Below are 103,587 nucleotides of genomic sequence, written 5' to 3'. Positions count from 1 at the left end.
CCACACCACGCAATCCAGCCCGCTGGCGCCGCCGTTTCGTGGAACCCCCCCCCCCCCGCGGCCGGGAACGATGGCGGTGCCCGGGTCGATGCTTGACAGGGGTTGCGCCGGCGGGTCGAATGTCTTTAGCGAACGTTCAGTAACCTTGGGGTCCGGTACACCTCACCGGCGGCGGGCGGCGGAACCGCGTGGGGCGGCGCCGGTCGGCCGCCGGGTGTGGCCCGGCCGGGCCCGCCGGTCCGTCGGTTCCGCCAGTCCTGAAGGAGACGAAACCCCATGACCACAGCCGTCATCGTCGACGCCGTACGCACCGCGTCCGGCAAGGGCAAGCCCGGCGGCGCGCTGTCCGGCACCCACCCGGTCGACCTGCTCGCACACACGCTGCGCGCGCTGGTCGAGCGCAACGGGCTCGACCCCGCGTCGGTCGAGGACGTGATCGCGGGCTGTGTGTCCCAGGCCGGCGACCAGTCGCTGAACATCGCCCGCAACGCGGTGCTCGCCGCCGGATTCCCGGAGAGCGTGCCCGCGACGACCGTGGACCGGCAGTGCGGATCCAGCCAACAGGCCGCGCACTTCGCCGCGCAGGGCGTGATCGCCGGCGCGTACGACATCGTGATCGCGGGCGGCGTCGAATCGATGAGCCGGGTGCCGATGGGCTTCGCCGCGCGCGGGGGCGACCCGTTCGGCGAACTGCTCGGCAAGCGCTACCCGCAGGGGTTGATCCCGCAGGGCTATTCGGCCGAACTCATCGCGGCCCGATGGAACCTGGACCGCGAGACGCTGGACCGGTTCTCCGCACGCTCGCACCGGCTCGCCGCACGGGCCGGCGCGGAGGGCGCGTTCGACCGGGAGATCGTGCCGATCACCCTCGACGGCGGTGAGCACCGGGTGGACGAGACGGTGCGTCCCGCGACCACCGAGGAGGGGCTGGCCGGACTCAAGCCCGCGTTCGTGGACGAGGGCATGGGCGCGCGCTTCCCGGAGATCGACTGGCGGATCACCCCGGGCAACTCGTCGCCGCTCACCGACGGCGCCTCCGCCGCGCTGATCATGAGCGAGGAACGGGCGACCGCGCTCGGCCTGACCCCGCGGGCCCGCTTCCACGCGTTCGCGGTGACCGGCGACGACCCGCTGTTGATGCTCACCGGGGTCATCCCGGCCACCCGCAAGGTGCTCGAACGGGCCGGGCTGGGCATCGACGACATCGACGCGTTCGAGGTCAACGAGGCGTTCGCGCCGGTGCCGTTGGCGTGGGCGGCGGACGTGGGCGCCGACTTGGAGAAGGTGAACGTGCGCGGCGGCGCGATCGCGATCGGCCACCCGCTCGGCGCGTCCGGCGGGCGGTTGCTGAGCACGCTGCTGGGCGTGCTGGAGTCCACGGGTGGCCGGTACGGCCTCCAGACGATGTGCGAGGGCGGCGGGATGGCCAACGCGATGATCATCGAACGCCTGTGAGCTCGCGGATCCACCGCACCCGGGCCGCGTGATCGCGGTTCGCACCCGATTTCCCGTCCGTCTTCCCGTTGTTGCTCGACCCCGCACTTGACTGTTACGGAGACACATACATGCGCATCGAAGGCACCACCGCCCTGGTCACCGGCGGCGCCTCGGGCCTGGGCCTGGCCACCGCCGAACTGCTCGTCGCGAAGGGCGCCTCGGTCGTACTCTTCGACCTGCCCTCCTCGCAGGGCAAGGGAGTTGCCGAACTGCTGGGCGAGCGAGCCGTGTTCGTGCCCGGCGACGTGACTCGAGAGGACGACGTACGGGCCGCGGTGGAGGTGGCCGACGCGGACGGCAGGTTGGCCATCACGGTCAACTGCGCGGGCGTGGCCGACGCGGCGCGGACGGTGGGCCGCAAGGGCGCCTTCCCGCTGGACGTGTTCGCGCGGGTGGTCAACGTCAACCTGATCGGCACCTTCAACGTGCTGCGGTTGGCCGCGGAGCGGATGGTCGGGCACGATCCGGTGGACGGCGAGCGCGGCGTGATCGTGAACACCGCGTCGGTCGCGGCGTTCGACGGGCAGATCGGGCAGGCCGCGTACAGCGCGTCCAAGGGCGGGATCGCGGCGATGACGCTGCCGATCGCGCGGGACCTGGCGGGGTTGGCGGTGCGGGTGATGACGATCGCGCCCGGCCTGTTCGAGACGCCGCTGCTCGGGTCGTTGCCGGAGGCCGCGCGGGCGTCCCTCGGGGCGCAGGTGCCGCATCCGAGCCGGTTGGGGCGGCCGGCGGAGTACGCGTCGCTGGTCGCGCACATCGTGGAGAACCAGATGCTCAACGGCGAGGTGATTCGGTTGGACGGGGCGATCAGGATGGCGCCGAAGTAGGCGCTGGGCGCTGGGCCTTTTGGCCTCAAACGCTGGCCGGGCTGGGTTACCCGGCCTCCGGCCGAGGTGGCCTCAAGCGCCGGCCGGGCTGGGTTTTGGTTCGGTCGGCGTTTGGTGTGGGGTGTGGGTCGGGGTGGCCTCAAGCGCCGGCCGGGCTGGATTTTCGGTTCGGGCGGTGCTGGGCGTTGGTGTGGGTTGGGGTGGCCTCAAGCGCCGGCCGGGCTGGGTTTTCGGTTCGGGCGGTGCTGGGCGTTGGTGTGGGTTGGGGTGGCCTCAAGCGCCGGACGGGCTGGGGTTTGGTTCGGGTGGCGCTTGGTGTCGGGTGTGGGTTGGGTGGCCTCAAGCGCCGGACGGGGTGAGTTTGGCTCGGGCGGTGCTGGGCGTTGGTGTTGGTTGGGGTGGCCTCAAGTGCCGGGTGGGCTGGGTTTTGGGGTGTGGCCGACTGTGGCCAAGGAGATTTGCACGTAGCGGTCGGCGATCTGGGATGGGGTCAAGGGGCCCGTGGAGCGGTACCAGTCGGCGACGGCCTGGCAGCAGGTGAGGACGGCGCGGCCGGCGTCGACGGGGTACGGCGTGCTGAACTCGCCCAGTGCGACGCCGTCGCGGACCGCGTCGTGCATCAGGGCCTCGAGTTCGTCGCGCATCGCGACGTAGCGGGCGCGGTTGTCGGGTTCGAGGCTGCGCATCTCGGTGTCCAGGAAGGCCAGCGGCGCGCGGTTGGCCATGTACAGCACGATGCACTCGACCAGTGCGGCGAACCGCGCGGTGGGCGCGTCGTCCGCCTCGGCGAGTGCGCCCCGGCAGCGGCCGAGCGCGGCGTTCATCGAGCCGATCAGCAGCTCGACCAGCAACGCCTGTTTGTTCTGGTAGTGGTAATACAGCGCCGGCACCGTCACACCGACGCGGCGCGCGATGTCGCGCACCGTCGTGCCGTGATACCCGTGCTCGTCGAACGCGGCCAGCGAAGCGGCCAGGATCGGCGGCAGCAGCAGCGGATCGTACGCGCGCCAGTCGGTGTGGCCGTCGGCGCGCAGATCGGCCGCGAGTGGCTCCGCCATGGGGTCCGGCTCCTGATTCCGCGCACGGGCTCCGGCCATTCCGGGGCGCATCGTCTTGGTTGTGGACATTCTAACGATCGCTCGCTAGGTATCCACGGGCCGGCCGCGCGAACGCGGGCCCGGCGGTCGCGTGGGTCGGGAGTGGTCAGCCGCCGATCTGCTGGAGCGTTTTGACCAGTTCGGCGAAGCCGATGCCGACCTCGTCGAGGACGCGCAGGAGGGCCGGCGGCGGGTCGCCGATCTGGCGGTTGAGCGGGCCGACCCGGCCCGGGACGCTCGCCAGGTCGCCGCCCCGGAAGCGCGACTCGGGGTCGGCCGGGGGACGTATCTGATAGCTGCGCCAGTTCCGCGCGGGCCAGTTGAGCAGCGTCAGGTCGGGCGCGTCCCAGGCCATGAAGGCCCAGCGGCGTTCGTTCCCGGCCTGGATCAGCACCGCCTCGCCGTACTGCGCCAGACGCGTCGCGGCCACCGCCGCGATCGGGACCGGATTGCCGAACGAGCCGGTGATCCGCCAGATCCCATCCTCGATGCCGGCGACCCAGCCGTGGGCGGCGAACTCCTCGATCGCGTCGGCGTACGGACTGTCCTCGACCGGGAGGGCCGGGATCGGTTCGAGGTCGGTGTGTGTGGGGACGTGCGGGGCGGACGTCACAGCGGACGCGGCGGGGGCGACGGGTGAGGGAGCCGGCCCGGGCGACGGAGCCGTAGCCGGAGTCGGGGTCGGTGTGGGCGGGCGCGGTGTGGGCGTGGCCTGTGGTGCGGCCGTGGCCTCGACCGGGCGCGGCGCGACCACGGCGGTCGACGCGGCGGGCCGCGGCGTCGACGGCGTAGGCTCCGGGCGCGGGGTGAGCCGTGTCTCGCTCGGTCGCGCGGCGGCGGCCGGGCTGTACGCGAACACCACCGCGGAGTGCAGCACGCTGCCGTCGGCGCGCGTGACACTGCCCCGTACCGCCGGACCCAGACCGGCCGCGGGCGGGAAGCCGGCGCTCGTCGCACCGGTCGCGATGGTGCCCAACTCCCGCCAGGAGCCCGGCGATCCGTCGGCGGAGGTGCTCACCGTGACCGGCTCGCGGGCGGCCTCGGACAGCACCACCCGCAGTCCCGCGCCGTCCGCTTGGGCCCCGAGCAGGACGAGTTCGGCACCGGCCGCGACGCCGCGCAGCGCGTCCAGGCCGGCGGGCGAGGTGGCGCGCCCACCGCCGAGCGGCAGCAGGTCGGTGCCGACCGTGCGTACCGCGAGGTCGAGACCGCCGCCGCCGGCCGCGGTGTCCGCGAACGCGGTCCGGGTCAGGTCGGCGTTGCCGGTCAGCGCGAACCAGTGCTCGCCGATCCGCCACTGCGCGAACCGGCCGTGCGCCGGCCGCTGTTCGGGCAGTACGAGCACATCGGCCGGGCGGCCGGCGAGCGCGGAGCGCAGCAGCGTGCCGGTGTAGCCGGACCAGTTCTCGTGCACGCCCACCCGCACCCGCGCCGGGGACAGCCGCGCGATCAGCTCGCGCAGCGTGTCGCCCGTCGTGTCGACGGCCGGCGCGTACACGTGCAGCTCCTCGACCGGACCGGCCGGCACCTGGGCCAGCAGTGAACGGTCCAGGTTGTCCAGCAGCCGGGCCTCGGGACCGGGCGTCTCGTCCGCCATGATGTGTCGCTCGGTCAGCAACCCGGCGATCTCGCGCAGGTACTCGCCGGCCCACGGGGCCATCGTGACGCCGTCCAGGTCGGGCAGCTTGTCCAGCCAGTCGGCCACGTCGGCGAGCAGCGCGTTGGACGCGTCCTGCTCGGTCTCGACCACCGTCCACAACCGGTCGTCGGCCCAGCCGGGCAGCGCGGGGGTGCCGCCGCCGATCGCGATCCGGCACGCGTGCTCGCCGAGCAGCACCACCAGCTTGGCGCGCAGGCCACCGGGACAGACGGTGGGCGCGTAGAGGTAGTCACGGCCGGCGCCGCGCACCTCGACCGGGTCGTGTGTCTCCTGCGCGGCGTCCCCCAGGATCGCGACGCGCGCGGAGAGGTCGCGGGCGAGCGGTACGGCCACGCGCTCCAGGTACGGCAGGTCGACGCCCAGGCCGATGAACAGGGCCTCGTGCAGGGCGGCGCCGTCGGCGCGCTCGTGCCATTCCCGCAGGAGCGTGACGGGGGATGCGGATCGGGTGTGCTGCGACGCGGTCATATGTCGATGTCCAAGGTCGTTCGTCCCGAGGGGATGGCGTGCGGGTGCGGCTCGCGGATGCGGTCGGTGGAGCCTTCGACACGATTCCGATGGTAGGCCCGGTCGCGCGTCGTCGGCGGAGGACCGGCAACCGAACGGGCGCGCCCCGGAACAGCGCCGGTCGGCGTGCGGGCCGCGCGGGTCATCCGAAACCACCTTCCTCGTCGCGAGGATCATCGCAGGAGTCGGCGGCGGCAATGGCAAAGGCCCCACGTCGTGGGCACCATCCGGGGCCGGAGCACCCCCGTGTCCTTATCGCCGACTCGGCTCCCTGAGATATTAGTCCCCTCGGGCAAGCGTGAAGTCGGCCGCGTCGAGGGTGGTGTGCGGGCCGGGCGCGTTCCTCGATCCGGTCGACCCGCCGGTTTGCCGATCCTCGCCGATCCCCGCCGCCGACCCGAAACGCGGCCGGGAGCCGAGGAGAATCCGGATATGACGCCGAGCCCGACAGCGCGCAGGAAAAGCCGGACCGCCCTCGCCCGGGAGGCGATCCGCGGTCGGATCCTGCGCTTGGAGATGGTGCCCGGCACGGTGTTCAGTGAGGGGGAACTGGCGGCGGTCCTGGGGATGGGCAAGACGCCGGTGCGCGAGGCGCTCAATCTGCTCACCCACGAGAGCCTGGTCGCGGTCGCGCCGCATTCGGGCTACCTGGTCATGCCGGTCACCCTGCGCGACATCCGCGAACTGCTCGAACTGCGCCTGACGATCGAGACGTTGCTGGCCCGGCTGGCCGCGAGACGGCAGGAGGCGGCGGGGCCGCGCGGGCTGGAGGACACGGCGGACGCGTGGCGGCGGGCGGCGGCGGCCGTGGTCGCGACGGGCGTACCGGGCACGTGTCACCGGTCCGGCTCTCGCGCCGGGGCGGGTGTCGGGCCGGAGCCGCTGGGGTGGCTCGGACTGGGCGCCGCGCTTGCCGAGCGGGCCGGGAACGGGCGGGCCGCCGAGGTCGAGCACTACGTGCTGCGCCACCACCTCCGGCATGTGTGTCTGGCCGCCGCGCTCGGCGATCCGCGCTGGCCGGCGCCCGATCACGGGGCATTGCGGGCCGCGCTCTCGGCGGGTGATCCGGAGGCCGCGGCGAGCGCCGTCGAGGCCGGCGTCCGGGCCCTGGGCGCGGCGGTGGTCGCCGCGCTGGTGCCGCCGGTCGCCGCGCGGCTGGGCCGTGCGGACGACGACGGATTCGGCACCGAGCCGCCGGCGGAACTGCTCGACCTGGACCTGGGCACGCTGTTGCGCGACGGGTGAGGCCGGGCGGTCGGGCCCGTACGCCGCATCGGCCACCAGCAGGGTCGGGACGCGGGCCGGGCGGCGGCGTTCGGCGCGCGAGCCCGGGCGATCGCGGTTGGGATGCGGGGCCAGGGGATCACGGTCGGGTCGAGGTTCCGGGTGATCACGGTCCGCGCGCGGGCCCGGATTGCGGTCGCAACGCGGGCCCGGGACACGGTCGGGACACGGGCTCGGTGATCACGGTCGGGACGCGGGCCCGGCGATGTTCACGTCCAGCAGCGCGTCGCTGGAGAGCAACGTGTCCAGCACCCGCTCCCGACATCCGGTCAGCCGGGTGTGCACCGCGCGCCGTGCCGCGCCCGGGTCGCCCGCCGCGAGTGCCTCCAGCAGCGGCGCGTCGTCGCCCGCGATGGTGCGGGGATGCGGACCGTCGGCGGCGACGCACAGCCGGAGCAGCCGGTGGTGCGCGTGCAGGGTGCCGCCCAGCGCGCGGCGCAGATGCCGATTCCCGACCGGCTCGGCGAGCAGCAGATGCAGCCGGGTGTAGCGGTCCAGCCACGCGTCCGGACCCTCGACCGGTCGCCGGGTCCGTACCCAGGCGTCCTCGCGGGCCACCAGCGCGGTGACCTCGGTCGGCCGGCACGCCACCGACGCCGCCGCGTCCTGTTCCAGCGCACGATGCAGGTCGAACAGCTCGCGCGCGGAGCGTACGGTGACCCGGGAGACCCGGTAGCCGCTGCGGGGGATGACCTCGACGAAGCCGTCCTCGGCGAGCAGCGCGAGCGCCTCGTGCACGGGTGTCTTGCTCATGCCCAACTCGCCGGCCACCGCCTTCTCGGTGAACCGCGCGCCGGGCGCGAGTTCCAGGTGCAGCACCCGGCGCCGGATCTCCCGGTAGGCCGAGCCGGTCAACGATCCGGGCCGCCCCTCGCCGCCGGTGCGATAGCCGGGCGGACTCGCATTCGCCATGACGCTCCTCCCTGCGTGGCCGCATCCTACGGGCGCGGCACGGGCCGATCCGGGGTGTGCCCGGGCGGTCGGGCCGGTCGCCGACCGCCGATCCGGGCCGGTGCGAGGGCGGGTCCGACCCGGGTGGGCGCGGACCGGTCCGGTCGGTCCGGGTCGGTCGCGTTCGGCTCGGACCGGCTCCGGTCGGCGCCCGTCGGCGCCCGTCGATCAGTAGAAGTGCCGCAGGTCGGGCCACAGACTCGACCAGGGCCGCGCCGTGCCCGCGCACAGTTCGACCACCGCGTGCTGCTCCTCGTTGTCGACGCCCTTGCCGTTGTCCACCCGGGTGACGAGGCGACAGTCGACGAAGTCCCGGAAGCGTTGCGTGGCCTCGCCCTCGCGCACGATCACCACCGGGCCGTCGGCGCGATCCGGCGGCGGTCCCCAGTCGGCGAAGGACATGTGGCCCGAATACGGCTTGGGCAGTCCGCGGGCGGGACCGTACCGGTCGAGCGCGCCCGCCTCGCCGTAGTTGCCCGCGAACAGCACCGCCCGGTCGCGTTGTTCGGGCGGAATCCGGGTCCAGGCCACCGCCGCGGCGTCGGCCAGTTCCGGCCAGCCGATCTGTTCGCCCTGCTCGGGGTTGATCCCGTTCACCGCGTTCACCTTGGCGGCCGGCAGCAGTGGCAGCGAGATCACCGCGCTGGTGACGGTGGCGATCAGCAGCATCGAGCCGACCGGTACCCGCCTGGCGGGCCGGGCTGCGACCCACCGCACGGTCGGCTCGCAGCCCGCCGCGACCAGGACCAGCAGCAGCGGCAGCGCGTAGTACGACTTGCCGCCCGAGCCGATCACCAGGACGCACAGGACCAGATAGCCGAGCAGTATCGAGCGGGCCCAGCGCAGTTGTTCCGAGCGCCACAGGCAGATCCCGCCGGCCACCCAGATCGGCACGAACAGCGGTGACAGGTAAGCGATTTGCAGCGGAACGAACATGATCCGGTTGGTCGTTCCGTCGTCCGAGCCGATGCCGGCCGCGACGGTGAACTGCGGCCAGTCGTGGCCGGCCTGCCAGATCAGACCGGGCGTAGCGAGCACTACCGCGATCGCGATGCCCCCGCCCAGCCAACGGCTGCGCAACACGTCCCGGGGCCCGACCGCGAACAGGCCGACGAGCAGCGCGACCACGAGATAGCCGACCAGGTACTTGTTGAGCATCGCACCGCCGACGGCGGCCCCGACCGCGAGCCACCAGCGTCCGTCGCCGGTGCGCAACAGGCGCAGCGTGAACCACGCCACCAGGAGCCACGCGAGGATGTCGAGCGTCGCGGTGGACCACAGGTGACCGACGCCGAGCACGATGCCGGACGTGGCCGTGCAAGCCGCCGCGAGTAGTTGGCCGGGCCGGCCGGATCCGAACTCGCGTGCTATCAGCGCGACGACCAGTACGGTGGCCGCGCACGCGAGCGCGGCGAATATCCGCAGATCCTGCGGGTCGTCCCCGAACAACTCACCCGACACGCGGGCGAGTAGCGGGGTGAGCGGAGGCTGATCGACGTAACCCCAGGCGAGGTGCCGGCCGGCCACGACGAAGTACAGCTCGTCGCGATGGAAGCCGTAGCGCGAGGACACCGCCGTCTGCACCGCGAAGACCGCGAACATGATCAGCGAGACGGGCAGGGTGGCCAGGGGCGGCAGGGCTCGCGGCGCCGGAGCGGGCAACAGCGGTTCGGTCGACGTGCGTTTCTCCACACGGCTCATTACGTCATGGTGCCGGATCGGGCATCCCCACGGCAGAGACTCGCACGCGGGTCCGGACAACGAGTCGGGAACGAATTCCGGCACCTCTTCCTCCGGATCGGCGCGAAATCGGCGCGATCCGGGATGTCCGTTTGCCGGCGCGGTGACCGAATCCGGCCCACACTGTCATTCGGGGGTGGGCCTGCCATGGACACGCGAGGTTCGGGTCGTCTTGTCGCCGCCCGATACCGGCTGCTCGAGCAGTTGGGTTTCGGGGGCATGGGTGTGGTGTGGCGCGCGACCGACGAGCTGTTGCACGTCGAGGTCGCGATCAAACAGGTGAGCATCGGCGATTGGCTCCCGGACGCGGAACGCGAGCAGCGCGTCGCCCGGGCGATGCGCGAGGCGCGGAACGCGGCGCGGCTGCGCGAGCATCCGCACATCGTCAGCGTGCACGACGTGGTGGTCGAGGACGGCGTGCCGTGGATCGTGATGGAGTACGTGCCGTCCCGCACGCTGGCCGAGGTGGTTGCCGAGGACGGCCCGCTGACGGTGGAGCAGGTCCGGGTGGTCGGGACCGCGCTGGTGGACGCGCTGGCCGCGGCGCACGCGCTGGGCATTGTGCACCGCGACGTCAAGCCCGCGAACGTGCTGTTCGCGCCGACCGGGCGGATTGCGCTGGTCGACTTCGGCATCGCGGTGCACGAGGACGACGCGGGGCTGACCGCGTCCGGGGTGATCGGGACGTTGGAGTACATCGCGCCCGAACGGCTGCGCGGGGACGCCGCGACGCCGGCCGCCGATCTGTTCTCGCTGGGCTGCACGCTCTTCCAGGCGGTGGAGGGCACTTCGCCGTTCCGGCGCGAGCAGGCGTACGCGAGCATGGCCGCGGTGCTGGGTGAGCCGCCGCCGAGGCCGCGCCGGGCGGGGCCGTTGACCGAGGTGATCCTTGGCCTGTTGGACAAGGATCCGGCGGGGCGGCCAGACGCGGACCGGGTCCGGCTGCTGCTCGCGGCGAACGTGACCGACAGCGGTGCGCGGAACATCGCGCGGCAACTGGCCGCGCCGACGGAGCTCGCGCGGCCCGCGGCGGCCGGGGAGCCGGGGTCGGCGGGGCCGGAAGGTTCCGCGGACGCGGAGGGGTCCGCGGGAGCGCTGGGGCCGGCGGGCGCGGAGGGAACGACCGTGCCGGTACCCGTACATCCGGCCGGTATACCCGCCGCCCCGACACCTGCGGCCTCACCCGCCGCCACTCCGCCTGTCGTGGAGCCGCCGCAGCAGCAGCCGACCCGACCCGCTTCGCCGCCGCTTCGGGCTCAGTCGCCCACCGTGCCGCTGCCCGAGGATCCGGCGGCTGCGCCGCCTCGGCGCCGGCGACTCGCGTACATCATCGGTGCGGTCGTCGCGATCGTCGCGGTGGTCGCGCTGATCGTGGTGGTGAGCCTGCTGGTGAACGGTTCCGGGGACGGGAACGACGACAACGACGGGGACAGCCCGGGGGTGCAGAGTTCGGAGTCGGCTTCCGAGACGCCGACGGATGCCTCCTCCGAGGCGGCGCCCGAGGCGGCGACCGACGCTTCCGGGTCGAGCGACGGGGCTTCGACGGACTCCTCGTCCGAAGCCGAGCAGGCCGTCCCGTCCGGCGGGTCCACCGACGAGAACCCGGCCGGCGCCGGGTCGGCCTCGGGCGCGGCGCCGGCCGGCTGAACGCCGCCCCGGTCGACGCCGGCGCAGCCGCCGCCCGGGCTCGGGAGTCCGTCGGCCACCGCCGCGTCGACGAGCCCACCGAGTGACCCGGGCGCGCCCCTACCCACCTCCGCCCCGGCATCCCAGGCCGCCGAGCGGCGACCCGCCGCGTCCCACCGGACCCCTCCCGACCCCCTGCCGACCTCTCGTCATGCGGCAACTCCTGTGCGCTGCAAGGTGGATCACCCGAACAAGGACACGTGCGCCGAGGTGATTCGCTGCTACCGTTGCTCCCGACCGTCCGGACGGTCCGGAGGGATGCGGAGCGGGACAGGAGTGCGCCGATGCGCGATCGACTGCTGGACGCGGTGGAACGAATACTGGTCCGGGACGGTGTGGAGGCGGTCCGGCTGGACGCGGTGGCCCGCGAGGCCGGCGTCAGCAAGGGCGGACTGCTGCACCACTTCCCGAGCAAGCAGGCGCTGGTAGAGGGCGTGGTCGAGCGGCTGGCCGACCGATTCGAGGCCGCGCTGCCCGAACCGGGTTGCCCGCCCGGGGCGTTCGCGCTGGCGTGGCTGGACGCGAGCATCCCCGCCGAGTCCCCGACCGGCGACCGCAGCGGCGTCGACCAGGTCCCACTCGCGCTGCTCGCCGCGGCCGGCGGCCCCGAGGTGCTGGCCTGCCTGCGCGAGCGCTACGCGCACTGGCAGCGCCGACTGGCCTCGGACGGCCTGGACCCGGCGGTCGCCGACCTGATCCGGATGGCGGTGGACGGCTGGTGGGCGGCCCGGTTGTTGGACCTGGGCGTTCCGCACGACGCCGCGCACACCGACCTGCGCGCGCTGCTGACCGATCTGGTCCGCACCCGAGGCGGCGCGGCGTGATCGCGGGACTGCTGGTCGGCGGGGCGATCCTGGCCGAGGTCACCGCGACCCTGTCGCTGCGCGCCTCGCACGGACTGACCAGGCTCGTCCCGAGCGCGGTCGTCGCGGTCGGCTACCTGCTCGCGTTCGTGCTGCTCGCGCAGGCGCTGAAGACGTTGAACGTGGGTCCGGTGTACGCGATCTGGTCCGGCCTGGGCACCGTCGGCGCACTGGCCGGCGGCGTACTGCTCTACGACGAGCCGCTCCGGCCGGGCACGGTGCTCGGCATGACGCTGGTGGTCGTCGGCGTGGCGGTGCTCTACCTGTACGGCGGGACGACCCATGAGTAGCGCGGCCGTGCGCTCGCGCGGCGCCGACCTGATGTGCTTCACCCGGGTCTCGATGACCGTCGCCGACGTGGGCTTCCTGGTGTACTGGACCGTCACGCTGTTCGCGCTGATCCCGGCCGAGTACGCGTACAAGGACTACGCCGATCCGGTGATGGGCGACTGGAACCACTCGTTCGTGCCGCTCGACCTCGCGGCCGCGGTGACCGGTCTGGCGGCGCTACGCCTGGGCCGGCGTACCGCGACGGGGAACGCCCACCCGCTGATGCTGATCTCGCTCGTGCTGACCAGCACCGCCGGCCTCCAGGCCATCGCGTTCTGGGTACTGCGCGGCGACTTCGCGCCCGAATGGTGGCTGCCCAACCTGTTCCTGCTGCTCTTCCCGCTTCCCGCGATCGTGCTACTGGTCCGGCGGATGGCGCTCGTGCGGCCGTGAGCGACGCCGGGTAGCGTCTCGGTGCCCAAGCGCGCCGGCCGCACGCCGCCGCCCATCCCGCCCGAGGAGAGACCACGACGTGTCCAAAACCCCCGAGATCGGCGCCCCGGCGCCGGACTTCACCCTCGACGCGGTGCACCTGACCGGCGGCGAGGCCGAGCGTGCTCCGCTGACCCTGTCCGCCCAGCGCGGCCGCCCGGTCGTGTTGGCCTTCTACCCCGGCGACGACACGGCGGTCTGTACGAAGCAACTGTGCTCATACTCCTCCGCCTTCGAACAATTCACCGATCTCGACGCCACCGTCTGGGGGATCAGCCCGCAGGGCCTGGACAGCCACGAGCGTTTCGCCCGCAAATACGACCTGCGGATGCCGCTGCTCGCCGACACCGAGCACAAGGTGGTCGAGGCCTACGGCATCGGCCTGGGCAGCAACGCCCTGCGCCGAGCCGTCTTCATCATCGACGCCGAGGGCATCCTGCGCTGGAAACACGTGGCCCTCGTCGGCCTCACCTACCGCGGCATCGACACGCTCACCGCCCAACTCGCACTCCTCCGCCGCTGAGCGTGTCGGTGCTCCCGGAGGGCGAGCCGGGAAGTTCGGGGGTGGGAGGCAGGTGGGGCGGCTTCGGGTGGGTCGCCGAGCGACTCCGCGCACGGGGGACGGGGCTCAGAAGTTCAGGGGTTGGATGAAGGTGGGGGCGCCCTCGGGTGGGCCGCCGCTGATCAGGGCGACTCCGGTGGGACCGGTGTGGACCGGGCCGCCGGAGTCGCCGGCGGCGCCGGATTGGGTGCTGCGGGCCAGGCCGGTGACCGGGCCCTCGGGGTAGTTGACCGTGACGTCGGTGGCGTCGATGGTGCCGCAGCGGGTGCCGCTGGTGGCGCCGGTGCCGCAGACCCGGTCGTCGAGTCGGGGCCGGGCGAAGCCGGTGATCGTGGTGGTGGAGTCGCCGTCGAGGATGTCGGAGGCCAGGGCCAGGCCCTCGGCCGCGGGGATGACGGCCCAGTCGGCCCCGGGGAAGCGGGACTCGTCGACGGTGCCGATCAGGGTGCCGGTGCCGTCGTACCAGGTGGGTGCGTCGCGGGCGCAATGGCCCGCCGTGCCGGTCGTGTTCGCGCGGTATCCGTTGAAGCCGGCGGTGCAGATGAAGACCGTGCCGGTGAGCCCGCTGTAGAGCGGGCTGCCGCCGTGGAAGCCGGTGGTGGCGGCCCGGGGGTCGGGGCCTGTGGCGGGCCGCCTGGCCACGCGGGTGGTGACCGGCGCGCCGAGTTCGGTGATCTCGACCAGCGCGGGCAACATCCGGGCGGTGTGCAGGAAGGCCGACGTGACCGGGTCGGCGGCGCCGCGCAGCGTCGCGATCGCGAGCGTGCAGCGCCGGTGATCGACGTACCAGTACTGGTTGTTGCCGGCCAGACCGTTCAGGGCGAGCTCGTCCAGGCGGTGCCGGAGTGTGCTCAGTCGCGTCAACCGGTCGGCGAGGCAACCGCCGCTGGGCGGGTCGGCCGTGGCCGGGGCGGCCAGACCGGCGAGCACGAGCACGGCCGCTGCGGCCATCGACACCATCGAACGCGTCACGGTGGTCCGCTTCATGCGGGAAACCGTACGGACCGGCGCCCGGCCACAGGCACCGATCACGCCACGGTCACCCGTACGGGCGGCCGAGATCCCCCGCAGGGGCATCGAACGTGTGCCGCTCGGGCGTGACATGGGCCACCCGGATCGATGGGAACCCGTACCACCTTGCGGAACGTATGGAAGGTAAGGCTAACCTAAGTGCGACCTCGCGGGTCGTGCCGTGCCCCGGCCTCCCGCCCTTCCTCGCGCCCGGAGTCCCAGATGTCCTCTTCTCATCGCTCGCTCGCGACCGCCCGGCGGCGCGTGGTTCGGCTGTTCGCCGTGGCGGGGGCGGCCGGCCTGCTGCTCACCGGGTGCGGTTCCGACTCCGACTCGAAGTCCGACGACAAGCCCGCCGCGAGCCAGGGCAGCGGCGCGCCGGCGGGCGGCGACTCGGCCGGCGACTCGGCCGGCGGCACGCGCACGGTCAAGGACGCGACCGGCACCGCCGTCCAGGTACCGGCCGCTCCCCAGCGGATCGTGGTGCTCACCCAGGAGGATCTGGACGCGGTACTCGCCCTCGGCGTCAAGCCGGTCGGCATCACCAACGGCCAGGGCCTGGACAAGCCGCCGGCCTACCTGGCCGACAAGGTCAAGGGCATAGAGGTGGTCGGGAACCTGCTGCAGCCGGTGATGGACAAGGTGATCGCGGCCAAGCCGGACCTGATCCTGGCCGGCGACATGCAGGACGAGCAGGTGCTCAAGCAGCTTCGCAAGATCACCCCGGCGACGCTGGTCACGATGGCGCCCACCGACGACTGGAAGTTGTCCTTCCGGGGCATCGGCAACGCGGTCAACAAGCTGGACCAGGCGAACAAGGTGATCACCGACTACGAGGCCAAGGCCAAGAAGACCGGCGAGGACCTGACCGCGAACAAGGGCGCCGCGGTGAGCATCGTGCGCTGGAACCCGAACGGCCCGAGCTGGATGGAGAAGCGCCAGTTCGCCAGTGGCGTCGCGCTCGACATGGGGCTGACCCGGCCCAAGGCGCAGGACAAGGACGGCAACGCGCACACCCCCGCGTTGAGCCTGGAGAAGATCTCCGAGATCGACGGCGACTGGCTGTTCCTGGGCACGCTCACCTCGGACGGCGCGAGTGCCCTCAAGGAGGTTCAGGACAAGCCGGCGTACAAGGAGTTGAACGCGGTCAAGAAGAACCACGTGGTCGCCGTGGACGGTTCGGTGTGGTCCACCCGAGGCGGCCCGTTGGCCGCCGGCGTGGTGCTCGACGACCTGAGCAAGGCGCTGTCCGCCACCTCCTGACGTGCCGTCATCGGCAGTGCTCGGCCCCGGGAGCGTCACGCGCCCGGGGCCGAGCCCGTATCGGGGCCGGGCCCGGGGCGGACCGAGCCCCGTGCCATGGCCCGGCCCGCGCCGGACGGCGGCCCGTGGGACCGGGCCACGGTGCCGCCCGCGGGGTCCCGACCGCCCGTTTCGTCTTCGCGCAGAAAGCGACCAGCATCATGGACACACCCATCCTGCACGCGCTGACCGAGGCGGTCGCCGCCGGACGAGTCGACGCCGGGCCCGAGTTCTGGGCCCGGGTCGAGCAGGTCGGCGCCCCGCTGATCGAGCCGGATCCGGGCGATCCCGGGCAGCGGCTGGTCACCTTCGTGTGGCGGGACGACCCGGCGGCGCCCGCGAACGACGTACTCGCGCTGCTGCACACGTTCACCGACCGGGACCGGCACGCGGGCGATCTGACGCCGCATCTGATGCGTCGGGTCGCCGGCACCGACGTGTGGGCGATCACCCATCGGCTGCCCGCCGACCTGCGCGCGTCGTACCAGTTCTTCGTCGGCACCGGTGCGCGCGGTCGGACGTTGCGCACCGATCGCGCCGCCTGGCTGGGCGTGTTGGACGCGGCGGTGCCCGACCCGTACAACCACGCGCCCACGCTGGCCGCGCGGGACGGGCGCAATCCGTCCTCGGTGCTGGCGCTGCCGGACGCGCCCGGGCAGCCGTGGGCACGGCGCCGGCCGGGCGTACCGCGCGGGACGCGGCTGGACACCACGGTGGACGGACGCCGGGTGAGCGTGCTGGTGCCCGCGGGCGTTCGGCACGAGCCCTACCGGGTGGCGGTGTTGCTGGACGGCGAGGTCTGGGGCTCGGTGCTGGAGATCGGTGACACGTTGGACAACCTGCACGCCGACGGCCGGATCCCGCCCACCGTGGCGCTGCTGGTGGACACGATGGGTCGGGAACGGCGGATGGCCGATCTCACCTGTAGCGAATCGTTCGTGGACTGGCTCGCGGACGTGCTGCTGCCGTGGGCCGGCCGGCGTCACGGGGTGAGCGGGGATCCCGCGCACACCGTGCTCGTGGGGCAGAGCGCGGGTGGGCTGACCGCGGCGTTCGGGGCGTTTCGTCGACCGGACCGATTCGGCAACGCGCTGTCCCAGTCGGGGTCTTTCTGGTGGCCCGACCCGGACGAGAGCAACGACGGACCGGAGTGGCTGACCCGACGGTTCGCCACGAGCGAGCGCCTGCCGATCCGGTTCCACCTGGAGGTGGGACTGCTGGAGTGGATGCTCCTCGCGGAGAACCGCCGGTTGCGCGATGTCCTGCTGGAACGCGGATATCCACTTACCTACACCGAGTTCGACGGCGGCCACGACTACGCCTGTTGGCGGGGCGGGCTCGCCGTCGGACTCGTCGACCTGCTGTCAGCCCCGGACGGGCGCTGAGGCTCCGGCCGAATCGGTGCGGGCTGACTCGGGCTCGGGAGCAGTCCCCGGATCCGCTCCCGCTTCGGCTTCGTGACCCGTCCCGGGTGCGGCGCCGGGTCCCGTCCCGGGACCCGGCTCGTCGTCGTCCTCGAACGGTGGCGGTGCCGGTGCCTGGTGTGGCAGGCGCAGCGCGAACAGCGCGCCGAGCGCGACCAGTCCGGCGGTGACCCAGATCGCCGCGCGATACGGCCCCGGCGCACCGGCGTCGTGGCCCGAACCGCCGCCCGCCTCGATCACCGCGGCGCCGGCCGCGATCCCGAGCGAGCCGCCGAGCGTGCGGACGATGGTGAACAGCGCCATCGCGTGACCCATGTCGGCGGGCTCGATCTCGCCGAACCCGGCGATCTGTACGGTCAACACCGCCGTACCCAGAACCAGTCCGACGCAGAACATCAACACCCGTACCGCCCACGCGTTGTCCGCGACGCCCGGCAGCGCGAGCGCGCCGAACACCAGCGCGGCCAGGACCAGGGCCGGTGTGGTGAGCCGGCGCGGGCCGAGTCGGGGCAACAGCCGGTCCACCACCTGTGACGCGAACATCAGGCCGACCGCCTCGGGAAACACCCCGAGCCCCGCGTCCAGCGCCGAAGCGCCCAACGCCGCCTGGTACAGCAGTGGGAAGACGAACAGCACGCCCATCAGCCCGGCCGAGGTGACCAGGGCCAGCGCGGTCGCCGAGCCGAAGGCCCGATCGGCGAGCAGCCGGAGCCGCAACAACGGCTCCTCGGCCCGCAGTTGGTGCGAGATCGCGACCACCGACAGGACCAGGCCGAGGATGCCGGCGATCGCGATGGCGGGCGTGGTCCACCCCTGCGAGGGCCCGAAGCCGAGCGCGTAGGTGAGCAGCCCCAGGGTCGGCGCGGTGAGCCAGAACCCGGTGCGGTCGAACGGCCCGACCACACCGGCGCGGTGCTCACGCAGCCCGAACAGGCCGAGCAGTACGGCGGCCGTGCCGATCGGCACGTTCACCAGGAACAGCCAGTGCCAGGAGAGGTGTTCGGTGAGGAATCCGCCGAGCGGCGGACCCAGCGCGGGCATCAGCGCGGTCGGCACGATCAGCCACTTGGCCAGCCGCATGCGCTCGTGCGGCGCGAACGCGGTGAACAGAATGGTCATCCCGACCGGAGTCAACAGGCCGCCGGCCAGGCCCTGTACGACGCGTGCCAGGACCAGGGAGACCAGGTTCTGGGACAGGCCGCACGCGGCCGAGGCCGCGGTGAACACGGCCAGCGATCCCAGGAAGACGCGTTTCGTGCCCAAGCGGTCGCCGAGCCGGCCGGCGACCGGGAGCGCGGCCACCAGGGCGACCAGAAAGGCGATCTCGACCGTGTTCGCGGCCACCGCGGGCCGGTCGAAGTCCTTCGCGATGGTCAGCAGGGCCGGATTGACGATGGTCGAATCCAGGCCGTTCATGCACATCGCGGCGGTGTAGACGGCCACCACGATCCACGCGGACGCACCCTTCGCGGTCGCCGGCGGAGCGGGTCGGGCGCGCTCGCCGGCCGCCGCGGGACCGGGTTCGTCGCGCTCTTCGGTCGCGGCGGAAGCCGGTCCACCGCGCTCACCGGTCACCGCGAAAGCCGGCTCGCTGTGCTCCCCGCTCGCCTCGGGGGCCGGTTCGATGTGCTCCCCGGTCACCGCGCGGCCGGGCCGAGGTCGGTCCAGTGCGTGCCGATCCAGTCCAGCGCGACCGAGCGCGCGCACGGCCCGTGCGCAAGTGTCCAGCCGTCCGGCACTGCGGCGAATTCGGGCCACAGGGAGTGTTGCCCGAGGTCGTTCACCAGGACCCGGAACTCGCCGTCCTCGTCGTCGAACGGGTTCGTCGGGGTGTCGTGGTCACGAGAGGTCATGGGAGTCGTTCTCCAACTCGGTGAGGCGGTCCAGGACCACACGCGCGATCTGCGCGATCGGGCCGGGCAGGGTCATGTCCTTGTGCGAGCAGGCCACGTTCGTGTTGTCGATCCGACCGCTCACGTACGGGGCCCAGGTGTCGGGGGTGAGCGTGTCGTCGATGGTGTCGACGGTGGCCCGGAAGAACAGCACGTCGCCGCGGAAGACCCGGTGGTCGAAGGCCCGCACGAGGTGGTTGGTGTTGAGGTAGATGTCGTTGAGCGCCTCGATCGTGGCCTCGTCCAGCCCGGCCAGCGGACTGCCCTCGCGGCGCAACACCGCGATCACCTCGCCGAGTTCGAGCGGCGCGCCACCCAGACTCTCCGGTCCGTAGCCGCCCATGGTGAGCAGCGCCTCCAGCGCCTCCGCACGATCGGGCACCGGCAACTCGCGAAAGCCCTCGGCCGGATACGCGTCCAGGATCGCGAGCAACTCGACCTCGTGGCCCAGGTCCTGCAGCCGGGTCGCCATCGCGTGCGCGATGATCCCGCCGGTCGACCAGCCGAGCAGCCGATACGGGCCGTCCGCCCGGACCTCGCGCAGCCGGTCGACGTAGTGCGCGGCCAACTCCTCCAGCGTCCGGGGCAGTGGTTCACCGGCGGTCGCCGGGCCGACACCCTGGGCCTGGAGGCCGTGGATGGGCAGATCCGCCGGCAGGTGCCGGATCAGGCCCGCGTAGCACCAGGACAGGCCACCGGCCGGATGCACGCAGAACAGCGGAGCCCGATCGGTCGAGCCGGCCGGGCGCAGCGGCAGCAGTACGTCCAGCGCGTCGGTGTGCTCGGCCGCCTCCAGCGCGGCGTCCAGGCCGGCGGCCGTGGGCGCCTGGAAGATGGTGCCGATGCCGACGTCCGCGCCCAGCGCGGACTTGATCCGGCCGGCCAGGCGGACCGCGAGCAGCGAGTGGCCGCCGAGGTCGAAGAAGTTGTCGTGCACGCCGACCGCGGGCACACCGAGCACGTCGGCGATCAGCGCGCACAGCCGCTCCTCGCGCGGTCCACGCGGAGCCCGTCCGGCGCCGGCCGATGCGGTGTGGTCCGGGCGCGGCAGCGCCTTGCGGTCCAGCTTGCCGTTCGCGGTCAGCGGCAGCCGGTCGACCACGACCACGGCGGAGGGGACCATGTGGACCGGCAGGGTCGCGGCGGCGTATTCGCGCAGCGCGGGCCCTTGGACGCCGGCCCTCCGGACATCGACCGCTTCGACATCGACCTTTTCGGCATCGGGCCCGGCGACACAGGGCCCGGCGACATCGGGACCGGCGACCACGTAGCCGACCAGCCGCTTGTCCCCGGGGGTGTCCTCGCGCAGCACCACGGCGGCGTCGGCGACCGCCGGATGCCCGGCCAACACCGACTCGATCTCGCCGAGTTCGACCCGGAAGCCGCGAATCTTGACCTGCTGGTCGGCCCGCCCGAGATAGTCCAGGCCGCCGTCCGCGCGGCGGCGCGCCAGGTCGCCGGAGCGATACATCCGGGCCCCCCGCTCGCCGAACCGGGCCGCGTGCGGGTCGGCCACGAAGCGGGTCGCGGTCAACGCGTGCCGACCCAGGTAGCCGCGCGCGAGGCCCTCGCCGGCGACGTACATCTCGCCGGTCACCCCGGGCGGGACCGGTTGGAGCCGGTGGTCCAGGACGTAGACGCGCAGGTCGGGGATGTTCACCCCGATCGTGCTCGCGCTCCCGGCGGCTGCCGACGCGCGAGAGAGCGGATGGTAGGAGACGTGCACCGTGGTCTCGGTGATCCCGTACATGTTCACCAGTCGCGGTGCGTCGTCGGGGTGCCGCTCGTACCAGTCGGCGAGTCGGGCGGGCTCCAGCGCCTCGCCGCCGAACACCACGTAGCGCAGCGCGAGGTCGCGTCCGGGCCGTTCCCGGTCGGCGGCCACCAACTGGTGGAACGCGGACGGCGTCTGGTTGAGCACGGTGACCCGTTCGTGGGCGAGCAGGTCGAGGAACTCGGCCGGGTCGCGGCTGACCAGGTGCGGCACCACGACCAGGCGACCGCCGAACAGCAGCGCGCCCCACAACTCCCAGACCGAGAAGTCGAACGCGTAGGAGTGGAACAGGGTCCACACGTCGTCCGGGCCGAAGCCGAACCAGTGGTCCGTCGCGGTGAACAGGCGGGCCACGTTGTGGTGGGTGACCGGCACGCCCTTGGGCCGGCCGGTGGAGCCGGAGGTGTAGATCACATAGGCCGGATCGCTCGCGCGCAGCGGGCGCTTGCGCTGCTCCTGACGCAGGTCGGAACTCGGGTAGGTGTCGGCGTCCTTGCCGTCCACCGGGATTCGGGGCAGGTCGTGCGCGGGCAGTCGACGTGCGGTCGCCGAGTCGGTGAGCAGCACGGCGGGCGCGGCGTCGTCCAGCATGTAGGCGAGCCGGTCGGCCGGGTAGTCCGGGTCGAGCGGCAGGTAGGCGGCGCCCGCCTTGGCGACCGCGAGCAGCGCGACCACCAACTCGGGGGAGCGCGGCAGCGCGAGCGCGACGATGTCGCCGGGTCCGATGTCGCGGGCGACCAGCAGCCGGGCCAGACGGTTGGCCCGGGCGGACAGTTCGGCGTAGCTCAGCGACAGGCCCGCGCAACTCACCGCGATCCGCGCGGGGTGCGCGCGGGCGGCCTGCTCGTAGCGGGCGACCAGGGTGGCCGAGGCGGTCGCGGTCGCGGTGGGCCCGGCGTTCCACTCGACGAGCGCGCGGTGCCGCTCGGGCTCGTCGAGCAGAGGCAGGGTGTCGATCGGCGCGTCCGGGTCGGCGACGGCGGCGGTGAGCAGTGCGGCGAGCCGGCGGGAGAGCCCGAGCACGGTGGCCCGGTCGAACAGGTCGGTGCGGTACTCGACGAACCCGCCGACGCCCCGTCCGGGTTGCTCGCCGACGTTCAGGGTGAGATCGAACTTGGCCGTTCCGGACGGCACGGCGGTCATCCGCGCGGTCAACGGGCCGAGCGCGAACTCGGTGTCGGGCAACGACTGCCACGCGATCAACACCTGGAACAGCGGGTGTCGGCCGAGCGAGCGCGGCGGGTTGAGCTCGTCCACGACCCGGTCGAACGGCAGGTCGGCGTGGTCGTACGCGGCCAGTGTGGCGCCGCGCACCCGATCGAGCAGGGTGCGGAAGCTCGGCGATCCGGACGTGTCGGCGCGCAGCACCAGGGTGTTCACGAAGAATCCGACCAGGTCGGCGGTGGCGTCGTCGTCGCGCCCGGCGACCGGCGTGCCCAGCGGGATGTCGGTGCCGCAGCCGTGCCGGGTGAGCAACGCGGCCAGCGCGGCCTGAACGGTCATGAACACGCTGGTGCCGGTCGCGCGGGCCAACTCCGCCAGGCCCGCGTGCGCGGTGGCGTCGAGGTGGAACGGGACCGTGTCGCCCGCGTACGAGGCGACCTGGGGGCGCGGTCGGTCGGTGGGCAGCGCGAGTTCGTCCGGCAGGCCGGCGAGGGTGCGCTTCCAGAAGTCCAGCTGCCGGGTGGCGGACGCGGTGGGTGCGGTGGCGGTGCCGAGCAGGCGGGCCTGCCAGGCGACATGGTCCGGGTAGCGCACCGCGAGCGGCGGGAACAGCGGTTCGCGATCGGTGACCCGGGCCGCGTAGGCGGTGGCCAGATCGCGGGCGAGCGGTGTGGTGGAGGCGCCGTCGCCGGCGATGTGGTGCAGGAGCAGGACCAGCGTGTGGGTGTGTCCGTCGGTGCGGAACAGCGTGCAGCGCAAAGGTGGTTCCGCGGCGAGGTCGAAGCGGTGGCGCACGGCGTCGGCGATCGTCTCCCCGGACGCCGCGAGGCGCAGCTCGGGGCGGGCCTGATCGGGCGTCAGGATCCGCTGGTAGGGCTCGTCCCCGTCCTCGCCGAGCACCGGGTAGACCGTGCGCAGCGTTTCGTGCCGGGCCACCAGGTCGGCCAGCGCGCGCTCGAGCGCGGAGTGGTCCGGCGAGCCGGTCAGGGTCAGCACGAGCGGGATGTTGTAGGTGGGGCTGGGCCCTTCGAGCCGGTACATGAACCACAGTCGCTGCTGCGCGGGCGACAGCGGCAGTCGGTCGCCGGTGCGCGGCACCGGTTCCAGTACCGGGCGCGACTCGGGATCCGTGCTCGCCCGGACCAGTTCGGCCAGGCCGGCGGGGGTCGGCCGGCGGAAGACGTCGGCCAGACCGATCGGTGCCTCGAAGCTCTCCCGGGCCCGTGCGGCGAACCGGGCGGCGAGCAGCGAGTGGCCGCCGAGGTCGAAGAAGTCGGCGTCCCGGGAGGGTTGTTCGGGCAATTCCAGGACGGCGGCGAACAGATCGCAGATGATCTCCTCGTGCAGACCGCGCGGACCCTCCCGCAGACCGGGCGCCACGGGCGCCGGGTCCGGCAGCGCGCGGTGGTCGATCTTGTCGTTGGCGGTGCGCGGCAGCGCGGGCAGGACGAGCACCGCGGCCGGGACCAGGTGTTCGGGCAGCAGGTCGGCGAGGTACGCGCGCAGCGCCTCGGGGTCCGGGGTTTGACCGGCGACCGGGACCACGTAGCCGAGCAGTCGTTTTCCGTGCGCCGCGTCCCGGGCGATCACCGCGGCCTGCGCGACGTCCGGGTGGGTGGCCAACACCGTCTGGATCTCGCCCGGTTCGATCCGGAAGCCGCGAATCTTGACCTGTTCGTCGGCCCGGCCCAGGAGTTCGAGGGTGCCGTCCGCGCGACGCCGGGCGAGGTCGCCGGTGCGGTACATCCGCCCGCCCGGATCGCCGTGCGCGGCGCCGAACGGGTCGGCGACGAAGCGCTCTGCGGTCAGGTCGGGCCGGTTCAGGTAGCCCCGGGCCAGGCACGCGCCGGCGATGTGCAGTTCGCCGGTGACGCCGACCGGGGTCGGCCGCAGCGAGTTGTCCAGGACGTAGGCGCGCGAGGCGCGGACCGGGGCGCCGGCGCCGTCCGGGCCCCAGAAGTAGGCATCGACGGTGGTCTCGGTGGGTCCGTACAGGTTGATCGGCCGGCTGCCCGGGATCGCGGAGAGTCGTTGCCACAGCGGCTCGGGCACGCTCTCGCCGCCGACCACCACGACGGCGGGGTGGTGCCGGCCGGGGGCGTCGAGGCCCTCGGCGAGCAGCGCCTCGGCGTAGGTGGGCGTCACGTCCAGATAGTCGACCCGGTGCTCGTGCAGGTAGTCGAGCAGCGTGGTGGGGTCGCGGTAGCCGGCGTCGTCGAGCAGGTGCAGTTCGTGGCCGTGCGCCATCCACAGGATCGGGTCCCACGAGGCGTCGAACGCGAACGAGGCGCTGTGTCCGATCCGCAGCCGGGTGCGCCCGGTGCGCTCGACGGCGGGCGCGATGTGGTCGGTTCCGTGGCTCGCGTACAGATTGGCCAGCGAGGCGTGCGAGACCGCGACACCCTTGGGCCTACCGGTGGAGCCGGAGGTGTGGATCACGTACGCGCTGTGCTCGGGGCGCGGCGGTCGCGGGGTGCGGTCCGGGTGCGCGGCCAGTCGGGCACGGGTGTTCGGGTCGTCCAGGAGCACGGTGTGGATGTCGTGCGCGGGCAGGCCCGCGACCGCCTCGGCGGTGCCGATCAGGCAGCCGGGTCGGGTGTCGGCCAACACGTCGGCGATCCGCCGGGCCGGGTGGCCGAGGTCGAGGAACTGGCAGACGCCGCCCGCCTTGAGCACGGCGAGCAGGGCGACCACGGTGTCCGCGCCGCGGTGCAGCGCGACGGCGACCGGGACCTCGGCGGTGACGCCGGCCGCGATCAGCTCGTGGGCGAGTCGATTGGCGGCCGAATCGACCTCGGCGAAGGTGCGCGCGTCCGTGCCGGCGCGGACCGCGATCGCGTCGGGCGTGCGGGCGACCTGGTGCGAGTACAGCTCGGGCAGGGTCGTGGTGACCGGTGGTTCGGCGCGACCGGCGGTGGCCCGCACGACCTCGTCGGGGGTGAGCAGGTCGATCCGGCCGATCGCCTGCCGGGGCTCGTTGTGCAGCAACTCGACGAGCGCGTCCAGGTAGCGCAGCAGGCCGAGTTCGTGATCGGCCAGAGCGGACGCGCGGTAGCGGGCGGGATGGGCGTCCAGTTCGATCCGCAGGCCGCCGCCGGCGGTCGGCACGACGCCGACGGCCAGGTCGTCCACCGGGCCGGCGGCCAGGTTGTGCACCCGGGCGACCGAGCCGTCCAGATCCAGGTCGCCCTCGAAGGCCTTGATGTTGATCATCGGCCCGTACAGCGGTTGTTCGCTTGCGACGGCGCCGAGTTCGCGGAGCAGGTCCTCCTGGCGGAAGCGCTGGTGTCGGCGGACGGCGCGCAGTTCGAGCACCACCCTGCGCAGCAACTCGGGCGCGGTGTCCCGGGGATGGACCGCGACCCGCAGCGGCAGAATGTTGACCGCCATCGCCGGGGTGCGCAGCGCCGTGGGGCTGCGCCGGTTGAGCAGCGGGAGGCCGAGGATGATCTCCCGGGCACCGGTGGTGCGGTGCAGGTAGCCCGCGGTGGCGGCGATCAGCAGTTCGGCCCAGGTGGCCCGGGCGATCGAGGCGGCCTCGGTGAGCCGGGCGGCACGTTCGGGCGGAAGTTCGACGGCGCGGCGCAGGATCGGGGCCGCGGGCAGGGGAGCCGCGGGCTCCGAGGACAGGGTGACCGGTCGCGGACGGTCGGCGAGGTGATCGAGCCAGAACGCGCGATCGGTGTCGTACGCTTCGCTCGCTCGGTAGTCGACCTCCTCCGCGACCAGGGCGCGCAGGCTGCCGAAGGGGTTGGGGGTGGGCTGGTCTCGGCGGGCGAAGGCGGTGTACAACTCGGCGACCCGGCGGCCGATCAGGGTGAGCGCGTACGCGTCCACGGCGACGTGGTGGACCCGCCGGTACCACCAGTGGTGGTCGTCGGCGAAGCGGAACAGCGCGTGGGTGACCAGGGGTCCGGCGCTCGGGTCGACGGCCCGGTCCAGATCGGCGCGCATCCAGGCCCGGGCCACGGCCTTCGGGTCCTCGGCGGTGCTCAGGTCGACGCGGCGCACCGGGTGCTCGTGGTCGATGACGCGTTGGGTCGAGGTGCCGTCGGCGTCCGCCACCACCAGCAGGCGCAGCGTCTCGGCCTCGACAGCGACCCGGTGCAGTGCGCGGGTGAACAGGTCGGCGTCCAGCGGGCCGCGGATCTCGACCCGGTCACCGGTGTTGTAGACCGGATCCCCCGGGGCCAGCGCCTGGGCGTAGACGATGCCGGCCTGGGCGGCGAGCAGCGGCAGCCGGGCGGCGTCGGGGCCGGCCGCCGGCGCGGGCACGTCGGCCTCGGCGAGGTCCGGGACGGAAGGATCCGAAACGGTGGTCTCGGCCTGGTGGTGAGGCATGGTGTGGAGACTCCCGGGGCGCGACGACGGCAGGCGGCGCGTACCGATCCCCGGCACGCGAAGTTAGGTAAGCCTAAGCTATCTTCCGAGGGTCCGTCAGGGTGCCCCCGGGACGAAGAAATCTCGATGAAGCGGAGCGGAACATGAGCGTGGCCGACGTGGCGGACCGACCGGCCTCGGATGCCGACCGGGCCGCGATCCGCGATCGGGTGCTGGCGGATCGGGACGAATTGCTCGCGCTCAGCCGACGCATCCACGCCCACCCGGAACCGGCCTTCGCCGAACACCGGGCCTCGGCCTGGTGCGCGGACGTGCTGCGCGCCCACGGCTACGCGGTCACCGCGCCCGTGTTCGGCCTGGACACCGCCTTCGTGGCGAGCATCGGGTCCGGCCCGATCACGGTCGCGATCGCGTGCGAGTACGACGCGCTGCCGGGTCTCGGCCACGCGTGCGGACACAACCTGATCGCGGCGGCGGGTGTCGGCGCCGCCCTCGCACTCGGCCCGGTCGCCGATCGGCTGGGCCTGACCGTGCGCGTGGTCGGCACCCCGGCCGAGGAGCGCGGCGCGGGCAAGGCGCTGCTCCTGGACGCGGGTGCCTTCGACGGCGTGGACGCGGCGATGATGGTGCACCCGTGCCCGTTCGAGGTGGCCGAGTTCCGCTCCTTCGCACTCGGCACGCTGTCCGTGGAATACCTCGGCACTGCCGCGCATCCGAGTCTGAACCCGCACGAAGGACGCAGCGCCGCCGACGCGCTGACGGTGGCTCAGGTCGCCCTGGGTCTGCTGGGACGGCAGTTGCCTATGGACTGGCGGGTGCACGGCATCACCACGGCGGCGGGCACCTCGCCCAACGCGGTCCCGGAGCGGGCCACCGCCGAGTACGAACTGCGCACAACGGACGCGGCCGACCTGGCCGAACTGCGCGACCGGGTCGAGGCATGCTTCCGGGCCGGCGCGCTGGCGATCGGCTGCGAGGTCCGGCTGACCCGCCCCGAACCGGACTACCTGGACTTCCGCACCGACCCGACCCTGATCGCGCTATGGCGGGCCAACGCCCGGGAACTGGGCCGCCCGGACCCGATCGAGCGACCCCCCTTCGCGTGCACCGACATGGGCAACGTCTCGCACGTGATCCCGACCATTCATCCGGTCCTGGACATCACGGGTGGCACCTGCGGCCCGCACGAGGCGGCCTTCGCGGACGCGGCGATCTCCCCGGCGGCCGACCGAGCCATCCTCGACGGCGCCACGGCGATGGCCTGGACCGCGATGGACTACGCCCTGCTGCGCCGCGGAGGGGGAGCACCCGGCACGGCGGGATAGCGGCGCGAACGCCTGGGGAGCGCCGCGAACGCCCGCCGGCGCTGCGAACGCCCGCACATGGTGTGGTGGTTGCGCCAACCTTCGGCCGCGGTCCGACGGTCGCGCCAACGCCCGCCCACGCAGGGACGACCGCCGCGTTCGCGCCCACCGGTTCGGTCTGCCCCACCCAGGCCGCACCGGGTTCCACCACCTCGCGTCCGGGTGGCCGCACGGTCGTGGGCGGGCACAAGGGCGCGCGATGGTGGAGCGGTATCGGTGAACCCCTGAGGAGTCGTCGTGTCCGCACCCATGGTCCGTGTCCCCGGCAGCCCCGCCCTCCTGAGCCGCCGTCGTTGCTGTGCGCTGGCGGTGGCCCTGACCGGGTCGACGATCGCGTTGGCCCCACCGGCCACCGCCGCCGAGCGCCGGCCGCCCATCCGGGACCGATTGCGCCACGAGGCGGAGCAACTGCTGCGGGACGGCGGCTACGTGAACGCCGCGATCGTGGTGCGCGACGGGCGCGAGCGCAGTCAGGCGTACGCGGGGCCGGCCGACCTGCGCACCGGGCGGCCCGTACCGCACGACGCGCGGCTGCGGATCGGCAGCGCGACCAAGGCGTTCGTGGCCACCGTCGTACTGCAACTGGTGGCCGAGGGAAGGCTCTCGCTCGCCGACTCGGTGGAGCGGTGGTTGCCCGGGGTGGTCACCGGCAACGGCAACGACGGACGCCGGGTGACCGTGCGCCACCTGCTCCAGCACACCGGCGGCCTGCACAACTACTCGATCGAACTCCCGGATACCGCCGCGGGTTTCGAACAGGTGCGGTTCCGTGACACGAACGCCCGGGAGTTGGTGGACGCGGCGATGCGCTTCGCCCCGAGCTTCCCGCCCGCCGCCCCCGAGGACCCGACGCCGAACTGGGAGTACTCGAACACCGGTTACGTCCTGGCCGGGATGATCATCGAACGGATCACCGGCCGTTCCTGGGCTGACCAGGTGCGCACCCGGGTGCTGCGCCCGCTTCGCCTCGACGACAGCTACGCACCCGGCGGCGATCCGACCCTGCCCGCGCCGTACGCCCACTCCTACCACCGCTTCCCGGACCGGGACGCCTGGGTGGACACCACCATCCGCAACATGTCCTGGGGCGACGCGGCCGGCGAGATGATCAGCACCCACGCCGATCTGGACCGCTTCTTCACCGCGCTGCTCGGCGGCCGACTGCTGCCGCCCGCGCAACTCGCGCTGATGCGCACGACCGTACCGATGCCGGCCGACTTCGAGCAGGTCATGCCGGGGGTGCGCTACGGCCTGGGGCTGATGCGCCAACCGCTGCCGGGCGGCGGATACCGCTGGGGGCACGGCGGCGACATCGAGGGCAGCAAGATCCGGATGGGCGTCACCGAGGACGGCCGACGCAGCGTCGTGATCGTGGTCAACGGCACCGACGACGGCGACGAAATCGGGCTGCGCGCCGAGGTGGCCGTACAACGACTGACCGACCGACTGCTCGCCCCCGAGGCATGAGCGCACGTCGGCCCCCGAAGCGGCGCCCACATCGGTCGCCGCTCCCGGACACCTCCACGGAGGAACACGCGATGAACTCGATTACCACACGGGTACGTTCGAGGCCGTACCGGGCCGCCTGCCTGCTCGCCGTCGGCCTCGTGCTCGCCACCACGAGCACCGCCACGGCGACGGCGAGCGAGCCGGCCGCCGCACACGACCCGGCCGCCTCCCGCCTCCAGCGCGACACCGACGCGATCCACGACGCCGGCGCGATCGGCGTCACCGTGCGCTACACCGCGCCCGGCACGGTACGCACCACTCGAAGCGGCGAGGCCGAAGCGCACACCGGCCGACCGGTGCCCCGGGACGGCCACTACCGGATCGGCAGCACGACCAAGACCTTCGTGGCCACCGTCACCCTGCAACTGGTGGCGGAGGGCCGGTTGCGGCTGGACGAGCCGATCGAGACCTGGCTCCCGGGTGTGGTGCGCGGCAACGGCAACGACGGCCGCCGGATCACCCTGCGGCACCTGCTCCAACACACCAGCGGGATCCCCGGCTACACCGCGCTGCCCTCCGCCGTCCCGGCGCTGTACTCGGCACGCGGCTACCGGGAGAACCGCTTTCGGCACTACCGGCCCCAAGACTTGGTCGCCGCCGCGCTCACCCTGCCCGGCCGGTTCGAACCGGGTACCGCGTGGGCCTACTCGAACACCAACTACCTGCTCGTGGGCATGATCATCGACCGGGTCACCGGCCGCTCGTGGGGCGAGGAGGTACGCGACCGGATCCTGCGCCCCCTCGGCCTGCACGACACCCGGGTCCCGGGCGACGACCCGTATCTGCCGCAGCCGCACGCGCAGGGCGGGCACACCTTCGCGGGCGACAGCCGCCCCACCGACACCACCGTGCTCAACCACACCGTCGCCGACGCGGCCGGGGCGATGTACGGCACGCCGAGCGACATCGACCGCTTCTTCGCCGCGCTGCTCTCCGGTCGGCTGCTCGGGCCCGGCGAACTCGCCGAGATGCGCCGCACGGAGCCGATCCCGGACGAGCCCGGGCGCGGCTACGGCCTGGGTCTGGAGAGCACCGAGCTCAGTTGCGGCGGGGAGTACTGGCACCACGGCGGCAACGATCTCGGCTTCTCCAGTGAGAACGGCGTCACCGCCGACGGTCGACGGGCCGTGCTGGTGGTACGCAACGGTGTCGACGAGAACGACGAGGCGGGCGGCGCGCGCCAGGACGCGGCGACCAGGGCGCTGATCGACCACGCGCTGTGCGCGCCCGACCCGTCTCGTCCGTGAACTATGGCTTGGATGAGAGCAATTCGGCCCACCCCTCCAGGGTGGGCCGCTCCGCGAGGTCGGCGAAGTCCACCACGACTCCGTATTCGCGGGTCCAGCGTTCCACCAGGGCCATCACCCGCACCGAGTCGAGGCCGTAGTCGACCAGGTTCTCGTCGTCGGGGATGTCCGTCGGGTCCTCGCCGAGGATGTCGGCGACGTCGGTGCGGATCAGTTCGAGAGTAAGCGCCATGTCCGTCTACTTCCCCGCGAACAGCGACGCGGTGTCGGTGACCACCGCACAGTTCGCCGCGGCCCAGTGCAGGGCCATCCGGTGGTTGTCCGAGGTGAAGTCGGCCACCGCGTCCGCCACCACGAACGCCCGGATGTCCTGCATCCACGCGTCGCACGCGGTGGTCATCACCCCGATGTGCGCGTACACACCGACGATCACCAACTGATCGCGGCCGAGGTCGCGCATCCACGCGCGCAACTCGGTGCGTACGAAGGCGCTGTACTTCCACTTGGTCAGCACGGTGTCGGCGGGCCCGGGTGCCACGGCGGGCACGATCGCCGCCGCGTGCGGGTCGTCCGGCAACCCCGGACCCCAGAAGTCCTGTTGGAGACCCCGCTGTTCGGCACTCTGGCCGCCGGGCTGCGCGGAGTAGACCACCGGCACTCCGAGCCGCGCGCAGTCGTCCTTGAGGCGGGCGACATTGGCGAGCAACTCGGTGACCGGGGAGGCGTCGGGTTCGAACGCGGACAGGAAGTAGTTCTGCAGATCGTGCACGAGCAGCACGGCACGGGCCGGGTCCACGGTCCAGTCCACCCGATTCGTCGGCAGATCGGCCGCGTCCGGCATTGGATAGGGGGCGATCTTCGGCAATGCCATGGCGGGTGCGGCCTTTCGGGGCGGGAATCGACGGGGGGCGGGGGAGTTCGTTGTTCAGTCGCGGTGTTCGGCCAGTCCGGCGGCGATCGCCGTACGCAGGTCCTTCTTGCTGACCTTGCCGACGCCGGTGTAGGGGAACGTCTCGACGAACTCGACGTGGTCGGGCACCTTGTACCCGGCCAGGCCGCGCTCGCGGACGAAGCGGCGGATCGCGACCGGCTTGAGCGGTTCGGCGCCGGCGCGCAGGATCACGTACGCGCAGGTGCGCTCACCCAGGTAGGCGTCCGGCACCGCGACCACGGCCACGTCGTGCACGGACGGGTGGGCGAGGATGTGGTTCTCCACCTCCTCGGCCGCGACCTTCTCACCGCCCCGGTTGATCTGGTCCTTGGCCCGGCCCTCGACCACGAGATGGCCGGAGGGGAGCCGGCGGACCACGTCCCCGGTGCGGTAGAAGCCGTCCTCGGTGAACGATCTCGCGTTGTGCTCGGGCGCGTTCCAGTAGCCGCGAATGGTGTACGGACCCCGGGTGAGCAGGTGTCCGGTCTCGCCTTCGGGCAGATCCACGTCGGCGTCGTCGACGATCCGGATCTCGTCGTCCGGCGAGATCGGCCGCCCCTGCGAGGTGACGATCACCTCTTCCGGGTCGTCGAGTCGGGTGTAGTTGACCAGGCCCTCGGCCATCCCGAACACCTGCTGGAGCGTGCAACCGATGGCGGGGGCGACCCGGCGGGCCGCCTCCGCACTGAACTTCGCGCCGCCGACCAGCAGAACACGCAGGCTGCTCAGGTCGAAACCGCCGCGCTGGGCCGCCTCGGTCCAGGCCAGCGCCAGCGGCGGCACCACGCCCGTGATGGTCACCCGTTCGCGCTCGATCAGCGCGAACGCCACGTCGGGAGTGGGCCTGGGGCACAACACGACGCGCGCTCCGGCGTACAGCGCGCCGAGCGTGCCGGGCGAGCTGAGCGGGAAGTTGTGCGCGGCGGGCAGCGCGCACAGGTACACGCTGTCCGCGTCCACGGCGCAGATCTCGTTGGAGCCGCGCAGCGAGTAGATGTAGTCGTCGTGCGTGCGCGGGATCAGCTTGGGCACGCCGGTGCTGCCACCGGACAATTGCAGGAAGGCGAGTTCGCCCGGGCCGGGCGGGTCGGTGATCTCCACCGGGTCGCCGTCCACGTCGGCCAGCGCGGTGTGCTCGCCGGGGTCGCCGACCACCAGGACGTGCTTGAGCGAGGGCAGGTCGGCGCGCACCCTGCTCGCCAGCGCCCGGTGGTCGTAGCCCTCGCAGACGTCCGGGATCACATAGGCGACCGCCTCGGTGAACGCGCAGAAATAGGCGATTTCGGTCTCGCGGTGCGCGGGCAGCGCGAACACCGGCAGCGCACCGATCCGGAACAGCGCGAAGACCACGCCGAAAAACTCGGCCACATTGGGGAGTTGCAGGACCACCCGGTCGCCCCGGCCGATCCCGCGGGCGAGCAGCCCGGCGGCGATCCGGTCGGCCCGCTCGTCCAGGTCCGCGTAGGTCCAGCGGCGGTCGCCGTCCACGATCGCGATCCGGTCCGGGTGTGCGGCGGCGCGCTCGCGCAGCATGCCGCCGAACGTTTCGCCGCGCCACCACCCGGCGGCCCGGTAGCGCTCGGCGAACTCGGCGGGCCAGGTGGGCGCGGGCACGAAGTTCGGGGCGCTCATCGCCGACCCGCCACGGCGTGCAGGAAGGTGCCGAACTTGGCCTCGGTCTCGGCGGTCTCCGCCGCCGGCGAGGACGCCGAGACGATGCCCGCCCCGGCGTACAGGCGCAGCGTGTCCGCGTCCGCCTCGGCACAGCGGATGGTGACCACCCATTCGCCGTCGCCGTCCGCGTCGCCCCAGCCGACCATGCCGGTGTACAGGCCCCGGTCGAACGGCTCCAGGTCGGCGATGGCGCGGCGCGCGGTCGTGGTCGGGGTGCCGCACACGGCCGGGGTCGGGTGCAGCGCGCAGGCCAACTCCAGCGCGGAGGCCGGGTCCTGCGCCGGAAGGGTGCCGGTGACGGTGGTGGACAGGTGCCACATCGCGGCAGTGCAGACCAGGGTCGGCCGCTCGGGCACCTCCAGCGTCTCGCAGTACGGCGCGAGCGCGGCGCGCACCGCGGCCACGACCACGGCGTGTTCGTGCAGGTCCTTCTCGGATTCGAGCAGGCCGGTCGCGCGGCGCACATCCTCGGCCAGATCGGCGCTGCGTTTGGCGGAGCCCGCCAGGGGGTTGGCCAGCACGTTCCGGCCGGTGCGCGAGACGAGCAACTCCGGGCTGGCGCCGATCAGCGTGCTGCCGGGCCGTACGCCCGGCACCGCGAACGTGTAGCCCTGCGGGTCGCGACGGGCCAGCCGTTGCAACAGCACGGGTATGTCCAGGGGTTCGGACGAGCGCAGTTCCAGCGTGCGGGCCAGCACCACCTTGTCGAGCGCGCCCGCGCGCATGCGCCGCACGGCCTCGGCCACGCCCGCCTCGTACACCTCGGGTGCGGGCACCGGGCGGATGTCCCAGGCGGTGCCGGTCGGTTCGGGCGCGGCGAGCGCGATCAGCGGGTCGGCGGACAGCGGCGGTCCCCAGGTCGCCGCCTCCGGGACCACCAGCGCGGCGCGCTCGCCCTGGTCGAACGGCACGGCGCCGAGCACGATCGCACTCCGCCCGCCGACCGGGCTCGCGGCCGCCAGCGTCTGTGCCACCCGAGTGGCCAACGGCCGCTCGTCGTCCTCGACTTCGGTCTGCGTGCCGTGGGTGAGCAGGGTGCGGGTGGGGGAGGCGAAGAAGCGCGCGCTGCCGGGGCGATACGCGTCGAGCAGCGCGGTCGCCGCGCCGACTGTGGCGAGACCGGTGGCTTCTGGGGTGGTCACCTGAGGCTCCTTTGATTCTCCGGCGGGATGCCGCGGAGTCCGAGCGGCTCGATCGGACGCCGAGCCGAAGCGGTGCGGGGTGCGGGTGGTGCCCGCCGAGCCGGGCGGGACGGGTGTGGGTCGTGGCCCGGCGCGGGTGCTGAGGGTCCGTCACACGTGCAGCGTCGCGCCGCCGTCGACGTACATGTTGTGCATGGTGATCTGTTTGGCCCGGTCCGAGGCGAGGAAGACGACCGCCTCGGCGATGTCGGCGGGGTCGGCGATCCGGCCCAGCGGGATCCCGGTGCGGAAGCCGGCGAGGTCGCCCTCGATCACCCGTCGCGGCGCGTCCGCGTCGGTCCACAGGGCGCGTTGCATGGGGGTGTCGGTGGAGCCGGGTGAGACCACGTTGCAGCGCACGCCGCTGCGCGCGAGTTCCAGGCCCAGACACATCGTGAACATGGTCGCGGCGGCCTTGGACGCGGCGTACGCGGCCATCCCGGCGCGGGGGATGCCGGCCGCGTTGGAGCCGACCGTGACGATGCTGCCCGTTCCGCGCTCGGCCATCGGACCGGCCACCGCGCGGCTGGTGTGGAAGACCCCGGTGCTGTTGACCGCGAACGTGTCCGACCAGGCCCGGTCGGTGAGTTCGGTCACCGGCGAGGTGTGCAGCACGCCGGCGACGTTGACCAGGATGGCGATCGGGCCCAGGTGCCGCTCGATCGCGGCCACGGTGGCGGAGACCGCCGGGCCATCGGTGACGTCGAGCGGATAGGCGACCACCGCGCCGGTGTCGTCGTCGGCCATCAGGGCCTTGACACCGACCGGATCGCGGTCGGTGGCGGCGACGGTGGCACCGTGGTCGACGAGGGCCCGGACGACGGCGGCCCCGATGCCCTGCGCGGCGCCGGTGACCACCGCGACGCGGCCGGCGAGGTCTGATGGGTGCACGAAATTCCCCTCGGCAAACACAGCCCCCGAGTCGAGGCTTAGGTGAGCCTAACCTAACTTCGCACGTACGGTCGATGGTGGTGGGGCGCCCTCGAGCCACCCGACCCCGCGTGGCCGACCGGCGCCCCACCCCCGGCGCCCACCCCTTCGAAACGCCCCTCGGGGGCCTGCGACGACGGCGCCTCGGCGTCGCGTTCACGGGTACTCGATGGGGTCCGGGAGGGTGCCCGGGGGTGCTCGGGAGCCCCTCGAAGGGCCTTGTGTTCTTAGGTTAGCCTCACCTTATGACTGTGCATCAGCCGATTCCGGGAAAGTCGGCGGGTTTCCCGAGCGACCCCGCCGACGCGACGCCCGAGCCCGCCTCGGACGATCGCCCCGACGCCCCGTCGAGGAACCCGCACGGCCGGCGCACGGTGCTGCTCTCGGCGATCGTGCTGGTGGCCGGCGTGCTGGTGTTGGCCGGGCTCTCGCTCTCGGTGGGGGCCGGCGAGGTCGGCGCGCGCGGCGCGTTCGACTACCTCTTCGACCGGGGCGGCGCGCGCTCGGACAGCCATCTGACCCTGGTCATCCGCGATCTGCGGCTTCCGCGCACGCTGACCGCGCTGCTCGCGGGCGCCGCGCTGGGTACGGCCGGCTGCCTGCTCCAGACGGTCACCCGCAACCCGCTCGCCGAGACCGGCCTGCTCGGCGTCAACGCCGGCGCCTCGCTCGGCGTCGTACTCGGCATCACCCTGGTCGGCGTGCAGACCGGATACGGCTACCTGCTCTGGGCGTTCGCCGGCTCGGCCGTGGCCGGACTGCTCGTGCTGCTGATCTCCGGTCAGCGCGGCGGCGGTTCGCCGATGCGCCTGGTGCTCGCCGGCGCGGCGCTGAGCGCGACCTTCGGCGGCATCACCAACGTGCTGATCGTCAACTCGGCCGAGACGTACGACACGTTCCGCTTCTGGGTGCTCGGCTCGCTGGCCGGCATCCAGGGCTTCGAGTCGCTCGGCACTCTGTCCCCGGTGCTCGCGGTCGGGTTCGCCATCGCGCTGCTGACCTCCCGATCGTTGTCCGCCCTGGTCCTGGGCGACGACCTGGCCCGCAGCCTGGGGCACCACCCCGCGTGGACCCGGGTCCTGGTCGCGTTGGCGGTGACCCTGCTCACGGCTTCCTCGGTGGCCCTGGTCGGCCCGATCTCCTTCCTCGGCCTGCTCGCGGGCTTCCTCGCCCGCACCATGGTCGGCCCCCGGATCCCGGCGCAACTGTGCTTCGCGGCGCTGATCGGCGCGAGCGTCCTGACCGCCGCCGACGTGGTGGCCCGCGTGGTGTCCCGGCCGTTCGAGGCCCCGGTCTCGATGATCGTCGCGCTGATCGGCGCACCCCTGCTGATCGGCGTGGTCCGCTCGCGGCGGCTGGGCGCGCTGGGCCTGACCGACCCGGCCACCGCCGAGCCGGTGACCCGCAACACCCGTCGCTCGCCGCTCCGGCCGCTGCTCGCCCGACTGCCGCGCAGGCTGCGCGCGGTGCCCGAACACCTGGTGCTGCGCCGGGGCGGCCTGTCGCTGCTGCTGCCCGGCCGGGCCGTGCTGACCACGACCGTGCTCGCCGTCGCCCTGGTCGGCGCGGTCGTACTGTCCGTCTACTCCGGACAGCGCGAACTGGGCCTGGTTCGCACCTTCAACGCGGTCTTCGGCCGCGGCGACCACTTCGACGTGCTGCTCGTCCGGGAGTTCCGGCTCGGCCGGATCATCGCCGGGGTCGCGGCGGGCGCGGCGCTGGGCGTCGCGGGCTGTCTGACCCAGACCCTGGCCCGAAACCGGCTGGCCACCCCGGAGTTGCTCGGTGTCAACGACGGCGCGACCGCGGCCGTGCTGATCTCCGTCACGTTCAGTGCGAGCGGCACCTTCGGCGCGTGGTGGGCCGGACCGATCGGCGCGATGGTCGCCGTCGTGGTGGTCACCGCGGTCGCCGGCGGCCTGGGCCAACGCGGGTATCGGGTCCTGGTGGTGGGCCTCGCGTTGTCCGCGCTGGCCTCGGCGATCACCCAGGTGGTGCTGTCCCGACGCTCGCTCAACTCGGCCAGTGCGCTGTACGTGTGGAGTTCGGGCAGCCTGAACGGGCGCGGCTACGACGTGGCCGGGCCGGTACTGATCGGCCTGGCCGTGCTGGTCCCGCTCGCGCTCGTGCTCGGCCGCAAGCTGGACGTGCTGCGCTTCGACGACTCCACCGCCGCCTCGCTGGGTGTGGACCCGGCCCGGATCCGGATGATCTGCCTGATCGCGGCGGTGTGCCTGGCCGGACTGGCGGTCGGGATCTGCGGACCGGTGGGCTTCATCGCGCTGGCCGCGCCGGTGATCGCCGGCCGACTGGCCGGGCCGCTGCGGGTGCCGATCCTCGGATCGATGCTGGTCGGCGCCATCCTGATCGTGCTGGCCGACATGCTCGGCCGAGTCCTATTGGACGGCGCGGAGATTCCGGTCGGCGTGGTCAGTACGGTGCTCGGGGGACCGTTCCTGCTCTGGGTCCTGCTGGGCCGATCCGGCGCGACCCGCGCGTAGACGTGTTCTGAGATATTTCCGGGCCGAACACGTGTACGTCCAAAGTGGCGGGGCAATTATGGCCGGGCACCGCTCATCACGCACCATGTGGGGCGCGGACGGGCAGTACACGGACGAGTAGGCTACGGATCAGTACGTCACAAACCGGTATGTCACAGACAAGTACGCCACAGACAAGCACGACACAGAGGGGGAGGTCGACCATGAACCCGGGCACCGACACCGCGTCCATAGCCGCCGTGGAGGCCACTCGCTTCCCGTTTCCCGGTGCGGAGGAGACAGTCGAGGTGCCGACTGTCGAGCTGCCGGCCGTCGAAGACATGGCGGAGGTCACCGCGAGCGACGCGCGCGCGATGTCCAAGGTGCTCTTCGATCGACTGCGGGTGTTGGAGGAGGGCACGCACGAGTACCAGTACGTGCGTAACACCCTGATCGAGCTCAACATCCCCCTGGTCCGGTTCGTGGCCGCCCGCTATCGCTCACGGCACGAGACGACCGAAGAGATGGTCCAGGTCGGCACGATCGGGCTGATCAAGGCGATCGACCGCTTCGACGCGTCGTTCGGGACCGAGTTCCCGACCTTCGCGATCCCCACCATCTCGGGTGAGATCAAGCGCTTCTTCCGGGACACCAGTTGGGCCGTGCACGTGCCGCGCCGGCTTCAGGAGCTGCGGCTTGAACTGGCCCGCGCCCGGGACGCGTTCACGTGCGAGTTCGACCGGGAGCCGACGCCCGGCGAGTTGGCCGAGCGACTCGGCCTCAGCGTCGAGGAGGTCACCGAGGGGCTGACCGCCGCCGCCGGCTACTCGGCCGCGTCGCTGGACGCGCCGGCCGGCGACGACGGTCCGACGGAGAGTTACGCCACCCGGTCCTCGTTCGTCGACCCCGGCTTCGAGATCGCGGAGAACCTGCACGTGCTCAAGCCGTTGCTGGCCGCGCTGCCGGAACGCGACCGGGCCATCGTGTCGATGCGGTTCGGTGAGGAGCTGACCCAGGCCCAGATCGGCGAACGCCTCGGGATCTCGCAGATGCACGTGTCTCGATTGCTCAATCGCATCCTGACCCGACTGCGGGCGGACATCCTGGCCGACTGAGCGACGGGCGCGCGGGCGCCCGGGTCCGGTATCCGCAGCGGCGGGTACCCGCGCGGCGACCTCGCCGGCGCGGGGTCGGACCGGCGCGCGCGCCCGGGAGTTCAGGCCCGCGCGTGGTTCAGCAGCGCGGCCATCGCCTTCGGGAAGTCCGCGGTGATGGCCGCGCCCGGTTCCGGGCCCACCCGGTCGGCGTCCGGATCGGTGATCTCCCGTCGATGCACGACTCGGGTGCCGCCGGTCGGCAGCCGGGTCAGGGTATGGCCGAACCGGAGCCGCAGGCCGTCGGTCTCGGTCTCGTCCGCGTAGCGCGCGTTCTCCTCGATCGCCACGATCAGCGGGCGGATGGGCTGTTGTCCGGTCGGGGTCATCGACACATGACCGCCGACCTCGAACGGGCCCTCCAAGGAGACCGCTTCCATCGAGGTGTCCCAGCGCGCCCAGCTGTCGACGTCGGCCAGGACCCTCCAGATCGCGTCGGCGCCGATCCCGGTGTCGACCGTGTGTTCCTGAATCCACATGACGTACTCGCTCCGTCTCCCGTACGCCCATTTAATCTACGCAAAGATTATCTTTGCAGGGATCGAAGCCCAGTCGGCCCCTGATCCGCCGAGGGGGAACAGGCGCATGGCTCGCTTCGTTGTTCGGTCGGCTGCACCGGGCCGAGCCGTCGGGCCGGGCGTGGGCCGACGCGATGGTGTCGGCGTGCGGGACGCGGTACATGGGACGCGGTGCGTGGGACGCGGTGCGGGGCGTGGGGCGTGGACGCCCATCGCACGGCGGCCGGCGTACCCAAGACGACACGGGTGCGCACGCGCCCGCGGAAGTGGAGGCCCAGTGGGATCGTCCGGTGCTCTCACCCGGTCCGTACGTCGCCTCCTGGGCAGACCCGGAACGGTGGCCCCGACGAGCCTGCGCCCGCTGGTGCGGCGCGCGGCAGAGCGCGAGTCGGCGCTGCGCGAACTCTCCGACGCGCGGTTGCGGGCGGCGGCGGACGCGCTGCGGACGCGGGCCGCGGCGGGCGCATGGGACGACGACGCGCTGGTCGAGCTGTGCGCGCTGGGCCGCGAGGCCGGGTATCGCACGTTGGGGGAACGAGCCTTCGACGTACAGCTCCTGGGTGTGTTGAGCCTGCTTCGCGGCACGGTGGTGGAGATGGCCACCGGCGAGGGCAAGACCCTGGTGGGCGCGTTGGCCGCGGCCGGGTTCGCGATGCAGGGCCGGCGGGTGCACGTGCTCTCCGTCAACGACTACCTGGCCCGCCGCGACGCGGAATGGATGCGGCCAATCTACGAACTCCTGGGCGTACGCGTCGCCCATGTGACCCAGGACGCCACCCACGCGCAGCGGCGGACGGCCTACGCCCAAGACGTCGTGCACGTCGCGGTCGGTGAGGTCGGCTTCGACACGTTGCGCGACCGATTGCGCACCGACGCCACGGAGTTGGTGCTGCCCGAACCCGACGTGGCGATCGTCGACGAGGCCGACGCGGTGCTGATCGACGAGGCCCGGATCCCGCTCGTCCTGGCCGGCGGCGTCGCCTCGGGCCCGGACGAGGCCGAGGCCGCCCGGGTGGTCGCGGACCTGGTCGAGGGGCGGCACTACGAGGCCGAGGCGGACGGCATGACCGTGCACCTCACCGACGCGGGCGTGAGCGAGGTGGAACGCGCGCTCGGGGTGGACAACCTGTTCGCGCTCGGCATGGACACGCGCCTGTCCCAGGTCAACGTCGCGCTGTACGCGAGTGTGCTGCTGCGTCGCGACGTCGACTACCTGGTCCGCGAGGGCCGGATCAGCCTGGTGGACGCCAACCGCGGGCGGGTGGCGCAGCGGCAACGCTGGCCCGACGGCCTGCACGCGGCGGTGGAGGCCAAGGAGGGCCTGGTCGCCGGTCCGCGCGGCGAGGTGCTGGACCAGATGATCGTGCAGGACCTGATCGGCGGCTATCCCACGGTGGCCGGGATGACCGGCACCGCGGTGATCGTGGCCGAGCAACTCCGCGAGTTCTACCGCCTGGAGACCGGCGACCTGCCCACGAACCTGCCGTGCGTGCGGATCGACGAGCCGGACCGGCTGTACGACGGCGAACAGTCGCGCGACGCCGCGCTGATCGACCTGATCGAGCGCACCCACGCCACCGGTCGGCCGATCCTGGTCGGCACCCGGGACGTGGCCAAGTCCGAGCAGATCGGCGCCGCGCTGCGGGAGTCGGGGCTGCGCTGCGCGGTGCTCAACGCCCGGGACGACAGCCGCGAGGCGGCGATCATCGCGGACGCGGGAGGGATCGGGGCGATCACCGTGTCCACCCAGATGGCCGGGCGAGGCACGGACATCCGGCTCGGCGGGATCGACGGCGCGGACCATGAACGGGTCGCCGAACTGGGCGGGTTGCTCGTCGTCGGCGTCGGCCGGTACCCCACCCGCCGACTGGACGACCAGTTGCGCGGCCGGGCCGGCCGACAGGGCGACCCGGGCACGTCGGTCTTCCTGACCAGCCTGGACGACGAATCCATCACCCGACACGCCTTCGACCCGCCGCCCCGGCCCACCCGGGTGGAGGCCGACGGCCGCATCCGGGACGCCTCGGTGCGCCGCTGGGTCGAGCAGGCCCAGCGGGTGGCCGAGGGCGCGCTCCTCGAAGGCCACCGCACCACGTGGCGCTACAACCGGCAACTCCGGCTCCAGCGCGAGGAGGTGCTCGAACTGCGCCACCGCGTCCTGCACGGCGACGAGGCGGCGCGCGTCCTGGCCGACCTGCGCCCCGAGCGCTGGGCCGAACTCCTGGACGCGGTGGGCGAATCGGTCCTGGCCGAGGCCGCCCGACAACTCTTCCTGTACGAACTGGACGAGGCCTGGAGCGAGCACCTGGCCCGCACCGCCGATCTCCGCGAGGGCATCCACCTGCGCGCGCTCGGCCGACAGAACCCGATCGACGCGTTCCACGCCGAAACGCAACGCGCCTTCGTCCCGCTGATCTCCCGCGCCCGAACCGCCGCGGCCGACCGCCTGGCCACCGCCCACATCACCGAATCCGGCCTGGACACCGAACGCTCCGACATCCAACGCCCCAGCTCCACCTGGACCTACATGATCCACGACCAACCCTTCGCGTCGATGGAGGACCCCTTCCTAACCACCATCGCCAAACGCGTGCGCGCCGGCGCCGGGGAGGACTGAGCGGGCGAGGGCCCGGCCGAGATCGAGGATCGGCCGTGGCCGCGCGACCGAGGCTCGTGGTGCCCGGCCGCGGCCTTCCGGCGGGCCGGCCCGCCGACCGGAGCCGGCGAGGGGACCGGCGCGGGGCCGTCGGGCTCAGGGGCCGGTCAGGGTGGTGAGGAGGCGGCGGGCTTCGGTTCGGGTTCGGGAGGGGCCGGGGGCGGCGGCTTCGGGGAGGCCGGGGATGGGGTCTCGGGCGCCGGTGGTGGCGGCCACGTGGACGGCCAGTTCGAGGAGGTCGGCGTGGCGGGTGGGTGGTGGTGTGGCGGCCAGGGTGTGCGGGAGGGCGGCGCGGAGGAGGTCCCATACGGTTTCGGCGGCGCCCGCGTCGGCGAGGTCGCGCAGGGCCGGGACGACGCGGGTCAGGGTGAGTTCGCCGTCGGCGGTCATCCGGCCCAGCAGCTCGCCGAGGTGGGCGCCGTCCGGGAGGCCGCGCGCGGCGAGGATGGCCAGTGCGTCCGTGGCGTGCGTACGGTCGGTGCGGTCGCGGGCGTTGAGGCCGTGGGCCAGGGCCAGGGCGAGCCCGACGCCGACCGGGCCGTCCGCGCCGGCGAGCATCGGGAGCAGGTGCCCGTCGCCGCGTCCGGACCGGGTGCGGTGGGCGAACTGCGGTACCAGGTGCGCGGCGATCAGGTCCCGATCGACGGGCAGGAAGGACGGCAGGCAGGACGACCAACGCGCGACGGACTCATAGTCGTAGCCGTCCAGGAGCCACTGCTCGGGTGTGCCGAGCCCGAGTCGGGTCCCGGTCGGCACCGTGGCGAGGGTCGCGGTCACCGGCTCGGCGTTCCGGTACCCGTACCGACCACGGTCGGTGGAGCGCCGCACGGCCTCCGCCGGCCCGGCCGAGGGCACGTGTCCGGCGGCCAGCCGCAGCGCCGCCCGGTCGCCCTCGGGTGTGCCCAACGCCGCTGCCCGCGAGGCGAGTTCGGGCTCCGGATCGATCGGCAGCCGGCGCAGCGCGTGCTCCAGGTCGAACGGCCAGGGTCGCCATCCCTCGGCCGCCGCGCGGCTCAGCCGATCGACGAGCGCGCCCGGGTCGATCAGGCCGTTCACCGCGGTGGGCGCGGAGAGCAGGATCGGCCGGGGCGCATAGGCCACGCCGACCGCGATCGCGCGCAGCCGGCGGGCGTACACCTCGTGCAGCGGGGTCGACTTCGGTCGGTGCAGCAAGGCGCGCCAGTGCTGCTCGCCGGGTGTCGGGTCGACGCCGGGATAGGGGTCGGCGGGCCCGCCCCGGGCGGGTGCCATGGCCGCGACGACCATGTGCGTCAACGGGTCGGCGTACGGCGGCGGTTGGTAGGGGTCGTCGGCGGATACCTCGGGAAGCTCGCCCGACAGGTACGGGAATTGCGCGCGGACCGGTTCCAGCGCGGTTCGCAATCCCGCTCGATCGGCGGCGGAGAAGGCGACCAGGGCGGCGAGTACCCGCTCGATCGCGACCGGGTCGGGTCCGCCGCGGGACTGCCGCCACAGCGCCGCGATCTCGACCGCCAATTCCATCGGGTCCACGATCGGCGGGGGCATCTCCTCGGGAACGAACTCGGGCAGTGGCAGCGGCTCCGGCGCGGCCCGACCGCGCCCGGCGCCCAGCCTGTCCCGCTGGTCCGGAGGCAATCCGGCGGCAGCGGCCAGCAGTTCGTCCCGATCCCGACGGTTCGCGTGATCGATCCAGCGCAGCGCCGAGGAGACGGCCCGGTGCTGGAGATCCGCCGGCTGCTGTGCGAACGTGACGGCGAGCACCGACAGCGCGGCGCCGGCGCGCGCCGCCGGGTCGCGCCCGGTCACCGTGTCCAGCCACCCCAACGCGGTGCGGACGATCTTCTTCTCGGTCCGGGTGCACGCGGCGCCCACGGCGTCCAGGGCAAGCTCGGCCGGCAGCACCCCGGCGCCATCGGCCCGGATCAGCGCGGCCAGCGCGACGTTCGCCACCGAGCCGGGCGCCATCGTCAGCAGGCCCACCAACTCCCGGGCGTGTGCGGTGATCTCCTCGGGGGTGGCGGCCAGTGCGTCGAACACCCGGAGATGGCCCGCAAGTTCGGTGGGCCGGCCGGGCCGACCGAGTCGGGCGACACACGCGGCGATCACGTCCGCCCGGCCGACCCGGCCCTGCGCTATCAGGTCCGGGAACGAGGCAGGCCAGGTCGGCCACCGGTCGAAGAGCGCGCCCACCCCGTCGACCTCGAACAACCGCAGCAGCAGCGCCGCGCTCCGGTCGCGGTCGACGGGCAGCCGGGAACTCCCCAGCGAGGCAAGGGTCGACGAGGCGGGGAGCGACGGGCCGGGAGGCGACAGGAGGGTGCTGTTCCACGGCTCGCGGAGCCAGGCCAGCAGGTAGCCGTCGCTCAGCGGCGGAGGCGTCCCGGTCGCCGCCGCCAGCGCCTCGACCAGGAGGTAGCGCTGCCGCTCTTCCTGTCGCACGGGCAGCCGCTCGGCCAGGTGGGTCATCAGTACCGTCAGCCAATTCGGCGCCCGATCCGACAGCGCGGCCATCACCAGCTCCACGCCGACCTCGTCGGTGACGTCGTCCGACCACATGCGCAGCGGGTTCCGGCCCAGCCACGCGGCCAGGGGGACGGCTCCGGGCAGTACCGCCGCGCCCGCCACGGCCAACGCGGGTCGGCGGCGCCAGGCCCGGGCGCCGCCGCGCCGTTCGGCACGTTCATAGGCGACGAGCGGCGCGACCAGCGCCTTGCGCCCGGCGGCATCGAGGCCGTGCAGGGCCGCGCCGACCGCGCGCGGGTCCTCGGCCTCGATCAGCTTGTGCAGCGTCGCCCACTCGGTCATTCGATCCCCACCGCTCTCGCGCCTCCCATGCCGATCTTCTCGACGGATCCGACCGCTCCCGACGACGCGTCGTCGCGCGACGTCGCCGCATACGGTGCCGGCGCCGGCCGACATCGCGCGACCGGGGGCGGACGGGCGGTGCGGCGGGCGGCTCGAAACGCGGGTGGGACGGAACGAGGACGGGCGGTGCGGCGGGCGGGTCCAAGCGGGCGGCGGCCCGGAACGAGGGCGCTGCGGGCCACGACGGAGGTTCTCGTTCTAGAGTCGGGTCATGGCAACAACAGACGAGGGGACCGTACGGGTCGACAGTTGGATCTGGTCCGTGCGCCTGACCAAGACCCGCTCGCTCGCCGCCGCGGCCTGCAAGGCCGGGCACGTGCGGGTCAACGGCGACAAGGTGAAGCCCGCCCAGTCGATCAGGATCGGCGACGAGGTGCGGGTGCGGCAGGACGGCCACGAGCGGATCGTGGTGGTCAAGCGCATCGTCCGCAAGCGAGTCGGGCCGCCCGTGGCCGCCGAGTGTCTGATCGACAACAGCCCCCCGCCGCCGCCCCGCGAAGAGGTGGTCGTGGTCGCCCGACGCGATCGTGGCGCGGGCCGCCCGACGAAGCGGGACCGGCGGGTGTTGGAACAGTTCCGCGAGCATTGACGGGTGGTGGGCCCGACTCCCCGAGCGGGCCCACCGACCCGGGTCAGCGCTCCGCCGGACCGCTCGGTCCGGTGGATCCGCTCGACCCCGCGGGCGCGACCGGCGCGGGCGGCGGCCCCGGCTCGGCCACCGCGCGCGGCAGTGTCTCGCCGCGGAAGAACGGCGGATGCGCGAACCGGTACCCGAGCATCAACACGGCACCCAGGAGCAACGCGCCGATCCCGGTCAGGAACACCCCGCCCAGTTGCCAGTGCGGCGGGAACGGCAGGGTCCAGTAGGTCGTGCCGTAGTCCTTGTCGGCGTACACGAGGCACGCGTCGACGAAGAAGTACGCCAACAACGCGCCGCCCAGGCCCGGCATGATGCCCTTGGTGATCAGATCGCGCCGGCTACGGGTGAGTACACGTCGGTAGAACCACACGCACGCGAACCCCGTGATGCCGTAGTAGAACGCGATGGCCAGCCCGATCGAGCCGATCGAGTCGGTCAGCACGTTGGTACTGACCCGGGTGATCGCCACGTAGAAGGCCACCGACGCGATACCCATCCCGACCGTGGACCAGGTCGGCACCAGGTTCCTGCTGTGCACGCGGGCGAACTTCTCCGGGATGGCCCGGTGCGCGGCCATCGACAGCGCGGTGCGCGCGGTCGGCAGGATCGTGGTCTGGGTGGACGCGGCCGAGGAGGTCAGCACCATGAACACGAGCAGCTTGGCCATGAACCAGCCGAACCCCTCGGTGCCGAACACGCTCGATCCGAGCCCGGACAGCACGTCCCCGGAGTTGTCCGGATTGGCCAGGCCGCCGCCGGTGTCGCCGGCGCCCGCGAAGGACAGCGCCGAAGTGCTGATCAGTACGTAGATCAGGAGCAGCAGCACGGTCGAGATGACCGCGGCCCGACCGGGCGTGTGCTTGGTGTCGGCGGTCTCCTCGTTGATCGCGACGGCCGTGTCCCAACCCCAATAGATGAACACCGCGGCCAACACGCCCTTGGTCAGCGCGTCGATCGAGTCGATCTCGAACGGGTTGAACCACGACCAACCGATGTGCACCGAGCCGTCCGGCGCGTTGCCGAGGTAGACCTTCCACAGCGCGGTCAGGCCGAGCGCGATCAGGACCACGACCTCGATGGTCAGCAACACCTTCTGGAGGTTCGCGGACAACTCGATGCCGACGTAGCAGATCCAGGTCATCAGGACGATCCACACGACACCGGCGAACGTCGTCCAGAAGGTGTCCTCGGCCAGGCCGTGGGCGCCGATCAGTCGGAAGCCGTACTCGCCCGCGATCTGCGCGAGGTTGGCCATCACGATGACGTCCGCGACGATGATCGCCCAGCCGCCCATCCAGCCGGTCATCGGGCCGAACGTACGCGATCCCCACGTGAACGTGGTGCCGCAGTCGGGGGTGTCCTCGTTGAGTTCCTTGTAGCCGTAGGCGATCAGGAACATCGGGATGAAGGCCAGGACCATGACGATCGGCGACTGGAGACCGACGCCTGCCACGATGATGCCGAGCGTCGCGGCGATGCTGTAGGCCGGTGCGGTGGAGGCGAGTCCGATCACGACACTGGAGGCGAGGCTCAGCGCGCCGGTCTTGAGGCCCTTCTCGCCGGCTGCGCGACGCAGCGGCGGTTCGGACGAGGCTGGTCTTGCGGGGTCGCTGGTGACCATGGCGAACCGTCCTGTCCTAGACGGGTGCTATCCACCCGTTTGACCGAAAACGGACCATCGGAAGCAGGCCATCAGATTAGACCCGCCGACAACCCGACCGGCAGCCCCGAAGCCCAGGGAAATCAAGGGATCTGATGCCACGTCAGGCGCATCGGACCGGCCCGTCGCGGGATGCGACGGGACGGTCACGTCGTGGCGCGGATTCGAGGCGGGCGGGTAGCGGGTTGTCGGGTGTTCGTCGTGGTGTGCGTTGGGTGTCGCGGTTGGGTGTCGTGCTTGTTCCCATGTCGCGCTCGCGCCTTGGGTGGTGTACGTCGCGTTCGCCCACCGCGTCCGAGTCCGCGTGCCGCTACGCCGTGAGCCCGGCCGGCTCCGGTGTCGTGACGGTCGGCGTCTCGGGCTCGGTCGCGCCGGCTCGGGTACGCATGCGCGAGTCGATCCGGGCGGCGGCCAGTCCGGCCAGGCCCAGACCCGCGCCGACCCAGGCGACGGCGGCGTAGTCGAAGCCCGCCGCGATCACCCGACCGCCCAGGAGCGGGCCGATGGTGATCCCGACGTTGAACGACGCCGTGTTGGCCGCGCCGGCCAGCGTGGGTGCGTCGGCCGCGATGGCGAACACCCGGGCGTTGACAGCCGGGTTGGCCGCGAAGCCGGCGAGTCCGAGGAGGAAGACCAGGGCGAGGGTGATCGGGACGTTCTCGGCGGTGAGCGCGAGCAGGATCGACACGGCCACGATGGTGCCGATGCTCGCGTACAGCGTGCCGAACGGGTGCTCGTCGGCCACTCGGCCGCCCATGGTGATGCCGACCACCGCGCCCACGCCGTACCAGGACAGCACGAGCGGCACCCACGCCTCGCCGATGCCGGTGGTGTTGGTCAGCATCGTGCCCAGGTAGCTGAAGACGGCGACGACGGCGCCGAAGCTGAATGCGGTGGTCGCGTAGGCGACCCATAGCTGTGGCCGGCGCATCGAGCGCAGTTCGGTACGTACCGAGCGCGGCGCCTCGTGGGTGGGGCGCCCGGGCGGCAGGACCACATACACCGCCACGGTGCTCAGCGCGGTGAGGGCGGCGACCGCCCAGAACGCCGCGCGCCAGCCGGCCCAGTTGCCGATCATGGTGCCGAGCGGAAGGCCGACGACGGTGGCCAGCGACAGGCCGCCCGCGACCACGGCCATCGCCTTGGCCTTCGCGTTCGACGCGACCAGGCCGAGTGCGGTGACGGCGGCGACGGCCCAGAAGCCGGCGTACGCGACGGCGCTCACGAAGCGGGTGGCCAGCACGAGCCAGTAGCCGGGCGCGAGCGCGCCGACCACGTGGCCGAGGATGAAGACGACCTGGAACGCGATCAGCGCGGTACGGCGCGGCCATTGCAGCGTGGCGACCGCGAGCAACGGCGCGCCGACGACCATGCCGACGGCGAAGGCCGAGATCAGCAGGCCGGCGTCGGGGATGGACACGCCGAGGTCGTCGGCCATCGTTTCGAGCAGCCCGGAGAGCATGAACTCCGAGGTGCCTTGCGCGAATATGCCTAGGCCGAGGATGTAGACGGCTAGGGGCATGGGGACTCCCGAGTCGGTGGGTGTGCGGGGGGAGGGTGGCGGATCTCGTTTTGTAATGAACGGTTCAAAATCTGGGCATGCGTGATCCCGCTTGATCCGCAGCGATGGCGATGGCGCGGGCGTGCGGGAGCGAGGGTGCGCGGCGTCGGCCGTCGAGTCGTCGGGCCGGTCGTGTCCTTTGTGTGGTGGCGATGTCCTACAGCAGGCCGAGTGTCGTGTTCGCGATCGCATCCAGGCCGGCGCGGTTCACGCCGCTGCGTGAGGCCAGGCGGATGGCCGAGACCGTACCGATCACGGTGTGCGCGAGGGCGTCGGTGTCCTTGGCCGGATCCACGTCGCCGTCGAGCCGGCCGACGTCGATGGCCGCCTTGATCGCGGCATGCCGGCGCTCGTAGTCGCGCTTGAGCAGCGAGGCCACCTCCGGGTCGCGGCCCGCGAGTTCGATCGCGGTGTTCACGACCAGGCAGCCCCGGCGGTCGCCGGTCTCCTCGTCCTCGTCGATCACGATCGCGGCCAACAGTTCGCGGATCTTGTCGTGGACGGGCCGATCGCTCTCCAGGTTCGCGACCTGAATGGTCGTCATGTGCTCGATGTAGCGACGCAGCGCCCGCAGGAACAGATCGTGCTTGCTGCTGAACGTGTTGTAGATGCTGCTGCGGCCCAACCCGGTCGCGTCACAGAGATCCTGCGTCGACGTCGCCTCGTAGCCGGTCGCCCAAAACGCCTCGAGCGCCGCCTGCACCGCCTGTTCCTCATCGAACTGCCGTGGTCGAGCCATGCAAGAACGCTAACAGATTCTGTAACCACCAGTCCAATACTCCCGTCCCGTGCGCGCCTCGTGCTCATGCGTCGCACCGCACCGCACCGCGTCGCACCGCACCGCGTCGCACCGCACCGCGTCGCGCCGGACCGTGCCTCGCCAACCGCCCCGCTTCCGCCCCGCCGCACCGCGCGTGTGGCGCCTTCCCCCGGCCCCGCGCGTCGTGCCCATCGTGCGCCGCGCCCCAATCCGTCGTCGCGTCCCGCGTTTCGCGTGTACCCCGGCGTGTGGTGGTGGCGGCCTATGGGTGGAGGTGGGGGGCGAGGGTGGTTGGGGTGGTGGCGGTGGCGAGGAGGCGGGTGCGGATGGCGGTTGTGGCGCGGGCGTAGGCGCTTTTGTCGTCGTGGAGCATGCTGATGCCGTTTGCGGTTTCCAGGAACGCGATCAGTTCGAAGACGAGTTGGGCCGTGTCGAGGTCGGCTGGGGCCTCGCCGGTGGTCTTCGCGGCTTCGGCCTCGGTGATCAGGAGTTCGCGCCATCCTCGCCACGATCGCGCGAGCGCATCGCGGACCCGGCCCGGTCGTGCGTCGAACTCGGCCGAGGTGTTGAAGAAGAAGCAGCCGCCGGGGAAGACCCGGTCGCGGGAGTAGGCGATCCAGCCCTCGGTCAGCCGCCAGAGCCGGAGCAGGCCGGCCGGCTCGGTCCGTGCGGGTGTCACGACGTGCTCGATGTAGATGTCGGTGGCCGCGCCGATCGCCGCGAGCTGGAGTTCCTCCTTCGATCCGAAGTGCGCGAACACCCCGCTCTTGCTGATCTCCAGGTCGCCCGCGAGCCGACCGATGGAGAGACCTTCGAGTCCCTCCACGGACGCGATGTCGGCGGCACGCCGGACGATCGCCTGTCGGGTCCGGTCGCCCTTGCGGACCCGCCCATCCGTCGGAGACGCGCTCACGACCACTCCTAGCTCCGCCGGCCGGCACGTCGGCCGGTCGGCCGATCGGCGTCGATTATCTCCCGGTCCGTCTTGACAGTCTCTTGGTGTTCGATAAATAGTACGACCGGTCGTGCAGTTTTGCCAGACTGCTGCGGAGCGACCGGCTCGCCGGCCGTTCCCGGCCGTTCCCGCGACCGGCCACACGTGCCATCGACCCATCGACCCATCGAGCGACTCAAGGGGCACATTCATGACGGATACCAAGGCACCCGGCGGCGGCACGCTCGCCGTTGTCGGGTCCGAGATCGACGCTCTCGACGTGCGGGCGTTGCATCGCCGCGCGATCGTGTTCGCGCTGGACACGCTCCGACCGGTCCGGAGCGGGCAGATGGACCTGCCCACGCCGTGTGCCGGGTGGGATCTCCGCGATCTGATCGGCCACATGGTCGCGGAGAATCGAGGCTTCATCGCCGCGGCCGGCGGCAGTACCGAACCGGACGCCTGGCGTGACGACGCGCTCGGGGGGGACCCATGGGTCGACTTCGCCACCACGGCGGTCGACGTCGTGGCGGCGCTGGCCGGTGACGAGGTGTCGGAACGCAGTTTGCTGATCCGGGAGTTCGGGTCGTTCCCTGGCTCGGTCGCGATCGCCATGCACTTCGTCGACAATCTCGTGCACGCCTGGGACGTCGCCCGCACGATCGGCGCGCCCGACACCATCGATCCCGAACTCGCCCTGATCGCACTGGACTTCGCCGAGCGCTGGAAGCTGGGCAAGCCCGGCGGCGCGTTCGGCGGCGCGGTCGAGGCCCCGGCGGACGCGACGCCGGGTGAGCGTCTCGTAGCGCTGCTCGGTCGGACGCCGGATCGGCGGGCCGGATGAGCGCCGTCATGACATCCGTGCGAGTCGCGCTCCGGGCCACGGGCGCGGTGTCCCCGCAGGCGGCCGGCGCGCTCGCGTACCGCTTCTTCCATCGCCCGGTCATGCGTGGTCGGGTGCGACCCGCCGAGCGCTCGGCGCACATGTTCGCGACCACCGAGACGCTGGACGTCGGCGGCAAGCGGGTGGTCACCTACCGGTGGGGAGACGGCGCCGAGCCGGTATTGATGCTGCACGGCTGGCAGTCGCGCGGTTCGCGATTCGCGGCGTTCGTCGAGGAGTTGCGGGCCCGCGAATTGACCCCGATCACCTTCGACGCGCCCGGGCACGGGGATTCGGGCGGAACCTGCACCAATGTCCTCGAATACGCCGAGATCGCTCGGCGACTCCAGGATCGGTACGGCGACTTCCGTGCCGTGCTCGCCCATTCCCTCGGCGTGCTGGGCGCGTTCCAGGCCCTGCGCTCGGGGGTGCGAGCCGAGCGCGTGGTGGCCGTCGGCGCGGTGTGCGACATGGAGTACCTGCTGGACCGGTTCAGCTCCGAACTGGGCCTCGCCGCACGGGTCAAGGCCGAACTGCGGGCGCGGGCGGACGCCCGGCTGTTGGCTCCGGAATCGGACATCTGGCAGCGCTTCTCCGCGTCGTACGGTCCCGAGTCGGTACGGGTCCCGATCCTGGTCGTGCACGACGAGGACGACCACATGGCCCTGGCCGACCAGGGGCATCGGCTGGCGGCGGCCTACCCCGACCAGGCTCGGTTGTTCGTCACCCGGGGCCTGGGCCACAGCCGAGTGCTCGGCGATCCGACCGTGGTCGCCGAGGTACTGCGCTTCCTCGACGCGGCGCCCCGGCGGGAGCCCGCCGAGGAGTGCGCGGCGTAGCGAAGGCGGTCGGCGCCGGCGGGTGGGCGGGCGCCGACCGCCGCGTCACCCGCCGGATCCCGCTCGCCGGCCCGAGGTCGGGTCGACGCGCCGAGTCGAATTCCACGGCGCCTTCCACGGATACCGATCCAGGACGCGCACCGGCGGTACGACACCCGACGTCGGGTCGTCGACGATCCGGTTGTACCGGAGCCCGAAGTAGTTCGCCGTCGGCAGGCCCGCGAGCAGCGGACCGTCGAAGCTGCCGGTGCCCTTGGCCATGTCGGTGTGCGCGTTGGCCAACTGGATGTAGGTGAACGTACGCGCGCTGCGGCTCACCCATCCGGTGAAGATCACCACGTGGCCGTCGTGGGTGTCGTCGAGGGCGTCACCGGGGAGCAGGTCGTTCGGATCGACCCGGACGGTGACCGAACGCCGGTCGAGCGAATCGGTGTTGACGTCGGTGTTCGGGAGGTGCCACGCCATCGCGACCATCCCGGAACAGTCCGTGCGGTAGTCGTGGGCACCTTCCGGGTCCGGGGCCTCGGCGGCTTGGTCGTACTGGACATCGCGGTCGTACCAGTCCTCGGCGCGCTCCAGTACCTCGGAGCGGGTGATGTCCCCACCCGGCTCGGACGCGACCTCGGACACGGCTCCCGAGACGCCCTCGGAGACCGTCGGCACCGCGGCTTCGGCCCGAGGCGCCGCCGCCGATCCGCCGAGCACGACGGAGCAGAGCACGGAGAGCCCGATCAGGAGGCGCAGGTGAAGAATTCCGGCGAATAACATGAATCGACGCATTTCACCAGATTCATCCATCATCATGCGCTCCTTGCGGACCGGCGGGCCATCAGGCGTGTCGGCCGCAAGGTGACCGGCGAACTCGCCCGGCCCGGTCGGGCCGCCCGGATCGTTCGGGCCCGGCCGAGACGGGTGCCGGTTCCGGTGCCGGTACGTCGGTGTGGGCGGCGATGCTGGGCCGCGCGGGGACGACGACCGCGCGCTGATGCTTTCATCGATGCACCGCTTCGGTGAACGGGCACTGCGGCGGGTGGCTGCCGGGTGGGGGCGGCTCTGGCATGGCGCGGGGTCGCGTGTCAACATCCGACGATGGACATTGGCGAGGTCGGGGATTGCGCGGTGGACACGCCACTGGGGGAGTTGCGAGTCCGGGACGGCGGGCGCGGCGGCGTCGGGCCGGTGGCCGAGCTGCCGGAATTCTTCTGTATCGACGGTCGCGGGTTCGGCGGGTACACGGCCGCGATCGCCGCGCTGGGCGCGACGCGGTACGCCCCGGGCAAGCAACTGCGCAGCCTGCGGGCGGTGTTCACGAAAACTGCGGTCGCGGGCGAACTGGAGCTGGAGGTCCTGCCGTTGGTACGTGGACGGACCGCGACCTCGGTGCAGGTGATGGTGCGTCAAGGCGGGGAACCGGTGGTCGCGGCGTTGACCTGGTTCGCCGCTCCCGGGCTGCTTCCTGCCGAGGGCGCCGGTCGGCGCGCGGTGGCGGGGGTGCCCGGGCCGGAGGACTGCCCTCGGCTGCCGTGGCTGGCGAAGATCGTGCCGTTCCTGGGCGGGTTCGACGAGCGGGCGGTGGACTACCCGTTGTCGGCGGAGGAGTTCGACGGGGACTTCCGCGGCGACGACGGCGACTCGATCGCGCTGTGGGCGGTCCCGCAATGGCCCGCGCCGCGCGACGGCGGTGGTGGTGACCGGGACGAGGGCGAGGGCAAGGGCGAGGACACGGTCTCGGCCGCGATCGCGGAGCGTCTGGTCGATGTGATGTTGTTCGACGCGCACCTGATGGACGCGGCGTATCGCGGGGCCGCGCGGGGGACGGTGATGACCTCGCTGGACCTGGACGTGACGTGGCACGCGGAGGCGGGCGCGGGCGGGCCGACGCTGTTCCGGGCGCGGGCGGAGTTGGACGGGCTGGTGGCGAACACGTCCGCGACACTGGCCGACCCAGGCGGCACGGTACGCGCGACGGCGACCAGCCAGTGTCGGGTCTATCCGCCCAAGGGCTGAACGCCGAGCGCGGGCGCAGGTCGCGGGCATCCGGCACGGGCGCCGGTCACCGCGGACGCGAGCCGTGTCGCGGCCGACCCGGGTGCCCCTCGAGTGACCGTTCGGGCGCGGCGCGATCACTCACCCATCGCCGCGCGCGCTGCGAGCAGGGTGGCGGCCTCGATCGACGCCGGCGGCGTGCGGCCTGCCGCCAGGTGCCGACGCACCGCCGCGTACGGGATGTCCACCAGCGCGAAGGTGACCCGCTCCAGGGCGGCCGGGGAGACCCGGCCGAAACGTGCCCGGGTGTAGGCCCGCAGGGCGTTCGCCACGGCGTCGTTGAGCATGGTCGCTTCCGGACCCAGTTCCTCGGGCCACCGCGCGATCAGGTCTTCGCGGCGATGCAGCAGGAGCACCGCCGCCTCGTCCGGGCTTTCGCGCACCCACGCGAACACCGCCCGGATCGCGCGGGTGGCGCCCCGGGCCGGATCGGGGTCGGCCAGTGCGGCCAGGAACGGTTGCTGGAAGCGTTGCACCGTACGCAACCACAGCCGGGCGAGCAGCAGGTCGCGCGACGCGAAGCGGTGATAGACCGATCCGACCGGCGCGCCCGCCTCGGCGGCCACCGCCGCGACGGTCACGGCGCCGGCGCCGGTACGCGCGGTGACCCGCAGCACGGCATCGAGGAAGTCGTCGTCGCCGAATCTCGGTTTGCGGCCCACGAGCACCCGTCCTGACCTGTTCGTACCTTGAAGTTTTCTGGAATCCGTATTCTAGTATGGTTCAACCAATACGGCCATCGGAACGCGACCGAGACGGCCACCGATACGGCGAATGATTGGCGGTGGATCATGCCGACCTCCCCGGTCGACACCCCGACCCAGCCCGACCCGACCCAGCCCGATTCGACCCAGCCCGATCCGAACCTGCGCGACGCGGCGCTGCGCATCCTGCGCTCGTACCCGCTGGGCTTCCTGGCCACCACCGACGACGCCGGTGCGCCGCGCGTGCGCCTGGTGCAACATCTCGCGGTCGAGGACGACGCGACGATCTGGATCAGTACGAGCCCGCGCTCCCGCAAGGCGCTCGACCTGATCGCCCGACCGGAGGTGTCCTACTCGGTCGAAGATCGCGCGACAGTGGCCTATGCGACGCTCTACGCCCGCGCGGAACTCCTTTGCGACGGGCCGGAGTTGGTCAAACTGTGGGATGAGACCCTGCGGCCGTTCTTTCCGGCCGGGCCCACCGGGGACGATTTCGCGCTCGTCCGCCTGGTACCGCACCGGGTGGAACTGCTCGACTTCTCCGCCGGTGTGCATCCGGATCCGTACGGCCTGGTCCCGGCGATCTCGGTGCTCTCGCCCGTGCCGCGGGCCGAGGGTCAGGCCGGGAAGTCGAACGTGTAGCCCTGTTGCACCAGCCAGGGCAGCAACTGCTCGAGCGCGGCCAGGGTTTGCGCGCGGTCGCCGCCGGCGTCGTGCATCAGGATGATCCCACCGGGTCCCAGTTCCCTCTCGGCGGTGGCCAGGATCTTGTCCGCGCCCGGCCGCTGCCAGTCGCGGGTGTCGTCGGACCAGTCCAGCGAGCGCATGCCATAACCGGCGGCCATCGCGCGCACCTGCGGGGACCAGTCGCCGCCGGGCGCGCGGAACCAGTCCACCCTGGTGCCCGGACCGCCCGCCGCGACTATCTGGTCGTGCGCGGTGGTGATCTCGTACTTGATCCGGGACAGCGGGCGCTTGGCGATGCCCTCGTCGTGGGTGACCGAGTGGTCGCACAGCCGGTTGCCGTCCGCGACGACCTGCTTGACCAGCTTGGGATTGGCCTTCGCGTTCGGGCCGAGCATGCAGAACGTCGCCTTGGCCCGATACTCCTTCAACAACGCGAGCACCTGCGGCGTCCATTGTGGACTCGGCCCGTCGTCGAAGGTCAACGCGACGGTACGCCCACCGTTCGCCGACTTGCGCACCAGCGCGTCCGGCACCAGTGGCGGCGGCACCGACGTGTTCGGATCGGCCGCCGTCGGCGCGTCGGACGGGGTCTGCCCGGCCTCCGCGGCACCCTCGCGGCCACCGGGTTTCGCCGTTTCGTCCCCCGAGTCCGACGAACACGCGGCGGTACCCACCGCGAGTGCGCCGGCCACGGCGAGAACGGTCAGGCTGCGCAGGGCACGACGGGCGGAAGGGCTCGACACCGGTTGACTCCAAGGGCTGTTCGGAAGCGGGAACACACTTGCGAACACGCCCACACCCAACGGACGGGTTCCGCCCCGGAGCCCACTTTGCGCCGACTTTGATCGTTGTCGACCCATCGCAGACACGAACCCTGTGAACCCGCCGACGCAACGCGAATCACGCGAGCGCGCCGAGCCGACCGCCCGCACCGAGCGACCGCGCGGGCGCTCGCCTTGGCCGGCACCTCAGTAGGCCGGCATCGGCGAAGCCCGCCTGCGCGCAGGCGCGGCTTTGCTCGATCCTCGCTTCGCTCAGACCCGGTCGAGGGCCGTCAGCGTCGTGGCCAGGTCCGGGGTCTCGGGCGCGGGGCGGTTGTGCGGGAGCTTGCCCAGGACCGCGGCCATGCCGCACGTGTTGGTGACGGCGGAGAAAACCAGGCCGGAGCCGATCGCGCCGGCCAGCAGGCGGGCCTTGGGCGTACGGCGACCGGCCGCCAGGCCCAGCACGACCAGCGCGCCGGCGGCCAGGCGGACCTGGCGTTCCATCGGCCACACGTTGCGCGCGCCGCTCGGGCCGTCCAGGGCGTGGCCCTCGGAGACCCAGGCCGAGGTGCCGCCGGTCAGGTGCGCGGCCTCGATCCCGGCGGCGGTCAGCTCGGCGCGGGCCCGCTCGGAGCGAGCCCCGGACGCGCAGACGATCAGCAGCTCGGGGTGCCCGGCCCGCTGGAGCACCGGCACCGCCTCGCGCAGCCGGTCGAGCGGGACGTTGTGCGCGCCGGGGATGTGGCCGGTCGCGTACTCGCCGGGGGTGCGCACGTCCAGCACGGTGAACTCGGTCAGCCGGGCGCGGACCTGCGCGGGAGCCAGGGCGGTCATGGTGAATGGGCCTTTCGACGGGGCCCGGCGCCGGTCCGCGAGGGGCGCACCAGGTGCGGTGGATCCCCAGGGCCGGGCACCGGGCGGGCGATGTGGAGGGCTACCTACCGGTTGTCACTACCTCCGCCTAACGGTGGGACCGAGCACCGTGTTCCGAGGCGGGGCCGGGTTTGTGACGCGATCCACGTCCTCGGCGGGATTCGCGTCGCCGGTCCGCTCCAACAATTCGGCGAGCAGGGGTGCCACCTGGTCGAGTTCGATCAGGAAGCCGTCGTGGCCGTGCGGCGACTCGACCACCCGCAGCGGACCCGCGCCCGGTATGCCCTCGGCCAGGGTCCGCTGCTGGCTCGGCGGATAGAGCCGGTCGCTGTCCACGGCCGCGACCACGGTCGGCGCGGTGACCCGTGCCAGGGCCGCGGCCACGCCGCCCCGACCCCGGCCCACGTCGTGACTGTTCATCGCCTCGGTCAGGACCACGTAGCTGCCCGCGTCGAAGCGCGCGGTCAGCTTGGCGGCGTGGTGGTCGAGATAGGACTCGACCGCGAACCGCCCGTGCGGGCCCTCGTCCGGCTGCCGGGTGCGGCCGAAGCGGACCGCCAATTCGGCCTCGCTGCGATAGGTGACGTGTGCGATCCGCCGGGCCAGGCCGAGCCCGCGCCAGGGCCCGGACTCGGCCGGCCGGTCGTGATAGTCGCCGCCGGCCCAGTCCGGATCGGCCCGGATCGCGTGGAGCTGGGTCGAGCACCACGCGATCTGCTCCGCGCTCGCCGCCGCCGTGGTGGCGATCAGGAACAGCGCGCCGACCCGGTCCGGATGTGTCACCGCCCACTCGACGGCCCGCATGCCGCCCATCGACCCGCCCACCACCGCCGCCCAGCGCCGGATCCCGAGCAGGTCGGCGGCGGCCACCTCGGCCGCCACCTGATCGCGAACGGTCAACCGGGGGAAGCGACTTCCCCACACCCGACCGCCGGGACCGGGCGAGGCGGGACCGGTGGTGCCCCGGCAACCGCCGAGCGCGTTCGGGGCGACCACGAAGTACCGGTCGGTGTCCAGGGTGCGGCCCGGCCCGATCAGGCCGTCCCACCAGCCCGGGGTGGGAAAGCCCGGCCCGGCCGGACCGGCGACATGGCTGTCGCCGGTCAGCGCGTGCAGGACCAGGACCGCGTTGGAGCGGTCCGGAGCGAGTCGACCCCACGTCTCGTAGCCGACGCGGACCTCGGGCAGCAGTTCCCCGGACTCGGTCCACAGCGGCCGGGGCAGGATCAGCGAACGAGGCCCCGCCGGGACGGGAACGGTGGGCGTGTCGTGCGTCATGGTGCGTGGTCCGTCCGAATTCCCGGCTAGTCCGCCTGCGCGGCGCGGAAACCGGCCACCAGGTCGGCGCGCAGGTCGGCCAGGCCCTCGATGCCGACCGAGAGCCGGACCAGCCCCGGGGTGACCCCGGTGGCCAGCCGCTCCGCTTCGGTGAGCTGGGCATGTGTGGTGCTCGCCGGGTGGATGACCAGGCTGCGCACGTCGCCGATGTTGGCCAGGTGGCTGAACAGGGACAGCCCGTCCACGAACCGCCGGCCCGCCTCGATCCCGCCCTTGAGCTCGAACGCGACGATCGCGCCGGCGCCGCGCGGCAGATAGCGCTTGCCCGCGTCGTACCACCGGCTGCTCGGCAGACCCGCGTAGTGCACGGTCTCCACCTCCTCCCGGGCCTGCAACCACGCGGCCAGCGCGCTCGCGTTCGCCACGTGCCGCTCGATCCGCAGCGACAACGTCTCCAATCCCTGGAGCAGCAGGAAACTGGTCAGCGGCGCGATCGAGGCGCCGACGTCGCGCAGCAACTGCACGCGCAGCTTTGCCGCGTACGCGCCCGGGCCCAGGTCCGGCCAGTAGCGCAGTCCGTTGTAACTGGCGTCCGGCTCGCTGAAGCCGGGGAAACGGTCCGGGTGCGCGCCGAAGTCGAAGGTGCCGCCGTCGACCACGACGCCGCCGATCGCGGTGCCGTGACCACCGAGGAACTTGGTCGCCGAGTGCACCACGATGTCCGCGCCGTGTTCGAGCGGCCGGAGCAGATAGGGCGTGGGCACCGTGTTGTCCACCACCAGCGGTACGCCGGCGGTGTGCGCGAGGTCGGCGACCGCGGACACGTCGAGCACGTTGCCACGCGGGTTGCCCAGCGTCTCGGCGAACAGCAGCTTGGTCTGCGGCCGGATCGCCGCGCGCCACGCGTCCAGGTCGTCCGGGTCGTCCACGAAGGTGACCTCGATGCCGAGCTTGGGCAGCGTCCAGTGGAAGAGGTTGTAGGTGCCGCCGTACAGCGAAGAGCTCGACACGATGTGGTCGCCGGCCTCCGCGAGGTTGAGCACCGCCAGCGTGGTCGCCGCCTGCCCGGACGCGGTCGCCACCGCCGCGACACCGCCTTCGAGGGCGGCCACGCGCTGCTCCAGCGCGTCGGTCGTGGGGTTGTGGATCCGGGTGTAGATGTGGCCCTCCTGGGACAGGTCGAACAGCCCGGCGGCGTGCTCGGTGTCCTGGAAGACGAACGACGTGGTCTGGTAGATCGGCACCGCGCGAGCCCCGGTGGTCGGATCGGGCGAGGCGCCGGCGTGCACCTGCCGGGTCTCGAAGGACCACGACGCGATGTCGTCGGCGGGCACGGCCTCGACCGTGGGCGGTGCGTCGATCGTGGACGGCACGTCGGTCGTGCTCGGCGCGTCGGTTGCTTCGATGGTCATCGGGAAACTCCTTGCGGGGTAGGGGAGTCGGCGGTGAGGTCGGGCCGTCGGGAAGAGCCGGGACAGGCCGGGGCAAGCCGGCGAAGGGCATGCGCGGATCCCGCGGTCGGGTACGCGGAGCCGACCGCGGGCGCGGCGAACCGGCCCCGACGCGTGGTGTTCGCGACCGAGGACCGAGCCGACACGGGCCCGAGCGGGAGGAGAGCGGGAAGGGCGGAGCGGGACGCGGGGAGTCGGCGGGTCAGCGCCCGGACTCACACACCGCGCGAACCACCGGGACCGAAACGGTCACCGGGGTTCAGTGGGACATTCGACAGGCCATGCTGGTCACGCGCACGAGATCCACGTGGCGGCGACTGACGAGCATGGGGCTGGACATGGCGGTGAGTCTAGGCGGCCCGATCGCCTTCGCGCCACGGGGTAACCCGGAGGATCCGCGCGACAGCGGCCGGCGGTGCAGGAGATGGGCCCGGCGGGCGGACTCGGCTCGCCCCCGGGTATCCCGCACACCCGGCCCCGGGAAAGCCGGCTGGACCAACCCGCCTTCCTCGTGCTTTCATCACCGCCATGACTTCGCGTCAGGTCGCTTCCACGCTGCTCGACCCCTTCTGGGTGGGTCGACGAGCCGACCACTTCGACCAGACCTGTCGCTGAACCCTGCGTTCGTGCGGCCTTTCGCCGCCGAATGAGCAGAGCGTGCCCCGCCCCGCGTGACCCCCGTCGGTCCGCCGCGCCCGGGCCCGGCTCTCCCGCGTCGCCGCCGTTCGTCCCGCGACGTCCGCGTACACGATCCAGCCCCATTCGCCGCACGTTCGCCCCGCCCCGCTCGGCCCTTTTCGGGCCGCCGCCCGGCGCGGGTGGACCGAGGCTGTACCGAGGACCCAGTCATGGCAACCACCGCACCGCCCACCCTCCCCGTGATCGACATCTCCCGATTCCGCGACCCCGCCGCGGACGTGGCCGGCTTCCTGGCCGAACTGCGTTATGCGGCACGCGAGATCGGCTTCTTCTACGTGGTCGGCCACGGCGTCGACCCGGACCTGCGCGCCCGCGCCCTGGACGTCTCCAAGCGCTTCTTCGCGCTGCCCGAGGCGGACCGGCTCGCGGTCGAGAACGTCAACTCGCCGCAGTTCCGGGGCTATACGCGCACCGGCACCGAGTACACCCAGGGCGGACCCGACTGGCGCGAGCAACTCGACATCGGCCCGGAGCGCGCCGCGCTCACGCTCGGCCCGGACGACCCCGCCTATCTGCGCCTGATCGGCCCCAACCAGTGGCCGGCCGCGCTGCCCGAACTGCGCGAGACGGTGCTCGCGTGGCAGGAGGAGGCGCTGCGGGTCAGCCGCGAGGTGCTGCGCGCGCTGGCCGCCGCACTGGGTCAGGACACCGGCTACTTCGACGAGTGGTTCGACGAGGAGGCCGCGGTCCACGTCAAGGTCGTGCACTACCCGGGCCGGCCGAGTGCCGACGTCGACCAGGGAGTGGGCGCGCACAAGGACTACGGCTACCTCGCGCTGCTGCAACAGGACGACATCGGCGGCCTCCAGGTGCAGGCCCGGGACGGCTCCTGGATCGACGCGACGCCCCTGCCGGACGCGTTCGTGTTCAACATCGGCGAGATGCTGGAGATCGCCACCCGCGGCTACCTGCGTGCCACGAAACACCGGGTGATCGCCCCGCAGCCCGGCGTCGACCGCTACTCGCTGCCGTTCTTCCTCGGCCCGCGCCTGGACGCGGTGGTCGAACCGCTCACCCTGCCCGCCGAGTTGGCCGAGGTGGCCGACGGCGTCACCGAGGACCCGAGCAATCCGCTCAAGCCCGCCTACGGCGAGAACGCGCTGATCGGCTGGCTGCGCTCGCACCCGCGCGTGGTCGAGCGGTGGTGGTCGGACCTGGTCCCGGCCGAACCGGCAGGCGACGGCGACCGCGGTGCCGGGTCTTCGGGTGCGATATCCGCCGCCGAGTCGCCCGAGTCGCCCGAGTCGCCCGAGTCGCCCGGCGCGCCCGGCGCGCCCGACGCGCCCGACGAGTCGGCCGATGCCGAGCGGGAGAGCGAAGTACCGCCCACCGAACCGGCCTTCGAGACCCTTCAGGTACACGCCGGCGCCCGACCCGATCCGAGCACCGGCGCCCGGGCCGTGCCGATCTACCAGACCAGCAGCTACGTGTTCCGGGACGCGGCGCACGCGGCCGACACGTTCGCGCTCACCGACCTGGAGACGCACGCCTACACCCGGTTGTCCAACCCCACCACCGCCGTGGTGGAGGAGCGGATCGCCCAGCTGGAAGGCGGTACCGCGGCGGTGGCCGTGGGCAGCGGCCAGGCCGCCACCACGCTCGCGCTGCTGAACCTGGCCCGGGCCGGCGACCACCTGGTCGCGGCGGCCTCGCTGTACGGCGGCACCCGCACCCTGCTCGAACACACCTTCGCCGATCTCGGCATCGAGGTCACCTTCGTGGACGACCTGGACGACCTCGACGCGTGGCGCGCGGCGATCCGGCCGGGGACCAAGGCGCTGTTCGGCGAGAGCGTCGGCAATCCGCGCGGCAACGTGCTCGACCTGGCCGCCGTCGCCGAGATCGCGCACGAGGGCGGCGTGCCGTTCGTGGTGGACAACACGGTGCCCACACCGTACCTGCTCCGCCCGTTCGAGCACGGCGCGGACATCGTGGTGCACTCCACCACCAAGTTCCTCGGCGGGCACGGCACCGCGATCGGCGGGATCGTGGTCGACGGCGGCACCTTCGACTTCGGCGCCCACCCGGACCGCTACCCCGGCCTGGTCGCCCCCGACCCGACCTATCACGGCCTGTCCTTCTGGGAGCGGTTCGGCGCCGACCGGATCGCCTACGCGCTGCGCCTGCGGGTGCGGCTGCTGCGCGACCTGGGCCCGGCGGTGTCGCCGCTGAACAGCTTCCTGCTGCTCCAAGGCATCGAGACGTTGTCCCTACGCGTCGAACGGCACACCGCCAACGCCGAACGCGTCGCGGCCTGGCTCGACGCGCGGCCCGAGGTGCTGCGCGTGGACCACCCGAGCGTGCCCACCAGCCCGTGGCACACCGCGGCGAAGCGCTACCTGCCGCGCGGCGCGGGCGCCGTACTCTCGGTGGACCTGGCCGGCGGACTGGCCGCGGGTCGGCGATTCGTCGAGGAACTCCGGTTGTTCAGCCACCTCGCCAACATCGGCGACGCGCGCAGCCTGGCCATCCACCCCGCGTCCACCACGCACGCCCAACTCGATCCGGAGCAGCAGGCCCACGCCGGAGTGACCCCCGGGCTGGTCCGGCTGTCCATCGGCCTGGAAGGTGTCGACGACCTGCTCGCCGACCTGCGCCGGGGCCTGGCCGGTGCGACCGGCGCCGGTGAACTCGCGGACGGCGAGGTCGGCCGATGACGACGAGTCAGGCGGTACACGAAAGCCGGATCCGCGGCGCGCGCGGCGAGTTCCACCTGCGCGTGTGGCCCGTCGCCGACGAACCCGTCGCGGTCGTGCTGTTCCTGCACGGCCTGGGCGAACACGCCGCACTGCACGAGCCGTTGGCACACCGCCTCAACGCCGACGGGATCGAGGTGTGGGCCCCGGACCAGATCGGCCACGGCCTCAGTGACGGCACCCGCGTCCTGGTGGAGAGCCTGGACGCACTCGCCGACGACGCCGAACTGATCCTCGAACGCATCGCGGCCGGCCGCCCCGACGTGCCGCTGATCCTGGCCGGCCACTCGCTGGGCTCGGCGGTCACCCTGCTCCTCGCGGGCACGCGTACCGCCGCCGCGCCCGCCCGCGCCCTCGTGCTTGCGGGCGCGGGAACCGGCCTGTCGTCGGGGGAGAGCGGCCTGCGCGCGTTGTTGGCCGAGCACGGCATCGACCCGATGTCGCTGCGCAAGGACCCGGGCGAGTTGTGCGGAAACGCCGAATACGCCGAACGGCTGCGCAACGACCCGCTCGTGTGGTCCGGCGGCCTGCGCCCGGAGACCCTGGACGCGCTGGAGGCGGGCGGCGAGCGGATCGCCGAACTGATCGCCTCCGGCGCGATCACCCTGCCGGTGCTCTTCGTCCACGGCGAAGCCGACGACCTCGCGCCAGCGAGCGCGGTGTCGGCCGCCGCGAAGACGCTGCCCAACGCCCGGGCCCGGATCTTCCCGGGTGATCTGCACAACGTGCTCGCCGAGAACGACCGCGCCCAAGTCCACGACGAGATCGTCGAGTTCGTCCTGGCCGCCGCGCGCGACTGACCACCCGCCCCATTCGGGCGCCACCGGCCCCGGCGAGTTCTCGAATCCCATCGGACTCCTCCACGCCGCGTCGAACCGGTGCGGGTCCGACGGGGCGTGAAGACCCGCCCGGCCATCCCCGCGACACCCTTTTCCAGCAAGGAGATCGATCCACGATGCGCCGCTCCGCGCTCCGCATAGCCGCCGTCCTCGCCCTGGCCGGACCGGTCCTCGCCGCGTGCGGCTCCGGCGGCACCCCCACCCCCGGTGCGACCGGCGCCAACACCCAGGCCCCGGCGCCGGCCGACAGCGCGCTCGATCCGAACGCGACGGCCAAGGTGCGCCTGGTGCTGGAGCCGACCAGCCTCAACCTGACCACCACTGCCGGCGTCGCGGTCGAGCAGGTCCTGCTCGACAACGTCTACCAGGGGCTGCTCAGCGTCGACACCAACGCCGACAACAAGATCGTGCCCGCGCTCGCGACCGGCTTCGAGACCTCCGCCGACGGCCTCACCTACACGTTCCACCTCACCCCCGGCGCGACCTTCCACGACGGTTCGCCCGTCACCGCCGAGGACGCCGCGTGGTCGCTGCAACAGGTGCTGGCTCCCGGCTCCAAGCAGCCGAACGCCAAGACCCTGGCCACCATCGCGAACGTCGCCGCGCCCGACCCGGCCACCGTGGTGATCACGCTCAAGCAGCGCGACAGCAACCTGACCTGGGCACTCACCCAGCGGGTCGGCGTCGTCTACAAGAAGGGCACCGACTTCGGCAAGTTGGACGCCGCCGAGAACGGCACCGGCCCGTTCAAGCTGGACGGCTGGCAGCGCGGCTCGGCGATCACCCTGGTGCGCAACGACGCGTACAAGGGCGCCAAGGCCAAGGTCGCCAAGGTCGTGCTCAGCTACATCCCGGACCGCAACGCCGCCAACAACGCGCAGGCCACCGGCCAGACCGACATCGAGACGGCGGCCGAGGCCACCCTGCTCCAGCCGTTCACCGGCAACGACAAATTCACCGTGTTGCGCGGCACCACCACGGACAAGTACACGCTGGCGATCAACAACGCCAAGGCGCCGCTGAACAACCCGGCCGTGCGGCACGCGATCCGGCGCGCGATCGACAAGGACGCGCTGATCAAGACGCTCGGCGGGGCCGGCGTTCGGCTCGGCGGACCGATTCCCACCTCCGACCCGGGCTTCCAGGATCTGAGCACGATCGACCCGCACGATGCCGCGGCGGCGCGCAAGGCGCTGTCCGAGGCGGGCGTGGACAACCTCAAGCTGACCCTGAAGATCCCCAACATCTACCCCGCCGCGATCGGCGACGTGCTGGTCGCCAACCTCAAGGAAGCGGGCATCGAACTCACGGTCAAGCAGCAGGAATTCACCGCCTGGCTGAGCGAGGTGTACACCGCGAGGGATTACGACCTGAGCCTGGTCAACCACGCCGAGCCACACGACATCGCCAACTTCGCCACCCCCGGCTACTACTTCGGCTACGACAACGCGCAGGTGCGCGAGTGGTACGCGCAGGCGGTGGCCGCGCCGGACGAGCGCACCCGAACCGACCTGCTCACCCGGATCGGCCGCCAGGTCACCGAGGACGCCGCCGCCGACTGGCTGTTCCAGGCGCAGACGCTGACCGTCGTGCGCAAGGGCGTCAGCGGCGCCCCCCAGCACCACACCAGCAGCCGACTCAACCTCGCCACCATCGGGATCACCAAGTGAGCTCGCGCCGAAGGCCGTTGCGGCAGCCGGAGCGGGCCGGTCGGGTTCGGCCGCACCGGAGGCCCCCGCGGAGCCCGGCATGACGCTGTTCGTCGTGCGCCGGCTGGGACTGCTCGTGTTGTCCCTGCTCGGTGCGAGCGTACTGACCTTCGCGCTGCTTCGGCTGCTGCCCGGTGATGCCGCCACCTCGGTCGGCGGCATCACCGCGGACTCCGCCCAACTGCGGGCGATCCGGCACGACCTGGGCCTGGACCGGCCGTTGCTCGTCCAATACTGGACGTGGTTGATCGACGTGCCGACCGGCGACCTGGGTCGCTCGCAGCTCAACGGTTCGTCGGTGACCGCCGAACTGGGCGAGAAGCTCCGGGTGACCGGTCCGCTGGTCATCGGCGCGCTGGTGCTCGCGCTGGTCTTCGCGGTGCCGCTGGGGATGCTCGCGGCGGTGCGTCGTGAACGCCGCGACGGCACCGCCATCAGCGTGGTGAGCCAACTGGGGATCGCGCTGCCGACGTTGTGGGTGGGCCTGGTGCTGATCCTGCTGTTCGCCGTGCAGACCCCGCTGTTGCCCGCGCAGGGCTTCCCGGTCGACGGCTGGGCGGACCCGGGCGAGGCGAGTCGCAGCCTGGTGTTGCCCACCCTGACCCTGGCCCTGTCCGAGGGCGCGGTACTGCTGCGGTTCGTCCGCTCGGCCACCCTCGATGTGCTGCACCGCGACTACCTGCGAACCGCGCGCGCGGCGGGCCGCACCCGGACCGGCGCACTGCTGCGGCACGGCGTGCGCAACGCGGCCGGCCCGGTGTTGTCCATGCTCGGCGTGCAGGTCGCCGCGCTCCTGGTGGGCGCCATCGTGGTGGAGAAGGTCTTCACCCTGCCCGGCGTCGGCTCGATGCTGGTCGCCGACGTGGGCAACCGCGATCTGGTCAAGGTGCAGGGCGAGGTGATGCTGCTGGTGGCGATCGTGTTGTTCGTGGGCTTCCTGGTGGACGTCGCGCAACGACTGATCGACCCGCGCCTGGCGGACGTTCGCACCCGGGAGGTGCCCGCGTGAGGAACTCGAACGCGCCCGAGAGCGTTTCGGTCGGGGCCGACCAGGGCGCGGCGATTGCCGAGAAGGGCGCGGCCACCGCCGCGAACGTCCCGGCGGGCCGTACCGTCCTGCGTGCGCTGCTGCGCGACCGCAACGGCGTGATCGGCGGCACGCTGGTCGCGATACTGGTCGCCTCGGTGTTGTTGTCGCTGATCTGGACCCCGTACGACCCCACTGCCGTCGACCCGAACGCGCCCTGGCTGCTGCCGTTTCGGGACGGCCACGTGCTCGGCACCGACATGCTCGGCCGCGACCAGTTCAGCCTGATCCTGGTCGGCTCCCGGGAGACTTTGCTGATCGCCCTCGCTTCGGCGGGCATCGCCGCCGCGCTCGGCGTGCCGCTCGCGTTGGCCGCGGCGCTCGGACCACGGAGGTTCGCGGCCGGCGTGGTGCAACTGATCGACATCGCCATCGCGTTCCCGGCGTTGCTCACCGCGATGATCCTGGCCGCGGTGTTCGGCGGTTCGGTGTGGACCGCGTCCGGTGCGCTCGGCGTCGCGTTCGGGGTGCACCTGGCCCGGATCGCGCGTGCCGAGATCGAGCGGGTACACGGCACCGACTACGTGCTCGCGGCCACCGCGAGCGGATCGAGCACATGGCGCACCGTCCGCCGACACATCCTGCCGAACATCGCCCCCACCCTGCTGGTGCAGCTCTCCCTGGTGATGGCCGTGGCGTCGCTGACCGAGGCCGCGCTGTCCTACCTCGGCTACGGCAGCCCCGCGCCCGCCGTGTCCTGGGGCCGGATCCTGCACGACCAGCAGCCCTACATCTCCGCCCGACCGCTGCTCGTGATCTGGCCGGGGCTGGCCGTCGCACTGTCCGTCCTGGGCTTCAACCTGCTCGGCGACGCGATCCGCGACGCGAGCGATCCACGCCTGCGACACCGTGCCCCGAAGGTCGGGGCCGACGCACTCTCCGAGGCCGAAGTCCGGCTGCCGGTCCCACCGTTGCCCACCGAGGGCGCGCTGCTTGAGGTCTCCGGCCTGACCATCCGGATCGGCGGGCGTACCGTGGTGGACGGCGTCGACCTGACCCTGGCGCCCGGCGAACGACTGGGTCTGATCGGTGAGTCCGGCTCCGGCAAGTCGCTCACCGCGCTGGCCGTGCTGGGCCTGCTGCCCGAAGGTGCCGAGGTCACCGGCAGCATCCGCCTCGACGGCGTGGAACTGCTCGGCAGACGCGAGCGCGAACTCGCGCGCATCCGCGGGGATCGGGTCGCGATGGTGTTCCAGGAGCCGCTCACCGCGCTCGACCCGACCATGCGGATCGGCCGACAGATCGCCGAACCACTGCGCCTGCACCGGGGCATGAACCGCCGTCAGGCCGACCTCGCGGCGATCGAACTGGCCGAGCGGGTGGGTCTGCCGGATCCGGCCGAGCTGGTCCGGGCCTGGCCGCACCAACTCTCCGGTGGCCAGCGTCAACGAGTGGGCATCGCGATCGCGCTCGCGTGCCGACCCGCGCTGCTGATCGCGGACGAGCCGACCACCGCGCTGGACGTCACCGTGCAGCGGGAGATCCTCGCGCTACTCGACGCGTTGGCCCGCGAGCAGGGCACCGCGCTGCTGTTCATCACGCACGACCTCGCGGTGGTGTCCCGGGTCAGCGACCGGATCGCGGTGCTGCGGACCGGTCGGGTGATCGAACACGGACCCCTGGAGCGCATCCTGTACGACCCCGACGCGCCCTACACCCGCAGGCTGCTGGCCGCCGCGCGGGCGACCGCGTTCGACGCCGGCGCGTTCGAGGCGGCGGACCCCGAGCCGGCGGACCCCGAGGCGGACGTCCGTACCGCGACCGAGCCCGTGGAGGCACCACTGTGACCGCGACCGCGCCCGCCGTACTGCTGCGCGCCGAGGGACTGACCCGGACGTATCGCCTGCCGCGCCGATCGTTGTGGGGCCCGGCCGGGCAGCGGTACGCGCTGCGCGGCGTCGACCTGGAACTGGCCGAGGGCGGCTCGCTGGGCGTGGTCGGCGAATCCGGCGCGGGCAAGTCCACCCTGATCCGACTGCTGCTCGGGCTCGACCGCCCGGACGGGGGAACGATCCACTATCGCGACCGCGAGGTACGGCCCGGACCGGCGCGCTCGCTGACCTGGTTCCGGCGCGAGGTACAGATCGTCCTCCAGGACCCGATGAGCTCGCTCGACCCGCGCTCGCGGGTGCGCGACATCGTGGCCGAGCCACTGGAATGCCTGGGCGTCGAGGGCGACCACGACGCTCGGGTGGACGAGGTCCTGACGTCCGTCGGGTTGGATCCGGCCATGCGTACCCGCCATCCCCACGAATTCTCCGGCGGCCAGCGCCAACGCATCGCGATCGCCCGCGCGCTCGCACCGCACCCCCGCGTCCTGGTCGCCGACGAGCCGGTGAGCGCACTCGACGTCTCCGTCCGCGCCCAGATCCTGGACCTGCTCCGCGACCTCACCACTCGACTCGGACTGTCCCTGATCCTGGTCTCCCACGACCTCGGCGTAGTCCAACACCTGTGCGACCACGTCCTGGTCCTCAAATCAGGCCACCCCGTCGAATCAGGCCCCACCCCCCAAGTCCTCGGCCACCCGACCCACCCCTACACCCAATCCCTCCTGGCCGCGATCCCCACCCTCCCGCCCCCACCCCCAACCCCCACCCACGAGGACGCCCCCACCCACGAAGGCGTCTTCACCAACGCCGGCGCCCCCACCCACGAGGACGTCCTCACCAACGCCGGCGCCCCCACCAACGCCGGCGCCCCCACCAACGCCGTCGTCCCCACGGACACCTGCGTGCCAACCGACAAGGACGTCCCATCGGACAAGAGCGTCCCCACCGACGAGGGCGTCCTGACCAACCCCAGCGTCCCGAGTGAACCCGCCGCACCACACTCAGCCCGGCCGGCGTTTGAGGCCAAGTAGCCGGGCCGGCGCTTGAGGCCACCTCGGCCGAAGGCCGGGTAACTCCAGCCGGGCCGGCGTTCGAGGCCAACCTCAGCCGGGCCGGCGTTCGAGGCCAACCTCAGCCCGGCCGGCGTATGAGGCCACCCCAACCGACCCGTGTATCACGCACCAAGGGGGGTACCAGCCCAGATCCCGGGCCGGGCGAACACGGCCCGAGAGCCCCCCGGAGGGACCATGCCACTCGAGCCCCCCGCCGACGAAGTCGAGCTTCACGTCAACGGCGAAGCCCGACGGCTCCGCGTCGACCCCCGCGTCACGCTCTTGGACGCGCTACGCGACGGGCTGGGGCTGACCGGCCCCAAGAAAGGCTGCGATCTGGGCCAATGCGGCGCCTGCACCGTGCTCCTCGACGGCCGCCGCGTCACCTCGTGCCTGACCTTCGCCCTCATGCACGACGGCCGCGAGGTGACCACGATCGAGGGCCTGGACGGCGACCCCGAAGGGGAGTTGCACCCGGTGCAACAGGCGTTCGTGGACCACGACGCGTTCCAGTGCGGCTTCTGCACACCCGGCCAGATCATGTCGGCGGTAGCCCTCCTCGCCGAGGGCCACGCCGGCGACGACGACCAGGTCCGCGAATGGATGAGCGGCAACCTGTGTCGCTGCGCCGCGTACCCCAACATCGTCGCGGCGATCGCCGCCTCGGCCGGGCGGTAGGCCGCGATGCGCCCCTTCACCTACACCCGTCCGGCCGAACCCGCGCGGGCCTGGACCGAGCTCGGCCCGGACGCGATGTACATCGCCGGCGGCACCAACCTCGTCGACCTGATGAAGTGCGGTGTCGCCACGCCCACCCGCCTCGTCGACATCGGCCGGCTGCCGCTCACCGATCTGACGCCGGACCCGGCCGGCGAGACGATTCGGATCGGCGCCCTGGTCCCGAACAGCGACCTCGCCGCCCACCCGGTGGTGCGCGAGCGGTTGCCGGTGTTGTCCGAGGCCCTGCTGGCCGGCGCGTCCCCACAACTGCGCAACCTGGCGACGCTCGGCGGCAATCTGCTCCAGCGCACCCGCTGCGGATACTTCCGCGACCCGGCGATGTCGTGCAACAGGCGCGAACCCGGCTCCGGATGCGCCGCATTGGACGGCGACCACCGGGGCCACGCGGTCCTGGGCACCAGCGAGCACTGCATCGCCACGCATCCCTCCGACCTCGCGGTCGCGCTGCTGGCGCTGGAGGCCCGGGTGTCGATCGACGGGCCGAACGGCCCGCGCGTCGAGCCGATCGAGACGTTCCATCTGCCGCCGGGGGACACCCCGCACCGGGAGACCACGCTGACCCACGGCGAGTTGATCACCGGGGTCGAGGTGCCGACGACCGCGCTCGGCGCCCATTCGCACTACCTCAAGGTGCGTGAGCGGGCCTCGTTCGCGTTCGCGATGTGTTCGGCCGCGGTCGCACTGGAGGTACGCGAGGGGATCGTCCGGGACGCCCGGATCGCGCTCGGCGGCGTGGCGACCACACCGTGGCGGGCACGTTCGGCCGAGGCCGCGCTGATCGGCGCACCGCCGAGCAGCGCCGCGTTCGCCCACGCGGGTGATGCCGCCGCCGAGGGGGCCGTGCCGCGCCGGGACAACGCGTACAAGGTCGAACTGATCCGCCGGGTGGTCGCCCGCGCCCTGAGCACCCTGGCCGCCCCGAGCATCCTGGCCGCCCCGAGCAGCCCGGAAGACCCGAGCAGCCCGGAAGGGGATCCCGCATGAGCCCGGAAACGCCCTGGATCGGCGCCGCCGAACCGCGCGTGGACGGCCCGGTCAAGGTCACCGGCACCGCGATCTACACCGGCGACGTGGCACTGCCCGACCTCGCGCACGCGGTGCTGGTGCAGAGCACGATCGCCAAGGGAAGGATCACCGGAACCGACATCGCCGCCGCCGAGACCGCGCCCGGCGTACTGGCGGTGTACATCTCCGACGGGTCGTTGGGCATCGGCCCGGTCGCGTCGTTCTACTCGGCCGACAACGGCCCGATGGGCGACGGCCGCACACCGCTGTCCGACCCGTTGATCCACCACCACGGGCAGCACATCGCGATGGTGGTGGCGGAGACCCTCGAACAGGCGGTGGCCGGCGCGGAGTCGATCCGCACGCGGTACCGCCACGAATCGCCGCTGGTGCGGATCGAGGATGCCATCGCGCAGACCCCGCCGGGCCGCGAGGACATCGTCCGGGGCGACCTGGCAACCGGTCTCGCGGTGGCCGATGTGACGGTGGAGGCGTACTACGAGACACCGCCGCAGCACATGAACCCGATGGAGCCGTGCGCGACCACCGCGCGCTGGTCGGGCGATCGGCTCACCGTGTACGACTCGACGCAGTATGTGGGCGGGGTGCGGGTCGCGCTGGCTGCCGCGTTCGGGCTGCCGGTGGACAAGGTCCGGGTGTTGTCCGGCTTCGTCGGCGGCGGCTTCGGCAGCAAGGGCACGGTCTGGCCGCACGTGCTGCTGGCCGCGGCGGCGGCGCGCCGGGTGGGCCGGCCGGTCCGGCTCGTGCTGACCCGCCCGCAGATGTTCACCTCGTGCGGCACCCGGCCGGCGACCCGGCAGCGGATCGTGCTGGGCGCGCACCGGGACGGCCGACTGACCGCGATCGCACACGACGGCACCACCGCCACCTCGCCCGGCGAGAACGTGGTCGAGTCGACCGGCGGGATCACCTCGACCCTGTACGCGTGCCCGAACGTCGCCATCCGGCAGCGGATCGTACGGCTGGACATGCAGCCGCCCACCTTCCAACGTGGTCCCGGGCGGGCCCCCGGATCCTTCGCGCTGGAATCCGCGCTCGACGAGTTGGCCCACGAACTGGGCATGGACCCGCTGGAGTTGCGGTTGCGCAATCATGCCGACACCGACCCGTCGTCGGGTCGGCCGTGGTCGAGCAAGCACCTTCGGGAGTGCTACCGCGTGGGCGCCGAGCGGTTCGGCTGGGATCCGGACGACCGTACACCCGGCACCCGCCGCGAGGGCGACGTGCTGATCGGCACCGGGATGGCGACCGCGGCCCACGAGATGGACCCGGGAGCGGCCGCCGCCCATGCCGAACTGCGGGTCGACGGTTCGGCGGTGATCGGTGTCGCGTCGCACGACATCGGCACCGGGACGTACACGGTGTTCGGGCAGATCGCCGCAGACGTGCTCGGCCTCGCGCCGGACCGGATCATCGTCCGCCTCGGCGACACCGACCTGCCTCAGGCGCCGCCGTCGATCGGCTCGCAGACCGTCGCCTACGTGGGACCGGCGATCCGGCGGGCGTGCGAGGCGGTCCGCGACGATCTGCTCGCGGCGGCCGTCGCCGATTCGGAATCGCCGCTGTACCAAAAGGAGATCGGCGCGATCGAGTTCGGTGCCGATGTGTTCGCGAGCGAGCTGGCACGGATCGGGGTGCCCTCGTTGTCGGCGGTCGGCCACCACCATCCCGACGCGAACTCGCCGTACGCGGTGCAGTCGTTCGGCGCGCACTTCGCCGAGGTCGCGGTGGACTCGCTGACCGGTACGGTCCGGGTCCGGCGGATGGTCGGCGCGTTCGACATCGGCCGGGTGGTCAATCCGCGTACCGCGCGCAGTCAACTGCTGGGCGGGATGACCTTCGGGCTGGCGCAGGCCCTGATGGAGGCGACCACGATCGACCCGCGCCGGGGGCAGGTGGTCGAACCGCACCTGGCCGGCTACCACCTGCCGGTCAACGCCGATGTCGGCACGCTGGACGTGCTCTTCGTCGGCGACGCGGACCCGCACCTCAGCGACCTCGGCGCGCGGGGCGCGGGCGAGATCGGCGTGATCGGCGCAGCGGCGGCGATCGCGAACGCGGTGTTCCACGCGACCGGCGTGCGGGTGCGTACGCTGCCGATCACGCCGGATCGGGTGGTGGCGGGCTCGGGCGCCGGGTGGTAGCGGGCAAGCCGGCGGCGACGTGCCGGGCGCCGCCTATGCGTTCCGCGCTCTCCCGTTCGGACCCTGCCCATCCGGATTCTTCTCGGCCGGATTCTCCTTGGCCGGAGTCTCCTTGGTCGGAGTCTCCTCGGTCGGGGTTTTGGCGGTCGGGGTCTTCTCGGTCGGCGACCCCGTGGGCGGTGTCGCTGCGGGTGGTTCCGTCATGGGGAGGGTGAAGGTGATCCGGGTTCCGGTGGTGTGTTCGGGGTCCAGCGCGATCGTGCCGCCGTGGAACTCGACGATGCGCTTGCACATGGCCAGGCCCATGCCGTTGCCCGGATACGCCTCACGGGTGTTCAGGCGCTGGAAGATCACGAAGATCCGGTCGGCCTGGGCCGGATCGATGCCGATGCCGTCGTCGGTCACCGAGATCCGCCACATTCCGTCCATCGGCTCCGCGCGTACCGCGACGTGCACCGGCCGGTCCGGTTCGCGGAACTTCACCGCGTTGGCGATCAGGTTCTGGAACACCACGGACAGTTGGGTGCGATCACCACGCACGGTGGGCAGCGGGTCGTGGTCGACCTCGGCGTCCGCCTCGCGGATCGCGATGTCGAGGTCGCCGACCACCGTCTCGAACACCGCGTTCAGGTCCACCGAAGACTCGTTCGCGGGCCTGCGGCCGATCCGGGAGAAGGCGAGCAGGTCGTCGATCAGAGCCTGCATCCGGACCGCGCCGTCCACCGCGAAGGCGATGTACCGGTCGGCGCGCTCGTCCAGTCGACCCTGGTACCGCTTTTCCAGGAGTCGGCAGAAGCTCGCCACCTTGCGCAGCGGTTCCTGGAGGTCGTGCGAGGCGGCGTAGGCGAACTGTTCCAGGTCCGAGTTCGAACGGCGCAACTCGGTGGCCTGCTCGGCCAGGCGACGGCGGGCGTGGTCGGAGAAGGCCAGTTCGTCGGCGAGCCGGCGGCGCATCGCCTCCATCGCGTCGGCCAGGGTACGCAGATCGGCCGGTCCGGTGGGGGTGATCTCGTGCCCGAACTCGCCCCGGGCCACCGCGTCCGCGTCCGCCACCAGTCGGCCCACCGGGAGCGTGACACCGCGACGCAGCCCCGCGAACACCATGACCGCGCCCGCCGCGATCACCAGCGCGATCGCGCTGAACACCCACGTACGCAGGTCGCGGACGTCCTGGAGGTCGGCCCGGGCCAGGTCGCGCTGCCGCTGGAGGCGCTCCCGCTGCTCGCGCGTGGCCGCGCGCAGCGCCGGGTAGGGCGCCGGGTCGGCGACGGCCGCGCGTACCTCCGCCGGCGGCGCGGTCCCGGGGGCGACGGTCAGGGCCGGGCGGATCACCCGGTCCTCCCACGCCCGGGCGCGCTCCAGCACCAGTCGCAGGCGATTCGTCGCGGCCGGGTCGCCGCGCAACAACTCGTGTAGTACCGCCACTTGTTCGCGCTCGACCTCGTGGCTCGCCGAGTACACCTCCAGGAGCGGCGCGTTCCCGGTCAGGACGTAGTCCCGGACCGAGGCGTCCTGGTCGGCGTAGGCGGTCTCCAGCCGCACCGCCGCGATCAGTGCCGGTGAGCTGTGGTCGACCAGATGCCCGTTGACCGAGGTCGAACGTGCGAACACCCAGGCGCCGAGCAGCGCGAGCAGGGTCAGCACCACCAGCGTCGCGGAGACGCCCACGAGCAGCCAGCGCCGGGTGTCCCAGTCGTGCCGCCGTGCGCGGGTCGTCGACAGCCGCGATCGTGGGCCGGCCTCGTCGTGTCGCTCCACCGCACCGTCCCCATTGTTCGATCGTCGTGAACCCGCCGCCGGTGCCGGCGAGCGGCCGGACCGGGTACGAGGACCGGTATCTGCCCGGAACGATGATCTTTGCACCCGATCGGAACGGTGGATCGCGCGTTCACGCTGCGCACGCCGCGGGGCTGGAGGTCCTGGCCGAGGCGGGCACCATCGTTTTCCGGGGCGGGCCGACCCGACCGCGCGCTCAGCCCGCGGAGCCGGCCGCCCCCGCCGACGCGGCCCAGCGGCGCTGCTCGTCCTCGACGATCCGCCGGGCCATCGACACGTCCACCGCGTCCGGGGTGGACTCTGCCACGTCGCTGCGCCGGGCGAAGGTGTCGAACAACCGCGACTTGTCGGCCGGGATGTTCAGCATCCGCTGATCGACGCTGTCCGGAGACAGCAGGCGATGCACCTGCACGGTGCGCACCTGGCCCATTCGGTTCACCCGCGCCTCGGCCTGATGCTCCATGGTGGGCTTGATCTGCGGTTCGCAGATCACCACGACCGAGGCCGCCTGCATGTTCAACCCGGTCCCGCCGGCCTGGATCTGCGCGAGCAACACCGCGTGCCCGGACACCGCCGAGAAGGCGTCGACCATCTCCTGCCGCCGGGCGGCCGGCACCGCGCCGTCGATCGGGCCGAACCGACGCAGTCTCCTCGACCGCGCGGGCGATCTGCCGCGCGGCGGCCACCGCCTGCGCCACGGTCTGCTCGCCCACCCCCGGCACCCGGCGCAGGGCGTATGGCTGCGCGTCGTGCACACTGCCCACCGACGTGTACCCGGCCTCCTCCAACGCACCGAGCCGCAACCGCCCGCCGGTCGCCTCGCGCAACTGGGCGATCGGGATCTCGCGCAGGGCCTCGGCCACCAGTCCGGCCTGGAGCGGCCACAGCGCGGCACGTACCGCGTTGAGCGCGCCGGCGTGATCCGCGGCGACCGCGCGTGCGGCCGTGTGCAGTTGCTCGGCCGCCGCGAGGACGGGCAGCGCCCGTCCGCCGACGGCCGGATCGACGGGCTCGGGTCCGATCGCCGCCATCGCGTCCCCCGCTCGTGCCGTTGTGTGCGATGCGGGGAATCCTCCCATGCGGAATGTCGGGTGAGGGACGGGTTCGGGGCGTATGCGGGACGGGCGGTGGCCGCGTGCCCGACCGGTGAAGTGGGGCCCGGTGGGGCAGGACAGACACGGTGGCTTCGGCGGGATCCGCCGGGGTGTGGTCGACGCGGAGGGGACGGGTTCGAGGGATGGCACTCGACGGTTTGCGGGATGCGCACGACGCCTGGTGGAAGTCCGCGGTGGTGTACCAGATCTATCCGCGCAGCTTCGCCGACTCCAACGGCGACGGCATCGGGGACCTGGCCGGGATCACCGCGCGGCTCGACTATCTGAGGGAACTGGGCGTCGACGTGTTGTGGTTGTCGCCGGTCTACCCGTCGCCGCAGGACGACAACGGCTACGACATCAGCGACTACCGGGATATCGAACCGTTGTTCGGCACTCTGGCCGACTTCGACCGGTTGCTCGCGTCGGTGCACGAGCGCGGGATGCGGTTGGTGATGGACCTCGTGGTCAACCACACCTCCGACGAGCACCCGTGGTTCCGCGAGTCGCGCGAGGGGCCGAACAGCGCCAAGCGGGACTGGTATTGGTGGCGGCCGGCGCGAAAAGGCGGGGACGCGACGGGGGAGGGGGCGGGTTCGGAGTCGGCGGGCTTGGTGTCGGCGGGTTCGGAGTCGGCGGGTTCGGAGTCGGCGGCGCCGAACAACTGGGGGTCGTTCTTCTCCGGGTCGGCCTGGCAACACGACGTCGCGAGCGGCGAGTACTACCTGCACCTGTTCTCCCCCAAGCAGCCCGACCTCAACTGGGAGAACCCGCAGGTCCGGCAGGCCGTGTACGCGCTGATGCGGTGGTGGTTGGACCGCGGCGTCGACGGTTTCCGGATGGACGTGATCAACCTGATCTCGAAGGACCCCGACCTCCCGGACGGCGCGCTGCACGGCGACGGCCTCTACGGCGACGGCTCGCCGTACTACATCTGCGGTCCTCGGGTACACGAGTACCTCCAGGAGATGCACCGCGAGGTCTTCGCCGGGCGGCCCGAACGGCTGCTCACCGTGGGCGAGATGCCCGGCGTCACGCTGGAGCACGCCCGCCTGTTCACGGATCCGGCGCGCGGCGAGGTGGACATGGTCTTCCAGTTCGAACACGTGGGGCTGGACTTCGGCCGCAGCAAGTTCGACGTGCGGCCGCTGCGACTGACCGACCTCAAGGCCTCGCTCGGCCGCTGGCAGAGCGGCCTCGCCGAGGTCGGCTGGAACAGCCTGTACTGGAACAACCACGACCAGCCGCGGATCGTCTCGCGATTCGGCGACGACGGGCCCGAGCATCGGGTGCGCTCGGCGACCATGCTGGGCACCGTGCTGCACCTGCACCGGGGCACGCCCTACGTCTACCAGGGCGAGGAACTGGGCATGACCAACGCGCCGTTCGCCTCGATCGAGGACGTGCACGACATCGAGGCGCGGGGCCACTACGCGCAGGCCGTCCGGGCGGGCGAGGACCCGGCGCGGGTTCTGGACGGGCTGCGCGCGCGGGGCCGGGACAACGCGCGTACGCCGATGCAGTGGGACGCGTCCGAGCACGCCGGATTCACCACCGGCATACCGTGGTTGCCGGTCAACCCCAACCACACCACGATCAACGCGGCGGCGGCGGTCGCCGATCCGGAGTCGGTGTACCACCACTACCGCCGGTTGATCGCCCTCAGGCACAGCGAACCGGCGGTCGTACACGGCGACTTCACGATGCTGCTTGCCGACGACGAGCGGCTGTACGCGTTCACCCGCCGGTATCGCGACACCACGCTCCTGGTGCTCGCCAATTTCACCGGCGAGGCGGTTCCGGTGCCGGCCGACCTGGCGGCGGAATGGGCGGACGTGCCGCTCGTGCTCGGGAACGCGGGGCCGATCGACGCGACGGTGCTTCGACCGTGGGAGGCGCGCGTACATCGGCGCGTGTAGCCAACCGCAGCGGTGGATACAGAGAGTGCATGAAGACTATTGCATCGGTTACCACACTTGCCCTGGCGTCGTCCGTCCTGGTCGCCGGCGCGGCCTCGACCGCAGGCGCCGGGGGGAGCGCCGCCGCTCGTGCGCGCGCGTGCGCCGAGGACTCGCTCGTCTACGACGCGCGTGCCCTGCCGCCGATCGCGAGCAGTGTCGTACTCGTCACGGTCACCAACGTCGGCGGCTCGGCCTGCACGATCGACCGCTTCCCGACGGTGACCTTCGCAGGCCTGGACGGCTCGGCGCGGCCGGTTCCGCCGGTGTCGAGCGGGGAGCGGCGGCTCGACGCCGACGGGCGGTTGTACGCGGCCCTGCGCACCGACGACCGCGGCGGCTCGGCGCGCTACGTGCCGAGCCTGACCGTCTCGGCCGATCCTGCGTACGTCGGCAGCACCTTCACCGCGAGCGAGATCGGCGCTCCCGCACCCGGGATCGCGGTCTCCGACCCGATCACCACGCTGTGGCAGGACAGCGCGGACGAGGCGGTGAACGCGCTGCCCAACTGAACGCGGGGAGCGGGGTGCGGGGTCCCGGGCCCCGGGCGTGGGGTGCGGGGCGGGCCGCGCGGGGCGGGGCGCGCGGCCCGGCTGGGGCCCGGGGGCCGGCTTCAGGGCGGATACTTGGGGTCTACCTAAGGAATCTCATGATTCGCAGGACCCGCATGACCATCGGCATTCTCGGCTCCTCGCTCAAGGAGAACGAGCACCGGCTCCCGGTTCACCCGCTGCACGTCGAGCGGATCGCGCCGGACGTGCGCGAGAACCTGTTCCTGGAGGAGGGGTACGGCGAGCGCTTCGGCGTCGCGGACGGCGAACTGGTTCGGCACGTGGCCGGTCTGCTGCCGCGTAAGCGGCTGCTCGCGGAGAGCGACGTGGTGTTGTTGCCGAAGCCGACCCACGAGGATGTCGCCGCGTTGCGCGACGGCCAGGTGCTGTGGGGTTGGCCGCACTGTGTGCAGGATCCGACGATCACCCAGTTGGGGATCGATCGCCGGCTGACGATGATCGCGTGGGAGGAGATGAATCACTGGACCGCGGCAGGCGCGTTCAGCGTTCATGTGTTTCATAAGAACAACGAACTGGCGGGCTACTGCTCGGTGTTGCATGCGCTTGCGCTTGGTGGCGCGACCGGCAGCTATGGTCGCCGGATGCGTGCGGCGGTGCTCAGCTTCGGCGCGACCGCGCGTGGCGCGGTGATAGCCCTGGAGGCGATGGGTGTTTCGGACGTGACGGTGTTGACGGCGCGGGACGCGGTGGCGGTCGCGTCGCCGATGCCCTCGGTCGTGATGGGCCACTTCCAGTCGGGTGAGGACGACCCGTCGCGGTTGGACGCGCTCACCGAGGACGGGCCGGTGCCGCTGGGTGCCCACCTCGCCGGCTACGACATCGTGGTCAACTGCATCCGGCAGGACACCGACGCGCCCTTGACGTTCGTACTGAACCGGGATCTGCCGGCGTATCGGCCGGGTTCGTTCTTCATCGATGTCTCGTGTGACGACGGGATGGGCTTCGAATGGGCCCGCCCGACCACCTTCGAGGAACCGATGTTCACGGTCGGGGACAACTGCCACTACTACGCGGTCGACCACAGCCCGTCCTACCTGTGGGACTCCGCGACGTGGGAGATCAGTGAGGCACTCGTCCCCTATCTCGGCACGGTGATGGACGGCCCGGCCGCGTGGGACGCGGACCCGACGATCGCGAAGGCGATCGAGATCCGCGACGGCGTGATCCGGAACCCGAAGATCCTCAGCTTCCAGGGCCGTTCCGCCTCGTACCCGCACCTCGCGGGGACGGGGACGGGCGCGACTGCGGCGGCGAACGGGTAGTCGGGAGGGTAAGGGGCGCGGATGCGGGTTCGAGTGCTGCGATGTGCGGATGCCGAGCCGAGACGGGTCGTGTTCACGTCCGAGATCGGCGACGGGATCGGTTATTGGAACGTCGGGCCGTGCTTTCCGCAGCAACTCCCGATACAGGGGGAGTGGTACGACGTCGAGGTCGATGCGCCGGAGGACGTCGTGGACTGGACGCGCGTGCCGGTGGGGGTGCCCACCGGGTTCTCGCCCGTGCGGGACGGGATGGCGGTCTCCGGCGCGCTGGAGCGGGTCGGTGGGTCTGATCCGCGCGAGGTCGTGATGCGGCTGGGCCTCGGGATCATCACGATCGACGTGGCCCGAGGGGTCGAGGACCTGTCGGTGGGCGAGGTGATCCGCTTCGAGACGCCCTGGCTCGAACTTTGGCCGTACGTGTTGTGCGCACACTCGGCGAAGGCCCTCGTACCCGCTCGGGTACGAGGGCCTTCGCCGGGCCGTGCTGCTGCTCGTCTACTTGTTGTCGTTCCAGTTGGGGCCGTGGGAGCCGCCGGGGCCGGTGCGGCTACGGGGGTGGTCGGCGGGATCGGCGGACCAGGTGGCTGTGGTTTGGTCGGCTGCCCGGGGTTCGTGGCCGGTGTGCTCGGCATGGGCTTCGGCCTGCGCGGCGCGCTCACGGGCCTGGGCGGCTTCCTCGCGGGCGGCGGCGGATTGGCGTTCGAGGGTGGCGCGATCGAGGGCGCGCCGCTCGCGGTTGCGGCGAGCCCGGCTCATTCGCGCCTTGCCGCCCATCATGAGCAGGCCGACGCAAAAGATCAGGCCGAGCGCCAAGCCGGCGCAGAAGATCGCCAACGAGTTGAGCGTGACCATGTCGGTGTCGAAGATACTCACCGTGTACTCGGGCCCACCCGACGTGTTGTAGGCGATCAGCAGAGCCGCGAACGCTCCGGCGCACGCGGCGAGCAGCAGTCCCAGAAGGAACATGGCTTCATCCTTGTCCAGAGGCGGATGATCGTCCCCCGCAGAAAACGCCTACCCGCTCGACCCCACCTCACACGAATACGGGGACGGGGACGGGGACGGGGGCGCGGGGCCGCGATGCCGCGATGCCCCGGGGGCGCGGGGTGTGGGGTGCGGGGAGCGGCGAGATGGGGACATGGCCGTGCGGTGTGTGGTGGCGTGGGGGCGCGGCCGAGCGGTGGCGCGGGAACCGGGGGTGCGTGGATGCCCCCAGGGTTTGCGCGAGCGGTCGGTGCCCAGACGGTCCCGAGCCCGGACACTCAGTTGGCGCGGGGCGCGGGGCGCGGGGCGCGGGGCGCGGGGCGCGGGGCGCGGGTTGTGGGCAGGGAGGGCGGGTTGTGGGCTGGGGGCCGGGGTGAGGGCGTCGGGGTGAGGCGCGAGGGCGGAGGGGTGGGTGGTGGGAGGTGGTGGGGGTGTTCGGGGGCGGGGCTAGGGTCGGTTGGTCTGGTTGTTGCCTGAAGGGAATGTCCGCGTCATGCGCCTCGCCTTTGCCGGATTCGCGCACAGCCATCCGTTCACGGACGCGGGCGTGGCCCGGGAGTTGGGCGTTCGGCTGATCGACGGGTGGGACGCCGGCGAGCCGGAGCGGTTCGCGGCCTTTCGGGAGCGGCACGAGTGCGAGTCGGCCGGGTCGCTCGCGGAACTGCTCGCGCGCCGGCCGGACGCCGTCGTGGTGACCGTACGGCCGGCGTTGATCGCGGACACCGTGGCCCGGATTCTGCGGGCCGGCGTGCCGTGCTTCGTGAACAAGCCGGCCGCGTCCTCGGCCGCCGCGCTCGTCGAGTTGGATCGGGCCGTGGCGGGCCACGAGGAGCGCTTCCTGACCACGTCCGTGCTGCGCTTCGCGCCGGCTGTGGTCGAGTTGGCCGAGCGTACGGCGGGCCGCCGGATCCTGAGCGCCCGCGCGCTGGTCCGGCACGACATCGCGGGCTTCCTGACGCCCGAGCGCGCCTGGCAGGACGACCCGGCCGAGGGCGGCGGCACTCTCATCTCCCTCGGCCTGCACGGCGCCGAACTCCTGGACGCCGCGGCCGGCCCGGGAGCGCGCGTGCTCGCCGCGACCCGCTCGGTCCTGGTACACCCGACCACCCGCTCGGAGGACGTCGGCGCGATCCTGCTCGGCTGGCCCGACGGCCGCGTGGGCACGATCGAGGTCGCCGGTGTGGGCGGCGACGAGGTGTACGAGGTGGCCGTACAAACCGAGGACGGCGTCGAAATCGCGCGCCTCGGCGGCACCGACTGGCAGGAAGCCCTCGGCTACCGAGCCACGATGCGCACCGTACTCGCGATGGCCGCCGGTGCCCCGTCCCCCATCCCCTGGCACCGCACCCGAGCAGTCCTCACCTGCGCCACAACCGCCGCCACCCTCGCCCGCCCCTGACCCACCCCCGCCGGCTACGAGGCCGAGACCGCCGGCCCCACCGTCGGCACGCTGCGGGCCCAACCCGAACCCGCAGGACACCACCGGGCCTCGCCCACGCCGCCCCCGCCCACGGGAGCCCGCCGCGCCGGCGTCGCGCAGGCCGTTCGCCAGGGCCGGCCCCGCCGATGCGGCCCGTCCGGGCCGGTTCGCCCGCGCCGGCCTCGCCCGGGGCCGGTTCGCCGGGGCCGGGCCCATTCGCACCGGCCACCTGCGCCGGCCCGGCCCGCGCGGGTCACCCGGGTCGATCCGTTTCGGGCCCGGCGTCCTCGCCGGCGCCGGCCCGCGTCCGGGCCCGGTACCCGCCCGCGTTCGCGCGGGTCACCCGCCCGGCTTCCCCGCGTGCTGGTTGTGCCTTCCGTGGCACGGTGGCTGCTGCCGCCCGGGACGACGCGTCCCGTGTCTGTTGTCGGGGGCGGGCTTATCGCGTGGCTCGCAGCCGGTCCCGCTTGTGTCGGTTCGCCGGGGTCGGGCCCATTCGCGCCGGCCACCTGCGCCGGCCCGGCCCGCGCGGGTCACCCGGGTCGATCCGCGTTCGTGCCCGGGGTCCTCGCCTGTCGCCGGCGCCGGCCCGCGTCCGGGCCCGGTACCCGCCCGCGTTCGCGCGGGTCACCCGCCCGGCTTCCCCGCGTGCTGGTTGTGCCTTCCGTGGCACGGTGGCTGCTGCCGCCCGGGACGACGCGTCCCGTGTCTGTTGTCGGGGGCGGGCTTATCGCGTGGTCAGGGTTGGGGCTTGGGGTGGGTGGTTTTGTGGAGGAGGGGGATTGAGGCGATGAGGAGGATCGGGAGCAGGAGGAAGGCGGTGCGGACCGCCATGAGGTCGGTGGCGAGGCCGAGGAGGAAGGGGGCGCCGCCGGCGGCGAGGGTGGTGGCTACGGCCAGGCGGGAGACGGCGAGGTCGGTTCGGCCGGCGGCGGCGCGGATGGCGGCGGCGGTGGCCAGCGGGAATTGCACGGACATGCCCAGGCCGGAGACGAACAGGCCGACGTAGGCGAGCCAGGGGACCGTGGCCGACCAGAACAGCGCGAAGCCGACCAGGTTCACCGCGACGGCGCCGCCGTACAGCCGATCCAGCGCGATCCGCAGCGCGAGCCGGCCGCCGGCCATGCGGCCCAGGAACAGGCCGGCCACCACGGCGGTCATCGCGGTGGCGGCGGCGCTTTCGGACATCCCGGTGCGATCGCGCAGCAGCGTGGAGGCCCAGAGGGAGAGGGAAAATTCGACCGCCACGGAGCAGACCGTCAACAGCCACGCCCACCAGTAGGCCGTGGGCAGCGACCCACGCGACTTGCCCGACTCGGGTGACTCGCCGGACCCGCGCGGCTCTCCGGATTCGAGCGACCCGCCCGGCCCAGGCGACTCGCCCGGCTCAGGCGACCCGCCCGACCCGGACGGTCCACGCGACGCACCGGTGACCGGCGGAGGGGCCGGCGTCGTTCGCGGCAGGTCCGGGATCGGGGTGCGGGCGAAGGCCAGGGCCAGGGTGCCGAAGAGGGCCGGGACCAGGATCATCGCCCAGCGCCAGCCGGCGCCGGAGGAGTCCAGCACGCCGATCAGGAGCGGCGCGGCCATTCCGACGCCGGCCGCGAGGCCGTTTGCCTCGCTCAGGGCGCTTGGTCCGGCGATCGGACCGTGGTGGTCGGCGAGTGCCGTGCCGGCCACGTTGACCACCAGGAACGCGCCGAAGCCGCACAGCAGGGCCGCGCTCAGCGACACCGCCGGCGTCCCCGCCGCGCAGTACGCCAGCACACCCGCGCTCAGCAGCACACAGCCCGCCCACAACGTGCGCCCACGCCCGAACCGACGCATCGGCCGATCGCCCAGCAGTGCGATCAACACGCCCGCCGCCGCGTACGCCGTACTGTGCAGCGCCGCCACCGCGTTGCTCACGCCCAGGTCGTCGCCGAGCAGCGTGACCGAGGGGCCGAAGCAGTACAGGAAGTAGCCGAACGCGGCCATGTGCAGGTACAGCAGCCACGTCGCGCGGTCGCGGGTGAAGCCCGATATCGAGCCGTCGATCACGCGAAATCGCCCACTGTCGTCCTCGTCCGCCTCATGTGGCCCCGTCGCGGATCATCCCGCCCCGCCGGGATCGTATGCGACCGACGGGCACACGCGGGGTATTCGGCCCGCTACCCCCGGTCGAGCGGGGGTCGACCGCCCGCGACCGCCCGCGCGACCGGGCACGAGCACCCGCCCCCCGCCCACCCGGAACCGACCCCGGCTCAGCCCCCGCTCAGGCCGACGTCCGCGTCCAGCGCGTGCGCAACAGGCGCTCCGCCTCGCCCCCCGGATCGGCCGGCGCCCGGCCGTCCGAGCGCAGTCGATCCAGGCCCAACAGCGCCGCCCCCACCACCGGCGGATCGACCGCGACCCGCAACACCGCCCGCGGCGCGGAACCCAGGATCAGCCGCTCGACCGCCGCCATCAGCAGCGGCGGCCGGGCCGCGAGGACCCCGCCGCCCAGCACGACGTCGGTCTCCTCCGCGAGCAGATCCAGCCGCCGCAGCGCGATCACCGCCATCATCGCGATCTCGCCGGCCTGGCGCTCCACCACCTCGCCCGCCACCGCGTCCCCGGCCTCGGCGATCCGGAACAACATCGGGACCAGTTCGTGCAACCGCTCGCCGGACAGCTCACCCAGGTGCACCGCCTCGGCCACCGCGGTCGCCGACGCCAGACCGAAGTGGTCGGCCGTCGCGCCCGCCAACGCGGTCGCCGGACCCCGCCCGTCCTCGGCCCGCACCGACGACCACATCACCTCCTCCATCAGGCCCAGCCCGCCACCCCAGTCGCCGGTCATCCGCCCCAGCGACGGGAAGCGCGCGGTCCGGCCGTCCGGCAACAGACCGACGCAGTTGATCCCGGCCCCGCACACCACCGCGACCCCACGCGGGGTGTCGGTACCGGAACGCAGCACCGCGAACGTGTCGTTGCCGACGGTGACCGTACGGGCCCAGCCGCGATCCTCGAACTCCTTGCGCAGCCGCTGCTCCTCCACCGGCAGGTCGATGTTGGCCAGATACGCCGCGATGTGCTCCACCGGCCCGACCCCCGCGGCCGTCGCCAACACGTCCTCGACCAACGCCGCGATGCGCTCGACCGCCACGTCCTGGCCGAGTTGGTATGGCGCGTACCCCGCGCCCCGGCCGCGCCCCCACACCCGACCGTCCGCGTCGACGACCGCGACATCGGTCTTGGAGTTGCCCGCGTCGATCGCGAGCACGGCCGGCACCGATTCGGAGGAATCGGCCCCGCCCTCCGTCACCGGGCCCACGGCAGGTGCTCCTTGCCCGCCGCCAACAACCGGTCGGTGAGCGCCTCGGCGATGTCGTACTGCCCGACCAGCGGGTGGGCGAGCAGCGCGGTGACCACCCGATCGCGTCCACCGCGCAGCGCCGCGTCCAGCGCGAGCTCCTCGTACGCGGCCACGTGTGCCACCAGCCCGGAGTGCAGCGGCCCCAGCGGTGCCACCGCGAGCGGCGTCGCGCCGCTCGCGTCGATCAGGGACGGTACCTCGATCACCGCGTCATCCGGCAGGAACGGCAAGGTGCCGTTGTTGCGCACGTCGGCGACCTGGATCCGGTCGCCCTCGTCGGTGGTCGTGCCCAGCAGCGCGCCGACCAGCGCCACCGCCGCCTCCGAGTAGTAGGCCCCGCCCCGGTTCTCCAGCAGCGCGGGCTTGGTGTCCAGCGTTGGGTCCTGGTACAGCTCCAGCAACTCCCGCTCGATCGCCGCCACTTGCCGCGCCCTCGACTCGGTGTGCCGCTGCTGGGAGACCACCGCGTCGTGCGCGTAGAAGTAGCGCAGGTAGTACGACGGCACGGTGCTCTGCGCGCGCAGCAGCTCCACCGGCAGTTCGATGTCCGCGGCGATCGCCGGTCCGTGCTCGGCGAGCAGCGTCGGGAGCAGGTCCGGGCCCGGCTCGCCCGACTCGTCCAGGACGTGCAGCCCGCGTTCCCAGGTCAGGTGGTTGAGCCCGACGTGGTCCAGCCGCACCCGGTTCGGCGTCACGTCGAGCATCGCGGCGAAGCGACGCTGGAAGCCGATCGCGACGTTGCACAACCCCACCGCGCGGTGACCCGCGTCCAGCAGGGCACGGGTGACGATGCCCACCGGGTTGGTGAAGTCCACGATCCACGCGTTCGGCGCGGCGCGGCGCACCCGTTCGGCCGCGTCCAGCACCACCGGGACCGTACGCAGCGCCTTGGCCAGGCCGCCCGCGCCGGTGGTCTCCTGTCCCACGCAACCGCAGTCCAGCGGCCACTCCTCGTCCTGCCCGCGGGCCTCCTGACCACCCACCCGGAGCTGGAAGAGCACCGCGTCGGAGTCCTCGACCCCCGCGTCCAGGTCGTCGGTCAGCACCACCCGGGCCGGGTGGCCGTACCGGGCCAGAATGCGGCGCACCACCGCGCCGACCGGCTCGAGTCGTTCGATCACCGGGTCCACGAGCACGAGTTCGTCGACCGGCAAGGTTTCGCGCAACCGGCCCAATCCGTCGGCCAGTTCGGGCGTGTAAGTGGACCCACCGCCCACCACCGCGAGCTTCAACCCTTTACTCCCGTCAAAGTCACGCCCTCGATGAACGCCTTCTGGGCGAAGAAGAACACGAGGATCACCGGCGCCATCACGAGGAGTGTGGCGGCCATCATGAGATTCCAATTGACCTGATGTGCGCCCTTGAACGACTCCAGGCCGTAGGACAGGGTCCACGCGCCCGGATTCTCGGACGCGTACACCTGTGGACCGAAGTAGTCGTTCCAGCAGTAGAAGAACTGGAACAACGCGACCGCCGCGATCGCCGGCCGGATCATCGGCACCACGATCGAGATCAGGATGCGCAGCTCGCCGCACCCGTCCACCCGGGCCGCGTCCAGGTATTCGGACGGGATGGTGAGCAGGAACTGGCGCAGCAGGAAGATGGTGAACGCGTCGCCGAAGGCCATCGGGATGATCAGCGGCCACAACGTCCCGCTCAGGTGCATCTGCTTGGCCCAGAAGATGTACATCGGGATGACGATCACCTGCGGCGGCAACATCATCGAGGAGATCACCAGCATCAGCGCCACGCCCCGGAAGCGGAACCGGAACTTGGCCAGCGCGTAGGCCACCGGCAGGCTGGAGACCACGGTGAACAGAGTGCCGAGTCCGGCGTACATCAGCGTGTTGCGCCACCACGTGCCGAAGCCCGGTGTCTCCATCACCTTCTTGTAGTTGCCCCACTCCCACGAGGTGGGCCACAGGTCGCTGGTCAGCGCCTGCTTGTTGCTCATCACCGAGGTCAGGAACAGGAACACGAACGGCAGGATGAAGAACAGTACGGCGGTGACGGCGAGCGTGTGCACGCCGATCCAGGTCAGTACGCGCTTGCGCCGTCGTGGGCGTGGCGGCGTCCGGGCGGGCGCGAGCGCGGGCTTGATGCCGGCTGCCTCGGCCGTGACGGTCTGGGCCATGGCTCCGATCCCTTCTGGGCATGGTGGATCGTCGAACTCGGTTTTCCGGCCCGGGGGTTCCGTGACCGGCGAGGGGCGTGGGCGCGGTGCGCACACACGCTCGGTCGTCGTCGAACAGCCCGTCAGTCGTCGTCGAGCAGGCCCGAGCGGCGGCGCAGCAGCAGGAAGGTGAACGCCATCGCGATCACGAACAGGAGCAGCGAGATCACACACGCGGCGCCCGTGTTGAAGGTGGAGAACCCTTCCTCGTAGACCAGTTGCGGCAGGGTCAGGGTGGTGCCCTGCGGGTAGCCCGGTTCGAAGGACTGGCCGGAGTTGCCGATGATGCCGCTCGCGACCTTCCCGGCCACCATCGCCTGCGTGTAGTACTGCATCGTCTGGATCACGCCGGTGACCACGGCGAACAGCACCACCGGGGTGATCGCCGGCCAGGTCACGTAGCGGAAGCGCTGCCACGGCCCGACGCCGTCCAACTCGGCCGCCTCGTACTGCTCGCGCGGCACGTCCAGCAGCGACGCGGTGAAGATCACCAGCAGCTCGCCGATGCCCCACAGGGCGAGCAGGGTCAACGCCGGCTTGGACCAGTCCGGGTCGTTGAACCAACCCGGTTGCGGCATACCGATGTTGCCGAGCAGGTGGTTGACCGGTCCGGTGCCCGGGTTGAGCAGGAACGCGAAGCCGATCGTGGCGGCCACCGGCGGGGCCAGATAGGGCAGGTAGGACAACGTGCGGAAGAGCCCGCCGCCGCGCTTGAGCCGGATCGCCAACATGCCCAGGCCCAGGCCGAAGATCACCCGCAGGGTGACCATCACCGCAACCAGCCACAGCGTGTTGCGCAACGCCTGCCACAGCGGCGGGTAGTCGTTGAGCACGTAGTTCCAGTTGCGCATGCCCACCCAGACCGGCGCGTTGATCAGGTCGTAGCGGGTGAACGAGTAGTACACGGTCGCGCCGAGCGGATACGCGAAGAAGACCGAGAAGCCGATCAGCCACGGGGACAGGAACGCGAGCGTGCGCAGGTTCCGCCGGCGGCGCTGCCTGCGCAGCGCCGCCGGGACCTTCGCCGCCGCGGGGGCGGTCGTGGTCATCGGATCACTTGACCTGGGCCACGTCGGTGTCGATCTGCTTGTCCAGATCGGCCAGGCTCTTGGTCAGGTCACCACCCTGGCCGGCCTCCCACTTGTAGGCGTACTCGGACAGGGTGACCTGGTACTTGCCGCCGTTGGGGCTGGCCGGCGTGGTGTTGCTGGCGGGGTGCTTGAAGGCGTCGATGAACGGCTTGAAGTGCTCGTCGTTGGCCAGCGGCGACGCGGCCAGCGCGGCGTTGGTGCTGGGCACGTTGTGGATCGCCTGCGAGAAGGCGTTCAGCGCGTCGGTGTCGGTGGTCACGAACTTGACGAACTCCCAGGCGGCGGCCTGGTGGTGGCTGGACTTGGCGATGCCGACGGTGGTCCCGGTGAGGTAGCTGCGGCCGTACTTGTCGGCCTGGTCGTCCGGGACGGGGAACGGCGCGGTGCCGTAGTTCAACTTCGGCGCGTCCTGGGCGATCATCGCGGTGCGCCACTCGCCGTCCATGGTCATCGCGAGCTTGCCGCTCATGAACGGGTTCTCCGCGGAGAACTCCTCGCCGAACGTGGTGCGGAACTTCTCCAGCTTGTCGAATCCGCCCTGGCTTTCCACGAATTGCTTCTGCCAGTTGAAGAACTGCGGGACGACCGGGTCCTTGGACAGGTTCGACTTGCCGTCGGGCGTCTGGTACGTCGGGCCGAACTGGGCCAGCGTGTGCGCGGCGGAGAACTCGTAGGCGTGGAAGGTCGGCACGAAGCTGGCCACCTTGAACGTTCCGTCTCCGTTGAACTGGTTGAGCTTCTTGGCGGTTTCGGTCAGCTCGGTGAACGTCTTCGGCGGCTGGGTGATGCCCGCGGCGGCGAACATGTCCTTGTTGTAGTACAGGCCGTAGGCGTCGGCGAGTAGCGGCAACGCGCAGCGCTTGCCCTGGAATTGGGTGTAGTCCAGCACCGGCTTGGGGAAGGTCGTGGCCACATCGATGCCGGACTTGGCCAGCCACGGCGCCAGATCGGTCCACGAGCCCGACGTACAGAACTGGCCGACGTTGTCGGTGGTGAACGAGGAGACCACGTCCGGGCCCTTGCCGGAGCGGATGCCCTGGGTGATCTTGTCGTCGGTGACGTTGGAGACGATCTTGACCTTGATGTTGGGGTGCTTCACGTTGAACTTGGCGACCAGGTCCTCGACCGCCTTGGTCTCGCTCTCGGCGCTCCAGCCGTGCCAGAAGGTGATGGTGACCTTCTTGTCGGGCGCCTCGTTCGCACCGGTTCCCGAGCCGCCGTCGTCGCCGGCGCACGCGGAGGCCATCAGGGCGAGCGTGGCGGCACACGCGAGGGTCGTGATGGAACGACGGAGCCGTGGGAGTCTGTGCACTGGGTCCTCCTCCGGAGATGGCTGCGGCGCGGCCGGGACGAGCGGCGCCGGGGGCCTTGCGGTGGTACGGCGGAGCCTGGTCTGCTGGCGAAGTGCCTTGTGGTGCAGGGGTGTTGCAGTCGAGCCGGGATGCCGGTGGTGCCGGCGGTGTCGGCGACGTCGAAGGTGCCGACGGTGCCGGTGGTACGGGTGGGGGACCGAGAGCCGAGGCGGGGCCGGGGCATCGGTCGGTACACACGCGGGTGCGGCCGCGAGGGTCCGGTCTTGTGGCGCCGTGCGGTGGTCCGGTGGTGTGTGCGTGTGTGTGCTGTGCGTGCTGCGCGTGTGTCAGGTCGTGGTGAAGACGACGTCACGCGCGACGTCGAGCGCCGCGTGTACGGCGCCGGTGAGGACGGGGTTGGCGGGTACGTCGCCGAGCACGACGCGCGGACGCGGGATCGCGAGGCGGTGCAACTCGCCCACCACGCGTGAGCGCAACGCCTCGCCGCCGGCCATCGGGATGGCCCCCGACAACACGACGAGGCCGGGATCGAGCACCGAGACGATCACCGCGAGGCCGACCGCGAGCCGGTTGGCCAGCTCGTCGAGGAAGGCTTCACCGCGCGAGTCGGTGGCGCGCACCGCTCGGGCGACCGCCTGCGGCGCGGTACGACTGCCCACCCCGTAGGCGCGGGCCAGGGACAACACGGCAGGCGCGCCCGCGAGTTGCTGGAAGCCGCCGGTATTGCGGCGGCTGACGTCGTGCGGCAGCGGGGCGCCGGGCATCGGCATGTAGCCGACTTCGCCCGCGCCACCGGTGGAACCCCGGTGCAGTCGACCGCCGAGCACGATCGCGCACCCGATGCCCTCGTCGACCCACAGCAGGACGAAGTCGCCGCCGTCGCGCGCGGATCCGTCCCGCTGCTCGGCGAGCGCGGCCAGGTTGACGTCGTTCTCCACGTCCACCGTCAGGCCGAGTTCCTCGCGGATGGCGTCCAGTACGCCCGGGGTGTGCCAGCCCGCGAGGTGCCGGCCGTAGCGGAACTGTTCGGTGGTCGGGTCGAACGCGCCGGGGATTCCGATCACCACGTGGGCGAGATCGGCGAGGTCCAGGCCGGCGGGCCTGGCCGCGGCGCGCACCGCGTCCCGAATCCGGCCGGGAGTGTCCGCCGCCTCGCGGCGCGGCGTGGGCATTTCGTGCTCACCGACCACACGTCCGGCCAGGTCGGCGATGGCCACCCGGATCCGGGCGGGCGTGACATCCAGGCCCGCGACGTGTCCCGCCGCGGGGTTGATCTCGTACAACTGGGCGCCCGGTCCGCGGCCACCCTCGGTGGTGCCGACCCCGACGACCAGGCCGGCCGCCTCCAGGCGGGAGAGCAGCTGTGAGGCGGTCGGCTTCGACAAGCCGGTCATCGAGCCGATCTGGCCTCGGGAGAGCCGCCCGTGCCGCAAGAGGAGTTCGAGCGCGGCCCGGTCGTTGATGGCCCGCAAGAGGCTCGGCCGCCCGGCCTGCTCCCGCCCGGACGCTCCCGCGCCGCGCTCGGTGCTTCCGGCCATGAGCGGTTCTCCCTCTCGTCACTGTTAGGAAACCTTCCTAAGAGTTGTAGAGGAAATTAGGCCCGCCCTCTCGGCACTGTCAAGGGTTTCCGACAAGGTCGTTACCGGACCGCGTCCACCCGTTCGGCGGACCGTGCGGGCGGACGGCGGGAGGCGCGGGCGCGCGGGTGGACGCCATTGGCGCGTCACCGGCGCGCGTGCGCACGCCATCCGGGCGCACCGCATGGTTAGTCGGGTGATCTCGGGCAACTCTCAGAGTCCGGCGACTTCTCCGAAGCAGCGCACCGCACACACCGCGCCGGGTTCGGGACGAGGTGCACAGACCGCGGGAGGCGGCGTTGGCCGGCAGTACAGCGACGACCGGGCAGTCGAGCGGGGACTCCTACTCGGAGCACCTCGGCCACGTCATCTTCATCACCGCCGCCGCCGCGATGGGCGGGTTCCTCTTCGGCTACGACAGCTCGGTGATCAACGGCGCGGTCGAGGGCATCCGCGGCAAGTTCGAGCCCGGATCCAGCCTGCTCGCCCAGGTGGTCGCCGCCGCGCTGGTGGGCTGTGCGATCGGGGCCGCGGTCGCCGGGCGGATCGCCGACCGGATCGGCCGGATCAGGGTGATGCAGATCGCCGCCGTGCTGTTCGCGGTCAGCGCGGTGGGCTCCGCGCTGCCGTTCGCGCTGTGGGACCTGGCGATGTGGCGCGTGCTCGGCGGGATGGCGATCGGGATGGCGTCGGTGATCGGTCCGGCGTACATCGCCGAGGTCGCGCCACCCGCCTATCGCGGTCGGCTGGGTTCGTTCCAGCAGGCCGCGATCGTCACCGGGATCGCGGTCTCGCAACTGGTCAACTGGGGCATCCTCAACCTCGCCGACGGCGATCAGCGCGGCGAGTTGATCTTCGGTCTGGAGGCGTGGCAGGTGATGCTGGGCGTGATGGTGCTGCCCGCCGTGCTGTACGGCGTGTTCACCTTCGCCATCCCCGAGTCGCCGCGCTTTCTGCTCTCGGTGGGACGCGTGGATCAGGCCAGGAAGGTACTGGCCGAGGTGGAGAGCGACGACGTCGACCTGGACGCGCGCGTCGCGGAGATCACCGAGGCGATGCGCCGCGAGCACAAGTCCACCTTCAAGGACCTGCTGGGCGGCGGCGGGTTCCTGTTCCTGCCGATCGTGTGGGTCGGCATCGGGCTCTCGGTGTTCCAGCAACTGGTCGGCATCAATGTGATCTTCTACTACTCGGCGTCGTTGTGGCAGTCGGTGGGGATCGACCCGAACAGCTCGTTCCTGTACTCGTTCACCACGTCGATCATCAACATCATCGGCACTGTGATCGCGATGTCCCTGGTCGACCGGGTGGGCCGCAAACCGCTCGCGCTGGTCGGCTCGACCGGCATGGCGATCTCGCTCGGCCTGGTCGCGTGGGCGTTCTCGGCGCGGACCGGCGAAGGCAAGAACATCAAGCTCCCGGACACCGAAGGCACCGTCGCGCTGATCGCGGCCCACTCGTTCGTGCTGTTCTTCGCGCTGTCGTGGGGCGTGGTGGTGTGGGTCTTCCTGGGCGAGATGTTCCCGAACCGGATCCGCGCCGCGGCGCTGGGCGTGGCCGCCTCCGCGCAGTGGATCGCCAACTGGGTGATCACCGTGTCGTTCCCGACGCTGTCGGACTGGAACCTGTCGGCGACCTACGTGATGTACGCGTGCTTCGCGGTCCTGTCCATCCCGTTCGTGCTCAAGTTCGTCCCGGAGACGAAGGGCAAGACGCTGGAGGAGATGGGCTGAGCCCGGCGTCGGCGGCCGGGACCGCACAGCGCGCCGGCGGCCGGGACCCGCGAGTCGAGTCCCGGCCGGCGGGGCGGGTCTCAGCCCAGGTCGCGGCAGCGCAGCGCGGTCAGGCCCGCGGCCGGCAGCGCGAGCGCGAGGGCGAGCAGCCACAGGTACGGCGTGGCCGCGACGTCGGCGCCGGGCAGCTTGGGCAGGTGGCCGAAAGGCGACACGTCCAACACCGCCTGGGGCAGTTTCAGCGCGGGGCCGAGCCAGCCGAGCGCGATCACCAGGCCGACCACGCCCCACACCGCCGGGGCGAGCCTGGGCAGTGCGCCGACGACCAGTACGGCGAGCCCGGTCAGCGCCCACACGGCGGGCGCCTGGGCCAGCACGGCGAGCAGGAGGCGGGGCACCTGGCCGGATACGTCGCCGATGGTGATCCCGTACGACAGACCCATCGCGACACCGCCCGCGGCCAGTACCAGAACCGGGCCGAGGTACGCGATCGCCAGGTGCCCGCCCGCCCAGCGCGCGCGGCCGACCGCGCTCGCCGGCAGTGGTTCGGCCCGACCGCTCGTCTCCTCGTCGCGCAGGCGCAGCACCGCGCCGGCGGTGAACACCACGCAGACCAGGCCGAGCATGTCGACCAGCGTGGACAGGAACGCGTCGGTCAGCGCGACGTGACCGCCCATGCGTTGGATCAGGTCCCGGGTCCCGTCGTTGTCGCCGACCAGGTCCTGCGCGCCGTCGGCGATGCCGCCGAACACCGCGCCGGCGACGGCGAAGCCGACCGTCCAGGCGAGCAGGGTGCCGCGTTGCAGCCGCCAGGCCAGGCCGTACGCCCCGGACAACGACGCGGGCGCGTGCGCCGGGCCCGGTCGCGGCGGCACGAAGCCCGCGCCCAGGTCGCGTCGGCCGGCGAGGGTGTAGGCGAGCGCGACGCAGCCGAGCGTGAGGGCGAGCGGGAGGGCCAGCCGAGGTGACGCGGTACATCGAACGCTTCGCGAGCGAATTGGCCGACGCCGGCATGCAGCGGATGGCCGCGCGCGTGTTCGCCGCGCTGCTCGCGGCCGACTCGGCGAGCATGACGTCGGCCGAGCTGGCCGAAGCGCTGCGGATCAGTCCGGCCGCCGTGTCGTCGGCGATCGCCTACCTGTCCCAGGTCCGGATGGTGCACCGCGAGCGCGAGCCCGGTTCCCGGCGGGACCGCTACCGGCTGCACGACGAACTCTGGTACGAGACCTACGGCGAGCGGGACAAGATGTTGTCCCGCTTCGAGATCGTCCTGCGCGAGGGCGCGCAGTCCCTGGGCCCGGATACGCCGGCGGGCGTTCGAGCCCAGGAATCAGCGGACTTCTTCGCCTTCCTGCAAGCGGAGTTCGTGGGGGTCATGGAACGGTGGCGCAACCGGGAGCGGTAGGTGGGGCGGAGCGAATCCGGCCCGGCCGGCGGTCGAGGCCGAGCGGACGGCGGGCCGGCCCGCCCGGTCGTCTCACCGCGTCCCGGGGGTGATCGGCACGTTGGGACACTGCGCGCCCAGCTTCTGGAGCATCGCGAGTTCGGTGGTGTCGACGGCCAGGTCGTACTTGGTCTTCACGGTCACCCAGTCGGTCAGGTACGTACACCGCGCGCCCTCGTACGGCGGCAGCCACGTACCCGGGTCCTGATCGGCCTTCGAACGGTTGTACTTGGCCGTCACCGCGACCAACGCCCGAGGCTGGTCGAGGTCGTTCGCGTATTGCTCGCGCAGCTGCGGCGTCCACGCGGACGCGCCCGAGTCCCACGCCTCCGCGAGCGGCACCATGTGGTCGATGTCCAGGCCGGACCCGCCGTCGACGTAGGCGTCCTCGTAGTAGGAGTACCAACGGCCGCCCGTGAGCGCACACTTGGCGCCGATCTCGGGTGGGGAGACGGCTTCCTCGAGCAGTACTTCGGCGCGTGTCGTACATCCGTCCTTGTCCGCGTCGACCCAGTGCCGGAACGCGGCTCGGTCGTAGCCGGAACGGTCCTCGTCGGCCACCCGCAGGTCCGCGATCGCGTCCCGGAGCGGGATGCCCGCGGCGGCCTCGCTCGTGCCGGTGCTCTCCGCGGGCCCGACCGATGCCGCCGCGCTCGTCGTGGGGGCGAACAGCAGCGCGCCCACGCTCGTCGCCGTCACCAGGAGTGCGGCCGTCCGTCGTCCCATTGTGATTCCCGTGTGCATCATCGCGTCGTCCCAGAGTCGCCGTGACAGGTCCGCTCGTGTTGTAGCGATTCCTGTTGTAGCGATCGGGCGGCCCGCGGCCGGCAACGGCGCGGTTGCACCACTCGAAAGAGTGGTCCCGGGCGGGGCATTCGCCGGTGGCTGATCGTGATGGGTGGGGAATGGCTTCGGTGGCCTCGCCGTCGTCGGAGCGGGCGGGCGGCCGGCGGTCGGAGTCCCGGCTCGATCGTCGTGGTCGAATCGGGGGACGTGGACTACGCCTTGGCCGGTGGCAGTGTGTGCGCCGTCGCTCGGCGGCTCGGCCGCCGGCCGCAGTGGTCACGGGTGGGGTCCGCCTGTGATGCCGTCCAAGACGGTGGTCAGGTTGTGTTTGAAGGTTTCCTCGGGGCTGAGGTGGGCGCCGTCGATGACGAGTCGGGCGACGGTGGGGTACCGGCCCGTTTTCAACATGCGCGTGAGGTAGGGGCCGAGGCCGGCCTGAAAGGCGGCTTCGTCGGTGCCGGTGGAACGGGCGGTGCGTCGCTCGGTGACCTCTCTGCGGATCGCTCCGATGATGAAGCCGTTGAGCGCGCCCAAAGCCCGCTGAAGATCGTCGATGTCGCGCACGGCGGGGGCCTGGCTCAGTGCCGCCGCGGTCGCTTCGCCCACGGCGAGCGCGTGCGGTCCCAAGTGTGGCCTTCCGCCGAGCAGGTCGGAAAACCACTCATGGTCAAGGGCGGCATCGCGGGTCGCGTGGGCGATGGCCAGTACCGTGGCGCGCCACGCGGAGTGCGGGCCGACCTCGGCGATCCGGGCATAGACGACGTCGACCATCAGATCGAGTAGTTCGGATCTGTTGATCACATAGTCGTAGAGCCGCATCGGACCGACACCGAGCTCTTTGGCGATCTTGCGGACCGACAGGCCGTCGAGCCCTTGCGCGTCGGCAAGCCGGATCGCCGTAGTGGCGATCCTCTCGCGGCTCAACGGCACCGGCGCCGCTCGCGGCTGAGGTTCGGGCCGTTCCCAAACGGACAACACTTCACTACCGTACGGTGTATCCATGAATACAGTGTACGGTAAGGGGATGGGAATGCGAATCGCTGTCACCGGTGGCGGCCTTGGCGGCCTGACGCTGGCGCGGATCCTGCATCGGCACGGCATCGACGCGGTGGTGTACGAGCGCGCGGCGAGCCGATCCGCGCGGCCGCAGGGCGGCTCGCTCGACCTGCACCCGGAATCCGGGCAACAGGCCCTGGCCGAGGCGGGTCTCGCCGGCCGGTTCCGGTCGCAGGCGCGGCCGGAGGGCGAGGAACATCGCATCCTCGATCCGAGTGGACGGATCCTGATCCACCATGTGCCGCAACCCGGCTCGTTCTCCGGACGTCCCGAGATCGACCGGAGGGCACTGCGTGATCTTCTGCTCGACTCCCTTCCCGGCGAGACGGTTGTCTGGCGGCGTCGGCTGGTCGCGGCCGCCCCCCGACCCGAGGGAGGCTGGGAACTGACATTCCAAGACGGCCACCGCACCGACTGCGACATCCTCATCGGCGCGGACGGCGCGCGCTCGGTCGTCCGGTCGTTGCTGACCGACACGCAACTGTCCTCCGTGGCCACCCTCGTCGAGCTGAGCATCGAAGACGTCGACCGGCGCCACCCCGATCTCGCCGAGCTGGTCGGCCCCGGCAACCTGTGGTGCGTCGGCGTGAACCGGATCCTGGCAGCGCAACGCCTCGGTGACGGCGGCATACGGGTCGGGATCTCGCTGCGCGCAGACGATCTCCCCATCGACACATTCCGCAGTAAGCGCGCTCTGCTGGACATCTTCGGTGATTGGGACCCACGCCTTACCGCACTCATCGAGGCCGGCGACGGCGCGCCGACGCCGCGCCTGATCGAAACGATGCCCATCGGTACGCGCTGGGCCGGCCGGCAGGGTGTCACCCTCATCGGCGACGCCGCGCATCTCATGCCGCCGGTCGGCGAGGGCGCCAATCAGGCCATGCTCGACGGCGCCGAACTCGCCGGCCGACTCGCCGCCGACCCCGCCGACCCGGACTCGGCGATCCGGACGTACGAGGAGGTGATGTTCGCCCGGATTCACCCGATCGCCGAAATGTCCGCACGAGTCCAGGCGATGATGTTGTCCCCCACCGCGGCGGAGGACATCGTCCGCTTCTTCACGGCCCGGCCGGCCGAACCGGCACCCGCGCACACGCCCCGAGGCTGATCGTCGGGGCAGCCCCAACCGCCGTGAACGCAGCGGATCCCGTGCGTGCGTGCGCGGGTATGTGGCGGGCCGCCGGTCGGATGGTTCCGTGCCGCCCATCCGCTGCCGTGGTGCGGGCGGATCGACAACGGCCCGAACCGCTCGAACGCGAAACGGCGTTGCGGGAACCGGGCAGTGGTCGTCTCGACCCGCATCACCCGGTGGAGGTGTCGGCGTTTCGGTCGGCGCCCGATGCGGTGTCCGGGGATGGCGCCCCGGGGCGCGAGGTCGGCCAGGCGACGTCGTCGACGGTCAGAAACGGCTCGGCGGTCACGGTCGTCGGGGTCAGGCCGGTGAACGCCGCGACATCGCGATGCAGGTGGGACTGATCGGTGTAGCCGCCGTCGGCGGCGACCCGGGCCGCGGTGTCGCCCGCCACCAGGCGGTGGACGGCATGGTCGAAGCGGACCAGCGTTGCGGCACGCTTGGGCGGCATTCCGACCTGCGACCGGAATCGGGTCCACAGGCGCTTGCGGCTCCAGCCCAGTTCAGCCGCCAGTCCGTCGATCCGCACCCGGCCACGGGAGGCCACGATCCGGTGCCAGGCCCGGGCCACTTCCGGATCCACCCGCGACCGCGCCTCGTATCGGCGGGCGATCAGCGCCTCCGTCAACGCGAAGCGGCCTTCCCACGAGGGGACTTCGGCCAACTGTTCGCGAACCCGTGAGGCTTCCCGGCCCCACAGGTCCGCCAAGGTCACCAGCGTGCCGTCCAGGTCGGCGGGGCCGACGTCCAGAACCGTGCGGGCCATCAGCGGAGACAGGCGGACCTGCACGCACGCGACGTGTGCGCCCCAGGCCCGGACCATCCCTCCGCAACCGAACCCGGGTCCGGCGACGACACTTCCCAGATGCCGCCGCCCGGCGCCGTCGTCCACGACGGACGGTGCCGCTCCGAACTCCAGTACCAGCATCACGGCCGGGTGCGGGACCACCCGCAGGCCACCCGCGAGCGGGCCGGGGACGCTGAACCCGGCCATGTCGACACCAGCCATCCGGCTGGGCCGCCGTGGACGTGCCACGTCCCACGCGGCCGGCGCCGCACGCACACCCGAGGAGGACCGCATCGTCACATGCTACGCAGAGCCGGAGGCGGAACATTCCCGCAGTCCACCGGCAGGCCCCGACCGCGCCCACGAGCGGGTAGAGGAGGCCGTCCCGTGGATGGGCGGGAGCGCGGGAGCCTTGCGGCGGCGGGGCTATCGAGGGGTCGCGTGGGGCGTGGTGCCGTTGAGGATGACGTCGATCGTGGTGGTTACGAAGTGGTCGTCGAGGGGGAGGCGGCGGAAGACGAGGTGTAGCCAGGCGGCGCCGGCGATGAGGTCCATGAGGAGCATCGGGTCGGTGTCGGGGGCGAGTTCGCCTCGGGCGACGGCACGTTCGAAGAGGGGTTGTTCGCGGGTCAGGCGGTCGGCGAAGAACTCGCGGGTGTGGTCGGCCAGTTCGGGGCTCTGGGTCACCGCGCCCAGGGTTGCGACGGCGATGTCGGACGTCGGTGGAGTGGTGAGCAGCGCGACGATGCCGTTCATCAGGCCGATCAGGTCGCCTCGGAGGCTGCCGGTGTCGGGTAGGGGGAAGTCGAGCCGACCCGCGCCGGTGAGTGCGGCGCCGAGGAGGGCGCCCTTGGACGGCCACCAGCGGTAGATCGTGGTCTTGTTGACGCCGGAGCGGTCGGCGACGCCTTCGATGGTCAAGCCCTCGTAGCCCTTGGTGGCGAGCAGGTCCAGTGTGGCGTCGAAGATCTCCGGGGACCTGCGCGGACCTGCGGCGCGGGTTGCCGTCGTGCGCTGCTCGTTGCCGTTCATGGCACGAGACTAGCAGCGAATGCAACGCGACGGTGCGTTGCACTTGGTGTTAGCGTGGCCCACATGAACGTGGCCCACATGAAGCCTCACGAGCGCACACCGCCCGCTGTCGTCCCGGACGTCCACCCCGACGGACCCGCCGCGGGGCGGGTGAACCGATGACGGAGGAACGCACCTGGGACGTCGAGGAAGCCCTGGCCGTCGCCCTCGCACCGGACGCCGCGTACGCCGTCGTCGCGGACGTCCGGCGGATGAAGGACTGGAGCCCGGAGGTGATCCGGGTCTGGACGAGGGGGCGCCGCTTCGTCGGCGTCAACCGCAGGGGGCCGTGGGTCTGGTTCACCACGTGTCGGGTCGTGATCGCCGATCCCGGCCGGGAATTCGCGTTCGACGTCACCTCGTTCGGGCTGCCGATCGCGCGCTGGGGCTATCGGTTCGCGGCGGTGGAGGGCGGGACGCTGATCACCGAGTACTGGAGCGACCATCGCCGCACCGGATGGCGCCGCCGGGTCGCCGAGTTGCTCGGATTGGTCTTCACCGGTACGCCGCCCGCACAACGCGCCGCCCGCAACCGCGCGGGCATGCGCACGACCCTGGTACGGCTCCGCGCCGCGTGTGGAGGAGCCCCCTGACCCCGCACCCCGCGGCCCCGCGCGGGGCGTCCCCGGCCCCCGTGCGGTTCGGCAGGCGCAGGGGCGCGGGTGGCGACGAGGCTGTGGCCGCCGGATGCCACCCGGGGATCGGTTCACCCGCACCAGTCGAAGCAGCCGAACCGGTCGAACCCGCGACCCGCCCACCGGCGGAAGGCCCGGTCAGCGCGCGGGCTGTTTCCGTGGGTGATAGAGCGCCCGGCAGCGGTCCGGGTCCGGCGGGGCGTCCGCCGGGATCGCCAGGAAGTGCTCGAGTTGCCAGGTTCGGGTCCGGTCGGCCTGGCGGTTGGTCGTCGTCACCCACGGCGGGTAGACGCGGAAGGCACGTTTGCCGCCGGTTCCGTGCGTGGACAGGATGCCCCGGTCCCGCAGAACGGCCTTGGGGAAGACGAACTGGCCGAAGTGGTCGCCCTGGCGGGTGCCGACCACGACCAACTCGACCGGGTCCTCGGCGGCCAGGGGCTCGATCGGGCCGGCCGCCGAGCGCCGCCACAGCGTGACGAACTGCCCGACCTTGGTCGGTGTGGTCCTGGCGACCCGGAAGCGGACCTCGACGCCGTCGACGGTGAACACGTGGGCGCCGTACTCCGCGTTCTCCGGCTCGGGCACCGGCGCCGAGCACACGAACCCGTTCGGGTCGTAGACCAGGGCCTTCGTCGCGACGAGGTCGGCGGGCAACGAGCCGTCCACCGGCCAGGGGCAATCATCCGGATTCGGGCGCATCGCACCATCCTGCCACCGCCCGCCGACGCCGGCCGCGGCGGGCCGATCGGTGTGCCGCCGGTCAGGGGTGATGCCCGGACGGCGTGCCGGCGACAAGCTGCCGGCGAACGGCGTCCCGGCCGAACGGTGTGATGCCCGGTAGGCCGAACCGCGGCCTACCGGGCATCACAAACGGGGAAGATCGGGTGCGGACTCGCTCAGCAGGCGCCGAGGTCGACCCACACTCCCCACTGCCCGGTGGTCCCGGGAACCTCACCCTGGGCCCACCACTTGGCACGGTAGGTGTGGCCGTTGTACGAGACCACGCTGCCGTTGGTGTAGACCGTGTTCGCGTTCCACGCGGGTGCGGTGCAGCCACCGGGGCCGTTACCGACGGTCAGTGTGTACGTGGTCGAGTGCACGACCGACCCGGTGCCGGTGATGGTGATCGGGTAGGTGCCGGGGGTGGTGCCGGCCGCGACCGTGATGGTCACGGTGGCGGAGGAACCGGACTGCACGGACGTCGGGTTGATGGTCACACCCACGCCGCTCGGGGCCCCGCTCGAGGTGAGGGACACGGTCTGCGCCGCGCCGCTCGTGGTGGCCGTGTTCACCGTCGTGGTGCCCTGGCTGCCGACCTGGATGGTGCCGGCGGCCGGGACGGCCGTGATGGAGAAGTCGGGCCCGGGCGTGGTGCCGCCGACCGCCGTCTTCCAGATGGCGTAGGCGATCCCGTCGGCGTTGCGGTTGAGCACCGTGGCGTCGACGTTGGCGGTGGTGTCACACGCGGAGTGGTAGCAGGAGTCGTACGAGGCTCCGGCCTGGCCGCCCCACTTCGTGGCCTGCGCCGAGGTCTTGGTGGCGCTGGCGCCGGCCGCGTAGCCGGAGGTGGGGATGCCGCCCTGCTGGAAGGAGTAGTCGTCGGATCGGCCCTGGCCCTCGACGTTCTCCTCGGGACGCAGGTTCAGCGTGTCCCAGTACGCCTTCAGCGGTGCGGCGGTGGCGGAGTTGATGTTGTTGATGAAGTAGCCGGCGTTGCGCGAGCCGACCATGTCGAAGTTGTAGTAGCCCTTGATCGCGCTGCGCTGTGTGGCGCTGAGCTGACCGACGTAGAACTGCGAGCCCTGCAGGCCCTGTTCCTCGCCTGCCCACCAGCCGAAGCGCACGTGCTTGGTCAGGCTGGGGTTGGCCTGGGCGAGCGCGAGGGCGTTCTCCAGGAGGGTGGCGGAGCCGGAGCCGTTGTCGTTGATGCCGGGTCCGGCGGAGACGCCGTCCAGGTGGGCGCCGAACATGACGATCGAGTCGGCGGGGCCGCCCGGCCAGTCGGCGATCAGGTTGTTGGCGCGGTAGGTGCACGAGGTGCACGTCTGCTCGGTGACGGTGTAGCCGGCCGCCTGGAGCTTGCCCTTCACGTACGCCAGCGACGCGGTGTAACCGCCGGTGCCCGAGCGGCGGTTGCCGCCGTTCTGCGAGGCGATCGTGCCGAACTGGGACAGGTGCGCCTGCACGTTGGCGACGCTGATGTCCGGCGGGTCGATCGGGTTGGTGGGCCCGCTGGAGACGGTCAGGTTGTACTGCGCGGTGTGCGTGACACTGGTGCCCGTACCCGTCACGGTGATCGCGGTGGTGCTCGACGGTGCCGAGGCGCTCGCCGACAGGGTCAACACCGAGGTGCCACCGGCTTGCACGGTCGCCGGGTTGAACGACGCGGTCACGCCGGACGGCAGCGGACCCGCCGACAGGGTGATGTTCTGCGCCGCGCCCTGGGTCACGCTGGTGGTCACCGTCGTGGTCGCGGTGCCACCGGGCGCCACGCTGCCGCTGGTCGGACTGACCGCGATGGTGAAGTCGGGACCCGGATTCACGTTGCAGGTGGGGTCGTTCGGCTGCGCCGGCAGGCTGACGGCGTCCCACGCGGCCTTGGTCTTGTTGAACAGGGCGCAGGTGGGGTCGAGGGTCTTG

General features: G+C 72.2%; 79 protein-coding genes and 4 pseudogenes. 40 read left to right on the top strand and 43 right to left on the bottom strand.

Features of this window, described 5'->3' with window-relative positions:
* Nucleotides 1-276 precede the first annotated feature (276 nt).
* Complete coding sequence (locus ACZ4FV_RS23165) at nt 277-1,455, top strand: thiolase family protein (RefSeq protein WP_395863908.1); 1,179 nt, start codon at nt 277-279, stop codon at nt 1,453-1,455.
* A 110-nt stretch (nt 1,456-1,565) separates the two neighbouring features.
* A complete protein-coding gene (locus tag ACZ4FV_RS23160; RefSeq protein WP_395863910.1) occupies nt 1,566-2,327 on the top strand; it encodes a 3-hydroxyacyl-CoA dehydrogenase in 762 nt (253 codons plus the stop codon).
* Nucleotides 2,328-2,731: 404 nt separating this feature from the next.
* Here the strand turns inward: ACZ4FV_RS23160 and ACZ4FV_RS23155 are convergent, their stop codons facing one another.
* The gene (locus ACZ4FV_RS23155) at nt 2,732-3,385 is read right to left on the bottom strand and encodes a TetR/AcrR family transcriptional regulator (RefSeq protein WP_395863912.1); all 654 of its coding nucleotides are present in this window, start codon (nt 3,383-3,385) and stop codon (nt 2,732-2,734) included.
* 145 nt (nt 3,386-3,530) lie between these two features.
* The gene (locus ACZ4FV_RS23150) at nt 3,531-5,552 is read right to left on the bottom strand and encodes a hypothetical protein (protein ID WP_465323184.1); all 2,022 of its coding nucleotides are present in this window, start codon (nt 5,550-5,552) and stop codon (nt 3,531-3,533) included.
* A gap of 471 nt (nt 5,553-6,023) precedes the next feature.
* Between ACZ4FV_RS23150 and ACZ4FV_RS23145 the strand changes: the two genes are divergently transcribed.
* Nucleotides 6,024-6,836, top strand: a complete 813-nt coding sequence (locus ACZ4FV_RS23145) for a GntR family transcriptional regulator (protein ID WP_395863916.1) — start codon at nt 6,024-6,026, stop codon at nt 6,834-6,836.
* 219 nt (nt 6,837-7,055) lie between these two features.
* Here ACZ4FV_RS23145 and ACZ4FV_RS23140 read toward each other — a convergent pair whose 3' ends face one another.
* The gene (locus ACZ4FV_RS23140) at nt 7,056-7,787 is read right to left on the bottom strand and encodes a GntR family transcriptional regulator (protein ID WP_395863918.1); all 732 of its coding nucleotides are present in this window, start codon (nt 7,785-7,787) and stop codon (nt 7,056-7,058) included.
* 207 nt (nt 7,788-7,994) lie between these two features.
* On the bottom strand, nt 7,995-9,527 hold the full coding sequence (locus ACZ4FV_RS23135; RefSeq protein WP_465323183.1) for a glycosyltransferase family 39 protein: 1,533 nt from the start codon (nt 9,525-9,527) through the stop codon (nt 7,995-7,997).
* Nucleotides 9,528-9,713: 186 nt separating this feature from the next.
* On the opposite strand from ACZ4FV_RS23135, the gene ACZ4FV_RS23130 reads away from it, so the two are divergent.
* From ACZ4FV_RS23130 to ACZ4FV_RS23110, 5 genes are all read left to right on the top strand, one after another.
* The gene (locus tag ACZ4FV_RS23130) at nt 9,714-11,213 is read left to right on the top strand and encodes a serine/threonine-protein kinase (RefSeq protein WP_402232936.1); all 1,500 of its coding nucleotides are present in this window, start codon (nt 9,714-9,716) and stop codon (nt 11,211-11,213) included.
* Between the two features lie 323 nt (nt 11,214-11,536).
* On the top strand, nt 11,537-12,076 hold the full coding sequence (locus tag ACZ4FV_RS23125; protein WP_395863924.1) for a TetR/AcrR family transcriptional regulator: 540 nt from the start codon (nt 11,537-11,539) through the stop codon (nt 12,074-12,076).
* Nucleotides 12,073-12,405, top strand: coding sequence for a DMT family transporter (locus tag ACZ4FV_RS23120; RefSeq protein WP_465323182.1), 333 nt, complete (start codon nt 12,073-12,075; stop codon nt 12,403-12,405). The genes ACZ4FV_RS23125 and ACZ4FV_RS23120 overlap by 4 nt, the downstream gene beginning before the upstream one ends.
* Nucleotides 12,398-12,838 (top strand): DUF5360 family protein, encoded by a 441-nt coding sequence (locus ACZ4FV_RS23115; protein WP_465323181.1) that lies wholly within the window; start codon nt 12,398-12,400, stop codon nt 12,836-12,838. Before ACZ4FV_RS23120 ends, ACZ4FV_RS23115 begins: the two co-directional genes overlap by 8 nt.
* A gap of 79 nt (nt 12,839-12,917) precedes the next feature.
* The gene (locus ACZ4FV_RS23110) at nt 12,918-13,400 is read left to right on the top strand and encodes a peroxiredoxin (RefSeq protein ID WP_465323180.1); all 483 of its coding nucleotides are present in this window, start codon (nt 12,918-12,920) and stop codon (nt 13,398-13,400) included.
* A gap of 105 nt (nt 13,401-13,505) precedes the next feature.
* On the opposite strand, the gene ACZ4FV_RS23105 is transcribed toward ACZ4FV_RS23110, so the two are convergent.
* Nucleotides 13,506-14,426, bottom strand: a complete 921-nt coding sequence (locus tag ACZ4FV_RS23105; protein WP_402232926.1) for a S1 family peptidase — start codon at nt 14,424-14,426, stop codon at nt 13,506-13,508.
* 246 nt (nt 14,427-14,672) lie between these two features.
* On the opposite strand from ACZ4FV_RS23105, the gene ACZ4FV_RS23100 reads away from it, so the two are divergent.
* Nucleotides 14,673-15,713 carry an ABC transporter substrate-binding protein gene (locus ACZ4FV_RS23100; RefSeq protein ID WP_465323179.1) on the top strand — a complete coding sequence of 347 codons (1,041 nt, stop codon included), beginning with the start codon at nt 14,673-14,675 and terminating at the stop codon, nt 15,711-15,713.
* 200 nt (nt 15,714-15,913) lie between these two features.
* Nucleotides 15,914-17,137: an enterochelin esterase gene (fes, locus tag ACZ4FV_RS23095; RefSeq protein ID WP_395863935.1), complete on the top strand. Its 1,224-nt coding sequence runs from the start codon at nt 15,914-15,916 to the stop codon at nt 17,135-17,137.
* A 90-nt stretch (nt 17,138-17,227) separates the two neighbouring features.
* On the opposite strand, the pseudogene ACZ4FV_RS23090 reads toward fes, so the two are convergent.
* The 3 genes and pseudogenes from ACZ4FV_RS23090 to ACZ4FV_RS23080 form a co-directional block, all read right to left on the bottom strand.
* Nucleotides 17,228-18,639 (bottom strand): annotated as a pseudogene (locus ACZ4FV_RS23090) (DHA2 family efflux MFS transporter permease subunit); the annotation flags it as partial.
* 174 nt (nt 18,640-18,813) lie between these two features.
* Entirely contained in the window at nt 18,814-19,029 is a 216-nt protein-coding gene (locus tag ACZ4FV_RS23085) for an MbtH family protein (protein ID WP_395863937.1), read from the bottom strand.
* Entirely contained in the window at nt 19,016-26,347 is a 7,332-nt protein-coding gene (locus tag ACZ4FV_RS23080) for an amino acid adenylation domain-containing protein (RefSeq protein WP_465323178.1), read from the bottom strand. The genes ACZ4FV_RS23085 and ACZ4FV_RS23080 overlap by 14 nt, the downstream gene beginning before the upstream one ends.
* A gap of 143 nt (nt 26,348-26,490) precedes the next feature.
* Here ACZ4FV_RS23080 and ACZ4FV_RS23075 point away from each other — a divergent pair, with 143 nt between their 5' ends.
* The 3 genes from ACZ4FV_RS23075 to ACZ4FV_RS23065 all read left to right on the top strand — a co-directional run bounded on the left by ACZ4FV_RS23075 (nt 26,491) and on the right by ACZ4FV_RS23065 (nt 30,467).
* Nucleotides 26,491-27,672 carry an amidohydrolase gene (locus ACZ4FV_RS23075; protein ID WP_402232921.1) on the top strand — a complete coding sequence of 394 codons (1,182 nt, stop codon included), beginning with the start codon at nt 26,491-26,493 and terminating at the stop codon, nt 27,670-27,672.
* 276 nt (nt 27,673-27,948) lie between these two features.
* Entirely contained in the window at nt 27,949-29,178 is a 1,230-nt protein-coding gene (locus ACZ4FV_RS23070) for a serine hydrolase domain-containing protein (protein ID WP_402232918.1), read from the top strand.
* Nucleotides 29,179-29,249: 71 nt separating this feature from the next.
* Nucleotides 29,250-30,467, top strand: a complete 1,218-nt coding sequence (locus ACZ4FV_RS23065) for a serine hydrolase domain-containing protein (RefSeq protein WP_402232916.1) — start codon at nt 29,250-29,252, stop codon at nt 30,465-30,467.
* A gap of 1 nt (nt 30,468) precedes the next feature.
* Here the strand turns inward: ACZ4FV_RS23065 and ACZ4FV_RS23060 are convergent, their stop codons facing one another.
* From ACZ4FV_RS23060 to ACZ4FV_RS23040, 5 genes are all read right to left on the bottom strand, one after another.
* Nucleotides 30,469-30,699 (bottom strand): phosphopantetheine-binding protein, encoded by a 231-nt coding sequence (locus ACZ4FV_RS23060; RefSeq protein WP_395863947.1) that lies wholly within the window; start codon nt 30,697-30,699, stop codon nt 30,469-30,471.
* Between the two features lie 6 nt (nt 30,700-30,705).
* Entirely contained in the window at nt 30,706-31,338 is a 633-nt protein-coding gene (locus ACZ4FV_RS23055) for an isochorismatase family protein (protein ID WP_395863949.1), read from the bottom strand.
* A gap of 54 nt (nt 31,339-31,392) precedes the next feature.
* On the bottom strand, nt 31,393-33,030 hold the full coding sequence (locus ACZ4FV_RS23050) for a (2,3-dihydroxybenzoyl)adenylate synthase (RefSeq protein WP_395863951.1): 1,638 nt from the start codon (nt 33,028-33,030) through the stop codon (nt 31,393-31,395).
* Nucleotides 33,027-34,214: an isochorismate synthase DhbC gene (gene dhbC, locus ACZ4FV_RS23045; RefSeq protein ID WP_395863953.1), complete on the bottom strand. Its 1,188-nt coding sequence runs from the start codon at nt 34,212-34,214 to the stop codon at nt 33,027-33,029. The genes ACZ4FV_RS23050 and dhbC overlap by 4 nt, the downstream gene beginning before the upstream one ends.
* Nucleotides 34,215-34,364: 150 nt before the next feature.
* Nucleotides 34,365-35,144: a 2,3-dihydro-2,3-dihydroxybenzoate dehydrogenase gene (locus tag ACZ4FV_RS23040; protein WP_395863954.1), complete on the bottom strand. Its 780-nt coding sequence runs from the start codon at nt 35,142-35,144 to the stop codon at nt 34,365-34,367.
* Between the two features lie 284 nt (nt 35,145-35,428).
* On the opposite strand from ACZ4FV_RS23040, the gene fhuB reads away from it, so the two are divergent.
* Nucleotides 35,429-37,684, top strand: a complete 2,256-nt coding sequence (fhuB, locus tag ACZ4FV_RS23035; RefSeq protein WP_395863956.1) for a Fe(3+)-hydroxamate ABC transporter permease FhuB — start codon at nt 35,429-35,431, stop codon at nt 37,682-37,684.
* A 203-nt stretch (nt 37,685-37,887) separates the two neighbouring features.
* Nucleotides 37,888-38,778, top strand: a complete 891-nt coding sequence (locus ACZ4FV_RS23030; protein WP_395863957.1) for a SigB/SigF/SigG family RNA polymerase sigma factor — start codon at nt 37,888-37,890, stop codon at nt 38,776-38,778.
* 101 nt (nt 38,779-38,879) lie between these two features.
* On the opposite strand, the gene ACZ4FV_RS23025 is transcribed toward ACZ4FV_RS23030, so the two are convergent.
* Nucleotides 38,880-39,296, bottom strand: a complete 417-nt coding sequence (locus tag ACZ4FV_RS23025; RefSeq protein WP_402232911.1) for an SRPBCC family protein — start codon at nt 39,294-39,296, stop codon at nt 38,880-38,882.
* Here ACZ4FV_RS23025 and secA2 point away from each other — a divergent pair.
* On the top strand, nt 39,295-41,952 hold the full coding sequence (gene secA2, locus ACZ4FV_RS23020; protein ID WP_465323177.1) for an accessory Sec system translocase SecA2: 2,658 nt from the start codon (nt 39,295-39,297) through the stop codon (nt 41,950-41,952). The genes ACZ4FV_RS23025 and secA2 overlap by 2 nt on opposite strands.
* A gap of 135 nt (nt 41,953-42,087) precedes the next feature.
* Here secA2 and ACZ4FV_RS23015 read toward each other — a convergent pair whose 3' ends face one another.
* Nucleotides 42,088-44,778 carry a hypothetical protein gene (locus ACZ4FV_RS23015; RefSeq protein WP_465323176.1) on the bottom strand — a complete coding sequence of 897 codons (2,691 nt, stop codon included), beginning with the start codon at nt 44,776-44,778 and terminating at the stop codon, nt 42,088-42,090.
* Nucleotides 44,779-45,049: 271 nt separating this feature from the next.
* Between ACZ4FV_RS23015 and ACZ4FV_RS23010 the strand changes: the two genes are divergently transcribed.
* Nucleotides 45,050-45,427 carry an RNA-binding S4 domain-containing protein gene (locus tag ACZ4FV_RS23010; RefSeq protein ID WP_402232905.1) on the top strand — a complete coding sequence of 126 codons (378 nt, stop codon included), beginning with the start codon at nt 45,050-45,052 and terminating at the stop codon, nt 45,425-45,427.
* Nucleotides 45,428-45,470: 43 nt separating this feature from the next.
* Here ACZ4FV_RS23010 and ACZ4FV_RS23005 read toward each other — a convergent pair whose 3' ends face one another.
* From ACZ4FV_RS23005 to ACZ4FV_RS22990, 4 genes are all read right to left on the bottom strand, one after another.
* Nucleotides 45,471-47,099 (bottom strand): APC family permease, encoded by a 1,629-nt coding sequence (locus tag ACZ4FV_RS23005; RefSeq protein ID WP_402232902.1) that lies wholly within the window; start codon nt 47,097-47,099, stop codon nt 45,471-45,473.
* Nucleotides 47,100-47,448: 349 nt separating this feature from the next.
* The gene (locus tag ACZ4FV_RS23000; protein WP_395863968.1) at nt 47,449-48,660 is read right to left on the bottom strand and encodes a Cmx/CmrA family chloramphenicol efflux MFS transporter; all 1,212 of its coding nucleotides are present in this window, start codon (nt 48,658-48,660) and stop codon (nt 47,449-47,451) included.
* Nucleotides 48,661-48,856: 196 nt separating this feature from the next.
* Nucleotides 48,857-49,438 (bottom strand): TetR/AcrR family transcriptional regulator, encoded by a 582-nt coding sequence (locus ACZ4FV_RS22995; RefSeq protein WP_395863970.1) that lies wholly within the window; start codon nt 49,436-49,438, stop codon nt 48,857-48,859.
* A 283-nt stretch (nt 49,439-49,721) separates the two neighbouring features.
* Nucleotides 49,722-50,372: a TetR/AcrR family transcriptional regulator gene (locus ACZ4FV_RS22990; RefSeq protein ID WP_402232897.1), complete on the bottom strand. Its 651-nt coding sequence runs from the start codon at nt 50,370-50,372 to the stop codon at nt 49,722-49,724.
* A gap of 232 nt (nt 50,373-50,604) precedes the next feature.
* Here ACZ4FV_RS22990 and ACZ4FV_RS22985 point away from each other — a divergent pair, with 232 nt between their 5' ends.
* Both ACZ4FV_RS22985 and ACZ4FV_RS22980 read left to right on the top strand, forming a co-directional pair.
* A complete protein-coding gene (locus tag ACZ4FV_RS22985) occupies nt 50,605-51,237 on the top strand; it encodes a TIGR03086 family metal-binding protein (protein WP_402232895.1) in 633 nt (210 codons plus the stop codon).
* An 8-nt stretch (nt 51,238-51,245) separates the two neighbouring features.
* Nucleotides 51,246-52,115 carry an alpha/beta fold hydrolase gene (locus tag ACZ4FV_RS22980; RefSeq protein WP_402232892.1) on the top strand — a complete coding sequence of 290 codons (870 nt, stop codon included), beginning with the start codon at nt 51,246-51,248 and terminating at the stop codon, nt 52,113-52,115.
* Between the two features lie 45 nt (nt 52,116-52,160).
* On the opposite strand, the gene ACZ4FV_RS22975 is transcribed toward ACZ4FV_RS22980, so the two are convergent.
* Nucleotides 52,161-52,883 (bottom strand): hypothetical protein, encoded by a 723-nt coding sequence (locus ACZ4FV_RS22975; RefSeq protein WP_465323175.1) that lies wholly within the window; start codon nt 52,881-52,883, stop codon nt 52,161-52,163.
* Between the two features lie 321 nt (nt 52,884-53,204).
* On the opposite strand from ACZ4FV_RS22975, the gene ACZ4FV_RS22970 reads away from it, so the two are divergent.
* Entirely contained in the window at nt 53,205-54,122 is a 918-nt protein-coding gene (locus tag ACZ4FV_RS22970; protein ID WP_402232888.1) for an acyl-CoA thioesterase domain-containing protein, read from the top strand.
* Between the two features lie 116 nt (nt 54,123-54,238).
* Here ACZ4FV_RS22970 and ACZ4FV_RS22965 read toward each other — a convergent pair whose 3' ends face one another.
* Nucleotides 54,239-54,823, bottom strand: coding sequence for a TetR/AcrR family transcriptional regulator (locus ACZ4FV_RS22965; RefSeq protein ID WP_402232886.1), 585 nt, complete (start codon nt 54,821-54,823; stop codon nt 54,239-54,241).
* A gap of 129 nt (nt 54,824-54,952) precedes the next feature.
* Here ACZ4FV_RS22965 and ACZ4FV_RS22960 point away from each other — a divergent pair, with 129 nt between their 5' ends.
* Nucleotides 54,953-55,507: a pyridoxamine 5'-phosphate oxidase family protein gene (locus tag ACZ4FV_RS22960; protein WP_402232883.1), complete on the top strand. Its 555-nt coding sequence runs from the start codon at nt 54,953-54,955 to the stop codon at nt 55,505-55,507.
* Here the strand turns inward: ACZ4FV_RS22960 and ACZ4FV_RS22955 are convergent.
* From ACZ4FV_RS22955 to ACZ4FV_RS22935, 5 genes are all read right to left on the bottom strand, one after another.
* Nucleotides 55,483-56,295 carry a polysaccharide deacetylase family protein gene (locus tag ACZ4FV_RS22955; RefSeq protein WP_402232881.1) on the bottom strand — a complete coding sequence of 271 codons (813 nt, stop codon included), beginning with the start codon at nt 56,293-56,295 and terminating at the stop codon, nt 55,483-55,485. The genes ACZ4FV_RS22960 and ACZ4FV_RS22955 overlap by 25 nt on opposite strands.
* Nucleotides 56,296-56,586: 291 nt before the next feature.
* Nucleotides 56,587-57,150: a rhodanese-like domain-containing protein gene (locus tag ACZ4FV_RS22950; RefSeq protein WP_395863988.1), complete on the bottom strand. Its 564-nt coding sequence runs from the start codon at nt 57,148-57,150 to the stop codon at nt 56,587-56,589.
* Between the two features lie 117 nt (nt 57,151-57,267).
* Nucleotides 57,268-58,467, bottom strand: a complete 1,200-nt coding sequence (gene metX / locus ACZ4FV_RS22945; protein WP_402232879.1) for a homoserine O-acetyltransferase MetX — start codon at nt 58,465-58,467, stop codon at nt 57,268-57,270.
* A 26-nt stretch (nt 58,468-58,493) separates the two neighbouring features.
* Complete coding sequence (locus ACZ4FV_RS22940; protein ID WP_395863992.1) at nt 58,494-59,879, bottom strand: bifunctional o-acetylhomoserine/o-acetylserine sulfhydrylase; 1,386 nt, start codon at nt 59,877-59,879, stop codon at nt 58,494-58,496.
* A gap of 298 nt (nt 59,880-60,177) precedes the next feature.
* Complete coding sequence (locus ACZ4FV_RS22935) at nt 60,178-60,258, bottom strand: putative leader peptide (protein WP_395864073.1); 81 nt, start codon at nt 60,256-60,258, stop codon at nt 60,178-60,180.
* 508 nt (nt 60,259-60,766) lie between these two features.
* On the opposite strand from ACZ4FV_RS22935, the pseudogene ACZ4FV_RS22930 reads away from it, so the two are divergent.
* The 10 genes and pseudogenes from ACZ4FV_RS22930 to ACZ4FV_RS22885 form a co-directional block, all read left to right on the top strand.
* Nucleotides 60,767-61,591: pseudogene (locus ACZ4FV_RS22930) on the top strand (isopenicillin N synthase family dioxygenase); the annotation flags it as partial.
* A 237-nt stretch (nt 61,592-61,828) separates the two neighbouring features.
* On the top strand, nt 61,829-63,274 hold the full coding sequence (locus tag ACZ4FV_RS22925; protein ID WP_465323186.1) for an O-acetylhomoserine aminocarboxypropyltransferase/cysteine synthase family protein: 1,446 nt from the start codon (nt 61,829-61,831) through the stop codon (nt 63,272-63,274).
* Complete coding sequence (locus ACZ4FV_RS22920) at nt 63,271-64,113, top strand: alpha/beta fold hydrolase (protein ID WP_402232876.1); 843 nt, start codon at nt 63,271-63,273, stop codon at nt 64,111-64,113. The genes ACZ4FV_RS22925 and ACZ4FV_RS22920 overlap by 4 nt, the downstream gene beginning before the upstream one ends.
* Nucleotides 64,114-64,268: 155 nt before the next feature.
* Nucleotides 64,269-65,822, top strand: coding sequence for an ABC transporter substrate-binding protein (locus tag ACZ4FV_RS22915; RefSeq protein WP_402232873.1), 1,554 nt, complete (start codon nt 64,269-64,271; stop codon nt 65,820-65,822).
* Between the two features lie 79 nt (nt 65,823-65,901).
* On the top strand, nt 65,902-66,870 hold the full coding sequence (locus ACZ4FV_RS22910; protein ID WP_465323174.1) for an ABC transporter permease: 969 nt from the start codon (nt 65,902-65,904) through the stop codon (nt 66,868-66,870).
* On the top strand, nt 66,867-68,735 hold the full coding sequence (locus tag ACZ4FV_RS22905) for an ATP-binding cassette domain-containing protein (protein ID WP_465323173.1): 1,869 nt from the start codon (nt 66,867-66,869) through the stop codon (nt 68,733-68,735). The genes ACZ4FV_RS22910 and ACZ4FV_RS22905 overlap by 4 nt, the downstream gene beginning before the upstream one ends.
* Complete coding sequence (locus ACZ4FV_RS22900; protein ID WP_465323172.1) at nt 68,732-69,811, top strand: ABC transporter ATP-binding protein; 1,080 nt, start codon at nt 68,732-68,734, stop codon at nt 69,809-69,811. Before ACZ4FV_RS22905 ends, ACZ4FV_RS22900 begins: the two co-directional genes overlap by 4 nt.
* A gap of 216 nt (nt 69,812-70,027) precedes the next feature.
* Nucleotides 70,028-70,510 carry a (2Fe-2S)-binding protein gene (locus ACZ4FV_RS22895; RefSeq protein ID WP_402232863.1) on the top strand — a complete coding sequence of 161 codons (483 nt, stop codon included), beginning with the start codon at nt 70,028-70,030 and terminating at the stop codon, nt 70,508-70,510.
* Between the two features lie 6 nt (nt 70,511-70,516).
* The gene (locus ACZ4FV_RS22890) at nt 70,517-71,557 is read left to right on the top strand and encodes an FAD binding domain-containing protein (RefSeq protein ID WP_395864008.1); all 1,041 of its coding nucleotides are present in this window, start codon (nt 70,517-70,519) and stop codon (nt 71,555-71,557) included.
* Nucleotides 71,554-73,743 (top strand): xanthine dehydrogenase family protein molybdopterin-binding subunit, encoded by a 2,190-nt coding sequence (locus ACZ4FV_RS22885; protein WP_402232860.1) that lies wholly within the window; start codon nt 71,554-71,556, stop codon nt 73,741-73,743. Before ACZ4FV_RS22890 ends, ACZ4FV_RS22885 begins: the two co-directional genes overlap by 4 nt.
* 33 nt (nt 73,744-73,776) lie before the next feature.
* On the opposite strand, the gene ACZ4FV_RS22880 is transcribed toward ACZ4FV_RS22885, so the two are convergent.
* Nucleotides 73,777-75,501 carry a sensor histidine kinase gene (locus ACZ4FV_RS22880; RefSeq protein WP_465323171.1) on the bottom strand — a complete coding sequence of 575 codons (1,725 nt, stop codon included), beginning with the start codon at nt 75,499-75,501 and terminating at the stop codon, nt 73,777-73,779.
* A gap of 214 nt (nt 75,502-75,715) precedes the next feature.
* A pseudogene (locus ACZ4FV_RS22875) lies at nt 75,716-76,156 on the bottom strand (C-terminal helicase domain-containing protein); the annotation flags it as partial.
* 600 nt (nt 76,157-76,756) lie between these two features.
* Between ACZ4FV_RS22875 and ACZ4FV_RS22870 the strand changes: the two are divergent.
* From ACZ4FV_RS22870 to ACZ4FV_RS22860, 3 genes are all read left to right on the top strand, one after another.
* Nucleotides 76,757-78,532, top strand: a complete 1,776-nt coding sequence (locus tag ACZ4FV_RS22870) for a glycoside hydrolase family 13 protein (protein ID WP_465323170.1) — start codon at nt 76,757-76,759, stop codon at nt 78,530-78,532.
* Nucleotides 78,533-78,561: 29 nt separating this feature from the next.
* Nucleotides 78,562-79,083, top strand: coding sequence for a DUF4232 domain-containing protein (locus tag ACZ4FV_RS22865; protein WP_395864014.1), 522 nt, complete (start codon nt 78,562-78,564; stop codon nt 79,081-79,083).
* Between the two features lie 137 nt (nt 79,084-79,220).
* Complete coding sequence (locus ACZ4FV_RS22860) at nt 79,221-80,405, top strand: N(5)-(carboxyethyl)ornithine synthase (protein WP_395864016.1); 1,185 nt, start codon at nt 79,221-79,223, stop codon at nt 80,403-80,405.
* 495 nt (nt 80,406-80,900) lie between these two features.
* Here ACZ4FV_RS22860 and ACZ4FV_RS22855 read toward each other — a convergent pair whose 3' ends face one another.
* Nucleotides 80,901-81,371 (bottom strand): hypothetical protein, encoded by a 471-nt coding sequence (locus ACZ4FV_RS22855; protein ID WP_395864019.1) that lies wholly within the window; start codon nt 81,369-81,371, stop codon nt 80,901-80,903.
* 511 nt (nt 81,372-81,882) lie between these two features.
* On the opposite strand from ACZ4FV_RS22855, the gene ACZ4FV_RS22850 reads away from it, so the two are divergent.
* A complete protein-coding gene (locus tag ACZ4FV_RS22850; RefSeq protein WP_402232846.1) occupies nt 81,883-82,788 on the top strand; it encodes a Gfo/Idh/MocA family protein in 906 nt (301 codons plus the stop codon).
* Between the two features lie 759 nt (nt 82,789-83,547).
* Here ACZ4FV_RS22850 and ACZ4FV_RS22845 read toward each other — a convergent pair.
* The 7 genes from ACZ4FV_RS22845 to ACZ4FV_RS22815 form a co-directional block, all read right to left on the bottom strand.
* Nucleotides 83,548-84,849: an MFS transporter gene (locus ACZ4FV_RS22845; protein ID WP_465323169.1), complete on the bottom strand. Its 1,302-nt coding sequence runs from the start codon at nt 84,847-84,849 to the stop codon at nt 83,548-83,550.
* 214 nt (nt 84,850-85,063) lie between these two features.
* Entirely contained in the window at nt 85,064-86,104 is a 1,041-nt protein-coding gene (locus ACZ4FV_RS22840) for an N-acetylglucosamine kinase (RefSeq protein ID WP_395864025.1), read from the bottom strand.
* Nucleotides 86,092-87,378 (bottom strand): 6-phospho-beta-glucosidase, encoded by a 1,287-nt coding sequence (locus ACZ4FV_RS22835; RefSeq protein WP_395864027.1) that lies wholly within the window; start codon nt 87,376-87,378, stop codon nt 86,092-86,094. The genes ACZ4FV_RS22840 and ACZ4FV_RS22835 overlap by 13 nt, the downstream gene beginning before the upstream one ends.
* Nucleotides 87,375-88,280, bottom strand: a complete 906-nt coding sequence (locus ACZ4FV_RS22830; protein ID WP_395864029.1) for a carbohydrate ABC transporter permease — start codon at nt 88,278-88,280, stop codon at nt 87,375-87,377. Before ACZ4FV_RS22830 ends, ACZ4FV_RS22835 begins: the two co-directional genes overlap by 4 nt.
* A 122-nt stretch (nt 88,281-88,402) precedes the next feature.
* Nucleotides 88,403-89,368 (bottom strand): carbohydrate ABC transporter permease, encoded by a 966-nt coding sequence (locus tag ACZ4FV_RS22825; protein WP_465323167.1) that lies wholly within the window; start codon nt 89,366-89,368, stop codon nt 88,403-88,405.
* Nucleotides 89,369-89,372: 4 nt separating this feature from the next.
* Nucleotides 89,373-90,656, bottom strand: coding sequence for an ABC transporter substrate-binding protein (locus ACZ4FV_RS22820; protein ID WP_465323185.1), 1,284 nt, complete (start codon nt 90,654-90,656; stop codon nt 89,373-89,375).
* A 393-nt stretch (nt 90,657-91,049) separates the two neighbouring features.
* The gene (locus ACZ4FV_RS22815; RefSeq protein ID WP_395864033.1) at nt 91,050-92,261 is read right to left on the bottom strand and encodes an ROK family transcriptional regulator; all 1,212 of its coding nucleotides are present in this window, start codon (nt 92,259-92,261) and stop codon (nt 91,050-91,052) included.
* A 338-nt stretch (nt 92,262-92,599) separates the two neighbouring features.
* Between ACZ4FV_RS22815 and ACZ4FV_RS22810 the strand changes: the two genes are divergently transcribed.
* On the top strand, nt 92,600-94,033 hold the full coding sequence (locus tag ACZ4FV_RS22810) for a sugar porter family MFS transporter (protein ID WP_395864035.1): 1,434 nt from the start codon (nt 92,600-92,602) through the stop codon (nt 94,031-94,033).
* Between the two features lie 80 nt (nt 94,034-94,113).
* On the opposite strand, the gene ACZ4FV_RS22805 is transcribed toward ACZ4FV_RS22810, so the two are convergent.
* Entirely contained in the window at nt 94,114-94,908 is a 795-nt protein-coding gene (locus tag ACZ4FV_RS22805; RefSeq protein WP_465323166.1) for a hypothetical protein, read from the bottom strand.
* Between the two features lie 137 nt (nt 94,909-95,045).
* Here ACZ4FV_RS22805 and ACZ4FV_RS22800 point away from each other — a divergent pair, with 137 nt between their 5' ends.
* Nucleotides 95,046-95,438 (top strand): GbsR/MarR family transcriptional regulator, encoded by a 393-nt coding sequence (locus ACZ4FV_RS22800; RefSeq protein WP_402233297.1) that lies wholly within the window; start codon nt 95,046-95,048, stop codon nt 95,436-95,438.
* Between the two features lie 72 nt (nt 95,439-95,510).
* Here the strand turns inward: ACZ4FV_RS22800 and ACZ4FV_RS22795 are convergent, their stop codons facing one another.
* Nucleotides 95,511-96,203 (bottom strand): HNH endonuclease family protein, encoded by a 693-nt coding sequence (locus ACZ4FV_RS22795; RefSeq protein ID WP_395864039.1) that lies wholly within the window; start codon nt 96,201-96,203, stop codon nt 95,511-95,513.
* Nucleotides 96,204-96,434: 231 nt separating this feature from the next.
* On the opposite strand from ACZ4FV_RS22795, the pseudogene ACZ4FV_RS22790 reads away from it, so the two are divergent.
* A pseudogene (locus ACZ4FV_RS22790) lies at nt 96,435-96,524 on the top strand (RraA family protein); the annotation flags it as partial.
* A 15-nt stretch (nt 96,525-96,539) separates the two neighbouring features.
* Here the strand turns inward: ACZ4FV_RS22790 and ACZ4FV_RS22785 are convergent.
* Nucleotides 96,540-97,265 carry a TetR/AcrR family transcriptional regulator gene (locus ACZ4FV_RS22785; RefSeq protein ID WP_395864040.1) on the bottom strand — a complete coding sequence of 242 codons (726 nt, stop codon included), beginning with the start codon at nt 97,263-97,265 and terminating at the stop codon, nt 96,540-96,542.
* A gap of 28 nt (nt 97,266-97,293) precedes the next feature.
* On the opposite strand from ACZ4FV_RS22785, the gene ACZ4FV_RS22780 reads away from it, so the two are divergent.
* Nucleotides 97,294-98,430, top strand: coding sequence for an FAD-dependent oxidoreductase (locus ACZ4FV_RS22780; RefSeq protein WP_465323165.1), 1,137 nt, complete (start codon nt 97,294-97,296; stop codon nt 98,428-98,430).
* Nucleotides 98,431-98,623: 193 nt separating this feature from the next.
* Here ACZ4FV_RS22780 and ACZ4FV_RS22775 read toward each other — a convergent pair whose 3' ends face one another.
* Together ACZ4FV_RS22775 and ACZ4FV_RS22770 are read right to left on the bottom strand one after the other, a co-directional pair.
* Nucleotides 98,624-99,448, bottom strand: a complete 825-nt coding sequence (locus tag ACZ4FV_RS22775) for a helix-turn-helix domain-containing protein (RefSeq protein ID WP_395864044.1) — start codon at nt 99,446-99,448, stop codon at nt 98,624-98,626.
* Nucleotides 99,449-99,667: 219 nt separating this feature from the next.
* A complete protein-coding gene (locus ACZ4FV_RS22770; RefSeq protein WP_465323164.1) occupies nt 99,668-100,273 on the bottom strand; it encodes a TetR/AcrR family transcriptional regulator in 606 nt (201 codons plus the stop codon).
* Between the two features lie 158 nt (nt 100,274-100,431).
* Here ACZ4FV_RS22770 and ACZ4FV_RS22765 point away from each other — a divergent pair, with 158 nt between their 5' ends.
* Nucleotides 100,432-100,905 carry an SRPBCC family protein gene (locus ACZ4FV_RS22765; RefSeq protein ID WP_395864048.1) on the top strand — a complete coding sequence of 158 codons (474 nt, stop codon included), beginning with the start codon at nt 100,432-100,434 and terminating at the stop codon, nt 100,903-100,905.
* 180 nt (nt 100,906-101,085) lie between these two features.
* Here ACZ4FV_RS22765 and ACZ4FV_RS22760 read toward each other — a convergent pair whose 3' ends face one another.
* The gene (locus ACZ4FV_RS22760) at nt 101,086-101,646 is read right to left on the bottom strand and encodes a MepB family protein (protein WP_395864049.1); all 561 of its coding nucleotides are present in this window, start codon (nt 101,644-101,646) and stop codon (nt 101,086-101,088) included.
* A 197-nt stretch (nt 101,647-101,843) separates the two neighbouring features.
* Nucleotides 101,844-103,587 (bottom strand): M28 family peptidase (locus tag ACZ4FV_RS22755; protein WP_465323163.1); only part of this gene is annotated, 1,744 nt, incomplete at its 5' end.

It is taken from the genome of Embleya sp. NPDC025285 (assembly GCF_055558835.1).
The sequence above is the reverse complement of the archived record's forward strand: the minus strand, read 5'-3'. Positions and strand labels throughout refer to the sequence as shown.

Coding starts and splice junctions, on each gene's coding strand:
- ACZ4FV_RS22865 (WP_395864014.1), top strand. CDS start 78,562: ATGAAGACTATTGCATCGGTTACCACACTTGCCCTGGCGTCGTCCGTC.
- ACZ4FV_RS22970 (WP_402232888.1), top strand. CDS start 53,205: ATGGACATTGGCGAGGTCGGGGATTGCGCGGTGGACACGCCACTGGGG.
- ACZ4FV_RS23065 (WP_402232916.1), top strand. CDS start 29,250: ATGAACTCGATTACCACACGGGTACGTTCGAGGCCGTACCGGGCCGCC.
- ACZ4FV_RS23010 (WP_402232905.1), top strand. CDS start 45,050: ATGGCAACAACAGACGAGGGGACCGTACGGGTCGACAGTTGGATCTGG.
- ACZ4FV_RS22895 (WP_402232863.1), top strand. CDS start 70,028: ATGCCACTCGAGCCCCCCGCCGACGAAGTCGAGCTTCACGTCAACGGC.
- ACZ4FV_RS23155 (WP_395863912.1), bottom strand. CDS start 3,385: ATGGCGGAGCCACTCGCGGCCGATCTGCGCGCCGACGGCCACACCGAC.
- ACZ4FV_RS22795 (WP_395864039.1), bottom strand. CDS start 96,203: ATGGGACGACGGACGGCCGCACTCCTGGTGACGGCGACGAGCGTGGGC.
- ACZ4FV_RS22785 (WP_395864040.1), bottom strand. CDS start 97,265: ATGGATACACCGTACGGTAGTGAAGTGTTGTCCGTTTGGGAACGGCCC.
- ACZ4FV_RS22910 (WP_465323174.1), top strand. CDS start 65,902: ATGACGCTGTTCGTCGTGCGCCGGCTGGGACTGCTCGTGTTGTCCCTG.
- ACZ4FV_RS22760 (WP_395864049.1), bottom strand. CDS start 101,646: ATGCGCCCGAATCCGGATGATTGCCCCTGGCCGGTGGACGGCTCGTTG.
- ACZ4FV_RS22815 (WP_395864033.1), bottom strand. CDS start 92,261: ATGGCCGGAAGCACCGAGCGCGGCGCGGGAGCGTCCGGGCGGGAGCAG.
- ACZ4FV_RS23050 (WP_395863951.1), bottom strand. CDS start 33,030: ATGAGCGCCCCGAACTTCGTGCCCGCGCCCACCTGGCCCGCCGAGTTC.
- ACZ4FV_RS23135 (WP_465323183.1), bottom strand. CDS start 9,527: ATGAGCCGTGTGGAGAAACGCACGTCGACCGAACCGCTGTTGCCCGCT.
- ACZ4FV_RS23150 (WP_465323184.1), bottom strand. CDS start 5,552: ATGACCGCGTCGCAGCACACCCGATCCGCATCCCCCGTCACGCTCCTG.
- ACZ4FV_RS22950 (WP_395863988.1), bottom strand. CDS start 57,150: ATGACCGCCCTGGCTCCCGCGCAGGTCCGCGCCCGGCTGACCGAGTTC.
- ACZ4FV_RS22820 (WP_465323185.1), bottom strand. CDS start 90,656: ATGGCCTCCGCGTGCGCCGGCGACGACGGCGGCTCGGGAACCGGTGCG.
- ACZ4FV_RS22830 (WP_395864029.1), bottom strand. CDS start 88,280: ATGGCCCAGACCGTCACGGCCGAGGCAGCCGGCATCAAGCCCGCGCTC.
- ACZ4FV_RS22800 (WP_402233297.1), top strand. CDS start 95,046: ATGCAGCGGATGGCCGCGCGCGTGTTCGCCGCGCTGCTCGCGGCCGAC.
- ACZ4FV_RS22975 (WP_465323175.1), bottom strand. CDS start 52,883: ATGTTATTCGCCGGAATTCTTCACCTGCGCCTCCTGATCGGGCTCTCC.
- ACZ4FV_RS22940 (WP_395863992.1), bottom strand. CDS start 59,879: ATGACCATCGAAGCAACCGACGCGCCGAGCACGACCGACGTGCCGTCC.
- ACZ4FV_RS22855 (WP_395864019.1), bottom strand. CDS start 81,371: ATGTTCCTTCTGGGACTGCTGCTCGCCGCGTGCGCCGGAGCGTTCGCG.
- ACZ4FV_RS22980 (WP_402232892.1), top strand. CDS start 51,246: ATGACATCCGTGCGAGTCGCGCTCCGGGCCACGGGCGCGGTGTCCCCG.
- ACZ4FV_RS22885 (WP_402232860.1), top strand. CDS start 71,554: ATGAGCCCGGAAACGCCCTGGATCGGCGCCGCCGAACCGCGCGTGGAC.
- ACZ4FV_RS23005 (WP_402232902.1), bottom strand. CDS start 47,099: ATGGTCACCAGCGACCCCGCAAGACCAGCCTCGTCCGAACCGCCGCTG.
- ACZ4FV_RS23085 (WP_395863937.1), bottom strand. CDS start 19,029: ATGACCTCTCGTGACCACGACACCCCGACGAACCCGTTCGACGACGAG.
- ACZ4FV_RS23125 (WP_395863924.1), top strand. CDS start 11,537: ATGCGCGATCGACTGCTGGACGCGGTGGAACGAATACTGGTCCGGGAC.
- fes (WP_395863935.1), top strand. CDS start 15,914: ATGGACACACCCATCCTGCACGCGCTGACCGAGGCGGTCGCCGCCGGA.
- ACZ4FV_RS22870 (WP_465323170.1), top strand. CDS start 76,757: ATGGCACTCGACGGTTTGCGGGATGCGCACGACGCCTGGTGGAAGTCC.
- ACZ4FV_RS23140 (WP_395863918.1), bottom strand. CDS start 7,787: ATGGCGAATGCGAGTCCGCCCGGCTATCGCACCGGCGGCGAGGGGCGG.
- ACZ4FV_RS23165 (WP_395863908.1), top strand. CDS start 277: ATGACCACAGCCGTCATCGTCGACGCCGTACGCACCGCGTCCGGCAAG.
- metX (WP_402232879.1), bottom strand. CDS start 58,467: ATGACGCACGACACGCCCACCGTTCCCGTCCCGGCGGGGCCTCGTTCG.
- ACZ4FV_RS22920 (WP_402232876.1), top strand. CDS start 63,271: ATGACGACGAGTCAGGCGGTACACGAAAGCCGGATCCGCGGCGCGCGC.
- ACZ4FV_RS22850 (WP_402232846.1), top strand. CDS start 81,883: ATGCGCCTCGCCTTTGCCGGATTCGCGCACAGCCATCCGTTCACGGAC.
- ACZ4FV_RS23030 (WP_395863957.1), top strand. CDS start 37,888: ATGAACCCGGGCACCGACACCGCGTCCATAGCCGCCGTGGAGGCCACT.
- ACZ4FV_RS22775 (WP_395864044.1), bottom strand. CDS start 99,448: ATGGCCGGGTTCAGCGTCCCCGGCCCGCTCGCGGGTGGCCTGCGGGTG.
- ACZ4FV_RS23060 (WP_395863947.1), bottom strand. CDS start 30,699: ATGGCGCTTACTCTCGAACTGATCCGCACCGACGTCGCCGACATCCTC.
- ACZ4FV_RS22825 (WP_465323167.1), bottom strand. CDS start 89,368: ATGACCACGACCGCCCCCGCGGCGGCGAAGGTCCCGGCGGCGCTGCGC.
- ACZ4FV_RS22935 (WP_395864073.1), bottom strand. CDS start 60,258: ATGTCCAGCCCCATGCTCGTCAGTCGCCGCCACGTGGATCTCGTGCGC.
- ACZ4FV_RS22890 (WP_395864008.1), top strand. CDS start 70,517: ATGCGCCCCTTCACCTACACCCGTCCGGCCGAACCCGCGCGGGCCTGG.
- ACZ4FV_RS23160 (WP_395863910.1), top strand. CDS start 1,566: ATGCGCATCGAAGGCACCACCGCCCTGGTCACCGGCGGCGCCTCGGGC.
- ACZ4FV_RS22995 (WP_395863970.1), bottom strand. CDS start 49,438: ATGGCTCGACCACGGCAGTTCGATGAGGAACAGGCGGTGCAGGCGGCG.
- ACZ4FV_RS23115 (WP_465323181.1), top strand. CDS start 12,398: ATGAGTAGCGCGGCCGTGCGCTCGCGCGGCGCCGACCTGATGTGCTTC.
- ACZ4FV_RS23100 (WP_465323179.1), top strand. CDS start 14,673: ATGTCCTCTTCTCATCGCTCGCTCGCGACCGCCCGGCGGCGCGTGGTT.
- ACZ4FV_RS23055 (WP_395863949.1), bottom strand. CDS start 31,338: ATGGCATTGCCGAAGATCGCCCCCTATCCAATGCCGGACGCGGCCGAT.
- fhuB (WP_395863956.1), top strand. CDS start 35,429: ATGACTGTGCATCAGCCGATTCCGGGAAAGTCGGCGGGTTTCCCGAGC.
- ACZ4FV_RS23075 (WP_402232921.1), top strand. CDS start 26,491: ATGAGCGTGGCCGACGTGGCGGACCGACCGGCCTCGGATGCCGACCGG.
- ACZ4FV_RS22960 (WP_402232883.1), top strand. CDS start 54,953: ATGCCGACCTCCCCGGTCGACACCCCGACCCAGCCCGACCCGACCCAG.
- ACZ4FV_RS22860 (WP_395864016.1), top strand. CDS start 79,221: ATGATTCGCAGGACCCGCATGACCATCGGCATTCTCGGCTCCTCGCTC.
- ACZ4FV_RS23025 (WP_402232911.1), bottom strand. CDS start 39,296: ATGTGGATTCAGGAACACACGGTCGACACCGGGATCGGCGCCGACGCG.
- ACZ4FV_RS23145 (WP_395863916.1), top strand. CDS start 6,024: ATGACGCCGAGCCCGACAGCGCGCAGGAAAAGCCGGACCGCCCTCGCC.
- ACZ4FV_RS22915 (WP_402232873.1), top strand. CDS start 64,269: ATGCGCCGCTCCGCGCTCCGCATAGCCGCCGTCCTCGCCCTGGCCGGA.
- ACZ4FV_RS23000 (WP_395863968.1), bottom strand. CDS start 48,660: ATGCCCCTAGCCGTCTACATCCTCGGCCTAGGCATATTCGCGCAAGGC.
- ACZ4FV_RS23105 (WP_402232926.1), bottom strand. CDS start 14,426: ATGAAGCGGACCACCGTGACGCGTTCGATGGTGTCGATGGCCGCAGCG.
- ACZ4FV_RS23080 (WP_465323178.1), bottom strand. CDS start 26,347: ATGCCTCACCACCAGGCCGAGACCACCGTTTCGGATCCTTCCGTCCCG.
- ACZ4FV_RS22770 (WP_465323164.1), bottom strand. CDS start 100,273: ATGAACGGCAACGAGCAGCGCACGACGGCAACCCGCGCCGCAGGTCCG.
- secA2 (WP_465323177.1), top strand. CDS start 39,295: ATGACGTACTCGCTCCGTCTCCCGTACGCCCATTTAATCTACGCAAAG.
- ACZ4FV_RS23130 (WP_402232936.1), top strand. CDS start 9,714: ATGGACACGCGAGGTTCGGGTCGTCTTGTCGCCGCCCGATACCGGCTG.
- ACZ4FV_RS22780 (WP_465323165.1), top strand. CDS start 97,294: ATGCGAATCGCTGTCACCGGTGGCGGCCTTGGCGGCCTGACGCTGGCG.
- ACZ4FV_RS22985 (WP_402232895.1), top strand. CDS start 50,605: ATGACGGATACCAAGGCACCCGGCGGCGGCACGCTCGCCGTTGTCGGG.
- ACZ4FV_RS22765 (WP_395864048.1), top strand. CDS start 100,432: ATGACGGAGGAACGCACCTGGGACGTCGAGGAAGCCCTGGCCGTCGCC.
- ACZ4FV_RS23015 (WP_465323176.1), bottom strand. CDS start 44,778: ATGACCGAGTGGGCGACGCTGCACAAGCTGATCGAGGCCGAGGACCCG.